The 112,751-nt window shown below is 73.3% G+C and carries 103 protein-coding genes and 1 tRNA gene (1 of these 104 running past the window's edge); 55 read left to right on the top strand and 49 right to left on the bottom strand.

The window, feature by feature from the left end; translation table 11 throughout:
• A protein-coding gene (locus ACFVU3_RS09350) for a precorrin-2 C(20)-methyltransferase (RefSeq protein ID WP_390065084.1) crosses the window boundary here: on the top strand, positions 1-1,026 show its 3' portion. It extends 471 nt beyond the left edge of the window; the window shows 1,026 of its 1,497 coding nt (coding positions 472-1,497); its start codon lies beyond the left edge, outside the window; the stop codon is at positions 1,024-1,026.
• Positions 1,027-1,256: 230 nt separating this feature from the next.
• Here ACFVU3_RS09350 and ACFVU3_RS09345 read toward each other — a convergent pair whose 3' ends face one another.
• A complete protein-coding gene (locus ACFVU3_RS09345; protein WP_390065083.1) occupies positions 1,257-2,012 on the bottom strand; it encodes a cobalt-precorrin-6A reductase in 756 nt (251 codons plus the stop codon).
• Positions 2,013-2,024: 12 nt separating this feature from the next.
• Between ACFVU3_RS09345 and ACFVU3_RS09340 the strand changes: the two genes are divergently transcribed.
• Both ACFVU3_RS09340 and ACFVU3_RS09335 read left to right on the top strand, forming a co-directional pair.
• Positions 2,025-3,143: a cobalt-precorrin-5B (C(1))-methyltransferase gene (locus ACFVU3_RS09340; RefSeq protein WP_390065081.1), complete on the top strand. Its 1,119-nt coding sequence runs from the start codon at positions 2,025-2,027 to the stop codon at positions 3,141-3,143.
• Between the two features lie 41 nt (positions 3,144-3,184).
• A complete protein-coding gene (locus ACFVU3_RS09335; RefSeq protein ID WP_390065080.1) occupies positions 3,185-3,775 on the top strand; it encodes a GNAT family N-acetyltransferase in 591 nt (196 codons plus the stop codon).
• Here the strand turns inward: ACFVU3_RS09335 and ACFVU3_RS09330 are convergent.
• Entirely contained in the window at positions 3,727-4,437 is a 711-nt protein-coding gene (locus ACFVU3_RS09330; RefSeq protein WP_390065079.1) for a hypothetical protein, read from the bottom strand. The genes ACFVU3_RS09335 and ACFVU3_RS09330 overlap by 49 nt on opposite strands.
• 90 nt (positions 4,438-4,527) lie before the next feature.
• On the opposite strand from ACFVU3_RS09330, the gene ACFVU3_RS09325 reads away from it, so the two are divergent.
• Positions 4,528-4,602 carry a 50S ribosomal protein bL37 gene (locus tag ACFVU3_RS09325; RefSeq protein WP_099895366.1) on the top strand — a complete coding sequence of 25 codons (75 nt, stop codon included), beginning with the start codon at positions 4,528-4,530 and terminating at the stop codon, positions 4,600-4,602.
• Positions 4,603-4,652: 50 nt separating this feature from the next.
• Here the strand turns inward: ACFVU3_RS09325 and cobM are convergent, their stop codons facing one another.
• The 3 genes from cobM to ACFVU3_RS09310 form a co-directional block, all read right to left on the bottom strand.
• Positions 4,653-5,402 (bottom strand): precorrin-4 C(11)-methyltransferase, encoded by a 750-nt coding sequence (cobM, locus tag ACFVU3_RS09320; protein WP_390065077.1) that lies wholly within the window; start codon positions 5,400-5,402, stop codon positions 4,653-4,655.
• The gene (gene cbiE, locus ACFVU3_RS09315; protein WP_390065076.1) at positions 5,399-6,625 is read right to left on the bottom strand and encodes a precorrin-6y C5,15-methyltransferase (decarboxylating) subunit CbiE; all 1,227 of its coding nucleotides are present in this window, start codon (positions 6,623-6,625) and stop codon (positions 5,399-5,401) included. Before cbiE ends, cobM begins: the two co-directional genes overlap by 4 nt.
• 81 nt (positions 6,626-6,706) lie before the next feature.
• Complete coding sequence (locus tag ACFVU3_RS09310) at positions 6,707-6,847, bottom strand: DUF6126 family protein (RefSeq protein WP_189981562.1); 141 nt, start codon at positions 6,845-6,847, stop codon at positions 6,707-6,709.
• A 177-nt stretch (positions 6,848-7,024) separates the two neighbouring features.
• Between ACFVU3_RS09310 and ACFVU3_RS09305 the strand changes: the two genes are divergently transcribed.
• Genes ACFVU3_RS09305 through ACFVU3_RS09295 form a run of 3 tightly spaced genes read left to right on the top strand, consistent with a single transcriptional unit; the run spans position 7,025 to position 9,232 of the window.
• Positions 7,025-8,104, top strand: a complete 1,080-nt coding sequence (locus tag ACFVU3_RS09305) for an LLM class flavin-dependent oxidoreductase (RefSeq protein WP_390065075.1) — start codon at positions 7,025-7,027, stop codon at positions 8,102-8,104.
• Positions 8,101-8,742 carry an FMN reductase gene (locus ACFVU3_RS09300; protein WP_390065074.1) on the top strand — a complete coding sequence of 214 codons (642 nt, stop codon included), beginning with the start codon at positions 8,101-8,103 and terminating at the stop codon, positions 8,740-8,742. The genes ACFVU3_RS09305 and ACFVU3_RS09300 overlap by 4 nt, the downstream gene beginning before the upstream one ends.
• A gap of 52 nt (positions 8,743-8,794) precedes the next feature.
• Positions 8,795-9,232, top strand: coding sequence for a universal stress protein (locus tag ACFVU3_RS09295; RefSeq protein ID WP_390065073.1), 438 nt, complete (start codon positions 8,795-8,797; stop codon positions 9,230-9,232).
• 64 nt (positions 9,233-9,296) lie between these two features.
• Here the strand turns inward: ACFVU3_RS09295 and ACFVU3_RS09290 are convergent, their stop codons facing one another.
• A complete protein-coding gene (locus ACFVU3_RS09290; protein ID WP_390065071.1) occupies positions 9,297-10,355 on the bottom strand; it encodes a MerR family transcriptional regulator in 1,059 nt (352 codons plus the stop codon).
• Between the two features lie 157 nt (positions 10,356-10,512).
• Here ACFVU3_RS09290 and ACFVU3_RS09285 point away from each other — a divergent pair, with 157 nt between their 5' ends.
• Positions 10,513-10,884: a VOC family protein gene (locus tag ACFVU3_RS09285; RefSeq protein ID WP_390065454.1), complete on the top strand. Its 372-nt coding sequence runs from the start codon at positions 10,513-10,515 to the stop codon at positions 10,882-10,884.
• 197 nt (positions 10,885-11,081) lie between these two features.
• On the opposite strand, the gene ACFVU3_RS09280 is transcribed toward ACFVU3_RS09285, so the two are convergent.
• The 5 genes from ACFVU3_RS09280 to ACFVU3_RS09260 form a co-directional block, all read right to left on the bottom strand.
• Positions 11,082-11,999: an ABC transporter permease gene (locus ACFVU3_RS09280; protein WP_390065070.1), complete on the bottom strand. Its 918-nt coding sequence runs from the start codon at positions 11,997-11,999 to the stop codon at positions 11,082-11,084.
• A complete protein-coding gene (locus ACFVU3_RS09275; RefSeq protein WP_390065068.1) occupies positions 11,996-12,964 on the bottom strand; it encodes an ATP-binding cassette domain-containing protein in 969 nt (322 codons plus the stop codon). Before ACFVU3_RS09275 ends, ACFVU3_RS09280 begins: the two co-directional genes overlap by 4 nt.
• A 123-nt stretch (positions 12,965-13,087) precedes the next feature.
• Complete coding sequence (locus ACFVU3_RS09270) at positions 13,088-13,492, bottom strand: hypothetical protein (RefSeq protein WP_390065066.1); 405 nt, start codon at positions 13,490-13,492, stop codon at positions 13,088-13,090.
• 77 nt (positions 13,493-13,569) lie between these two features.
• Positions 13,570-13,977, bottom strand: a complete 408-nt coding sequence (locus tag ACFVU3_RS09265; RefSeq protein WP_390065064.1) for a RidA family protein — start codon at positions 13,975-13,977, stop codon at positions 13,570-13,572.
• 127 nt (positions 13,978-14,104) lie between these two features.
• Positions 14,105-14,581, bottom strand: a complete 477-nt coding sequence (locus tag ACFVU3_RS09260; RefSeq protein WP_390065062.1) for an RrF2 family transcriptional regulator — start codon at positions 14,579-14,581, stop codon at positions 14,105-14,107.
• 112 nt (positions 14,582-14,693) lie between these two features.
• Here ACFVU3_RS09260 and ACFVU3_RS09255 point away from each other — a divergent pair, with 112 nt between their 5' ends.
• The 7 genes from ACFVU3_RS09255 to ACFVU3_RS09225 all read left to right on the top strand — a co-directional run bounded on the left by ACFVU3_RS09255 (position 14,694) and on the right by ACFVU3_RS09225 (position 21,821).
• Positions 14,694-15,146: a hypothetical protein gene (locus ACFVU3_RS09255; RefSeq protein WP_390065060.1), complete on the top strand. Its 453-nt coding sequence runs from the start codon at positions 14,694-14,696 to the stop codon at positions 15,144-15,146.
• Positions 15,147-15,166: 20 nt separating this feature from the next.
• Entirely contained in the window at positions 15,167-15,637 is a 471-nt protein-coding gene (locus ACFVU3_RS09250) for a hypothetical protein (protein ID WP_390065058.1), read from the top strand.
• 4 nt (positions 15,638-15,641) lie between these two features.
• A complete protein-coding gene (locus ACFVU3_RS09245; RefSeq protein ID WP_390065056.1) occupies positions 15,642-16,691 on the top strand; it encodes an endonuclease/exonuclease/phosphatase family protein in 1,050 nt (349 codons plus the stop codon).
• Between the two features lie 17 nt (positions 16,692-16,708).
• A complete protein-coding gene (locus tag ACFVU3_RS09240; protein WP_390065054.1) occupies positions 16,709-16,945 on the top strand; it encodes a DUF2630 family protein in 237 nt (78 codons plus the stop codon).
• A gap of 64 nt (positions 16,946-17,009) precedes the next feature.
• Complete coding sequence (locus ACFVU3_RS09235; protein WP_390065053.1) at positions 17,010-18,989, top strand: FUSC family protein; 1,980 nt, start codon at positions 17,010-17,012, stop codon at positions 18,987-18,989.
• Between the two features lie 322 nt (positions 18,990-19,311).
• Positions 19,312-20,784, top strand: coding sequence for an APC family permease (locus ACFVU3_RS09230; protein WP_390065051.1), 1,473 nt, complete (start codon positions 19,312-19,314; stop codon positions 20,782-20,784).
• A gap of 47 nt (positions 20,785-20,831) precedes the next feature.
• Positions 20,832-21,821, top strand: coding sequence for a hypothetical protein (locus tag ACFVU3_RS09225; RefSeq protein ID WP_390065050.1), 990 nt, complete (start codon positions 20,832-20,834; stop codon positions 21,819-21,821).
• Between the two features lie 42 nt (positions 21,822-21,863).
• Here ACFVU3_RS09225 and ACFVU3_RS09220 read toward each other — a convergent pair whose 3' ends face one another.
• Entirely contained in the window at positions 21,864-23,924 is a 2,061-nt protein-coding gene (locus ACFVU3_RS09220) for a PhoX family protein (RefSeq protein ID WP_390065049.1), read from the bottom strand.
• An 855-nt stretch (positions 23,925-24,779) separates the two neighbouring features.
• Between ACFVU3_RS09220 and ACFVU3_RS09215 the strand changes: the two genes are divergently transcribed.
• Both ACFVU3_RS09215 and metG read left to right on the top strand, forming a co-directional pair.
• Positions 24,780-26,150 carry a VWA domain-containing protein gene (locus tag ACFVU3_RS09215; RefSeq protein ID WP_390065048.1) on the top strand — a complete coding sequence of 457 codons (1,371 nt, stop codon included), beginning with the start codon at positions 24,780-24,782 and terminating at the stop codon, positions 26,148-26,150.
• Positions 26,151-26,237: 87 nt separating this feature from the next.
• A complete protein-coding gene (gene metG / locus ACFVU3_RS09210) occupies positions 26,238-27,845 on the top strand; it encodes a methionine--tRNA ligase (protein WP_390065046.1) in 1,608 nt (535 codons plus the stop codon).
• A 59-nt stretch (positions 27,846-27,904) separates the two neighbouring features.
• Here the strand turns inward: metG and ACFVU3_RS09205 are convergent, their stop codons facing one another.
• Positions 27,905-28,243, bottom strand: coding sequence for a DoxX family protein (locus tag ACFVU3_RS09205; RefSeq protein ID WP_390065044.1), 339 nt, complete (start codon positions 28,241-28,243; stop codon positions 27,905-27,907).
• 267 nt (positions 28,244-28,510) lie between these two features.
• On the opposite strand from ACFVU3_RS09205, the gene ACFVU3_RS09200 reads away from it, so the two are divergent.
• Together ACFVU3_RS09200 and ACFVU3_RS09195 are read left to right on the top strand one after the other, a co-directional pair.
• Positions 28,511-29,014 carry a hypothetical protein gene (locus ACFVU3_RS09200; protein WP_390065043.1) on the top strand — a complete coding sequence of 168 codons (504 nt, stop codon included), beginning with the start codon at positions 28,511-28,513 and terminating at the stop codon, positions 29,012-29,014.
• A 1,580-nt stretch (positions 29,015-30,594) separates the two neighbouring features.
• A complete protein-coding gene (locus ACFVU3_RS09195) occupies positions 30,595-31,077 on the top strand; it encodes a GNAT family N-acetyltransferase (protein ID WP_390065453.1) in 483 nt (160 codons plus the stop codon).
• A gap of 84 nt (positions 31,078-31,161) precedes the next feature.
• Here the strand turns inward: ACFVU3_RS09195 and aspS are convergent, their stop codons facing one another.
• Positions 31,162-32,979 (bottom strand): aspartate--tRNA ligase, encoded by a 1,818-nt coding sequence (gene aspS, locus ACFVU3_RS09190; protein ID WP_390065042.1) that lies wholly within the window; start codon positions 32,977-32,979, stop codon positions 31,162-31,164.
• Between the two features lie 170 nt (positions 32,980-33,149).
• Between aspS and ACFVU3_RS09185 the strand changes: the two genes are divergently transcribed.
• Both ACFVU3_RS09185 and ACFVU3_RS09180 read left to right on the top strand, forming a co-directional pair.
• Positions 33,150-35,270, top strand: a complete 2,121-nt coding sequence (locus ACFVU3_RS09185; protein ID WP_390065041.1) for a SpoIIE family protein phosphatase — start codon at positions 33,150-33,152, stop codon at positions 35,268-35,270.
• Positions 35,271-35,523: 253 nt separating this feature from the next.
• Positions 35,524-36,336, top strand: coding sequence for an MBL fold metallo-hydrolase (locus ACFVU3_RS09180; RefSeq protein ID WP_390065039.1), 813 nt, complete (start codon positions 35,524-35,526; stop codon positions 36,334-36,336).
• Positions 36,337-36,369: 33 nt separating this feature from the next.
• Here the strand turns inward: ACFVU3_RS09180 and ACFVU3_RS09175 are convergent, their stop codons facing one another.
• The 3 genes from ACFVU3_RS09175 to ACFVU3_RS09165 all read right to left on the bottom strand — a co-directional run bounded on the left by ACFVU3_RS09175 (position 36,370) and on the right by ACFVU3_RS09165 (position 39,156).
• Positions 36,370-37,437: an AI-2E family transporter gene (locus tag ACFVU3_RS09175; RefSeq protein WP_390065037.1), complete on the bottom strand. Its 1,068-nt coding sequence runs from the start codon at positions 37,435-37,437 to the stop codon at positions 36,370-36,372.
• Between the two features lie 95 nt (positions 37,438-37,532).
• Positions 37,533-38,495, bottom strand: coding sequence for a pirin family protein (locus tag ACFVU3_RS09170; RefSeq protein ID WP_390065036.1), 963 nt, complete (start codon positions 38,493-38,495; stop codon positions 37,533-37,535).
• Between the two features lie 160 nt (positions 38,496-38,655).
• Positions 38,656-39,156 (bottom strand): SseB family protein, encoded by a 501-nt coding sequence (locus ACFVU3_RS09165; protein ID WP_390065034.1) that lies wholly within the window; start codon positions 39,154-39,156, stop codon positions 38,656-38,658.
• A gap of 333 nt (positions 39,157-39,489) precedes the next feature.
• On the opposite strand from ACFVU3_RS09165, the gene ACFVU3_RS09160 reads away from it, so the two are divergent.
• Entirely contained in the window at positions 39,490-41,319 is a 1,830-nt protein-coding gene (locus tag ACFVU3_RS09160) for an acyl-CoA dehydrogenase (protein ID WP_390065032.1), read from the top strand.
• Positions 41,320-41,627: 308 nt separating this feature from the next.
• Positions 41,628-42,935, top strand: coding sequence for a M18 family aminopeptidase (locus tag ACFVU3_RS09155; RefSeq protein ID WP_390065030.1), 1,308 nt, complete (start codon positions 41,628-41,630; stop codon positions 42,933-42,935).
• Positions 42,936-42,993: 58 nt separating this feature from the next.
• Here the strand turns inward: ACFVU3_RS09155 and ACFVU3_RS09150 are convergent, their stop codons facing one another.
• Positions 42,994-44,811 (bottom strand): NHL domain-containing thioredoxin family protein, encoded by a 1,818-nt coding sequence (locus tag ACFVU3_RS09150; RefSeq protein ID WP_390065029.1) that lies wholly within the window; start codon positions 44,809-44,811, stop codon positions 42,994-42,996.
• Positions 44,812-44,957: 146 nt separating this feature from the next.
• On the opposite strand from ACFVU3_RS09150, the gene ACFVU3_RS09145 reads away from it, so the two are divergent.
• From ACFVU3_RS09145 to ACFVU3_RS09135, 3 genes are read left to right on the top strand one after another with little or no spacing between them, the layout of a single operon-like run.
• Entirely contained in the window at positions 44,958-46,568 is a 1,611-nt protein-coding gene (locus tag ACFVU3_RS09145) for a hypothetical protein (RefSeq protein WP_390065028.1), read from the top strand.
• A gap of 3 nt (positions 46,569-46,571) precedes the next feature.
• Complete coding sequence (locus ACFVU3_RS09140; RefSeq protein ID WP_390065027.1) at positions 46,572-47,321, top strand: hypothetical protein; 750 nt, start codon at positions 46,572-46,574, stop codon at positions 47,319-47,321.
• A gap of 43 nt (positions 47,322-47,364) precedes the next feature.
• Positions 47,365-47,850, top strand: coding sequence for an LURP-one-related/scramblase family protein (locus ACFVU3_RS09135; RefSeq protein WP_390065026.1), 486 nt, complete (start codon positions 47,365-47,367; stop codon positions 47,848-47,850).
• Between the two features lie 13 nt (positions 47,851-47,863).
• Here the strand turns inward: ACFVU3_RS09135 and ACFVU3_RS09130 are convergent, their stop codons facing one another.
• Entirely contained in the window at positions 47,864-49,075 is a 1,212-nt protein-coding gene (locus tag ACFVU3_RS09130) for a trans-sulfuration enzyme family protein (RefSeq protein WP_390065024.1), read from the bottom strand.
• 138 nt (positions 49,076-49,213) lie between these two features.
• Between ACFVU3_RS09130 and ACFVU3_RS09125 the strand changes: the two genes are divergently transcribed.
• Complete coding sequence (locus ACFVU3_RS09125) at positions 49,214-49,822, top strand: hypothetical protein (protein ID WP_390065022.1); 609 nt, start codon at positions 49,214-49,216, stop codon at positions 49,820-49,822.
• 26 nt (positions 49,823-49,848) lie between these two features.
• Here ACFVU3_RS09125 and ACFVU3_RS09120 read toward each other — a convergent pair whose 3' ends face one another.
• Both ACFVU3_RS09120 and ACFVU3_RS09115 read right to left on the bottom strand, forming a co-directional pair.
• The gene (locus ACFVU3_RS09120) at positions 49,849-50,973 is read right to left on the bottom strand and encodes an SMI1/KNR4 family protein (RefSeq protein ID WP_390065020.1); all 1,125 of its coding nucleotides are present in this window, start codon (positions 50,971-50,973) and stop codon (positions 49,849-49,851) included.
• A 175-nt stretch (positions 50,974-51,148) separates the two neighbouring features.
• Complete coding sequence (locus tag ACFVU3_RS09115) at positions 51,149-51,952, bottom strand: carbon-nitrogen family hydrolase (protein WP_390065018.1); 804 nt, start codon at positions 51,950-51,952, stop codon at positions 51,149-51,151.
• A gap of 163 nt (positions 51,953-52,115) precedes the next feature.
• On the opposite strand from ACFVU3_RS09115, the gene ACFVU3_RS09110 reads away from it, so the two are divergent.
• Positions 52,116-52,943, top strand: coding sequence for a maleylpyruvate isomerase family mycothiol-dependent enzyme (locus tag ACFVU3_RS09110; protein WP_390065017.1), 828 nt, complete (start codon positions 52,116-52,118; stop codon positions 52,941-52,943).
• 74 nt (positions 52,944-53,017) lie between these two features.
• Here the strand turns inward: ACFVU3_RS09110 and ACFVU3_RS09105 are convergent, their stop codons facing one another.
• The 6 genes from ACFVU3_RS09105 to pdhA (ACFVU3_RS09080) form a co-directional block, all read right to left on the bottom strand.
• Complete coding sequence (locus ACFVU3_RS09105) at positions 53,018-54,334, bottom strand: nitrate/nitrite transporter (protein WP_390065015.1); 1,317 nt, start codon at positions 54,332-54,334, stop codon at positions 53,018-53,020.
• The gene (locus ACFVU3_RS09100; RefSeq protein ID WP_390065013.1) at positions 54,331-55,005 is read right to left on the bottom strand and encodes a GntR family transcriptional regulator; all 675 of its coding nucleotides are present in this window, start codon (positions 55,003-55,005) and stop codon (positions 54,331-54,333) included. Before ACFVU3_RS09100 ends, ACFVU3_RS09105 begins: the two co-directional genes overlap by 4 nt.
• A 70-nt stretch (positions 55,006-55,075) precedes the next feature.
• Positions 55,076-55,597, bottom strand: a complete 522-nt coding sequence (locus ACFVU3_RS09095; protein ID WP_390065012.1) for a hypothetical protein — start codon at positions 55,595-55,597, stop codon at positions 55,076-55,078.
• Between the two features lie 75 nt (positions 55,598-55,672).
• Positions 55,673-57,055, bottom strand: a complete 1,383-nt coding sequence (locus ACFVU3_RS09090; RefSeq protein ID WP_390065010.1) for a dihydrolipoamide acetyltransferase family protein — start codon at positions 57,053-57,055, stop codon at positions 55,673-55,675.
• A 10-nt stretch (positions 57,056-57,065) separates the two neighbouring features.
• A complete protein-coding gene (locus ACFVU3_RS09085) occupies positions 57,066-58,046 on the bottom strand; it encodes an alpha-ketoacid dehydrogenase subunit beta (protein ID WP_390065008.1) in 981 nt (326 codons plus the stop codon).
• Positions 58,047-58,048: 2 nt separating this feature from the next.
• On the bottom strand, positions 58,049-59,230 hold the full coding sequence (pdhA, locus tag ACFVU3_RS09080) for a pyruvate dehydrogenase (acetyl-transferring) E1 component subunit alpha (RefSeq protein WP_390065006.1): 1,182 nt from the start codon (positions 59,228-59,230) through the stop codon (positions 58,049-58,051).
• Positions 59,231-59,573: 343 nt separating this feature from the next.
• Between pdhA (ACFVU3_RS09080) and ACFVU3_RS09075 the strand changes: the two genes are divergently transcribed.
• The 3 genes from ACFVU3_RS09075 (at position 59,574) to ACFVU3_RS09065 (ending at position 61,850) form a co-directional block, all read left to right on the top strand.
• On the top strand, positions 59,574-60,233 hold the full coding sequence (locus ACFVU3_RS09075; protein ID WP_390065004.1) for a response regulator: 660 nt from the start codon (positions 59,574-59,576) through the stop codon (positions 60,231-60,233).
• Positions 60,234-60,386: 153 nt separating this feature from the next.
• Positions 60,387-60,818, top strand: coding sequence for a pyridoxamine 5'-phosphate oxidase family protein (locus ACFVU3_RS09070; RefSeq protein ID WP_390065002.1), 432 nt, complete (start codon positions 60,387-60,389; stop codon positions 60,816-60,818).
• A gap of 15 nt (positions 60,819-60,833) precedes the next feature.
• The gene (locus ACFVU3_RS09065; protein WP_390065000.1) at positions 60,834-61,850 is read left to right on the top strand and encodes a phosphotransferase; all 1,017 of its coding nucleotides are present in this window, start codon (positions 60,834-60,836) and stop codon (positions 61,848-61,850) included.
• A gap of 22 nt (positions 61,851-61,872) precedes the next feature.
• Here ACFVU3_RS09065 and ACFVU3_RS09060 read toward each other — a convergent pair whose 3' ends face one another.
• Positions 61,873-63,558, bottom strand: coding sequence for a protein kinase (locus ACFVU3_RS09060; RefSeq protein WP_390064999.1), 1,686 nt, complete (start codon positions 63,556-63,558; stop codon positions 61,873-61,875).
• Positions 63,559-63,846: 288 nt separating this feature from the next.
• On the opposite strand from ACFVU3_RS09060, the gene ACFVU3_RS09055 reads away from it, so the two are divergent.
• The 6 genes from ACFVU3_RS09055 (at position 63,847) to ACFVU3_RS09030 (ending at position 71,666) form a co-directional block, all read left to right on the top strand.
• Entirely contained in the window at positions 63,847-65,499 is a 1,653-nt protein-coding gene (locus ACFVU3_RS09055) for a protein kinase (protein ID WP_390064998.1), read from the top strand.
• 79 nt (positions 65,500-65,578) lie between these two features.
• Positions 65,579-66,499 carry a hypothetical protein gene (locus tag ACFVU3_RS09050; RefSeq protein ID WP_390064997.1) on the top strand — a complete coding sequence of 307 codons (921 nt, stop codon included), beginning with the start codon at positions 65,579-65,581 and terminating at the stop codon, positions 66,497-66,499.
• 98 nt (positions 66,500-66,597) lie between these two features.
• Entirely contained in the window at positions 66,598-67,308 is a 711-nt protein-coding gene (locus tag ACFVU3_RS09045; protein ID WP_390064996.1) for a PadR family transcriptional regulator, read from the top strand.
• Positions 67,309-67,405: 97 nt separating this feature from the next.
• Positions 67,406-68,149, top strand: a complete 744-nt coding sequence (locus ACFVU3_RS09040; protein ID WP_390064995.1) for an ABC transporter ATP-binding protein — start codon at positions 67,406-67,408, stop codon at positions 68,147-68,149.
• Positions 68,146-71,013 (top strand): ABC transporter permease, encoded by a 2,868-nt coding sequence (locus tag ACFVU3_RS09035; RefSeq protein ID WP_390064994.1) that lies wholly within the window; start codon positions 68,146-68,148, stop codon positions 71,011-71,013. The genes ACFVU3_RS09040 and ACFVU3_RS09035 overlap by 4 nt, the downstream gene beginning before the upstream one ends.
• Positions 71,014-71,111: 98 nt before the next feature.
• Positions 71,112-71,666 carry a bacterial proteasome activator family protein gene (locus ACFVU3_RS09030; protein ID WP_390064992.1) on the top strand — a complete coding sequence of 185 codons (555 nt, stop codon included), beginning with the start codon at positions 71,112-71,114 and terminating at the stop codon, positions 71,664-71,666.
• Positions 71,667-71,811: 145 nt separating this feature from the next.
• Here the strand turns inward: ACFVU3_RS09030 and ACFVU3_RS09025 are convergent, their stop codons facing one another.
• The 7 genes from ACFVU3_RS09025 to pdhA (ACFVU3_RS08995) form a co-directional block, all read right to left on the bottom strand.
• Entirely contained in the window at positions 71,812-72,792 is a 981-nt protein-coding gene (locus tag ACFVU3_RS09025) for an NAD(P)H-quinone oxidoreductase (RefSeq protein ID WP_390064991.1), read from the bottom strand.
• Between the two features lie 114 nt (positions 72,793-72,906).
• A complete protein-coding gene (locus tag ACFVU3_RS09020) occupies positions 72,907-74,001 on the bottom strand; it encodes a potassium channel family protein (protein WP_390064989.1) in 1,095 nt (364 codons plus the stop codon).
• On the bottom strand, positions 73,989-75,482 hold the full coding sequence (locus ACFVU3_RS09015) for a molybdopterin molybdotransferase MoeA (protein ID WP_390064987.1): 1,494 nt from the start codon (positions 75,480-75,482) through the stop codon (positions 73,989-73,991). The genes ACFVU3_RS09020 and ACFVU3_RS09015 overlap by 13 nt, the downstream gene beginning before the upstream one ends.
• Positions 75,452-76,414 carry a DUF6457 domain-containing protein gene (locus tag ACFVU3_RS09010; RefSeq protein ID WP_390064985.1) on the bottom strand — a complete coding sequence of 321 codons (963 nt, stop codon included), beginning with the start codon at positions 76,412-76,414 and terminating at the stop codon, positions 75,452-75,454. The genes ACFVU3_RS09015 and ACFVU3_RS09010 overlap by 31 nt, the downstream gene beginning before the upstream one ends.
• Before the next feature lie 216 nt (positions 76,415-76,630).
• Positions 76,631-78,055 carry a dihydrolipoamide acetyltransferase family protein gene (locus ACFVU3_RS09005; RefSeq protein WP_390064984.1) on the bottom strand — a complete coding sequence of 475 codons (1,425 nt, stop codon included), beginning with the start codon at positions 78,053-78,055 and terminating at the stop codon, positions 76,631-76,633.
• Positions 78,055-79,092, bottom strand: coding sequence for an alpha-ketoacid dehydrogenase subunit beta (locus tag ACFVU3_RS09000; RefSeq protein WP_390064982.1), 1,038 nt, complete (start codon positions 79,090-79,092; stop codon positions 78,055-78,057). Before ACFVU3_RS09000 ends, ACFVU3_RS09005 begins: the two co-directional genes overlap by 1 nt.
• Positions 79,089-80,240: a pyruvate dehydrogenase (acetyl-transferring) E1 component subunit alpha gene (gene pdhA, locus ACFVU3_RS08995; protein ID WP_390064980.1), complete on the bottom strand. Its 1,152-nt coding sequence runs from the start codon at positions 80,238-80,240 to the stop codon at positions 79,089-79,091. The genes ACFVU3_RS09000 and pdhA (ACFVU3_RS08995) overlap by 4 nt, the downstream gene beginning before the upstream one ends.
• Positions 80,241-80,426: 186 nt before the next feature.
• Between pdhA (ACFVU3_RS08995) and ACFVU3_RS08990 the strand changes: the two genes are divergently transcribed.
• The gene (locus ACFVU3_RS08990) at positions 80,427-80,993 is read left to right on the top strand and encodes an Lrp/AsnC family transcriptional regulator (protein ID WP_390064979.1); all 567 of its coding nucleotides are present in this window, start codon (positions 80,427-80,429) and stop codon (positions 80,991-80,993) included.
• A 311-nt stretch (positions 80,994-81,304) separates the two neighbouring features.
• Here ACFVU3_RS08990 and ACFVU3_RS08985 read toward each other — a convergent pair whose 3' ends face one another.
• Positions 81,305-81,895, bottom strand: coding sequence for a TetR/AcrR family transcriptional regulator (locus tag ACFVU3_RS08985; RefSeq protein WP_390064977.1), 591 nt, complete (start codon positions 81,893-81,895; stop codon positions 81,305-81,307).
• Positions 81,892-83,424 carry a 3-hydroxyacyl-CoA dehydrogenase gene (locus ACFVU3_RS08980; RefSeq protein ID WP_390065451.1) on the bottom strand — a complete coding sequence of 511 codons (1,533 nt, stop codon included), beginning with the start codon at positions 83,422-83,424 and terminating at the stop codon, positions 81,892-81,894. The genes ACFVU3_RS08985 and ACFVU3_RS08980 overlap by 4 nt, the downstream gene beginning before the upstream one ends.
• A 196-nt stretch (positions 83,425-83,620) precedes the next feature.
• Between ACFVU3_RS08980 and paaN the strand changes: the two genes are divergently transcribed.
• Positions 83,621-85,318, top strand: coding sequence for a phenylacetic acid degradation protein PaaN (paaN, locus tag ACFVU3_RS08975; RefSeq protein WP_390064975.1), 1,698 nt, complete (start codon positions 83,621-83,623; stop codon positions 85,316-85,318).
• Between the two features lie 123 nt (positions 85,319-85,441).
• Here paaN and ACFVU3_RS08970 read toward each other — a convergent pair whose 3' ends face one another.
• The 3 genes from ACFVU3_RS08970 to ACFVU3_RS08960 are packed head-to-tail and all read right to left on the bottom strand — an operon-like array spanning position 85,442 to position 88,091.
• Positions 85,442-86,119, bottom strand: coding sequence for a TrmH family RNA methyltransferase (locus tag ACFVU3_RS08970; RefSeq protein ID WP_390064974.1), 678 nt, complete (start codon positions 86,117-86,119; stop codon positions 85,442-85,444).
• Complete coding sequence (locus ACFVU3_RS08965; protein ID WP_390064972.1) at positions 86,116-87,399, bottom strand: HTTM domain-containing protein; 1,284 nt, start codon at positions 87,397-87,399, stop codon at positions 86,116-86,118. The genes ACFVU3_RS08970 and ACFVU3_RS08965 overlap by 4 nt, the downstream gene beginning before the upstream one ends.
• A complete protein-coding gene (locus tag ACFVU3_RS08960) occupies positions 87,396-88,091 on the bottom strand; it encodes a DUF5819 family protein (protein ID WP_390064970.1) in 696 nt (231 codons plus the stop codon). Before ACFVU3_RS08960 ends, ACFVU3_RS08965 begins: the two co-directional genes overlap by 4 nt.
• A 162-nt stretch (positions 88,092-88,253) precedes the next feature.
• Here ACFVU3_RS08960 and paaA point away from each other — a divergent pair, with 162 nt between their 5' ends.
• From paaA to ACFVU3_RS08930, 6 genes are all read left to right on the top strand, one after another.
• Entirely contained in the window at positions 88,254-89,267 is a 1,014-nt protein-coding gene (gene paaA, locus ACFVU3_RS08955) for a 1,2-phenylacetyl-CoA epoxidase subunit PaaA (RefSeq protein WP_390064968.1), read from the top strand.
• A complete protein-coding gene (gene paaB / locus ACFVU3_RS08950; protein WP_390064966.1) occupies positions 89,264-89,551 on the top strand; it encodes a 1,2-phenylacetyl-CoA epoxidase subunit PaaB in 288 nt (95 codons plus the stop codon). The genes paaA and paaB overlap by 4 nt, the downstream gene beginning before the upstream one ends.
• Positions 89,548-90,312 (top strand): 1,2-phenylacetyl-CoA epoxidase subunit PaaC, encoded by a 765-nt coding sequence (gene paaC / locus ACFVU3_RS08945; RefSeq protein ID WP_390064964.1) that lies wholly within the window; start codon positions 89,548-89,550, stop codon positions 90,310-90,312. The genes paaB and paaC overlap by 4 nt, the downstream gene beginning before the upstream one ends.
• Complete coding sequence (paaD, locus tag ACFVU3_RS08940; protein WP_390064962.1) at positions 90,306-90,809, top strand: 1,2-phenylacetyl-CoA epoxidase subunit PaaD; 504 nt, start codon at positions 90,306-90,308, stop codon at positions 90,807-90,809. The genes paaC and paaD overlap by 7 nt, the downstream gene beginning before the upstream one ends.
• The gene (locus ACFVU3_RS08935; protein WP_390064960.1) at positions 90,810-91,871 is read left to right on the top strand and encodes a 2Fe-2S iron-sulfur cluster-binding protein; all 1,062 of its coding nucleotides are present in this window, start codon (positions 90,810-90,812) and stop codon (positions 91,869-91,871) included.
• A gap of 96 nt (positions 91,872-91,967) precedes the next feature.
• Entirely contained in the window at positions 91,968-93,101 is a 1,134-nt protein-coding gene (locus tag ACFVU3_RS08930) for an acyl-CoA dehydrogenase family protein (RefSeq protein WP_390064958.1), read from the top strand.
• Between the two features lie 62 nt (positions 93,102-93,163).
• Here ACFVU3_RS08930 and ACFVU3_RS08925 read toward each other — a convergent pair whose 3' ends face one another.
• From ACFVU3_RS08925 to ACFVU3_RS08910, 4 genes are all read right to left on the bottom strand, one after another.
• A complete protein-coding gene (locus ACFVU3_RS08925) occupies positions 93,164-93,505 on the bottom strand; it encodes a rhodanese-like domain-containing protein (protein ID WP_031003026.1) in 342 nt (113 codons plus the stop codon).
• Between the two features lie 50 nt (positions 93,506-93,555).
• The gene (locus ACFVU3_RS08920) at positions 93,556-94,563 is read right to left on the bottom strand and encodes a hypothetical protein (protein WP_390064956.1); all 1,008 of its coding nucleotides are present in this window, start codon (positions 94,561-94,563) and stop codon (positions 93,556-93,558) included.
• A 184-nt stretch (positions 94,564-94,747) separates the two neighbouring features.
• The gene (locus tag ACFVU3_RS08915) at positions 94,748-96,193 is read right to left on the bottom strand and encodes a DUF2252 domain-containing protein (RefSeq protein ID WP_390064954.1); all 1,446 of its coding nucleotides are present in this window, start codon (positions 96,191-96,193) and stop codon (positions 94,748-94,750) included.
• Between the two features lie 172 nt (positions 96,194-96,365).
• Entirely contained in the window at positions 96,366-97,514 is a 1,149-nt protein-coding gene (locus ACFVU3_RS08910; protein ID WP_390064952.1) for a hypothetical protein, read from the bottom strand.
• Between the two features lie 110 nt (positions 97,515-97,624).
• On the opposite strand from ACFVU3_RS08910, the gene ACFVU3_RS08905 reads away from it, so the two are divergent.
• Positions 97,625-98,143 carry a MarR family winged helix-turn-helix transcriptional regulator gene (locus ACFVU3_RS08905; protein WP_390064950.1) on the top strand — a complete coding sequence of 173 codons (519 nt, stop codon included), beginning with the start codon at positions 97,625-97,627 and terminating at the stop codon, positions 98,141-98,143.
• 252 nt (positions 98,144-98,395) lie between these two features.
• Here the strand turns inward: ACFVU3_RS08905 and ACFVU3_RS08900 are convergent, their stop codons facing one another.
• From ACFVU3_RS08900 to ACFVU3_RS08890, 3 genes are all read right to left on the bottom strand, one after another.
• Entirely contained in the window at positions 98,396-99,076 is a 681-nt protein-coding gene (locus ACFVU3_RS08900; protein ID WP_390064949.1) for a response regulator, read from the bottom strand.
• Between the two features lie 40 nt (positions 99,077-99,116).
• A complete protein-coding gene (locus ACFVU3_RS08895; protein ID WP_390064948.1) occupies positions 99,117-100,910 on the bottom strand; it encodes a sensor histidine kinase in 1,794 nt (597 codons plus the stop codon).
• A 258-nt stretch (positions 100,911-101,168) separates the two neighbouring features.
• A tRNA-Leu gene (locus ACFVU3_RS08890) sits at positions 101,169-101,255 on the bottom strand.
• An 814-nt stretch (positions 101,256-102,069) separates the two neighbouring features.
• On the opposite strand from ACFVU3_RS08890, the gene ACFVU3_RS08885 reads away from it, so the two are divergent.
• The 9 genes from ACFVU3_RS08885 (at position 102,070) to ACFVU3_RS08845 (ending at position 111,517) form a co-directional block, all read left to right on the top strand.
• On the top strand, positions 102,070-102,909 hold the full coding sequence (locus tag ACFVU3_RS08885) for an FhaA domain-containing protein (RefSeq protein WP_390064947.1): 840 nt from the start codon (positions 102,070-102,072) through the stop codon (positions 102,907-102,909).
• A 10-nt stretch (positions 102,910-102,919) separates the two neighbouring features.
• Positions 102,920-103,444, top strand: a complete 525-nt coding sequence (locus ACFVU3_RS08880) for an FHA domain-containing protein (protein WP_390064945.1) — start codon at positions 102,920-102,922, stop codon at positions 103,442-103,444.
• A 96-nt stretch (positions 103,445-103,540) separates the two neighbouring features.
• A complete protein-coding gene (locus ACFVU3_RS08875) occupies positions 103,541-105,037 on the top strand; it encodes a Stp1/IreP family PP2C-type Ser/Thr phosphatase (RefSeq protein ID WP_390064943.1) in 1,497 nt (498 codons plus the stop codon).
• A gap of 26 nt (positions 105,038-105,063) precedes the next feature.
• Positions 105,064-106,506, top strand: a complete 1,443-nt coding sequence (locus tag ACFVU3_RS08870) for an FtsW/RodA/SpoVE family cell cycle protein (RefSeq protein WP_390064941.1) — start codon at positions 105,064-105,066, stop codon at positions 106,504-106,506.
• Positions 106,503-107,969: a peptidoglycan D,D-transpeptidase FtsI family protein gene (locus ACFVU3_RS08865; RefSeq protein ID WP_390064939.1), complete on the top strand. Its 1,467-nt coding sequence runs from the start codon at positions 106,503-106,505 to the stop codon at positions 107,967-107,969. Before ACFVU3_RS08870 ends, ACFVU3_RS08865 begins: the two co-directional genes overlap by 4 nt.
• A gap of 158 nt (positions 107,970-108,127) precedes the next feature.
• On the top strand, positions 108,128-110,182 hold the full coding sequence (gene pknB, locus ACFVU3_RS08860; protein ID WP_390064938.1) for a Stk1 family PASTA domain-containing Ser/Thr kinase: 2,055 nt from the start codon (positions 108,128-108,130) through the stop codon (positions 110,180-110,182).
• A 147-nt stretch (positions 110,183-110,329) separates the two neighbouring features.
• Positions 110,330-110,626, top strand: a complete 297-nt coding sequence (locus ACFVU3_RS08855) for a hypothetical protein (RefSeq protein WP_390064936.1) — start codon at positions 110,330-110,332, stop codon at positions 110,624-110,626.
• 266 nt (positions 110,627-110,892) lie between these two features.
• Positions 110,893-111,336, top strand: a complete 444-nt coding sequence (locus ACFVU3_RS08850) for a hypothetical protein (RefSeq protein WP_390064934.1) — start codon at positions 110,893-110,895, stop codon at positions 111,334-111,336.
• Between the two features lie 7 nt (positions 111,337-111,343).
• Positions 111,344-111,517 (top strand): hypothetical protein, encoded by a 174-nt coding sequence (locus ACFVU3_RS08845; RefSeq protein WP_390064932.1) that lies wholly within the window; start codon positions 111,344-111,346, stop codon positions 111,515-111,517.
• A gap of 64 nt (positions 111,518-111,581) precedes the next feature.
• Here ACFVU3_RS08845 and ACFVU3_RS08840 read toward each other — a convergent pair whose 3' ends face one another.
• Both ACFVU3_RS08840 and ACFVU3_RS08835 read right to left on the bottom strand, forming a co-directional pair.
• Positions 111,582-112,259 carry a class E sortase gene (locus tag ACFVU3_RS08840; protein WP_390064930.1) on the bottom strand — a complete coding sequence of 226 codons (678 nt, stop codon included), beginning with the start codon at positions 112,257-112,259 and terminating at the stop codon, positions 111,582-111,584.
• Positions 112,260-112,295: 36 nt separating this feature from the next.
• Positions 112,296-112,751: class E sortase (locus tag ACFVU3_RS08835; protein WP_390064928.1), on the bottom strand; the 456-nt coding region annotated here is incomplete at its 5' end.

The following is a 112,751-nucleotide window of genomic DNA, read 5'->3' as shown; positions in this document are numbered from 1 at the left end:
GTCCTGACGATCATCCCCGGCACGCTGCCCGAGGACGAGCTGGCGGCCCGTCTCGCCGGCACCGACTCGGCGGTCGTCATGAAGCTCGGCCGCACCTTCCCGGCCGTGCGGCGCGCCCTGGAGCGGGCCGGCCGGCTGGAGGACGCCCGGTACGTGGAGCGGGCGTTCATGGCGGGCGAGCGGACGGAGCGGCTCGACGAGGTCGATCCGTCGACCGTCCCGTACTTCTCCGTCGCCGTCCTGCCCTCCCGCATCGACCGGGAGAACCCCGTCCGGGAGACGGGCGAGGTCACCGTCGTCGGCACCGGCCCGGCCGGCGCGCCCTGGCTGACGCCCGAGTCGCGCGGCGCGCTCGTCAACGCCGACGTGCTCGTCGGCTACACCACCTACCTCGACCGGGTGCCGGTGCTGCGGCCCGGCCAGATCCGGCACGGCTCCGACAACAAGGTCGAGTCCGAGCGGGCCGAGTTCGCCCTCGACCTGGCCCGGCGCGGGCACAAGGTCGCCGTCGTCTCCGGCGGCGACCCCGGCGTCTTCGCCATGGCGACGGCCGTCCTGGAGGTCGCCTGCGAGCCGGCGTACGCGGACGTCCCCGTCCGGGTCCTCCCGGGCGTGACCGCCGCCAACGCGGCCGCGGCCGCGGCCGGCGCGCCCCTCGGCCACGACTACGCGACGATCTCCCTCTCCGACCGCCTCAAGCCCTGGGAGGTCGTCGCGGCCCGGCTCCGCGCCGCCGCCGAGGCCGACCTCGTCCTCGCCCTCTACAACCCGGGGTCCCGGTCCCGCACCCACCAGGTCGCCGCCGCCCGCGACCTCCTCCTGGAGGTCCGCTCGCCCGACACCCCCGTGGTCGTCGCCCGCGACGTCGGCGGCCCGGAGCAGTCGGTGCGCGTGGTGACCCTGAAGACCCTGGAGCCGTCCGAGGTCGACATGCGGACCCTGCTGCTCGTCGGCTCCTCGCAGACGCAGGCGGTCGAGCGCGGCGACGGCCGGACGATCACGTGGACGCCGCGGCGGTACGGCTGACCAGGCTCCTCAGGAGGTCCGGCTGAAGGTCCCGAGCCCTTCCCGGTCCAGGTGCTCGACGCGGACGGTCCCCCGTCCGGGGAGAACGTGACGGCGGTCGGACCGACGGCGTTCTCCCCGCGCGCCGGGAGCCGAACGTGTTCCCGTCGTCGTGCGTGAGCCGGTACGTCGGGGGCTCCGGCCCCGGCCGGAGGACCGGGCCGCCGCCCTCCTCGGCGACGGGAACCCCGTCACCCGGCCCCCTCGTCCGGCGCGGTCCCGGCTCGGCGCCGCAGCGCCCAGGCGGCGGCCTCCTCGGGGGTCGTCGCCACCGGGACGCCGGCCGGGGCCGGGGGGCGGCGGACGACCAGCACCGGGATGCCCGCCTCGCGGGCGGCGGTGAGCTTCGGGGCGGTGGCGGCGGCACCGGAGTCCTTCGTCACGAGGACGTCGATCCGGTGACGGGCGATCAGTCCGCGCTCGCCTTCGAGGGTGAACGGGCCCCGGTCCAGGAGGACTTCGGTACGGGCCGGCATCGGCGCCTCCGGGGCGTCGACCGAGCGGACCAGGAACCACTCCGGGCGGTCCGCGAAGGCGGCGAGACCCATCCGCCCGGTGGTCAGGAACACCCTCCCGAAGCCCTCCAGGGCGAGCGCCGCCTCCTCCAGGGAGCCCACGTCACGCCAGTCGTCGCCCTCCCCCGGGACCCAGCCGGGGCGGCGCAGCGCCAGCAGGGGAACATGGGCGGTGGCGGCCGCCCGGGCCGCGTTGAAGCTGATCCGCTCGGCGAAGGGATGGGTGGCGTCGATGACCGCGTCCACGGCGTGCTCCCGCACCCACGCCGCCAGCCCGTCCGGCCCGCCGAACCCGCCGATCCGCACCTCCCCGGCGGGCAGCCTCGGGGCGGCGACCCGCCCGGCGAGGGAGCTGGTCACCCTCGTGCGGGGGTGCAGCAGCCCGGCCAGGGCGCGGGCCTCGGTCGTCCCTCCGAGAATGAGTACGTGCATAGGAGCCTCTTCGTGAGTACCGGCGGCGGGCGCGAGGCCCAACTCAAGCACACCGGTCTGCGCCCGGGCTGGACGACCGGCGCCTGTGCGACGGCCGCGACGACCGCCGCGTACACCGCCCTGCTCACCGGCGATTTCCCGGATCCGGTGACGATCACGCTGCCGAAGGGCCAGACCCCGGCGTTCGCGCTGACGGCCGAGTCGCTGGAGGGCGCCACCGCCATGGCCGCCGTGGTCAAGGACGCGGGCGACGACCCGGACGTCACCCACGGCGCGGTGATCCGCTCGACGGTACGGCTCCTGCCGCCCGGCTCCGGCGTCGTCTTCCGCGCCGGCGAGGGCGTCGGCACGGTCACCCTGCCCGGCCTGCCCCTGGAGGTCGGGGAGCCGGCGATCAACCCGGTGCCGCGCACGATGATGCGCGACCACGTGGCGGAGGTCGCCGCGGCCCACGGCGCCACCGGGGACGTCGAGATCACGATCTCCGTCGACGGCGGCGCGGAGATCGCCCGCTCCACCTGGAACCCGCGCATCGGCATCCTCGGCGGCCTGTCGGTCCTCGGCACGACCGGCATCGTCGTCCCGTACTCCTGCTCGGCCTGGATCGACTCCATCCGCCGGGGCGTGGACGTGGCCCGCGCGGGCGGCCTCACCCACGTCGCCGGGTGTACGGGCTCCACCTCCGAGCGGACGGTCGGGGAGATCTACGACCTCCCGGAGATCGCCCTCCTCGACATGGGCGACTTCGCGGGCGCGGTCCTCAAGTACGTCCGCCGCCACCCCGTGGACCGCCTGACGGTCTGCGGCGGCTTCGCGAAGCTCTCCAAGCTGGCCGCGGGCCACCTGGACCTCCACTCGGCCCGTTCCCAGGTCGACAAGGGCTTCCTCGCCGACCTGGCCCGCGCGGGCGGCGCGAGCGCGTCCCTGGCGGCGGAGATCACGGCCGCCAACACGGGCCTGGCGGCCCTCCGGCTCTGCGAGGCGGCCGGCGTCCCCCTCGGCGACCTGGTGGCGGCGCGCGCCCGCGACGAGGCCCTGGCCGTCCTCCGGGGCGCCCCGGTCGCGGTGGACGTGATCTGCGTCGACCGCGCCGGCGTGGTCGTGGGGCGGTCGGCGGTGGCGGGGCCGTAAACCGCGCGACAGCCCGGGGGAGCGCCGCCGAGAATCCGGGGATGACCGTCTTCTCGTCCAAGCCCACCCTCACCGGCGACCTGGTGGCCCTCCGGCCCGTCACCGAGGACGACGTCCCCGCCCTGCTGCCGCTGTTCGAGGACGCGGAGGTCGCCCGGCTCACCGGCAGCCACACCCACTTCGACGAGCCCGCGCTGCGCCGGTGGTACGGCTCGCGGGGCGCGACGGACGACCGGCTCGACCTCGCCGTCGTGGAGCGCGCGACGGGCCGGGTGATCGGCGAGGCCGTCCTCAACGAGTGGGACCCCGGCAACGAGAGCTGCGCCTTCCGGATCGCGTTCGTCCCGGACGCCGTCGGCCGGGGCCTCGGCACCGAGGCGACCCGGCTGATCGTCGGCCACGCCTTCGGGGCCCTCGGCCTCCACCGCGTCTGGCTGGAGGTGTACGCCTTCAACCCGCGCGCCCGCCGCGCCTACGAGAAGGCCGGCTTCCGCCCGGAGGGCGTCCTGCGGGACGCGCTGCTGTGGGAGGGCGAGCGGGTGGACGCGACGGTGATGTCGGTGCTGGCGCCGGAGTGGTCCGGTCAGGCGGCCGGCCCCTCGGGCCCGGCGCCGTCGTCCGCGGCGGGGTAGCCGATCTCCGCGATGTCCTCGGCCAGGTCGGCGAGGTCCACACCGGCGTGGAGGGTGGAGACGAGCTCCTGGGTGAGCGGGCGCAGGGCGAGGACGTGGCGGACGGCGTCGAGGTCGACGGGGGTCCCGTAGTACTCCGAGGCCCACTCCGCGTACGCCTCGGGGGTGCGGTCCAGGAGCAGGCGGAGGAGGCCGTGGGAGCCGTCGGGGTCCGGGTGGCCGTCCAGGTCGGGGAAGGCGGCGGGGCCGGTGTGCCAGGCGGTGTCCGCGGCCTCTCGCCACAGGCAGGCGGTGGTGGCGTGGACGTCGTCCTCGTCCAGGAAGGCGGGCTCCGTCAGGTACTCCCGGAAGGCGTCCGGGACGCCGTCGAGCACGCCGGGCCAGGTCTCGCCGTCGGCGAGCGGGCCGTACGGGCTCAGCGGCGACTCGTGGTCGAAGACGCGGGCGAAGGCGCCCGCCGGGGAGAGGACGATCGTGTACTCGCCGCCCTGGCCGTCCTTCATCGACGCCAGCTGCTCGGTCTCGGACCAGTGCGCGTCGAAGGAGTAGTACCGGCCTTCCCACGCGGGGCTCAGCACGGCGTCCAGCATCGCGAGGCCCCGGGAGCGGTCGCGCAGTTCCTCGATGCCCGGCAGGGCCCGGGCCACGTCGTAGACGGTCATGGCCCCATTCAAGTGGACGGCACCGACATGCGGCGCTCCGCCCCCGAACCTACGCTGGCCACGACGCAACCCCGCGAGAGAGGGAGTCCGATGGCGAAGCGCGGCAACAAGAAGCGGGCCCGCAAGAAGAAGAAGGCGAACCACGGCAAGCGGCCCAACGCCTGAGCCGTGACGACGACGGAGGCCGGGCCGGTACGGGTCCGGCCTCCGGTGCGTCAGCAGGTGTGGCGGTCGCGGGCCGGGTCGTAGAGGTGGCTGTCGCGGAACTCGGACGCGGCGAGCGTGCGGCCCACGAGGATCACGGCCGTCTTGGTGATGCCGGCGTCCTTCACCTGGCCGGCGATGTCCTCCAGGGTGCCGCGCAGGACGATCTCGTCGGGGCGGCTGGCCATGGCGACGACGGCGGCGGGGCAGTCGGCGCCGTAGTGGGGGACGAGTTCGGCGACGATCCGGTCGGCGTAGCGGGCGCCGAGGTGGAGGACGAGCAGGGCGCCGCTGCGGCCGAGGGTGGCGAGGTCCTCGCCCTCCGGCATGGGGGTGGCCTGCTGGGCGATGCGGGTCAGGATCACCGTCTGGCCGACGGTGGGGACGGTGAGTTCCCGCTTGAGCGCGGCCGCGGCGGCGGCGAAGGCGGGGACGCCGGGCACGACCTCGTACGGGATGCCGGCGGCGTCGAGGCGGCGCATCTGCTCGGCCATGGCGCTGAAGACGGACGGGTCGCCGGAGTGCAGCCGGGCCACGTCCTGGCCGGCCTCGTGCGCGGCGGCGATCTCCGCGACGATCTGGTCGAGGTCCATCCTGGCGGTGTCGACGAGCGTCGCGTCCGGCGGGCACTCGGCGAGCAGTTCGGTCGGCACGAGGGAGCCCGCGTAGAGGCAGACGCCGCACTTCGCGAGGGTCCGCGCGCCGCGCACGGTGATGAGGTCGGCCGCGCCGGGCCCCGCGCCGATGAAGTAGACGGTCATCCCTCTTCAGAACCTTTCGTTACGGACCACTGGGTCACGGGCATGGCCGTGCGCCAGCCGGTGAAGCCGCCGACGGGCACGGCGGCGGAGACGGCGAGCCGGATCAGTTCGCCGCCGTGGCGGCGGTACCGGTCGGCGAGCAGGGCCTCGGATTCGAGCGTCACGGTGTTGGCGACGAGCCGGCCGCCGGCGGGGAGCGCGTCCCAGCAGGCGTCGAGGAGACCGGGGGCGGTGAGCCCGCCGCCGATGAAGACCGCGTCGGGGGCGGGGAGGCCGGCGAGGGCGGCGGGGGCGGGTCCGGTGACGACCTTCAGCGCCGGTACGCCGAGGGCGGCGGCGTTGCGGGCGATCCGGGCGGCCCGTTCGGGGGACTTCTCGACGGCGACGGCCCGGCAGTCGCGGTGGGCCCGCATCCATTCGAGGCCGATGGAGCCGGAGCCGCCGCCGACGTCCCAGAGCAGCTCCCCGGGGGCGGGGGCGAGGGCGGCGAGGGTGGCGGCGCGGACGTACCGCTTGGTGAGCTGCCCGTCGTGCTCGTACGCCTCGTCGGGCAGGCCGGGCGTGGTGCCGAGGCGGAGGGTGCCGGGGTCGCGGACGCAGTCGAGGGCGAGGACGTGGAGGGCGTCGGTGCGCGGGTGCGGCCAGTCGGCGGCGGTGGCGTCGAGGAGCCGTTCGGCGGGGCCGCCGAGCTGTTCCAGGACCCGGATCCTGGTCCCGCCCCAGCCCGCCTCGCGGAGCAGCGCCGCGACCCGCGCGGGGGTCTCGGGGCCCTCGCCGAGGAGGAGGAGCCGGCGCCCGGGGTGGAGGGCGGCGCGGAGCGCGTCGAGCGGCCGGGCGACGAGCGAGAGCGTCTCGACGGCCTCCAGGGGCCAGCCGAGGCGGGCGCAGGCGTACGAGACGGAGGACGGGTGCGGGCGGACGTCGAGGCGGTCCGGGCCGACGGTCTCGGCGAGCGTGCGGGCGATGCCGTAGAAGGAGGGGTCGCCGCTGGCGAGGACGGCGATCGCGCGGCCCTCGTGGGCGGCGATCAGTCCGGGGACGGCGGGGCGGAGCGGGGACGGCCAGGCGATCCGTTCGCCGGGGCAGTCGGTCCCGGGGAGGAGGTCCAGCTGGCGGGGGCCGCCGAGGAGCACCTCGGCGCCGCGCAGGATCCGGCGGGAGCTCTCGGGGAGCCCGTCCCAGCCGTCCGCGCCGATTCCGACGACCGATATCGCACCGTTCACGTCGGGGACTCTACGTGAGGGCCGCAGGCCGGCGGCACGTGGCGGCGCTCACGTCCGGGCGGGGCCGCGGGGGCCGGGCCGTCACTTCTGGGCGTTCTGTCCGACGTAGAAGAGGATCCAGACGAAGCCGGCGAAGGCGTGGGTGGCGAAGACGTACACGAAGACGCGGAGCATCACGCCCCGCTCCTTCCAGCTCTCGTTGTCGTGCGTCTTCTCGGTCATGGCGTCCAGGGTACGGCGGCGGGGGGCGCGGGACACGGGGGCGGAAGGCACGGGGCGTGCGGCCGGGAGGGCGCGGGACGCCGAGGCCGGGAGGCACGGAATAGGGGGGCGGCTGGCATCGTTGGCAGGGATAGTTTAAGCTTCAACCACTACCGAGCAACGCGAGAGGTGACCACGATGCAGTTCGGGATCTTCACCGTCGGCGACGTGACGACCGACCCCACCACCGGCCGCACCCCCTCCGAGCACGAGCGCATCAAGAACACGGTCGCCATCGCGCTCAAGGCCGAGGAGGTCGGGCTCGACGTCTTCGCGACCGGCGAGCACCACAACCCGCCGTTCGTCCCGTCCTCCCCCACGACCCTCCTCGGGCACATCGCGGCCCGCACGGAGAACCTGATCCTCTCCACCTCCACGACCCTCATCACCACCAACGACCCGGTGAAGATCGCCGAGGACTACGCGACCCTCCAGCACCTCGCCGACGGCCGCGTCGACCTGATGATGGGCCGCGGCAACACCGGGCCGGTCTACCCGTGGTTCGGGCAGGACATCCGCCAGGGCATCCCGCTCGCCATCGAGAACTACGCGCTCCTCCACAAGCTGTGGAGGGAGGACGTGGTCGACTGGGAGGGCAAGTTCCGCAGCGCCCTCCAGGGCTTCACCTCCACCCCGCGCCCGCTCGACGGCGTCCCGCCGTTCGTCTGGCACGGCTCCATCCGCTCCCCGGAGATCGCCGAGCAGGCCGCGTACTACGGCGACGGCTTCTTCGCCAACCACATCTTCTGGCCCAAGCAGCACACGGAGAAGATGGTCCGCCTCTACCGGCAGCGGTACGCCCACTACGGCCACGGCACCCCCGAGCAGGCGATCGTCGGCCTCGGCGGCCAGGTCTTCATGCGGAAGAACTCGCAGGACGCGATACGGGAGTTCCGCCCGTACTTCGACAACGCGCCGGTCTACGGCCACGGCCCCTCCCTGGAGGAGTTCAGCAGCCAGACCCCGCTGACCGTCGGCTCCCCGCAGGAGGTCATCGAGCGCACCCTGTCCTTCCGCGACTACGTCGGCGACTACCAGCGCCAGCTCTTCCTCGTCGACCACGCCGGACTGCCGCTGAAGACCGTCCTGGAACAGCTCGACATCCTCGGCGAGGAGGTCGTCCCCGTCCTCCGCAAGGAGTTCGCGAACCTCCGCCCGGCGGACGTCCCCGCCACCGCCCCGCTCCACCCCGCCGTCACCGCGAAGAAGGAGGCGTGACCCCCGTGCGCACCCTGAAGCTCGTCGCCGTCTCGGCCGGCCTGAGCAGCCCCTCCTCCACCCGGCTGCTCGCCGACCGCCTCGTCCAGGCCACCCGCTACCGGCTCGCCGAGCAGGAGTACGCGGTCGACGTCGAGGTCGTCGAACTGCGCGACCTCGCCGTGGACATCGCGAAGAACCTCGTCACCGGCTTCCCGTCGGACACGCTCCAGGCGGCGATCGACAAGGTGACCGGCGCGGACGGCGTCATCGCGGTGACGCCCGTCTTCACCGCCTCCTACAGCGGCCTCTTCAAGTCCTTCTTCGACCTCGTCGACCCGGCGGCCCTCACCCGTACGCCGGTCCTCCTCGGCGCGACCGGCGGCACCGCCCGCCACAGCCTCGTCCTCGACCACGCCCTCCGCCCCCTCTTCTCCTACCTGCGCGCCCTGATCGCCCCGACCGCCGTCTACGCGGCCTCGGAGGACTGGGGCAGCGGCGGCGACGAGTACACCGAGGGCCTGCCGCACCGGATCACGCGGGCGGGCGAGGAGTTCGCGGCGCTCGTCGCGGCGGAGGCCGACCGGAAGGGCGGGTCCGTCGGCGTGGACGAGATCGTCCCCTTCGAGAAGCAGCTGGCCGACCTCCGGCTCGACTGACCGATTTGTTAGGTTGTGAGTGGTAGTTCCCGACGACGAACGGAGGTCGGCGATGGCCGGCGGCAGGATCGTGGTGGGCGTGGACGGCTCGGAACCGTCCCTGCGGGCGCTGAAGTGGGCGGCCGCCCAGGCCGCCCTCACCGGGGACACGCTCCACGCGGTGATCAGCTGGGAGTACCCGGCGTCCTGGGCGACGCTGATGCCGGGCGTACCACCGGAGTTCGACCCGGAACGGCTCGCCAAGCAGATCCTCGACCAGTCCCTCGCGGACGCCCTCACCCCCGACCAGGCGGCCGCGGCCACCCGCACGGTCGTCGGCGGCAACGCGGCGCAGGCGCTGATCGACCAGGCGGAGGGCGCGTCGCTGCTCGTGGTCGGGGACCGGGGCTACAGCGGCTTCAAGGCCGCCGTCCTGGGCTCGGTCTCCACCAACGTCACCCAGCACGCCCCCTGCCCCGTCGTCGTGGTCCGAGGCACTCCCGCCTCCTGACGCGCCGCCGCTCCGTCGTGGGCCCGCGTCCCGTCCGACGGGGCGGAACGCGGGCCCACCCGGGTCACGTGAGGGTCGTGAGGGTGAGGGCCAGGTTGTCGGGGGCTCCCTGGGCGCGGGCCAGGGCGAGCAGCGCCCGGGCCGCCTCGTCCGGAGTCCCCTCCCCGAGCTCCCGCGCCACCTCCTCCGCCGGGACGACCGCGGAGAGCCCGTCCGTGCAGAGCAGCAGCCGGTCCCCGGCCCGTACGTCGTGCACGGTGAGCGACGGCGCGGGCGCGGGCCCCTCGCCCCCGCCGTCGAGCGCCTTGAGCAGCAGTGCCCGGTCCGGCCGCCCCGCCGCCTCCTCCGGCGCCAGTTCCCCCGCGTCGACGAGCGCCTGGACCACCGTGTCGTCACGGGTGAGCCGCCGCAGCCGCCCGTCCCGCAGCAGGAGGGCCCGCGAGTCCCCGAGGTGCGCGACGGCGAGCCGGGTGCCGGCGAGCAGCGCGGCGGTGAGGGTCGTACCGGAGCCGGCGAGGCCCGCGACCGCGTCGCCGGCGGCGCGGAAGGCGTCCTCCAGGGCGTTCAGGGCGTCCCCGGCCCGTTCGGGCAGCGGCATGCGGGCGAGTTCCGCGACGGCCGCCCGCGCGGCCCGCCCGCCCTCGGGTCCGTATCCGTCGGCGACGGCGACGAGCCGCGGCGACGCGTGGACGGCGTCCTGCTGTTCGGGGCGGACCAGGCCCTGGTCGAGGAGGGTCGTGCCGGTCAGTGCGTACGCGGATGCGTCCATGGTGGTGCTGGTTCCCTTCACGCGTTCCACCAGGGAGTGCGCCAGGCCGCGCCGCGCCGCGGTCTCCGCCTCGACGGAGGCCCAGTAGGCGCGGATCGCGCGGGCCGCGGCGTCCGGGTCCCGCGCGTGCAGCGCGCACACCCGTCCGACGTCGGCGAGCGGCATGCCGATCCGCCGCAGCCAGGCGATCAGCCGGGCCTCGTCGGTCTGGGTGCCGGCGTAGTACCGGTAGCCGGTGTACGGGTCGACGTGGTCGGGCCGCAGCAGGCCGAGTTCGTCGTAGCGGCGCAGCGCCTTCGCGGAGAGCCCGGTGGCGCGGGCGAAGTCGCCGATCGTGAGAGACGTGTCCGCCACGGTCCCGCCTTTCCCTCCCTGGGCCGGGCCTCGCGCCCGGCACCGCCGATGCTGGGCCTTCCCGGCGGGGGAAGGTCAACGGGCCGGCCGGTCACGCGGAGGCGCGCTCCGCCGTGCGAAGGGCCGCGCCCCGGCGGAGGATGCCCTCATGGACACCATGGACATCAAACTCGAACTGATCGGCGTCCCGGTCACCGACGTCGACCGCGCCAAGTCCTTCTACGAGAAGGTGGGCTTCCACGCCGACCACGACGTGACCGTCAGCGAGGAGATCCGCTTCGTGCAGATGACCCCGCCCGGCTCGGCCTGTTCGATCGCGTTCGGGAAGGGGATCACGGAGATGGCCCCGGGCTCCCTCGACAACATGCAGGTCGTCGTCGACGACATCGAGCGCGCCCACGCCGAACTGACCGGCCGCGGGGTCGACGTCGGCGCGATCGACGACCAGCCGTGGGGTTCGTTCGTGTACTTCGCCGACCCGGACGGCAACCGCTGGGCGGTCCAGCAGAAGACGCCCCGGGCGTCCTAGTCCCGGCCCTCCCGCCTCCGCGCCCGGTCAGGCGTCCCGTCCGGCGTCCGGTCCGGCGGGCGTCCGGTCCGGCATCACGTCCCGTCCGGCGTCACGTCCCGTCCGGCGTCACGTCCCGTCCGGCGTCACGTCCCGTCCGGCGTCACGTCCGGCCTCGCGTGGTCCGGCGGGGCCGGTCCCGCGCGGGGGCCGGGCTCTCACCTGCGGTTGTAGAGCCGCATGGTGACCGCGCCGAACACGGCCACGAAGACCACCGACCACCCCAGCGACCAGGCGATGTCCGCCGCGGGCCAGTTGCCGGCCATCAGCTCCCGTACGGCCGTCGCCAGATGGGTCACCGGGCTGTTGTTGACGAACGCCTGGAGCCAGCCCGGCATGGTCTTCGGGTCGACGAAGACGTTGGAGAGGAAGGTCAGCGGGAAGATCACCATCATGCTGACGCCCATGACGGACTTCTCGCTGCGCAGCAGCAGCCCGAACATGGTCCAGATCCACGAGAACGAGAACGAGAAGACCAGCAGCAGCGCCACCCCGAGCAGCACGCCCAGCACCCCGCCGTCCGGCCGGTAGCCGATGAGGAGCCCGACGCTCAGCATCACGGCGGAGGCGATCAGATAGCGCACGACGTCGCCGAGGAGGTAGCCGACCATCGGCGCGGGCCGCCAGATCGGCAGGGTGCGGAAGCGGTCGAAGACGCCCTTCTCGATGTCGGTGTTCACCGAGACGCCGGTGTACATCGTGATCATGACGACGGACATCACGAGGATGCCGGGCAGCAGGAACTGGATGTAGGCCGAGACCGAACCGGCCAGCGCGCCCCCGAAGAGGTACGTGTACATCAGCACCATCATGATCGGGAACGCGGTCACGTCGAACAGCTGCTCCGGCACGTGCTTGATCTTCAGCATGGCCCGCCAGCCGAAGGTGAGCGACGCGGAGAGCGGGCTGGGCCGGGGCGGGCGGCTCTTCGCGACGAGCAGGGCGGCGAGTTCGTCGGCCCGGGGCGCGGCGAACTCGGCGCCGGCGTCGGCGGCGTGGGTGACGGTGCCGGTGTCGGTGCCGGTGCCGGTGCCGGTGCCGGTGTCGGTGTCGGTCGAGGTGGTGCCGGTACTCATGCGGCCGGCCCCTTCCGGTCGGTGAGGGCGAGGAACACCTCGTCCAGACTCGGCTGGCCGAGGGCGAAGTTGTCGACGGTGATCCCGGCGCCGGCCAGTGCGGCGAGGGCGCGGGCGGCCTGTTCGGCGGCGCCGAGGTCGGTGCCGTGGCCGTTGACGGTGGCGGTGAGGGCCACCGGGTCGGGGTCGAGCTGGACGGACGCCTTCAGGGCGGTGGTGAGGACCCGTTCGGCCTCCGGCCGCTGCTCCGCGTCCCGGAGCCGTACGTGCACGGAGCCCGAGCCCACCGACGCCTTCAGCTCGCCCTTGGTGCCCTCCGCGATCACCTTGCCGTGGTCGATGACGGCGATCCGGGAGGCGAGCTGGTCGGCCTCGTCCAGGTACTGGGTGGTGAGCAGGACGGTCGTGCCCTGCGCGACGACGGCCCGCACGATGTCCCACACCTGGTTGCGGCTGCGCGGGTCGAGGCCGGTGGTCGGCTCGTCGAGGAAGAGCAGGTCCGGGGTGTTGAGGATGGACGCGGCGATGTCGATGCGGCGCCGCATGCCGCCCGAGTAGTTCTTGACCTGCCGGTCCGCGGCCTCCGCCAGTCCGAACGCGGTGAGCAGCTGCGCGGCCCGGTCGCGGGCGGCGGGCCGGCCGTGCCCGAGGAGGCGGGCGAGCAGGACGAGGTTCTCGGTGCCGGTCAGGTCCTCGTCGACGGAGGCGTACTGCCCGGTGAGGCTGACGCGGCCCCGGACGGTGTCGGCGTCCGCGACGACGTCGTGCCCGAAGACGCGGGCGCGGCCGGCGTCCGGGCGGAGGAGGGTGGCGAGCATCTTCACGGCGGTGGTCTTGCCGGCGCCGTTGGGGCCGAGCAGTCCGTAGACGGTGCCGGCCGGGACGCGGAGGTCGACGCCGTCGACGGCGCGGTTCGCCCCGAACGTCTTGACGAGCCCCTCGGTCTCGATGGCGAGCCCACTCATGCCGCCTCCCTGGACCCCTCACCCAGTCTCCCCCGCACCCCGTCCTCCCGCACCCGCGCACCCGGCCCCGCCTCCGTTCCGGGGTGCGGGGGGGCGATGCGGGGGGGCGTCGGCGCGACCGGGTCAGTAGGCCGCCGGGTGACCCGTCGCGTCCTCGTGCGTGTAGAAGAGGTAGAACATCGCCGCCCCGACCCCGACGCCGACGATCAGCCCCAGCACGCTCGCGGAGAGCACGCTCGCGCCCGACAGGCTGAAGATGAATCCGACGGCGCACCCGCCGAGCACGCCCCACGCCCCGGCCCGCGCCTCGCGCGGCAGCGCGCGGCCGTAGGTGCGGAGCGCGTACACGCCTCCGCCGAGGACGAGCGCGGAGACGATCCCGAGCCAGAGCTGGCCCCAGGTCAGCGCTCCGCCGTGGCGCGAGACGGTCGAGGTGTACAGGCCGTAGGCGATGCCGAGGACGGCGGGCAGGACGGCGCCGTGCAGGTTCACGGGGCGCCGTGCGGGTACCGCTGCGTGTGCGGCCATGGCGGAGGCTCCTTCGTGTGGCCCCCCTGCTGCTGCACCCTCCAGGGCACACCCGCCGCCGGTCCGGCGCAAGTGGATCAGGGCGCGGGCCGTACCGCCACCGCGTCGATCTCGAAGAGCATGCCCGGCAGGGCCAGCGAGGCGACTCCGCTGAGCGTCTGCGCCGGCAGCCGTTCCCCGAACGCCTCGTGCAGCGCCTTCCCCAGCACCTCCAGCTTGCCGAGGTCGTGGTCGACGACGTACGAGCCGAGCCGGACGACGTGCTCGTAGCCGAGTCCGGCGCCTTCGAGGGCGTGCCGCAGGTGGGTGAGGGAGAGCGCGACCTGGGCGGCGAAGTCTCCGGGGACGGGCGCGCCGGTGGCGTCGGAGGCGTACTGGCCGCCGATGAAGACGAGTTCTCCGGGGGCGGAGGCGGCGTGGCTGTACCCGAAGGGGGTGGGGTCGTGAAGGGCGGGCGGGTTGGTGAGGGTGCGCTGGTCGGTCATGTCGGTTCGTTCCTTCCACGGTTCCACGGCAGACGTACGACGGAAGACGATTTCTCGATGCTCAATATCCAGAATGTGGATCGCGGGCGGGGACCGGACGCCGGGTCGCTCCCGCACCGCGCCGCCCTCACCCCACGTTCGCGAACCACCGCCGGATCCGGTCCGGCGCCTCCGGCGCCTGCTGTTCGGCGCGTTCGCGGACGGCGTCCAGGGTCTGGGCGGCGAGTTCGCGGCGCCAGGCCAGTTCGGCGCGGCCCATCGCGCCGGCGATGGCGCACTCGGCGGCGTACGCGCCCGAGGGGCTCGCCCCGGGGCCCTGCTGCCGGATCTCGGTGCAGCGGAACGCCTCGTCCGCGCCCTCCACGGCGGTGACGACGTCCATGAGGGTGATCCGGTCGAGCCCGCGGGCGAGCCGGAAGCCGCCCTTGGGTCCGGAGACGGAGGTGAGGAGGCCGGCCCGGACGAGGGCCTGGAGCTGCTTGTTGAGGTACGCGGCGGGCAGCTCGTGGTAGGCGGCGAGCCGTGCCGCGGTGACCGCCCGGCCGGGCCCGATCCAGGCCAGGTTGAGGCAGCTGTGGAGCGCCCATTCCACGCCTTCGTTCATCCTCATAATTCTGGACTCTACACATCCAGAATAGAAGCGCGCAAGAGAACGGCCCTCACCCGTCCGGCCCAGCCGAAAGGACGAAATGCCCCATTGCTCCCACGATGGGGCCATGAGCCAGAACAGCACACCTCCTCGACCGGACGCCGCCCCCCGCCCGCAGAAGTCGAGCTCCGCCGGGGCGTGGGCCTCCGGCGGGACGCTCTTCGCGGGTGTCCTCATGCTGGTCACCGGCATCATGGACATCTTCCAGGGCATCGCCGGGATCGCCGAGGACGACATCTACACCCGCGTCGGCGACTACGTCTTCAAGTTCAACCTCACCACCTGGGGCTGGATCCACCTGATCCTCGGCATCGTCGTCGCGATCGCCGGCTACGGGATCCTCAAGGGCGCCGAGTGGGGCCGCGTCGCCGGTATCTGCCTGGCGTCCCTCAACGTCCTCGCCCAGTTCCTGTTCCTGCCCTACCAGCCGTGGTGGGCGCTCTTCTCGATGGCCATCTCGATCTTCGTGATCTGGGCCCTCGCCACGGACGACGCGTACGGTCCCGGCGAGCGGTACTGACCGGCGGCGGAAGACCAGCGATGAACCCACCACGACAGGCGGCCCGGACACCACGGGCCCGGCTGCGGCGGGCGGCCGCCGCGGCCGCCCTCGCCCTCGCCGTCACCGGGGCCGCCACCGGGTGCGACGCCGCCAAGGAGGCCGCAGGGGACATCGTCTCCTCGGCGACCGCCGCCGTCGCCTCGGCCGCGCAGGAGAAGATGGACCAGATCAAGGACGGCGTGAACGCCTCCGGTGACGTGAGCGCCGGGCCGACCTCCGTCGACGGCGACCGCACGGTCGCCACGATCACCGCCACCAACCCCCTGGACAAGGCCGCCGACTACACCGTCATGGTCACCTTCCGGGACGACGGCGGGAACCTCCTCGACACGGTCGTCCTCACCATCGACGCCGTCCCCGCCTCGGCTTCCAAGTCCGGTACGGCGCGCAGCAATCGGACGCTCGGCGGCGCGACGACCGCGGAGATCGCGCAGGCCCTGCGACACTGAGGGCGTGGACCGAGCCCTCACCGCAGCGACCGGTACGGACCCGGGCGGCGCGGCGTCCGACGCCCTCCGCCCGTCCCCGGCCCCACCCCTCCGGCCCAGGCGCCGCGACCGCGCGCTCGCCTGGGCCGCCGGGCTGCTCCTGGTCGTCCCCGCGGTCGTCGCCGGCTGCCGCGGGCTCGACACCGACGGCGACACGCCCCTCCCCCAACTCCTCTCCTTCCTGCCCTGGCTGACCGTCCCCGCCGGGCTCGGGCTGCTCCTCGCGGCCGCCGCCCGCCGCCGGGTGCTCGCGTTCCTCGCCGTGCTCGTCCTCACCGCCACCGTCTGGGCGTCCCTGCCGTACACGCCGCTGCTCGTCGTCAGCCACGGCATCCCGGTCGCCCGGATCCGGGTCGTCGCCGCGAACGTCGAGTTCGGGCAGGCCACCGGCTCCCTCGTCGACCTCGCGCGCAGGGAGCGGCCGCAGCTCCTCTACGTCTCCGAATGCGACCCCGCCTGCGGGCGCGCCCTCTCCGCCGCGCTCTCCCGGCAGCTCCCGCACCGGGCCGCCGTCGACGCGGAGGGCTCCGCAGGCTCCGTCCTGCTCAGCGCCTACCCGCTGCGGGACCGGTCCGTCGTCCCCGGGGTGATGGGGATGCCGGGCGCCACCGCGACCGTCGCCGGCCGGCCGGTGCGGCTCCAGCTCGCCCATCCGATGCCGCCCGTGCCCGGCCAGACCGGCCTCTGGAAGACCGAACTGGGCCGCCTCCGGGACGCGGTGTCCGCCCGGAAGCCCGGCGAGACCCTGATCCTCGCCGGCGACTTCAACGCCTCCCAGGACCACGCCGCCTTCCGCTCCGTCGCCGCCGCCGGCCCGCTCCTCGACGCGGCCCGCGCCACCGGCGCCTCCCGCACCCCGACCTGGCCCGCCGAGGGCCCCCTGCCGCCCTACGTCCAGATCGACCACGTCCTCACGACCCCCGACGTCACCGCCGTCGCCACCCGCTTCCCCCGGCTCCCCGGCAGCGACCACCGGGCCGTCGTCGCCGACCTCGACCTGCACGACGGGCGCTGATCGGCGACGCTGGGAGCATGGACAACGAGCAGATCCTCGACGACATCGGAGCGCTCGTGGAGGAGGAGCGCGCCCTCCGCCGGCGCACCGGCGGTCTCCTCCCCGAGGAGCTCGAACGCCTCGCCGCGCTGGAGGTCCGCCTCGACCAGTGCTGGGACCTGCTCCGCCAGCGCCGTGCCAAGGCCGAGTTCGGCGAGGACCCCGACACCGCCGCCCTCCGCCCCGCCGCGGAGGTCGAGTCCTACCGCAACTGACCCGGTGCCCCGGACGGTGGACGGGCCGGGCGCAGCCGCCGCGCCGCCCGCGTAGGTTGGGGGCATGGCGCGTGGACTGCGGGGGAATGGCCGACTGGTTCCTCCCGCGTGGCTGACCGCGGGTCTCCGTCCCGCGCCCGCGCCCGTTCCGTGGGCGGCCGTCGTGCGGGCCTCGCTCGCCCTGTCGCTGCCGCTGGCCGTGGGGCTGGCCGTGGGGGAGCCGACGTACGGGGCGCTCGTCTCGATGGGGGCGCTCTCCGGAGTCATCGGGGACACAGCGGACGCCTACCGGATGCGGGTCTTCAACATCGCCGTGCCGCAGCTGTTCGGCGCGCTCGGGGTGACGCTCGGGACGCTCGTCTTCGGGCAGGGGTGGCTCGCGGTGGTGACGCTGACCCTGGTCGCGCTCGTCTCGGGGATGATCTCCTCGATCGGCGCGGTCGCCTCCGCCTCCGGGCTGCTGCTGCTCCTCAACGCCGTGGTGGGCGCCGGCCTGCCCATGCCGGAACCGTGGTGGAAGGCGCCGCTGCTGCTGACCGCGGGCGGGCTGGTGGTGCTGGTACTGACACTGCTCGGCTGGCCGTTGCGGCGGGCCGCGCCGGAGCGGGCCGCGGTCGCCGCCACCTACCGGACGGTGGCCGAACTGTACGAGGCGGCGGGCTCGGAGGCGTACCAGGAGAAACGGCAGGCGGTCACCGCCTCGCTCAACCAGTCGTACGACCTGCTCCTCGCCCGCCGCACCCGCCAGCACGGCCGCACCTCCTCGCTGGCCCGGCTGCTCGCCCAGCTCAACGTGCTCATCCCGCTCCTGGAGGCCGCGCCCGCCGCCGACCTGCGCGTCCGGCTGTACGGCCCGCTGCCGCCGGCCGTCGCCGCGACCGTCCGGAACCTCGCGGACGCGGTGGAGACGGGCCGGACCGAGCGGCCCGAGCCGGACCTCCCGCCGTCCACCCGGCCCGCGGAGAAGGCCGTCGAGCACGCCCTCCGGCACGCCGTGTCCGTCGTCCACGAGTCCGGACCCGCCCCTTCCCCGAGGCCACCGGCGAAGGGGCGGCCGCACGCCGACGACTGGCTCGGCCGCCCCGCCAAGCTCACCGTCCGCGCCCGCCGCGCCGCCCGCACGATGCTGCTCTCCGAACCGTCCTGGCGGTACGGGCTCCGCCTCGCGCTCTGCGTCGGCCTCGCCCAGGCCCTGGTGTCGCTGATCGCGGTGCCCCGCTCGTACTGGGTGGCGCTCACCGTCACCTTCGTGATGAAGCCGGACTTCGGCTCGGTCTTCTCCCGGGCGGTGCTGCGCGCCGTCGGCACCTGCCTGGGCCTCGTCTCCGCCGCGCTGGTCCTCGCCGAGGTGCCGCGCGGCTGGTGGGACGTGCCGGTGATGGCGGTGCTCGCCGCGCTGATCCCGGCGTTCTCGGCGAAGGGGTACGCCTTCCAGACGGCGGCCATCACCCCCGTCATCCTGCTGCTCTCCGACGCCCTCAACCAGCAGGGCTTCGACCTCGTCCTGCCCCGCCTGTACGACTCCCTCATCGGCTGCGCCATCGCGCTGATCGCCGGCTATCTGCTGTGGCCGGAGTCCTGGCACAGCAGGATCGGCGACCGGCTCGCCGACGCGGTGGCGGACTCGGCCGTCTACGTGGACCGCGCCTTCGGCGCCGACGCCGACGCGGGCCGGCTGCGGGCCCGCCGCAAGCTGTACCGGGACCTCTCGGCGGTCCGCTCCGAGTTCCAGCGCGCGCTCACCGAACCGCCGCCGACCGGCACCCGCGCCGCCGCCTGGTGGCCGCTGACCATCGCCGTCGAGCGGATCGTGGACGCCACCACGGCCGCCCGGATCCGGGTCACCCACGGCGCCGCTCCACCGGACCCGGCGGAGGTGGCGGAGGTGGCGCGGGAGCTGCGGGAACTCTCGGACGGGCTGCGCGCCACGGACACCCTCGTCGCGGTCCGCACGGAGCTGCCCGGAGACGAGGACAGCGTCCTCGAACCGCTCCGCCAGGAGGTGCGCGCGGCCCGCGCCATCGCCGGTCCCGAACTGCGATAAACCCCTTCCGAGACGGTACGCGGGGGCGCGAGGAAGGACTTACCGGCGGTCACGGAACGGAACCCTCCTGCCACCGTTACCGGATTCCACCGGGGCGACTACGATGCGCTCGACCGCCCCGACGTGATCAGCGCCCGCACCCCTGCCCGCGCCCGCTCCCGGCCGGCCAACCGGCTCGCCGGTCGGGCCACTTCACCCTGCCCGCCCCACCCTCTCGCCCCGCCACCGCAGCCTCCCCGCCGCCGTCTCCCCGCCGCCGTCTCCTCCCCCCTCCGTCGTCCGGAACCCCCACACCCGCTCCCAGGACTCCGAGGACACCGTCATGCGCACGACCACCAGCAGAGGGCTCCAGCCCAATGTCCTCGGCACCTTCGACACGATCGTCATGGCCGTCGCGGGCAGTGCCCCGGCCTACTCGGTCGCCGCGACGACCGCCGTGCTGTTCGGTGCGGTCGGGCTCGCCGGACCGGCCGCGCTGCTCTACTGCGCGATACCCATGTTCGGCATCGTCCTCGCCTACGCCCGCCTCGGCCGGATCGACGTCAACGCGGGCGCCGGCTACTCCTGGGTGGGCCGCACGCTCCACCCCTTCCTCGGCTTCCTCTCCGGCTGGGCGCTGGTCTTCGCGGCGACCGTGTTCATGGTGGCCGGATCACTGCCGGCCGGGGCGCTGACCCTCGCCCTCTTCGACGAGGACCTCGCCGCCTCCACACCGCTGGCGGCCGGCGTCGGCGCCTGCTGGTTCCTGCTGATGCTCGGCGTCGTGCTGGGCGGCGCCCGGCTCACCGTACGGGCCCAACTCCTCATGTCCGGCATCGAGATGGCGATCCTGCTGGCCTTCATCCTGGCGGCGGTGGCGCACCGCGGCCAGGCGGTCGCCTTCGACTGGTCCTGGTTCGGCCTCGGACACTTCCACGGGCCCGAGGGCTTCGCCGCGGGCGCGCTGATCGCCGCGTTCTACTACTGGGGCTGGGACGTCACCAGCAACCTCAGCGAGGAGACCCGCGACAGCCGGCGGACGGCCGGACTCGCCGCGCTCGTCGGCGTCGGCTTCGTCTTCCTCCTCTTCGAGGCGTTCACGGTCGCGGTCAACGTGCTGCTGCCCGCCGACCGGATCCTGGCAGCGGGGCCGAACGTCCTCGCCGTCCTCGGCGAGGAGATCTGGCCCGGCGCCGGCGGGAAGCTGCTCATCGTCGCCGTCATCCTCTCCACCGTCGCGACCCTGGAGACGACGCTGCTCCAGGTGACCCGCTCGCTCTTCGCGATGGGCCGCGACCGGACCCTGCCCGCCGCCCTCGGCCTGGTCCACCGCCGCTGGAACACCCCGTGGGTCGCGGTGACCGCCGTCGGCGTCGCCGCCCTCGTCCTCTTCGGCACCGCGGCCGCCGCCGACTCCGTGCAGCGGATCCTGCGGGACGCCGTCTCCGCGATCGGCCTCCAGATCGCCTTCTACTACGGCCTCGCCGGCATCGCCGCCGTCGTCGCGTACAAGTCGCTGCTACTGCGCTCGGTGAAGAACCTGCTGCTGGGCGGGGTGTGGCCGCTGCTCGGCTCCGCCTTCATGCTGTGGGCCTTCGTCGAGTCGCTGGGCGCGCTGTCCACCACCGCCCTCACCATCGGCCTCGGCGGTCTCGCCGCCGGACTCGTCCCGATGGCGGTGTACTGGCGCAAGGGCAGCGACTACTACCGCCCCGCCCGCCTGGACGCCTCCCGCGCCCTCGCCGCCGCCGACGAGTCGGCCCCCGCGTCCCCGGGCACCCGCCTGCGGGACAAGAGCTACGCCACGGACTTCTGACGCCCCCATCCGCCGCACCACCGACGCACCGACCGAAGGAGGTCCCCATGGGCGTACGCCGACGCGCCCTCAGACGGTCCCGCGCGGATCGGTTCACGCCCGACTTCGACCCGGACTTCGGTGACCGAGCGCTGACCGAGGCCCGTCACGACATCGTGATCGGACGCTGGCAGGGCGTACGGGACCTGCTCGCCGCGACCGGTGACGACTGGGCCCGCCGCACCCACCGGATCCGGCTGCTGTCGCACGCCGCCGCCGGCAGCTCCACCGTCGAGACCTGGCGGGCCGCCGAACCCCGCAGCGCGGACGCGGCGGTGCTCCGGGCGGCGACCGAGGTGGTGCGGGTCTTCGACGCGGCCATCGCGGCCGGCCGGGGCGCCGCGGTGGACCGGGCCCGGATCGACGCCGCCGTGGACGCCTGCCGGGGCGCGGCGGACGCGGCCCCCGCCGACCCGATGCCGTGGGTGTCGCTGCTGTCGGTGGCGCGGCTGTACGAGGGCGGGGTACCGCGCCGCGAACTGCGCTACTGGTTCGACGAGCTGCGACGCCGCGACCCGTACAACACGGAGGGCCACGTGCAGGTCCTGCGCTACCTGTCGGCCCGCTGGCACGGCACCCACGGCTCCATGTACGACTTCGCGCGGGACGCGGCGGGGGTGGCTCCGCCCGGCTCCGCCCTGCCCGTCCTGGTGCAGGTGGCGCGGGTGGAGGAGTACCGCTACATCGCGGACGGGGCGCTGGGCCGCGGCCCGGTGCGCGGCTTCGACCAGCACTGGAAGCACGAGCTGGCGGTGACCGAGCTGCGCCGCACCTACGACCGCTGGATCGGCGGCCGCGACCGCTCCCGCCCGGTCGCCCCGGAAGAGGTCGGCGACCTCAACTTCCTCGCGCACGCCGCCTGTTACGCGGGACAGGTGGAGCCGGCACGGGAGCTGGTGGGCCTGCTGGGGACCCGGGCGGCGTGGGTGCCGTGGGCGTACACGGGCGAACCGGAGGAGCAGTTCGTCCGCTTCCGTGAGGGCCTGGGGGTCGGCTGACCGTCCCCCGGGCCCTCACGGGCCCGCCGGATCGGGCGCCGGTCAGACGCCGATGTCGCGGCCGTCGTTGCGCCAGACGGCGACGACGGACGGGCGGACGATCGTGCCCGGGCCGTCGGGCCAGGTGGACGCCGGGTTCTCGACGGAGGCGCCGTCGATCTCGCCCGGGTGCTGCACGGCGACGAGGACGCGGCGGTCCTGGATGACCGGGCCGCAGGTCTCGGCGCCCTTGGGGACGGTGAGGAACTGCTTCAGCTCACCGCGGCGCTCGCCGTGGGTGGCGACGCCGAAGAGGCCGTCGTGCGTGCCGAGCGCGTTGCCGTCGGTGGAGATCCACAGGTTGCCGTGCGGGTCGAAGGCCACGTTGTCCGGGCAGGAGATCGGACTGACCTTCTCCTTCGGGTAGCCGGCGAAGTAGGTGGCCGGGTCGTTCGGGTCGCCGGCGACGAGGAAGAGGCGCCAGGCGAAGCCGTCGGAGGACGGGTCGTCCCAGTGCTCGGCCAGCTCCAGGATCTGCCCGTGCTTGTTGAGGTTGCGCGGGTTGGCCTCGTCGGCACCGGGGTTGGTGCCCTTGCCGCGGTTGGAGTTGTTCGTCAGGGCGACGTAGACGCGGCCGGAGCGCGGGGACGGCTCGACGTCCTCGGGGCGGTCCATCTTCGTCGCGCCGACCTTGTCACCGGCCAGGCGGGTGAAGACGAAGACCTCTTCGGCGGTCATGCCGGGCACGTGCGAGACGGCGCCCTCCGGGCCGGCCGTGGCCAGCGGGATCCAGGTGCCGGAACCGTCGAACTCGCCGTCGTTCGGCAGCTTGCCGGTGCCGTCGATCTCGGCGGCCGGGGAGTCGCCGGTGAGCTTGGCGGCGTACAGCGTGCCCTCGTCGAGCAGGGTGAGGTTGTGGGCACGGGCCCGGCGGGACTCGCCCTTCATCATCCGCTTCGAGGAGACGAACTTGTAGAAGTAGTCGAACCGCTCGTCGTCGCCCATGTAGACGACCGGACGGCCGTCGTCGGTCAGGCGCGGCTGCGCGGCCTCGTGCTTGAAGCGGCCGAGCGCGGTGCGCTTGCGGGGCGTGGAGTCCGGGTCGTACGGGTCGAGCTCGACGACCCAGCCGAAGCGGTGGATCTCGTTCGGCTCCTGCGCGAGGTCGAAGCGCTTGTCGAACCGCTCCCACTTGCGCTCCGAGGCACCGGTGCCGACGCCGTACCGCTTGTCCGTGGCGGACGAGCCGTTGGCGAAGTACTGGTTGAAGTTCTCCTCGCCGTGGAGGGTGGTCCCCCACGGGGTGGTGCCGCCCGCGCAGTTGTTGAGCGTGCCGAGGACGGTACGGCCCTCCGGGTCGGCGGAGGTCCGCACCAGCGCGCCGCCGGCCGCGGGGCCGGTCAGCTCGAACTCGCTGGTGGTGTGGAGACGGCGGTTCAGGTAGTGCCGGGAGACCGGGGCGAGCTTGCCGGTCCGGCGCTCCTCCTGGACCACGACGACGGAGAGGCCGTGCGCGGCCCAGGCGATCTCGACCTGCTCACGGGTCGGGTTGGCGGCGTCGTAGCCGCGGAACATCAGGATCTCGTCGGTGTACTCGTGGTTGGCGACGAGGACCTGGCGCCCGTGCTCGCCGCGCAGCGGCAGCAGGGAGAGGAAGTCGTTGTTGTAACCGAACTGTCCGGCCTGCGCCTTGGCGGTCTGCTTCTCGGAGTCGAAGGCGGGGGCGCCGCGGAGGATCGGCTCGCCCCACCGGATGACGACGTTCTGCCCGTACCCGGACGGGACGGTGACCTGGTCGGCCGTGTTCGGCGCGACCGGCGCGAAGCGGAGGCCGCGGGCGCCGTCGGCCTTGGGCGCGGGCTTGTGCCCGGGGTGCGCCTCGGCGGCCGGGGCGGAACCGAGCACCAGCGAACCGCCCGCGGCGGTCGCGACCGTCGCGACGGCGGCGGCGCGGAGCGCGGAACGGCGGGACAGCACACCGGCTATGACGTCGCCGACGTACTCGTTGTCGCTGGTGTTCGGCACCTCCTGGAAGCAGGCGTCACCGCACCGGAACCGGCAGGTGAGGGCGGAACGTCCGCTTCCGTGAGGGTGGGAGCCGATCATCGGCAGCAGCTTGCGCACGTGGTCCTCCTCCGGCGCAGCACTGCGCCGACATGGTGTCGGGAATCCGTTCGGCCGTGACGGTATGTGCGCACATCTGCACGGGGGCGGCGGCTGAATGAACGCCGGATGAATGCGCGGCAACCGTGACCGACGGGGTCCGCGGAACCGGAGGACGTGGCCGCTAACCTTACGTGTCCGCCCTGGCCAGGGATGAAGGACGCATACCGCATCCAACTCATGCGAAAGGGTTCGCCCATGGGTATTCGGAGCTTGCTGCGCAAGGTATTCGGCCGCGACCGCGAAGATCCCGCGACCCCTTCCGTCCCTCCCCAGTCCCGCGAACCCGGAGACACGTCCCCGGCCCCGCAGGACCAGACCCCGGAGCCCCCCGCGGCATCGACGCAGGAACCCCCTGCGGAGACCCCCGCGGAAACCTCCGCGGAGACCCCCGCGGAGACCCCCGCCCCGGAGGCCCCCGAAGCGGCCGCCCGCAAGGCCGCCGACGACCTGGTGGCCGCCTCCTTCGACAACCCCCAGATCCCCAAGGCCCGCACGTCCCCCCAGCCCGCGGAAGCGGAGCCCGAGGCGGAGGCCAAGGAGGAGGTCGCGGCGGAGGTTGCGGCCGAGGCGGAGGCGGAGGTTGCGGCTGAGCCTGAGGCTGCGGCTGAGGTCCCGGCGGAGGCTGCGGTGGAGGTCCCGGCTGAAGCGGAGGCCGTGACTGAGGTCCCGGCGGAGCCTGAGGCTGAGGCTGAGGTCCCGGCGGAGGCTGAGGCTGCGGCTGAGGTCCCGGCGGAGCCTGAGGCTGAGACGGAGACCGTGGCCGAAGCGGAGGCTGTGGAGCCTGCGGCTGACGCGGCGGTCGCGGCGGAGGCCGTGACTGAGGCGGAGGTCGTGCAGCCTGCGGCCGAGGCCGAGCCTGCGGCGGATGCGGCGGATGCCGAGGTCGCCGCCGAGGCGGACGCGGACGCCGACGAGCCGGAGGCGGAGACGACCGCCGAGGCGGAGCCGGCGCCGGAGACCGAGGCGGCCACCGCCGAGACCACCCCCGCCGAGGCGGAGCCGACGGCGACCGTCGACGCGGACGCGTCGGAGCCCGACGCCGTCGCCGACACGCCGGAGACGGACGCTGTCACCGACGCGGCTCCCTCGGAAGCGGAGGCGGACACCACCGCCGAGACCACCCCCGCCGAGGCGGAGCCGACGGCCGTCGACGCGGACGCGTCGGAGCCCGAGGCCGCCGCCGACACGGACGCCGCCGTCACGGCCGAGCCGGCAGAGGCCCAGGTCACGCCGGAGGCGGACGCCGTCGTCCCGGCCGAGCCGACCGCGGACACCGAGGCCGAGGCCGAGGCCGACACCACCGAGGCGGAGCCCACGGCGGAGGTCGACGACGACGCTGCCGCCGCGCCGGAAACCGAGGAGCTCGTCGTGGCGAGCGCGGCGGTGGAGGCCGAGGCTCCTGCCGCGGAGGCCGAGCCGGTCGCCGAGGCTCCTGCCGCCGAGGCCGAGCCGGTCGCCGAGGCTCCTGCCGCGGAGGCCGAGCCGGTCGCCGAGGCCGCCGACGCGGACACCGGCGACAGCAGGGGCGCCGCCGTTCCGCTCGCGCGGGTCGAGGCGGTCGCGCCGCGGCTCGTCGAGGCGTACGAGGCCGCCGGCGAGGTGCTGCGGAAGGAAGGGCTCGTGGGGGCCCGGGCCCAGGTGTATCTGGTGGTCGACCGGTCGGGGTCGATGCGCGGGTACTTCAAGGACGGGTCCGTGCAGCGTCTCGCCGAGCAGGCCGTCGCGCTCGCGGCGCACCTGGACGAGGAGGCGACGGTGACCACCGTCTTCTTCTCGACCGACGTGGACGGGGTCGTCGACCTCGCGCCCGCCGACCTCACCCCCACCCGCGTGGAGGAGATCAACGCCGGTCTCGGCCGTCTCGGCCGGACGAACTACCACCGTGCCGTCGAGGAGGTCCTGGCCCACCACGAGAAGGCGGACCCGGCCCGCCCGGCGCTGGTGGTCTTCCAGACGGACGGCGCCCCCGAGTCCCGTACCGCCGCGACGCAGGCCCTGGCGGAGGCCGCCGGACGCCCGGTGCACTGGCGGTTCACCGCCTGGGGCGAGGAGGACGGCAAGGCGTTCGACTACCTGCGGAAGCTCACCGCGGACCGGACCGCGACGCACTTCGCGGGCCCGGCGCCGGTCGAGACCCCGCACGCGGAGTTCTACCGGGGCGTCGTCACCGGTCTCGCCTTGTAGCCCCGCTCCGGCGCACCCCGCCGGCCCCCGCTCCGCCCCCTGCTCTCGATGTGAGTGGATCTTCGTACGACCGTTAGGATTTCGACCATGGCGGCCACTGGATCCGAGAAGCAGGGGGCGAAGGCGTTCTACGTCACGACCCCCATCTACTACGTCAACGACGCTCCTCACCTGGGCCACGCCTACACGACCGTCGCAGGCGACGTGCTCACGCGCTGGCACCGTCAGCGCGGCGAGAAGGTGTGGTTCCTCACCGGCACGGACGAGCACGGTCAGAAGATCATGCGCACGGCCGAGGCGAACAACGTCACGCCCCAGGCATGGTGCGACAAGCTCGTCGAGGAGGCGTGGAAGCCCCTCTGGGAGCACCTCGACATCGCGAACGACGACTTCATCCGCACCACGCAGAAGCGTCACACGGACCGCGTCCAGGAGTTCGTGCAGGACCTGTACGACAAGGACGAGATCTACAAGGGCGGCTACGAGGGCCCGTACTGCGTCGGCTGTGAGGAGTTCAAGCTCCCGGGCGATCTCATCGAGGCCGAGGACGGCACGAAGCTGTGCCCCGTCCACAAGAAGCCGGTGGAGATCCTCAAGGAGGAGAACTACTTCTTCAAGCTGAGCGAGTACGGCCCGAAGCTCCTGGAGTTCTACGAGGCGAACCCGGGCTTCATCCAGCCGGAGTCGGCCCGCAACGAGGTCGTGAACTTCGTGAAGCAGGGCCTGGAGGACCTCTCCATCTCGCGCTCGACCTTCGACTGGGGCATCCCGGTTCCGTGGGACAGCGAGCACGTGATCTACGTGTGGATCGACGCGCTGCTGAACTACGCGACGGCGGTCGGCTACAACGAGAACCCGGAGAAGTTCGACGAGACCTTCCCCGCGAACGTCCACCTGATCGGCAAGGACATCCTCCGCTTCCACGCGGTGATCTGGCCGGCGATGCTGATGGCGCAGGGCCTCCCGGTGCCGGGCAGGGTCGCGGCCAACGGCTGGCTGATGGTCGGCGGCGAGAAGATGTCGAAGTCGAACCTGACGGGCATCAAGCCGCAGGACCTGACCTCGCACTTCGGCGTGGACGCGTACCGCTGGTACTTCCTGCGCGCGATCGCGTTCGGCCAGGACGGCTCGTTCTCGTGGGAGGACTTCTCCGCCCGCTACACCTCCGAGCTGGCCAACGACTACGGCAACCTCGCCTCCCGCGTGGCGGCGATGGTCGGCAAGTACTTCGGCGGCGAGCTGCCGGCCTCGGCGGCCGACGGCGACGCCGAGAAGGCGGTCCAGGAGGGTCTGGCGAAGGCGGTCGCGACGGCCGACGCCAAGATCGGCGAGGAGCTGGACTTCCAGGGCGGCATCCTGGCGGTCTTCGACTTCGTGAAGCAGGTCAACGGCTACATCACGGAGCAGGAGCCGTGGAAGGTCGCGAAGGACGAGTCGGAGGAGGGCCGGGCCCGCCTGGCGACGATCCTCTACACGGCCGCCGAGTCCCTCCGCGCCGCCGCCGTCCTCCTCAACCCGGTGATGCCGGAGTCCTCCCAGAAGCTGTGGGAGTCCCTCGGTGCCGAGCCCGTGCTGGGCGCCCTGGCCGCCCAGCCGGTGCAGGACGCGGCCCGCTGGGGCCAGCTCCCGGCCGGTGCGACGGTGACGAAGGGCGCGGTGCTCTTCCCGCGCCTGGAGGAGCCGAAGAAGGACTGACGTCCGCACGGACGCGATGAAGGCCGCCGCCCCGCCCGGGACGGCGGCCTTCGCCGTCCTCACATCAGGGCGAGCGAGGCGGCGGCCGGTGCCAGGTAGAGCAGCGGGAAGGCCACGTGCCCGTATGCCCGCGCCCGGACGACGGTGATCGCCGCGCCCGTGAAGTACAGCACCAGGCCGATCGCCGCGAGGGTGCCGATCACCGGTATCCAGAAGCCCGCGACGAGCCCCGCCGCGCCGGCCAGCTTCAGCGCCCCGAGCCCGTTCCACCACGTCCGCGGCACGCCGTAGGCGGCGAGCGGCTCGACGACGAACTTCGCCCGGAAGAGCACCGAGGCGCCCGAGAACCCCGCCATGAACGCGGCGACGGCGGTGACGACAGTGGCGGTGGTGGACATCGGGACTCCTCCGGCTGTGGGCCCCGGGAGGGGCCGTACACCGGAGTGACGGAGCGGCCGGAGGCGATGTGACAGCCTCCGCACAGAACGCCATCGGTCGGGCCGCGGAGCGGACGATGGACCGCGCGGACGGCGGGGCCTCGCCGCACCACGGCGCGGTGTGGCCGCCGCACCCGCCGGCGGCTGCGCCGTTCCTGGAGAACTCCGACTCGACTGTCATGTAAACAAGAGTTCCCATGACCCTGTTCGGTAAACTACAGTTGTCGCATGACGTTCTCGGAGAAGCTTCCCGCGGAAGACCTGACCGGCCTCGAAACGGCGCTCCACGAGGCCCTGAACCCCCTGGCCGCCGCCCTCCGCGCCCGCACCACCGGGCAGCCGGAGGAGCACATGTGGCACGGGGAGCCGGTGGACATCGCGCTCTCCGTCCTCGCCGCCTGGAAGGTGGTGGACCAGGAGGTCAAGCGCCTGACCGCCGTCGCCGCCGGCACGGCGGGCTCGTACGGGGCGAGTTACGAACAGCTGGGCGCCGTCTGGGGCATCACCCGGCAGGGCGCGCGCAAGAAGTGGCCGGACGCGGTGAGCCGCCCGGCGCCCGGCGCCACCGCCCTCGACCTCTTCGGCGGCCGGGCCGAACTGACCCCGGCCGACGGGGCCTGGACGTGGGCGGCCACGGCCGCCGACGGCACCAGAAGCGACGCGGCCGCCGCCCCCACGAAGGAGGAGGCGGCGGCGCTGGCGGGCGCGTTCCTGAAGGAGCACGCCCGCTGAGGGGCCGGCCCGGGAAGACCGTGGTGAACCCGTCGACCCCGTTGCCGCCGGTGAGCCGCGCCCCCCGCAGGTACCGCTCGTCGTCGGCCGGCTCCTCGTGCCCGCCCTCTCCGCCACCGGAGCCCGGCGGACCGGGGTCCGGCACACCGGGATCCGGCGGACCGGACGCCGGTGGCGCGGGCGCCTAGAAGACAAAGAACCGGGGGAAAGAACTCCCACCCACCCACCCTCGCGTGGACGTGGGAGCGCGGTCACTCACGCGAGTGAATATGCCAACTGATGGCGTTTCGGGGTGGGTTGACTGGTCTAGTCTCAGCGCCATACCGACCGTCCGCAGAAATGCGTCGGCCCTCGCAGGGATTGCACTCCCGTTGCGAGGGCCTACCAACCAGGAAGCAAGCCCTTCCCCGATGGATACCCGACAGCGTAGTGGGCGGCCCCGCCCCGCGTCCCGCTCACACCCCAAGAACCACTCTTCCCGGCGTACTTCCGGTGGTGTGTGCCACGAACGGACCCGCCTCACCCGCGACTTCACGGTCCTGGACAACGCCCTCCTCCAGCACCAGGCGCTGGGCGGCGTGGCGATCGGCGTCGCCTCCTACATCGCGTCGCTGCCCGAGGGCACCCCCGTGGACATCAGGACCCTCGCGCACGACCTGCACCTCGGCAGGACGGCCGTGGCGAGGGCCCTGAACGCCCTCGAAGCCCACGGCTACCTGCGCCGCACGGTCGTCCGCACCCCCGACGGCCGCGTCTCCACCCACACCGTCTTCTGCCACAAGCCGCCCCAGGACCAGGACCCCCTTCCGAAGCCCCCACGCAGGCAAACCCCGCAGCCGGCCCCCCGCCCCGAGCCGGAGCCGAAGCCGGAGCCGAAGCCACACCCCGAACCCGAACCCGCACTGACTCCGGCCCCGAACCCCACTCCGGCCCCGAACCCGCCCCCGGAAAAAGCCCCGGCCCCGGCCCCGACTCCGCCCCCGGAAACAGCCCCCGCCCCGGCCCCGGCCTCCGCCGACGCGCCCGAACCACCGGCCCGCCGCCCCCTCCCACCCGTCCCGCAGCCCGGCTTCCCGGCCCGCGCACTCCTCCGCTCCGCCCTCCTCGTCCTCATCGGCCTGAGCGACGCCGACCCCCGCCTGCACCTCTCCGCGACCGACACCGACCACCTCGCCCCCGGCGTGGCGGCCTGGCTGGAGCGCGGAACCTCGCCCGAGACCGTCCGCCACGCCCTGACCACCGGCCTCCCCACCGCCCCCATCCGCTGCCCGCCCGCCCTCCTGGCCCACCGCCTGACCACCCACCTCCCCCCGGCGCCCCCGCTCGACGCCCGGCCCCCGGCGCTGCCGGCAGCCCCGACGCCCCCGCCCCCTCCCCTCCTCTACTGCGAGAGCTGCGACACCTGCTTCCGAGCCCCGGGCTCGACCCCTTGCCCCCTCTGCGGTGGCTCCGACACCAGCCCCGCCGACGCGGCTGCGCCCGGCTGGAAGGATGACCGTCGTCCGGCACCGGTGCCGGAAACGGATGAGGGTGGGCGAGTGGGAGTCGAGAGCGCGCGAGAAGGCGTCGCCGTCGAGGTGATGCGGACCGAGCGGCTGGAGCTCGTGCCGTTGGAGGTCGGGCACGCCGAGGAGATGGCCGGGGTGCTGGGGGATCCGGCGCTGCACGTGTTCATCGGGGGTACGCCGGAGAGCCCGGAGGAGCTGCGGGCGCGGTACGTGCGGTGGGAGGCCGGGGCGCCGGAGCCGGGGACGACCTGGTGCAACTGGGTGGTCCGGGCGCGGGAGGACGGGCGGCTCGTCGGGACCGTCCAGGCGACCGTCACCGGGAACGGGGAAGGGGCCGAGGTCGCCTGGGTCGTCGGGACCGCCTGGCAGGGACGGGGGTACGCCTCCGAGGCGGCCCGGGCGCTCGTCGGGTGGCTGCGGCCCCGGGTCCGTACCGTCGTCGCGCACGTGCACCCCGAGCACGCCGCCTCCGCCGCCGTCGCCCGCGCCGCCGGGCTCGTCCCGACCGGGGAGGTCCACGACGGCGAGGAGCGGTGGGAGTCGCCGGAGGCGTGAACGGCGAAGGGCCCGGGATCCCCGTCGGGGATTCCGGGCCCTTCGTGCGCGGAGTGCCGAGCGCGGCCCTCGTGCGCGGAGTGCTTAGCGCGCGGCGTCCGGGTGGACCGCGTCCGTGACCGGGCGGTCGTCCACGAGCTTTTTCTCGACCGGCTTGCGGAGCTGGATGTTCAGCTCGCGCAGGCGGGTCTCGTCGAGCTCGGTGGGCGCGCCCATCATGAGGTCCTGCGCGTTGCCGTTGAGCGGGAACGCGATGGTCTCGCGGATGTTGGGCTCGTCGGCGAGGAGCATGACGATGCGGTCGACGCCCGGGGCGATGCCGCCGTGCGGCGGGGCGCCGTACTGGAAGGCGCGGAGCATGCCGGCGAACTCGGACTCGACGGTCTCGCGGCTGTAGCCGGCGATCTCGAACGCCTTGAACATGATGTCGGGCTCGTGGTTCCGGATGGCGCCGGAGGACAGCTCGATGCCGTTGCAGACGATGTCGTACTGCCAGCCGAGGATGTCCAGCGGGTCCTTGGTCTCCAGGGCCTCAAGGCCGCCCTGCGGCATGGAGAAGGGGTTGTGCGAGAAGTCGATCTTGCCGGTCTCCTCGTCCTTCTCGTACATCGGGAAGTCGACGATCCACGCGAAGCGGAAGACGTTCTCCTCGAAGCGGCCGGCGCGCTTGGCGGCCTCGACCCGGACCGGGCCCATGATCTTGGAGACCTCGTCGAAGTCGCCCGCGCCGAAGAAGACGGCGTGGCCGGGCTCCAGGCCCAGGCGCTCGGTGAGGACCTTGACGTTCTCCTCGGTGAGGAACTTGGCGATCGGGCCGGTGAGGGCGTTGCCCTCGCCGACGCGGATCCAGGCCAGGCCCTTCGCGCCGAGCGAGATCGCGTAGTCGCCGAGGGAGTCGAAGAACTTGCGCGGCTGGTCGCCGGTGTCCGGGACGGCCAGGGCGCGGACGTGCTTGCCGGCGAACGCCTTGAACTCCGAGCCCTCGAAGACGTCGGTGAGGTCGACGAGCTCCAGGTCGGTGCGCAGGTCGGGCTTGTCGTTGCCGTACTTGAGCATCGACTCGCGGAACGGGATCCGCGGGAACGGCGAGGTGACGTGGCGGCCGCCGCCGAACTCCTCGAAGAGCTCGGTCATGAGCTTCTCGATCGGCTGGAAGACGTCCTCCTGCTCGACGAAGCTCATCTCGACGTCGAGCTGGTAGAACTCGCCGGGCGAGCGGTCGGCGCGGGCGTCCTCGTCGCGGAAGCAGGGCGCGATCTGGAAGTAGCGGTCGAAGCCCGAGATCATGAACAGCTGCTTGAACTGCTGCGGGGCCTGCGGGAGCGCGTAGAACTTGCCCGGGTTGAGACGGGACGGGACGACGAAGTCACGGGCGCCCTCGGGGGAGGTCGCGGTGAGGATCGGGGTCGCCATCTCGTTGAAGCCGAGGGCCACCATCTTGGAGCGGATGGCGGCGATGACGGCGGAGCGCAGCATGATGTTGCGGTGCATGCGCTCGCGGCGCAGGTCGAGGAAGCGGTACTCCAGGCGCCGCTCCTCGTTGACGCCGTCGTCGGCGTTGATGGTGAAGGGGATCTGCTTGGCGGCGCCGAGGACCTCGACCGCGCCGACCTCGACCTCGACCTCGCCGGTGGGCAGTTCGGGGTTGACGTTGTCCGCGCCGCGCGAGACGACCTTGCCGTCGACGCGGACGACGGACTCCTTCGTCAGCTTGTCGAGGGCCTCGTAGGCGGGCGTGCCGGGGCGGGCGACGAGCTGCGTGATGCCGTAGTGGTCGCGCAGATCGATGAAGAGGATGCCGCCCAGGTCGCGCCGATTGTGCAGCCAGCCGCTGAGCCGGACGTCGGTGCCGACGTCAGAGGCGCGGAGCTCGCCGCAGGTGTGGGACCTGTACCGATGCATCGTCGTTCATCCAGTCTTCGGGATCGGTGGAGAAAAGCCTTGACACTGTCCAGCGGTGCCAAGGGTTTCCCAGCCTACCGGGACACCCAAGATCGCGATTCGATTACTGTCGGCCGCGCCCGGCGGGGACACGGTGGCGACACGGTGTCCGATATTCATAAAGTGGGGCAATGCGCACCGAGGACGTCCTGGCCGCGATCGCCACGGGCCTGTGGCGCTGGGACAACGCTTCCGGGATCGTCTCGCTCGACGCCGAGGCCGCCCGGCTGCTCGGGCTGCCCGCCGAGCCGGTGCGGCTGAGCGAGGCGGCCGTGCGGTCCCGCTTCCACCCGGTGGACTGGAACGAGATCGACGGCGTGGTGAACCTGGCGGTCGCCGAGGGCACGCTCGCCGAGGCCCGGCTACGGATCATGGACGAGCAGGGCCGGGTGGTCCGTACGGTGCGGAGCCGGTCCAAGCCGCTGATCGAGGGAAGCGACTACCAGCTGGTCGGCACGCTCCAGGAGGTGGCCGACCCGCAGCCGGGGACGTCCGGGCCGCACACGCCGATCACGGGCGACTGGCGGCGGTCCCGGGAGGCGTTCCTGCTGGACGCGGGGCGGGCCCTCGCGGAGGCGCGGTCGACGGCGGAGGTGCTGCGGGTGGCGGCCTCGCTGTCGATGCCGGGGTTCTCGCCGGACGGGCTCGCGGTCTTCGGGATGTCGGGCGAGCGGCTGACGGTGATCGGGCACCACGGGCAGCGGGACGGCGACGAGGGCCCCTTCTCGTCGATGTCGCTGGCGACGGCCTACCCGGCGGCGGAGGTGGTGCGGACCGGGCGGGCGATCTATCTGCCGTCCCCGGACGAGTACCGGCGCCGTTTCCCGATGACGTGGCCGCTGGCGGAGCCGTTCGAGCGGCAGTCGTGGGCCTTCGTGCCGCTGGTGGTGGCGGGGCGGACGATGGGCGCCTGGATGGCGGCCTTCAAGCACCAGGTGGCGTTCACGCCGGACGAGCGGTCGGTGCTGACGACGGTGGCGCGGATGCTGGCGCAGGCGCTGGCCCGGGCCGGGGTGGCGGAGTCGGAGCGTGAGCTGTCGCTGGGACTCCAGCGGACGATGATGCCGGTGCTCGGGCCGGGCATCCCGGGGATCCGGGTGGCGGCGCGGTACGTGCCGACCGGCGGCGGGCTCCAGGTCGGCGGGGACTGGTACGACATGATCCGGCTGCCCGGCGGCACGCGCGGCGGCGCGGGCCGGATCGCGCTGGTCATCGGGGACGTGCAGGGGCACGACGTGCGGGCGGCGGCGCTGATGGGGCAGCTGCGGATCGCGCTGCGGGCGTACGCCTCCGAGGGGCACCGGCCGGACGCGGTGCTGTCGCGGGCCTCGCGGTTCCTGTACGGGGTGAACGACGGCTACGGGGCCGAGGGGGAGGGCCCGGGCGGCGGGCCGCGCTTCGCGACCTGTCTGTATCTGGAGGTGGACCTGGAGTCGGGGACGGTGGACATCGCCCGGGCGGGTCATCCGGACCCGGCGGTACGGATGCTCGACGGGACGGTTCTGCTCCGTCCGACGGCCGGCGGGCTGCCCCTCGGCATCGACGCCGACACCGACTACCCCACCACCCGCCTCACCCTGGAACCCGGCGAGACCCTGATGATCTGCACCGACGGCCTCCTGGAGACCGGCGGCCACGACCTCGACAGCGGCTGGGAGCGGGTCAGGCGGCTCCTGGAGCAGCACCGGGGCGACGACCTGGAGGAACTGGCCGACACGCTCGTGGAGGCCGTCCACGGCCCCGGCTCGCACCACACCACCGGCCCGCTCGCGGACCGGCGCGAGGACGACATCGCCGTCCTGCTGCTCTCCCGCCGGCCGGCGACGACGGTACGGGAGGCCCCGCGCCGCACCCTGATGACGATCGCCCAGGCCGAGCCGGAGCGGATCGCCGAGGCGCGCGAGCAGGTGCGGCAGCTGCTGCACGACTGGACCGACGAGGACCAGCTCGACGCGGCCGTCCTGATGGTCTCCGAGATGGTCACCAACGTCCTCGTCCACACGGACGGCGACGCCCTGCTGACCGCCGAGGTCGGCTGCGGCGAGAAGTCCCGGCGGCTGCGCGTGGAGGTCTCCGACGCCAGCGACGAGCTGCCGCACAAGCGCCACCCCGGCGAGATGGCCTCCAGCGGGCGCGGCCTGGTGCTGATGGAGATGCTGGCCGACGCGTGGGGCGTGGAGCCGCGCGGCGAGGGCAAGACGATCTGGTTCGAACTGCGCGAGCCGGCGGGACCGGAGGGCTGCTGCTCGTAGCGGTGGCGACGGGCGCGCGCGAGCCGTGCCCACGGAGCCGTGAGCCTCCGCGCGGGGCCGGGAGGGCGGTACGCGCGCGTGGGGGCCGACGGAACCCGGCGGGCTCGGGCGGTACGCGCGCGTGAGGTCCGGCAGGGCGGGTGCCTGCCGCGCGTGGGTCGGCGGCGGGGCCCGTACACCTCCGGCGCGCGCGGCCCACCCGTACGGCGGAGACTGGTGACGTACGGCCGCCGGGGGGACCACGGAGCTCGCCATGGACACCCACAAGGTCGGCAGCGACACCACCGTCATCGCCGACAGCCTGGAGGTGCCGGGGATCGGCCACATCCCCGTCAACGCCTACGTGCTGGCCGCCGCCGAACCCGTCGTCGTCGACACCGGGCTGTCGGTCGAGGACCGGGACTTCGTCGGCGTGCTCGGCGGGGTGATGGACCCGGAGGACGTGCGCTGGATCTGGCTCACCCACCCGGACCGCGACCACACGGGCGGGATCTTCGACCTCCTGGAGGCCGCCCCGCACGCGCGCGTGGTGACCACCTTCCTCGGCTTCGGCATCATGACGACCGAGCGGGCGCTGCCGATGGACCGGGTGTACTTCCTCAACCCGGGGCAGTCCCTGTACGTCGGAGACCGCACCCTGTACGCCTTCCGGCCGCCGCTCTTCGACAGCCCGGCGACCGTCGGCTTCTACGACGACCGGACCCGGTTCTGCTTCAGCTCGGACTGCTTCGGCGGCCCGATGCCGAGCGCCGAACTCGCCGAGAGCGGGCACGCGAGCGACCTGAAGCCGGAGGAGCTGCGGGCCGCGCAGCTGCTGTGGGCGACGCTCGACAGCCCGTGGGTGCACCTGGTGGACGCGGAGAAGTACCGGGCGACCCTGGCGCCGCTGCGCGAGATGGCCCCGGAGATCGTGCTCTGCACCCATCTGCCGCCGGCCGTGCGGATGACGGACCGGATGCTGGGGACGCTGGCGGACGCGCCGGACTCCGACCCCTTCGTCGGCCCGGACCAGGCGGCCCTGGAGGCCATGCTGCGCTCCTTCGAGCCGGGCGGGACGCCGGTCTAGGAGCCGTACACGGATCCGGGAGGTCGCGCCGGTCTAGGCGGTCTCCTCCGGGGCGGTCCTCGTGCCGTACCGGGCGCGGAGTTCGCCGAGGATGCCGGTGGCGGCGGCGGTGAGGGGGACGGCGAGGAGCATGCCGAGGATGCCCGCGACGGAGGCGCCGGCGGTGATGGCCAGCATCACGGCGGCGGGGTGCATCTGGACGGTGCGGCTCTGGACCATCGGCTGGAGGACGTTGCCCTCGATGACCTGGACGGCGAGGACGATGCCGAGCACCCACAGGGCGATGACGAAGCCGCGGTCGGCGAGGGCGACGAGGACGGCGACCGCGCCGGAGAGGAAGGCGCCCAGGTAGGGGATGTAGGCGGTGACGAAGACGAGGGCGGCGAGGCCGACCGCGCCGGGCACCTGGAGGACCAGGAGGCCCACGCCGATGAGGACGGCGTCGACGAAGGCGACGAGGGTGGTGCCCCGCATGAAGCCCTCGACGGCCTCGAAGGCGCGCCGGGCCATGGCCTCGGCGGTGTCGGAGGTGCCGGACGGGACGAAGGCGCGCAGGGCGCCGACGGCCTTGTCGGAGTCGCGGAGGAAGAAGAAGATCAGGAGGAGGGCGAGGACGGCGGTGGCGAGCATCTGCCCGACGACGCTGAGCCCGGAGATGACCCCGGAGGCGGCCGTCCCGCCGAACTTCTCCAGGAGGTCCTTGGCGTTCGCGGCGAGGTCCTCCAGGGAGGTGCCGGCGGCCCCGAAGTGCTCGGCGATGTCGACGGCGGCCTGCCGGAGCGAGGCGAGGATCTGGTCGCCCGTCTCGATGAGCGCGGCGACCACGATGTACGTGGCGCCGCCGACGACCACGAGGACGGCGGCGACCGTGATGGCGGCGGCGGGGGACTTGCTGACCTTCATCCGCAGCAGCCGCCGGTACAGCGGCCCGAGGAGCGCCGTCCCCAGGATGGCGAGCAGGACGGGGGTCACGGCGGTCTTGAAGACCACGCAGAGCCAGATGAAGACCGCGGCCACGCCGGCGACGAGCAGCGCCACCGCGCACCAGGCGGCGAGCTTGCGGGCGGGCTCGGGCAACAGGGGCGTTCGACTCGTCTCCACCCGCCCATAAGATCACACCAATGGCAGCGAAACGCGGACATGACGGGCCGTCCGGGCGACGACCCGTCACCTCCGCACGCCACCCCCGCCGGCGGTTACTCGCCCATCCCGTGGACGGCCGGAATGGTGCCGAGGCGCCCGGCCTGGAAGTCCTCGAACGCCTGGCGGAGTTCGGCCTGGCTGTTCATGACGAACGGGCCGTAGTGGGCCATGGGCTCGCGGATCGGGCGGCCGCCGAGGAGGACGACCTCCAGGTCCGGGGTGTGCGAGTCCTGCTTCTCGTCCGCGCGGACGGTCAGCGAGCCGCCCTGGCCGAAGACGGCGGTCTGGCCGAGGTGGACGGGACGGCGCTCGGCGCCCACGGTGCCGCGGCCGGCCATGACGTACGCGAGGCCGTTGAAGTCCTCGCGCCACGGCAGCGTGATCTCCGCGCCGGGGCGGAGGGTGGCGTGGATCATGGTGATCGGGGTGTGGGTGATGCCGGGGCCCTCGTGCCCGTCGAGCTCGCCGGCGATGACGCGGAGCAGCGCGCCGCCGTCGGGGGAGGTGAGGAGCTGGACCTGGCCGCCGCGGATGTCCTGGTAGCGGGGGGCCATCATCTTGTCGGAGGCGGGCAGGTTGACCCACAGCTGGAGGCCGTGGAAGAGGCCGCCGCTGACGACGAGGGACTCCGGCGGGGCCTCGATGTGGAGGAGGCCGGAGCCGGCGGTCATCCACTGGGTGTCACCGTTGGTGATGGTGCCGCCGCCGCCGTTCGAGTCCTGGTGGTCGAAGGTGCCGTCGACGATGTAGGTGACGGTCTCGAAGCCGCGGTGCGGGTGCCAGGGGGTGCCCTTGGGCTCGCCCGGCGCGTACTCCACCTCACCCATCTGGTCCATCATGATGAACGGGTCGAGGTACTGGTAGTTGATGCCCGCGAACGCCCGGCGGACCGGGAAGCCCTCGCCCTCGAACCCCTGGGGGGCCGTGGTGACGGCGAGCACGGGGCGCGGGGTGGCGTCGGCCGGGGCGACGACGCGCGGCAGGGTGAGCGGGTTCTCGACAGTCACGGCGGGCATGGCGGGACCTCCTTCGTACGGCCTGAGGGCTCGGTGGCCTTCGCGGCCTGTCCTCGTGCCCTCACTTTAGTTGAATACTGAACTTCCTGCCACCCGGAACGCGGAACGCCCGGGAGGAATTCCTCCCGGGCGCTCTCCTCTTCGTCATGTCCAGCGTGCGTCAGCCGTACATCCGCCGCATCGCGAAGTCCACCATCTGCTCCACGGCCTTCGCGTCGAAGACGATCCGGTGGTCGCCCTCCATGTCGAGGACGAAGCCGTAGCCGGTCGGAAGCAGGTCGATCACCTCGGCACCGGTGATCACGAAGTACTTCGACTCCTTGCCCGCGTACCGCCGCAGCTCCTTCAGCGTGGTGAACATCGGGATCACCGGCTGCTGGGTGTTGTGCAGGGCCAGGAAGCCGGGGTTGTCGCCGCGCGGGCAGTAGACCTTCGAGGTCGCGAAGATCTGCTGGAAGTCCTCGGCGGACAGGGTGCCGGTGGTGAAGGCACGGACGGCGTCGGCGAGCGAGGGCGGCGAGGGCTCCGGATAGAGCGGAGCCTGCTGCTGGCCGTACCCGGCGCCCGGCATGCCGGCCTGCGGCGCGTACTGCCCCTGCGGGGGCGGTGCGTACTGCTGCTGGGCGGCGCCGCCGTCCCCGTGCTGCCCGTATCCGTACATGCCCCCCAGCCTATCGAGCGGGCGGGCCGCGCAGGGGCCGACGTCCACAGCCGAGGGGCGGGCCGCGCGGGGCCGGCTCCCGGACCGGCGGGCGGCCCCGCGCAGGGGGCGGCGTCCGCACCCCGGCCGCACGCTCGACGGCGGGGGCGGGGCTCCGGGGCGGGGCGGGCGCGGCCCTCCGGACGCGCGAGGCGTGTCACAGATCTCCCGGTAGGGGTTGCTCTTATTACCGGTGGGTAGCATCATCGGAGAGAAGAGTGCGCTACTCGTGAGTAGGAAGCGGGTGGCCCTCGGTACGAGGAACCCCTCCCCGATCTTTACGGAGCCGTCGCCATGGGGCACTACAAGTCGAATCTCCGCGACATCGAGTTCAACCTCTTCGAGGTGCTCGGCCGCGACAAGGTGTACGGCACCGGTCCGTTCGAGGAGATGGACGTCGAGACCGCCAAGAGCATCCTCGACGAGATCCGCCGCCTCGCCGAGAACGAGCTGGCCGAGTCCTTCGCCGACGCCGACCGCAACCCGCCGGTCTTCGACCCGGAGACCAACACCGCCCCGGTCCCGGCCACCTTCAAGGCCAGCTACAACGCCTTCATGGAGTCGGAGTACTGGCGCCTCGGCATCCCCGAGGAGATCGGCGGCACCGTCTCGCCGCGCTCCCTCATCTGGGCCTACGCGGAGCTCCTGCTCGGCTCGAACCCGGCCATCTGGATGTACTCCTCCGGCCCGGCCTTCGCCGGCATCCTCTACACCGAGGGCAACGAGCAGCAGAAGAAGGCCGCCCAGATCGCCGTCGAGCGCCGCTGGGGCTCCACGATGGTCCTCACCGAGCCCGACGCCGGCTCCGACGTCGGCGCCGGCCGCACCAAGGCCATCCAGCAGGAGGACGGCTCCTGGCACATCGAGGGCGTCAAGCGCTTCATCACCAGCGGTGAGCACGACATGGAGGAGAACATCCTCCACTACGTCCTCGCCCGCCCCGAGGGCGCCGGCCCCGGCACCAAGGGCCTGAGCCTCTTCCTCGTCCCGAAGTACGAGTTCGACTGGGAGACCGGCGAGCTCGGTGCCCGCAACGGCGCCTACGCCACCAACGTCGAGCACAAGATGGGCCTCAAGGCGTCCAACACGTGCGAGATGACCTTCGGCGACAAGCACCCCGCCAAGGGCTGGCTCATCGGCGACAAGCACGACGGCATCCGCCAGATGTTCCTCATCATCGAGTTCGCCCGCATGATGGTCGGCACGAAGGCGATCTCCACCCTCTCCACGGGCTACCTCAACGCCCTGGAGTACGCCAAGGAGCGCGTCCAGGGCACCGACCTGGCCAACTTCATGGACAAGGCGGCCCCCAAGGTCACCATCACGCACCACCCCGACGTCCGCCGCTCGCTCATGACGCAGAAGGCGTACGCCGAGGGCATGCGCTCCCTCGTCCTCTACACGGCCACCGTGCAGGACGCGATCCAGCTCAAGGAGGCGGCGGGCGAGGACGCGAAGGCCCTCCACGGCCTGAACGACCTCCTGCTCCCGATCGTGAAGGGCTACGGCTCCGAGAAGGGCTACGAGCAGCTCGCGCAGTCGCTCCAGACCTTCGGCGGCTCCGGCTTCCTCCAGGAGTACCCGATCGAGCAGTACATCCGGGACTCCAAGATCGACACCCTCTACGAGGGCACCACCGCCATCCAGGGCCAGGACTTCTTCTTCCGGAAGATCGTCCGCGACCAGGGCGCCGCCCTGAACACCCTCTCCGAGGAGATCAAGAAGTTCCTCGCGGTCGGCACCGGCGGCGAGGAGCTGGCCGGCGCCCGCGACGCGCTCGCCAAGGCGGCCGTCGACCTGGAGGCGATCGTCGGCAAGATGATCACCGACCTCACCGCCACCGGCGAGGACGTCAAGAACATCTACAAGGTCGGCCTCAACACCACCCGCCTGCTCATGGTCTCCGGCGACGTCGTCGTCGGCTACCTGCTCCTCAAGGGCGCGGCCGTCGCCGCCGAGAAGCTCGCCTCCGGCACCGCCGGCAAGGACACCGCCTTCTACCAGGGCAAGATCGCGGCCGCGAAGTTCTTCGCCGCCAACGTCCTGCCCGGCGTCTCCACCGAGCGCGTCCTCGCCGACGGCGTGGACGGCGGTCTCATGGACCTGGACGAGGCCGCGTTCTGAGAACGCACCCCGTCCTACTGGAACGGCCCGTCCCCGGGGAGGGGGGCGGGCCGTTCCGCCCTTTTCGGGGGCTCGGTTCGCCTCCGGCGCGCCCCTTCGGCTCACTCGCCGGTCCCGCGGGGGAGGTACCGGCTCCGCGCGCGGAGGCGCCGGCTTCCATCCGGCCCTGCCGAAGAGGTACGGGCTCCGCTCGCCGAGGCGCGGGGAATCACCGGGCCCACCGGGAGAGGCACCGGCCGGCCCGGACGAAGGCGCGGGGGGTTCACCGGGCACCGGGGCGGTCTCGGGGTCACCCGTAAGGTGGACGCATGAGCAGCGCAGCTTCCCGACCGGCGTCCGCACCCTTCGGCCCCGGCCACACCGATGACCTGATGTCCTTCCTCGCGGCCTCCCCGTCGCCGTACCACGCGGTGGCCAACACCGCCGAGCGGCTGGAGAAGGCGGGCTTCCGCCGGGTCGAGGAGACCGAGGCGTGGGACGGGACGAGCGGCGGGAAGTTCGTGACCCGCGGCGGCGCGATCATCGCCTGGTACGTGCCCGAGGGCGCGGCCCCGCACACCCCGTACCGGATCGTCGGCGCCCACACCGACTCCCCCAACCTGCGCGTCAAGCCCCGCCCCGACATGGGCAACCAGGGCTGGCGGCAGATCGCCGTGGAGATCTACGGCGGCACCCTCCTGAACACCTGGCTCGACCGCGACCTCGGCCTCGCCGGCCGCCTCACCCTCCGCGACGGCAGCCACCGCCTCGTCAACGTCGACCGGCCGCTGCTGCGCGTCCCGCAGCTCGCCATCCACCTCGACCGCTCCGCCAACGACGGGCTCAAGCTCGACCGCCAGCGCCACATGCAGCCCGTCTGGGGCACCGGCGAGGTGCACGAGGGCGACCTCGTCGAGTTCGTCGCCGGCGAGGCCGGCGTGGACGCCGAGGACATCGCCGGCTGGGACCTGATGGTCCACGCCGTCGACGCCCCCGCCTACCTCGGCCGCGACCGCGAACTCGTCGCCGGACCGCGCATGGACAACCTGCTGTCCGTGCACGCCGCCGTCGCCGCGCTCACCGCCGTCGCTGGCCGCGACGAGCTCCCGTACATCCCGGTCCTCGCCGCCTTCGACCACGAGGAGAACGGCTCCGAGGCCGACACCGGCGCCCAGGGCCCGCTCCTCGGCACCGTCCTGGAGCGCTCCGTCTACGCCCGCGGCGGCGGCTACGAGGACCGCGCCCGCGCCTTCGCCGGCACGGTCTGCCTCTCCTCCGACACCGGCCACGCCGTCCACCCCAACTACGCGGAGCGGCACGACCCGACGCACCACCCGCGCGTCAACGGCGGCCCGATCCTCAAGGTCAACGTCAACCAGCGGTACGCCACCGACGGCACCGGCCGCGCCCTGTTCGCCGCCGCCTGCGAGAAGGCGGGCGTGCCGTGGCAGTCGTTCGTCTCCAACAACGACATGCCCTGCGGGACGACGATCGGCCCCATCACGGCCGCCCGCCACGGCATCACCACCGTCGACATCGGCGTGGCGATCCTCTCCATGCACAGCGCCCGCGAACTCTGCGGCGCCGAGGACCCCTACCTCCTGGCCAACGCCCTGGTGGCGTTCCTGGAGGGCTGAGCACGCGGAAGGGCCCCGCACGCCGTGGCGTGCGGGGCCCTTCCGCGTACGTGCCGGGTCAGGCGTCCAGTCCCGCGAGGATCAGCGGGAGGCGGCTCGCGCCGTCGGCGGTGAGCTTCAGCGGGACGCCCCAGTCCTGCTGGTGGACGTGGCAGGCCGGGTACTCGTTGGCCGGGTCGTCGTCGCAGGACGCGGCCATCGCGGAGACGTGCAGCACGCCTTCGGCGAGGGCCGGGTTCAGCTCCAGGTCGCGGAAGAGGTCCGTGCCGGTGCCCTCGCCGGAGAGCAGCAGCTCCGGCGGGGTCGAGGAGACCAGGAGGCGGGTCGAGGGGCCGTACCGCTCGTCCAGCTTCTGGCCCGTCGGGGCGGAGAAGACGACGTCCAGGCGGAACGCGCCCGGGGCGACCTCGGTGGCCTCGCGCTTCGTGCGGTGCGCGACCGCCTCCACCCGCACGGCCTCCTCGGGGAGCCGCAGCCGGGTGAGGCGGTGGCGGGCCGACTCGACGACGACGATGTCCTCGCCGGCCAGGACGGCGTCGCTGGGCTCGCGCAGGTCGGTGGCGAGGGTGGTGACCTCGCCGGTGGCCGGGTCGTAGCGGCGCAGGGCGTGGTTGTACGTGTCGGAGACCGCGACCGAGCCGTCGGGCAGGGCCGTCACGCCGAGCGGGTGCTGGAACAGCGCCTGACCGGCGGCGCCGTCCCGGTGCCCGAAGTCGAAGAGCCCGGTGCCGACGGCCGTGTGGACGGTGCCGTCGGTGTCGACGTACCGCAGGGCGCTGGTCTCCGAGTCGGCGATCCACAGCCGGTCCTCGGTGGCGGCGAGCCCGGACGGCTGCGCGAACCACGCCTCGGCGCCGGGCCCGTCGACGAGGCCCTCGTTGGTCGTGCCGGCCGCGACCTCGACGGTCCCGGACTCGGGGTCGTACGTCCAGATCTGGTGCACGCCGGCCATGGCGATCCACACCTTGCCGCGCCAGAAGGCGACGTCCCACGGCGAGGAGAGGTCGACGCCGAGCGCCGGCCCGGAGGTCGGGGACCCCTGCCACCACTGCTTCCCGGTGCCCGCGATCCGCTCGACCGTCCCGGTCGCCGGGTCGAACCTCTGGAGCGCGTGGTGCACGGTGTCCGCGACGACGACCGTGCCGTCCGGCAGCAGCGCCAGTCCCTGCGGCTCGCGGAAGACGCCCTCGCCGCCGATCCGGCGCACGACGGTCTCCCCGTCGGCGGCCAGCTCGACCAGCTGGTGGCGGGTCGTGTCCGAGACGAGGAAGGTGCCGCCCGGCAGCACGACGGCCTTGCCCGGGAACCGCAGATCGGTGGCGACGGGCTCCGGCGGCACGTACGGCCCGTCCCCGCGCCGCAGCGTCCCCTTCGCCTCGTGCTCCGCCTCCAGCTCCTCGACGAGCGTCCGGATCGCGTTGGCGTGCCCCTCACCCGCGTGCTGGGCGACGACGTACCCCTCGGGATCGATCACGACGAGCGTCGGCCAGGCGCGCACGGCGTACTGCTTCCAGGTCGCCAGCTCCGGATCGTCGAGCACCGGGTGGTGCACCTCGTACCGCTCCACGGCGTCCACGACCGCCTGGTGCTCGGCCTCGTGCACGAACTTCGGCGAGTGCACCCCCACGATCACCAGCGTGTCCCGGTGCTTCTCCTCCAGCTCCCGCAGCTCGTCGAGGACGTGCAGGCAGTTGATGCAGCAGAAGGTCCAGAAATCGAGCAGAACGATCTTTCCCCGCAGGTCGGCGAGGGTGAGGTCGTCGCCACCGGTGTTCAGCCAGCCGCCCTTGCCGATCAGCTCGGGGGCACGGACACGGACACGGGCGCGGGAACGGGGGGCGGGCGCGGGGGTGGGCGCCGGAGCGGCTTCGTTCATCCTTCAAGCTTGCCATCCGTCCATGAAGCCGTCGTGAAGGGGCCGTCACGGGGGAGCGGGCGTACGGGTGGATCGGTGGGGCCGGGTGGGGGGTGTGGGCGTGTCCCGGGGCGGGTGGGGGGCGGGGCGGACGGTGGCATGGGCGCATGACGTGTGCGGGCAGATCATCGGACTACTCCCGCTTCCGGGTGAGGCGGGCCGTTCGGGCCGGGGCCGGGATCCTCGTCGGGGTCCTCGCCCTGCCCTGCCTCGTGCTCGCCGGCGGGGGCGCCGCGCGGGCCGGCGGGGCCGGGGACAAGGCGCTGCGGCTGAGCGTCGGCGTCAACGGGCGCGCGTACGGCGAGGAGCGGCCCACCCCCGTGCGGGCGGGGAGCGACGTGGTGAAGCGGTACCGGCTCGTGAACCGGGGCGGAGCCGACCTGTACGGGGTGCGGGTGCGTGATCCCGGGAACCCCGCGGGTGCCGTCGTGCGCTGCCCGCGCCGGATCCTCGTCGGGCTCACGTCCATGGAGTGCGTCGTCCGCTTCCGGGCCCTTCCCGGGACCCGCACCGCGACCGTCCGCGCCGAGGGGCGGATCCCGTCGCTCGGGCTCACCGCCGCCGCGACCGCCCGCGCCGGGTACACGGGCGTCGCCGCCTCCCTCGTCCTCGGCGAACGGGTGAGCGAGGCCGTGCCGCCGCCCGTGGCGCGCGCCGGGCGGGCCGGGCGGGCGGCGGCGCCCCTGCCCGTCCCGACGGGCCGGGCGACGCTCGCGTACACCGTCACCAACCGCGGCAACCGGGCCCTGTACGGCGTGCGCGTCACCGATCCCGCGCTCCGGCTCTCCGCCGGGGGCGTCGACTGCGGCGGGCGGCCCGGCCTCGTCCCGGTGCTCGCGCCCGGCGCCTCCGCCCGCTGCACGGCGACCGTACGGCGGCCGGCCGGGACGCACCGCAGCACCGGTCTCGCCACCGGGACCGACCGGGTCGGGACCTACGGCCCGGACGGGCGGCTCCTGCCCGCTCCCCTGCTCACCGCGCGCGCCGGGGCCTCCTTCCGCGTGCCGGAGCCGGCGCGGGCGGCCGACCCCGGGGAAGCCGTCGCGGGAGTGAGCGGCGCGGGGGAGAGCGGTGCGGGGGAGAGCGGTGCGGGAGAGAGCGGTGGTGCGGGTGGCTCCGTGCGGCCGGGGGCCGGCCCTGCGGCCCCTCCGGCGGCGGGCCGTCCCGCGCCGGGAGCCCCGGGGGCGCCCGGGAACGCCGCCGGAGCCGGTGCGACAGCGGGAGCCGGTGCCGGCACGGGAGCCGGTACGGGAGCCGGTGCCGGTGCCGCGGCCGTGCCCCCGCCCGGGGGCGCGCTGCCCGTCGGTCCTCCCGCTCCCGACGTCCTGGCGGCTCCCGGGGCCGCCGGCGCGGGGGCGGGCGCGGCGGCGGGCGCCGGTGCGGGTGTCGTCGGGGCCGGGCCGGAGCCGGTGGGCGCCGGGGTGCCCGGGGGCGTGGGCGGCGAAGGACGGGTGGAGGCGCCTCCGGCCGTACGGGAGGCGCGGGAGCCACGGGAGGCACGCGAGGCGGCGGCGGGCGTGGGGGAGGCACCGGCGGGCCTCGGCCGGACTCCGCCCGAGGACGCGCACAGGGCCGCCGCCCTCGACGACGAGGGGTTCCTCGGGCGGTTGCGGCGCCGGGGGCGGGAGGCGGACGAGATGGGGGTGGTCGTGATGCTGCTGCTGATCCTGGTGCCGGCGGCCCTCGCCGCCGCGCTCCTCGGGAACCGGAGGACCTGACCCGTGGCCCTGCTCGAAACGCTCGTCGTCGTCCTCGGGGTCGCGCTGCTCGGCGCGCTCGCCGTGGTGCTCAAGACGCGGCTCTTCCCCGTCGGGGAGGACGAGGAGCCGCGCGAGGACGTCGCCGAGTACATCGCCATGATGGTCTCGGTGCTCTACGCGATCGTCCTCGGGCTCTGTCTGGTCTCCGTCTGGGACACCCGGTCCGGTGCCTCCGACCACGTCCAGGCCGAGGCGAGCGCCCTGCACCAGACGTATCTGCTCGCGGACGCGCTCCCGGACGAGCGGCGCGAGCCGCTGCGGGCGGCGGCCCGGACGTACGCGGACCACGTCGTGGACGTGGAGTGGCCGATGATGGCCGCCCGTCAGCCGCTCGACCCGGCGGGCTGGCGGCTGCTCGAACAGCTCCGGCAGGCCGGCGAGGTCGGCGACACCGCGACCGTCTCGCAGCAGATCGCCGCGCAGGAGGTGCTCGCCCAGCTCGGGTACGTGGACGACGCCCGACGCAGCCGGGAGGCGGCCGCGCAGGAGCGGCTGTCGCCGGTGCTGTGGACGGGGCTGATCATCGGCGGTTTCCTCACCCTCGCCTTCATGTTCCTGTTCGGGATCAGCCGCAGCACCACGCACGTGGTGATGGTGATGGGCCTGGCCGGGTTCATCGCCTTCACCGTGCTGCTGATCCATCAGCTCGACGCGCCCTTCGGGGAGATGCTGGGCACGGGCCCGGACGCCTTCACGCGGTACTTCGTGTGAGTCCGCTGTTTCACGTGAAACAGTCGGAGGGGAGACATCCCGTATGAAATACCTCGTACGGGACAAGATCTTCGCGATCGGTGACGACTACTGGATCGAGGACGAGAACGGCCGGCACGCCTTTCTCGTCGACGGCAAGGCGCTGCGGCTGCGTGACACGCTGGAACTGAAGGGCCCCGACGGGCGGGTGCTCGTGACGCTGCGGGAGAAGTTCTTCAGCCTGCGGGACGCGATGACGGTCGAGCGGGACGGGCAGCCGCTGGCGACCGTGCGCCGCAAGCGGCTGTCCCTGCTGCGCAACCACTACCGCGTGACGCTCGCCGACGGGACCGAACTGGACGTCAGCGGGCGGATCCTGGACCGGGAGTTCGCCGTCGAGTACGACGGCGAACTCCTCGCCCACGTCTCCCGCCGCTGGCTGCGCGTCCGGGACACCTACGCGGTGGACGTCGTCCGCGAGGACGCCGACGCGGCACTGCTGATCGCGGTGGCGGTCTGCGTGATCCGGATGGCCGAGCGGGAGGACTGAGGGGCGGTCCGGGTCAGAGCGTCTTGGAGAGGGCCTGGTCCAGGTCGGTCCACAGGTCCTCGACGTGCTCGATGCCGACCGAGAGGCGGACCGTGCCGGGACCGATCCCGGCCGCCTCCAGGGCGGTGGCGTCGAGCTGACGGTGCGACGTGGAGGCCGGGTGCATGACCAGGGTCTTCACGTCGCCGAGGGAGACCGAGAGGGAGGCCAGCCGGACCGCCTCGACGAAGGCCCGGCCGGCCTCACGGCCGCCCTCGATGTCCAGCGAGATCACCCCGCCCGCCCCGTCCTGCAGCAGCCGCTCGGCGATCGCCCGGTCCGGGTGGCCCGCCAGTCCGGGGTAGCGGACGGCGGCGACCGCCGGGTGCTCCGCGAGCCGGGCGGCGAGCTCGGCGGCGGAGGCGCACTGCCGCCCCATCCGCAGCGGCAGGGTCTGCAGGCCGCGCAGCGTCAGCCACGCGGCGAACGGGTCGGTGGTGGCGCCGAGCTCGACCGCGAAGTGGCGCATCCGCCGGAGGAGTTCCGGGTCGCCGACGGCGAGGATGCCGCCGAGGACGTCCGCGTGGCCGGCGAGGTACTTGGTCGCGGAGTGGACGACGAGGTCGGCGCCGAGGGAGAGCGGGCGGCAGAGCAGCGGGGAGGCGAAGGTGTTGTCGACGGCGACGGGGACGCCGGCCGCGCGGGCGACGGCGGCGAGGGCCGGGATGTCGGAGACGCGGGTGGTGGGGTTGGCGATGGTCTCCAGGTAGAGGAGGCGCGTGGTGGGCCGCAGGGCCGCGGCGACCTCCTCCGGGTCCGTGCCGGAGACGTAGCTGACCTCGACGCCCCAGCGGGCCGCGAGGTCGGTGAGCATCGCGTACGTACCGCCGTACAGGCACCGCTGGGCGATGATGTGCCCGCCGCTGGAGAGCAGCCCGAGCAGGAGCGTGTTGATGGCGCCCATCCCGGAGGCGAAGGAGAGCGCGCCGGCGGCGCCCTCCAGGCGTGCCACCGCGTCCTCCAGGGTGCGGACGGTGGGGTTGCCCATGCGGCTGTAGAGGAAGGAGTCGCCGGAGTGCATGGACTCGGCGAGGGCGTCGGCGGACTCGAACGTGAAGACGTGGCCCTGGTGGAGGGGGACGCCGAGCGGCACGCTGCCGGCGACCTCGACCCGGGGCGGGTGGACGGCGAGGGTCTCGGCGCGGAGGTCGTCGGGCGTGGCGGAGTGGGCGCGGTCGCTGGTCATGGGTCCAGTCTCCGAAGGGCGTCGCTCCTCTCCCAGGGCCAATCGCGGGCAAGTGGTTCGAAGTTCGCCGGGGGCGGACGCGGGACGGACGGCCGGCCGTGCGAGGGTCGGGGGAAGCGAGTCCGCGGGAGGAGCCCGATGCACACCACCGTCACCCCCTTCACGCTGCGTCCGTGGCGGGAGGGGAAGGGGTACGAGCGGCGGTCCGGCTGGCGCGGCACGTCGGCCGAGTTCGGCGAGGTCACGGTGGAGGCGCCGCTGCGGCAGACCGTGCCGGAGGTGATCGTCTCGGAGCTGCGGGGCGGGCTGCTGCCGGGCGTCTCGTACGAGACGCGGGGCATCCACACGGACGTGATCCGGCTGCCGACGCTGAACCGGGCGACGCTCCGGCTCGGCGACGCGCTGGTCCGGGTGGAGCGGAACCGTTTCGGCGCCACGGCCCGTCAGCGCGGCCTCCGGCTGCGGTACGGCGGTGACGACTACCGGCTGTGGGCGCGGAACCGGCGCTCCTGGACGCTGGCCCGGGAGGCGGACGCGGACGACCCCGGCGTCCGGGTGACCGTGCGCGGCGCCGGACGCGGCGGATGGCGGCGGATGGAGGTCACGGTGACGGGCCGGGCGGTCGCGGCGGACCTGTCGCTCGCGCTGATCTTCGCGGGCGTGGACCGCGCGGCGCTCACCCGCGGCGGGGCGGTCCGCGCGGCGCTCTCCCGGGCCACGGGGTTCTGGGCGGAGACGCAGCACTAGATCCGGTCCGCCCTGCGGGGAAGGGCCTAGGGGGCCTTCCGGGGCTGGTACGTGACCTGGTCGATCGGCTCCTCGTGCGGGTAGGTGAGGGCGGGCAGCCCCTCGACGACGAGCTCGCCGCGCAGCCAGGCGAGGAGGGTCTCGGTGAGGGTGCCGGTGAGCGGCGGGCCCACGCGCGCGTGGCGGGGGTCGATGAGGAGCGGCCAGGTCTCGGGGTCGTCGCCCTCGGCGAGCCAGCCCAGCTGGTCGCCGTCGATGGTGGAGGCGAAGGGCAGGAAGCCGCGCGGCTCGGGCCAGGCGGCCAGCGGGTGGAACTGGGGGTGGTCGGCGCGCAGGGAGCGGTAGTTGTCGCAGTACCACTCGGCCCAGGGCGCGAAGGCGTGCCTTCCGGTGCCCCAGGGAAGGTGGAACCGCAGCCAGTGGCACCAGACGCCGCCGCCGTAGGTCTCCGTCAGGCGGACGTACTCGCCGGGCAGGACGGTGCCGAGCTGGTCGTACGTCCACTCCCAGTCGCGTTCGCCGAGGTACGGCTCCGGGGGCGGCGGGACGACGGCGGTGAGCGTGTCGAGTCCCGTGCCGCCGCCGGTGAACGCGGCCCGCTGCGCCGGGGTCGGCGCGGGGCGGCGGGGCGGCGGGGTCCAGAGCGCGGTGACGTCCTCGGCGAGGGCGCTGCGGGCGAGGGTCCGGGCCAGGCCCTCGTCGACGAGGAGGGCGAGGGTGGGCAGCAGGGTGGTGCCGGGGCGGCGCCAGGGGTCGCGGCCCTGCCGCCCCGCGTGTGGGTCGTGCAGGAGGACGGGCCAGGCGTCGGGGTCGTCGGAGGCGGTGGTGTCCCAGAAGAGGGTGCCGAAGGTGCGGGTGGAACCGAAGGGGAGGACGCCGGGCGCCATCCGGCGGCAGTCCTCGACGAAGCGGCCGTAGTCGAAGCCGCCGGCGGTGCCGGCGTACGGCGTCTGGATCCAGAGCAGTTCGCCGAGGTCGACGGGGCCGTAGACGGTGGCGATCGCCTTGTAGTCGGCGGGCAGCGACAGGCCGAGCCACGCCTCGACGGCCTCCCAGTCGACGGGGATCGCGGGTCCTTCGGGCGGCGGCCCGAAGAGCCGGGCGAAGGCGGCGACGTGTCCGGTGTCCGCCGTGCTGCCGTGCGCGTCCATGCGTTCCTCTCCCCGGCCTGTCCCCGCCCCGGCACCGAGCCGTCCCCGAGCCGTCCCCGACCCGGTGCCGGCCCGGTGCCGGCACGCCTTCAGGCTGTCCCCGGCCCGAACCCGACCCGGCACCGGCCCGAACCCGAGCGGTTCTCCCGCCCGTCCCCGACGTGTCCCGCGTTCCTCAGACCCGCGTCCGGCGGGGTGCGGCGATGCCGAGGACGCGGTCCTTGAGGGCCGGGAACTCCTCGCGGATCGCCGCGGGCTTCGCGGGGTCCAGGACGGCGCGCAGGACCTCCTCGCCGGGGCCGGCCTCCGCGAGGATCTCGCCCCACGGGTCGACGACCAGCGAGTGACCCGCCTGCTCGACCCCCGCGTGGGTGCCCGCCGTGCCGCAGGCGAGGACGTACGCCTGGTTCTCCACGGCCCGGGCCTGGGCGAGGAGGCGCCAGTGGGCACGCCGGCGGGCGGGCCAGCCGGCGGGGACGACGAACGCCTCGGCGCCGGCGTCGACGAGGCCCCGGAAGAGCTCGGGGAAGCGGAGGTCGTAGCAGGTGCCGACGCCGACGGTGAGGTGCGGCAGGTCGAAGGTGACCAGGTCCTCCCCCGCGGCCATGAGAACGGCCTCGCCCTTGTCGAAGCCGAAGCGGTGGATCTTCCGGTAGGAGGCGACGAGCTCGCCGTCGGGAGAGAAGACGAGCGAGGTGTTGTAGAGGGCGCCGGCGGCGGCCTCGACGAAGGAACCGGCGTGCAGCCAGACCTCCGCGTCCCGGGCGGCGGCGGCCATCGCCGTGTAGGTGGGGCCGTGGAGCGGTTCCGACTCGGGCCCGAAGAGGTCGGCGGCGAAGGCGCCCACGGGCCACAGTTCGGGGAGGACGACGAGGTCCGCGGCCCCGCGCTCCTCCCGTACGAGGCGGGCCGCGCGGGCCCGCCGGTCGGCGACCGGTTCGTCCGGGTCTACCGCGATCTGGATCAGCGAGGCGCGCACACTACCACCGTCCTGGCGTTGAAGCCGTCAACACCGGCCTACGATCGTCACACGAAAGCACTGCCGGGGTGCTCCCGGGGAGCGTAACTTAGCGTCCGAGCCTCCCATTCCACTGTCGCCCAGTCGTGTTTTCAGCCCGCACCGAAGAACGTCGAGGGGTCCCGTGACCGTCCATCCCAGCCTCCAGAACTACGCCGACGCCTGGACCCACTCCATCGAAGCGATAGCCGAGCTGGTGCAGCCGCTCGTGGAGGGCGAGTGGAACCGGGCGACTCCGTGCCCCGGCTGGTCGGTGCGCGACATCGTGTCCCATGTGATCGGCATGGAGACGGAGATGCTCGGGGACCCGCGGCCGATCCACTCGCTCCCCCGCGACCTGTACCACGTGCGCAGTGACTTCGCCCGCTACATGGAGGTGCAGGTCGACGTCCGGCGGCACCACACGGCGCCGGAGATGACCTCGGAGCTGGAGTACATCCTGATCCGCCGGGCCCGGCAGCTCCGCAACGAGAACCGCTCCCCCGACCACGTCATCCGGGCTCCGCTGGGCGCGGAGCAGACCCTGGAGCAGGGCTACCGGCTGCGGGCGTTCGACACGTGGGTGCACGAGCAGGACCTGCGGGTCGCGCTCGGGGTGCCGGGGAACCTGGATTCGCCGGGCGCGTTCGTGGCCCGGGACCTGCTCCTGGAGGCGCTGCCGAAGGTGGTCGCGAAGGACGCGGGCGCGCCGGCGAGCTCGGCGGTCGTGGTGGACGTGACCGGGCCGGTGGAGTTCCTGCGGACGGTGCGGGTGGACGCGGAGGGGCGGGGCACCATCGACGGGGCGCCGTCGCTGGGCCCCGCGGTGACGCTGGCGACGGACTGGGAGACGTACGTGCGGCTGGCCTGCGGCCGCGTCCGGCCGGCCGACGTGGCCGACCGGATCAAGACCGAGGGCGACGCGGACCTGGCCGCCGCGATCCTCGACCACTTCGCGGTGACGCCGAACTAGCCGGACCAGCCGGACCAGCCGGACAGGCGGACCAGGCGGACCAGGCGGACAGGCGGACCAGGCGGCGACGCCCGCTACACGGGCACGTGGACGGCCTCCACGCGGCTGGCGACGAGCCGTTCGCGCTCGCGCCGGTGGGTGCGGGACTTCAGGCGGAGGATCTGGACGACGCCGAGGGCTTCGAGGACGAAGACCGAGGAGAACGCGATCCGGTAGTCGTCGCCGGTCGCGTCGAGCAGCACGCCGATGGCGAGCAGGGTCGTCATGGAGGCGACGAAACCGCCCATGTTGACGATGCCGGAGGCGGTGCCCTGACGCTCCGGCGGGTTGGCCGGGCGGGCGAAGTCGAAACCGATCATGGACGCCGGTCCGCAGGCCCCCAGGACCAGGCAGAGGGTGACGAGCAGCCACATCGGGGCGTGGTCGCCGGGGTACGCGATCGTGACGGCCCACATCAGGGCGGTGGCGGCGACGGTGCCGAGGGCGAGCGGGGCCCGGGCGCCGCCGTGGCGCGCGATGATCTGCCCGTAGGCGAGGCCGACGGCCATGTTGGAGAGCACGACGAGGGTGAGCAGCTCGCCCGCGGTGCCCCGGGACAGGCCCTGCGCCTCGACGAGGAACGGCAGCCCCCACAGCAGCAGGAAGACCATCGCGGGGAACTGGGTGGTGAAGTGCACCCAGAGGCCGAGCCGGGTGCCGGGCTCGCGCCAGGAGGCGGCGATCTGCCGGCGCACGTAGGCGGCGCCCGCGTGCCGGACCGGGGTGGGTTCGTGCCCCTCGGGGTGGTCCTTGAGGAAGACCAGGAGCAGGACCAGGACGAGGACGCCGGCGAGGGAGCTGCCGACGAAGGTGGTGGTCCAGCCGAGGCCGTGCAGGGCGCGGGAGAGGACGACGGTCGAGATCAGGTTGCCGGCCATGCCGATGAGGCCGGCGAGCTGGGCGATGAGCGGTCCGCGGCGGGCCGGGAACCAGCGGCCGCCGAGCCGGAGGACGCTGATGAAGGTCATGGCGTCGCCGCAGCCGAGGAGGGCGCGGGAGGCCAGTGCCATGGGGTACGTGGGGGAGAGCGCGAAGCCCAGCTGGCCCAGGGTGAAGAGGACGACGCCGAGGGCGAGGACCTTCTTGGTGCCGAGCCGGTCGACCATGAGGCCGACGGGTATCTGCATGCCGGCGTAGACCAGCAGCTGGAGTATGGAGAAGGTGGAGAGCGCGGAGGCGCCCACGTGGAAGCGGTCGGCGGCGTCGAGTCCGGCGACGCCGAGCGAGGTCCGGAAGATGACGGCGACGAAGTAGACGGCGACGCCGACGCCCCAGACGAGGGCGGCGCGGCGGCCGCCGGGCGGGTCGCCGGGGAGGGTGACGGCGGAGCCGTAGCCGTTGCGGCCGCTCACCGGCCCTCACCCCGGACCAGGACACCGACGCGGCCGAGGTGGCGGCGGACGGCGGCGGCCGCGCCCTCCGCGTCCCCGGCCCTGAGGCGGTCGAGGATCTCGGCGTGCTCGGTGATGTTCTGGGCGACCCGGTCGGGGTGGGCCTGCATCACGGCGACGCCCATGCGGAGCTGACGGTCGCGGAGCTGGTCGTAGAGGCGGGCCAGGATCTGGTTCCCGGCGTACTTGACGATCTCGGCGTGGAAGCAGCGGTCGGTGACGGCGACGTCGGCGAGGTCGCCCGCGCCGGCCTGCCGCTGCTGCTCCTCCAGGAGTTCCTCGAGGCGGGCGAGGAGCGCGGGCGGTGCGGGGACCGCCTTGCGGACGGCGAACTCCTCGACGAGGAGGCGGGTCTCGACGACGTCGGCGATCTCCTGGGCGGAGACGGCGAGGACGAGGGCGCCCTTCTTGGGGTAGAGCTTCAGCAGCCCTTCCATCTCCAGCTTGAGCAGGGCCTCGCGGACGGGGGTGCGGGAGACTCCCACGGCCTGGGCCAGCTCCCCCTCGGTGAGCAGGGTGCCGCCTTCGTAACGGCGGTCGAGGACCGCGCGCTTGACGTGGCTGTAGACGCGTTCGGCGGCGGGTGGCTGCTTGGCGGGCTGCTCGGTGGAGGGGGGCGCGGCTGATGGCATGCGCACAGCATAGATACAAGTGGGATGCGTCTGACAGCCGCGTCCGGATCCTGGACTCCTTACCTCCCGCTCAGCGGAGCCGGAAGTCGTAGTAGTCCGCGCCCCCGACGAGGACGGAGGTGAAGTGGACGGGGAGGCCGTCGGGCCGGCGCGGGACCTCCTGCGAGGTGCGGCGGGTGAAGCCGAGGGAGAGGCCGGGGACGAACGGGTCCTCGCCGTCGCCGCCGTGGACGACCGGTCCGGTCGGTCCGGTCGGTCCGGTCGGTCCGGCCAGTCCGGCCAGGAGTTCGTCGGCGGGGGTGGTGAAGACGTCCCGCCCGCCGAGGAGGACGCGCGTGGTGCTCGTCCGCCCCTCCCCCGGCCACCAGAACTCGACGGCGGTGACCCGGTCGTCCTCCTCCAGGTGCACCTCGACTCCGATGCCGTCGCAGGACGCGGAGAGGCTGTTCGGGCGCCCGCGCGGCCGGACGCGGGTCCGGGGCTCGCCCCAGGGCGCGACGGCGGCCAGGGCCTCGCCGAAGGTCATGCCGAGGCGTACGGGCCCCGCGCCGTGCGGTGGTTCGAGGTGCAGGTCCAGCGTGGTGCGTTCCATGCCGGACAGCAGAACATCCGGTGGTGGACGGACGCCACCACCGGATGTTTCACGTGAAACGCGACAACCGGACCACTACGACCAGGTGATGAGCCGCTTCGGCTGCTCCAGGACCGCGGCCACGTCGGCCAGGAACTTGGAGCCGAGCTCGCCGTCGACCAGACGGTGGTCGAAGGAGAGCGCCAGCGTGGTGACCTGGCGCGGCTTCACCTTGCCCTTGTGGACCCAGGGCTGGAGCTTGATCGCACCGACCGCGAGGATCGCGGACTCGCCCGGGTTGAGGATGGGCGTACCGGTGTCGACGCCGAAGACGCCGACGTTGGTGATGGTGAAGGTGCCGCCCTGCATCGCCGCCGGGGTCGTCTTCCCCTCGCGGGCGGTGGCGACCAGCTCGCTCAGGGACTTCGACAGCTCCGGCAGGGTCTGGGCGTGCGCGTCCTTGATGTTCGGCACGATCAGACCGCGCGGGGTGGCCGCGGCGATCCCCAGGTTCACGTAGTGCTTGAGGACGATCTCCTGCGCCGCCTCGTCCCAGGCCGCGTTGATCTCCGGGTTGCGCTTGACCGCGACCAGGACGGCCTTGGCGATGAGCAGGAGCGGGTTGACCCGCAGGCCCGCCATGTCCTTGTCGGACTTGAGCTCCTCGACCAGCTTCATCGTGCGCGTGATGTCGAAGGTCACGAACTCGGTGACGTGCGGGGCGGTGAAGGCCGAGCCGACCATCGCCGCCGCCGTGGCCTTGCGGACGCCCTTGATCGGGACGCGGGTCTCCCGCGCGTCGCCGGCGGCGACGGCGACGGACGCCTGGACCGGGGCGACCGGGGCGGCCGGGGCGGGGACCGCCTCGACCACGGGGGCCGGGGCCGCGGGAGCGGCCGGAGCCGCGGCGCGGTGCACGTCCTCGCGGGTGATGATCCCGTCCGGGCCGGTCGCGACGACCACCGTCAGGTCCACGCCGAGGTCCTTGGCGAGCTTGCGCACCGGCGGCTTGGCCAGCGGCCTGGACGCGCCGGTCACGGTGCCGTGCCCGTTCAGCTGCTCGGGGACCACCGCGGCGGGCGCGGCCTTGCGGGCCCGGCGCTTGGTGGAGCTCGCGGCCACGCCGTAGCCGACGAGGACCGGCTGGCGTCCCTGCGGCTCCTCGGCCTCCGCCTCCGGCGCGGGGGCCGGGGTCTCGACGGGGGCCGGGGCGGCCGGGGCCTCGGCCGGGGCGTCGCCGCCGACGTTCACCGAGATGATGACCTGGCCGACGTCGACCGTGGTGCCCTCGGGGAAGACCAGCTCGTGGACGGTGCCGTCGAAGGGGATCGGCAGCTCCACGGCGGCCTTGGCCGTCTCCACCTCGCAGACGACCTGCCCGTCGGTGACGGTGTCACCGGGCTGGACGTACCACTTGAGGATCTCGGCCTCGGTCAGGCCCTCGCCCACGTCGGGCATCTTGAATTCGCGGATCGTCATCGTGCTCTCCTCAGTACGCCAGCGAGCGGTCGACGGCGTCGAGCACGCGGTCCAGGCCCGGCAGGTACTCCTCCTCCAGGCGCGCCGGCGGGTACGGCGCGTGGTAGCCGCCGACCCGCAGGACGGGGGCTTCCAGGTGGTAGAAGCAGCGCTCGGTGATCCGGGCGGCGATCTCCGCGCCGGAGCCGAAGAACACCGGCGCCTCGTGGACGACGACCAGGCGGCGGGTCTTCTCGACCGACGCCTGGATGGTGTCGAAGTCGAGCGGGGAGATCGAGCGCAGGTCCACGACCTCGATCGACCGGCCCTCGTCGGCGGCGGCCGCGGCCGCCTCCAGGCAGGTCTTCACCATGGGGCCGTAGGCCACCAGCGTGAGGTCGGTGCCCTCGCGGGCGACCCGGGCCTTGTGGAGCTCGCCGGGGATGGCCTCGGTGTCGAGCTCGCCCTTGTCCCAGTAGCGGCGCTTGGGCTCGAAGAAGATGACCGGGTCGTCGCTCTGGATCGCCTGCTGGAGCATCCAGTAGGCGTCGGAGGAGTTCGCCGGGGTGACGACCTTGAGACCCGCGACGTGCGCGAAGAGCGACTCGGGGGACTCGGAGTGGTGCTCGACGGCGCCGATGCCGCCGCCGTACGGGATGCGGATGACGACCGGCATCTTCACGGTGCCGAGCGAGCGGGCCCGCATCTTCGCCAGCTGGGTGACGATCTGGTCGTACGCCGGGAAGACGAAGCCGTCGAACTGGATCTCCACGACGGGGCGGTAGCCGCGCAGCGCGAGGCCGATCGCGGTGCCGACGATGCCGGACTCGGCGAGCGGGGTGTCGACCACCCGGTCCTCGCCGAAGTCCTTCTGGAGACCGTCGGTGATGCGGAAGACACCGCCGAGCTTGCCGACGTCCAGGCCCATGACGACGACCTTGGGGTCGGTCTCCAGGGCCTTGCGCAGCGACTCGTTGAGCGCCTTCGCGAGGGGAAGCTTCTGAACAGCCATGATTACTCGGCCTCTCCGTTCGCGAAGGACGCCTGGTAGGCGGCGAACTGCGCGCGTTCCTCGTCGACGAGCGTGTGCCCGTCCGCGTACGTGTGGTCGAACATGGCCATGTGGTCGGGGACCGGCATGGCGCGGACGACCTCGCGGACGTGCTTGCCGAGGGTCTCGCTCTCGGCCTCGAGCTCCTCGAAGAAGGCCGCGTCGGCGTGGCCCTCGTTCTCCAGGTACGCCTTCAGGCGGAGGATCGGGTCCTTCGCCTCCCACGCCTCGCGCTCCGCGTCGCGGCGGTAGCGGGTCGGGTCGTCGGAGGTGGTGTGGGCCGCCATCCGGTAGGTGAACGCCTCGATCAGCGTGGGGCCCTCGCCGCGGCGGGCGCGCTCCAGCGCCGACCGGGTGACGGCCAGGCAGGCGAGGACGTCGTTGCCGTCGACGCGCACGCCGGGGAAGCCGAAGCCGCGGGCGCGCTGGTAGAGCGGGACGCGGGTCTGCTTCTCGATGGGCTCGGAGATCGCCCACTGGTTGTTCTGGCAGAAGAAGACGACCGGGGCGTTGTAGACCGCGGAGAAGACGAACGACTCGTTGACGTCGCCCTGGCTGGAGGCGCCGTCGCCGAAGTAGGCGAGCACGGCGGAGTCCGCGCCGTCCTTGGCGATGCCCATGGCGTAGCCGGTGGCGTGCAGGGTCTGCGAGCCGAGGACGATCGTGTACAGGTGGAAGTTGTTGCTGCTGGGGTCCCAGCCGCCGTTGTTCACACCGCGGAACATGCCGAGCAGGTTGGTCGGGTCGACGCCGCGGCACCAGGCCACGCCGTGCTCCCGGTACGTCGGGAAGACGTAGTCGTCGTCGCGCAGAGCCCGGCCGGAGCCGATCTGGGCGGCCTCCTGGCCGAGCAGCGAGGCCCACAGGCCCAGCTCGCCCTGACGCTGGAGGGCGGTCGCCTCGGCGTCGAAGCGGCGGGTGAGGACCATGTCGCGGTAGAGACCGCGCAGCTCCTCGGCGCTCAGGTCGATGTCGTAGTCGGGGTGCTGGACGCGCTCGCCCTCAGGCGTCAGCAGCTGAACCAGCTCGGGCTCCCCGGCAGGGGCCTGGTCGGCCTTCTTGGCGCCGGCGCTGGCGCCGGTGGTGCGCTTGGCGCCGCTGCTGCGTCGCGTCGTCTTGCGCGCGGCAGTGCTCTCCACGGTCACGTGCGTGCTCCTCCGTCGGTCCGGCCCCCGGGTTCGCCGGCTGGGCCAGTGCGGCTCTCCGCCTTATCCGTACCCTGCGCACGGGGTGGGTGCGACGCGGCCGGGGTCGGGCGTGACAGGTGTCCCGGCGAACGCCGTCATTAGGCACGTTACCCATAGCGTGGCATTCCTGCGAAACCCCACTTGACCTGCGATTTTGCTTGGATTTCCAAGTAAATCGAGAAAAGCGGAAGGTCGCCCAGGTCAGCGCACCGAGCAGCGGCCCGACACCGTCGTCGGAACATCCGGCACCGTAACCCGCACACCCCGGGCACCGGAAGAGCCAATATGTGAGACTGACTCCGTGCGCGAAGAAGGAAAAATCCGGGTATTTCTGCTGGATGACCACGAAGTCGTCCGGCGCGGCGTCCACGAGCTGCTTTCCGTGGAGGACGACATCGAGGTGGTCGGCGAGGCCGGAACCGCGGCCGACGCCCTGGTCAGAATCCCCGCGACCCGCCCCGACGTGGCGGTGCTCGACGTCCGGCTGCCCGACGGCAGCGGGGTCGAGGTCTGCCGCGAGGTCCGCTCCCAGGACGAGTCGATCAAGTGCCTGATGCTCACGTCGTACGCGGACGACGAGGCGCTCTTCGACGCGATCATGGCCGGGGCCTCGGGATACGTCCTCAAGGCCATCCGGGGCAACGAGCTGCTGAACGCGGTCCGGGACGTGGCGGCCGGCAAGTCGCTGCTCGACCCGGTGGCGACGGCGCGGGTCCTGGAGCGGCTGCGCGACGGCAACAATCCGAAGGGTGACGACAAGCTCGCCAACCTGACCGAGCAGGAGCGCAAGATCCTCGATCTGATCGGCGAGGGCCTGACCAACCGGGTCATCGGCGAGCGCCTCCACCTCGCGGAGAAGACCATCAAGAACTATGTCTCCAGCCTGCTGTCGAAGCTGGGGATGGAGCGCCGCTCGCAGGCCGCCGCGTACGTGGCGCGGCTGCAGGCCGAGCGTCACTGAGCCGCCGGCCGCCCCGGCGGGCCCGCCCCTCCCCGACGGTCTCACCCGAAGGGAGCAGTCCGGGCCCGCTGCCGGGATTCGGGACCTACGTCCCCGCCGACGCGGGGCCGGGGCCCCTTTCCCGACAGGGTGCCGGTGGCGGAGAGTGGAGGCATGTCCACCGAGGAGATCCGCGCCATCGAACTGCTCGGCCGTGCGTCGTACGGCCGGGTCGCCACGAGCATGCGGGCGATGCCGTTCGTCGCGCCCGCCCGGCACATCGTCTCCGACGGCAGCGTCCTGATCCGCATGCACGAGGGTCTCGGCTACCACCAGGCGTGCAGCGGCAGCGTCGTCGCCTACGGGGCCGACGACCTCGATCCCGCCTCCGGCGTGCTGTGGTCGGTGCAGTTCACCGGCACCGCCGAGATCGTCGAGCCGACCGCGGCGGAGCTGGCCGCCTTCGGCCCCGAACCGGTGCGCGTGGACGGCGAGCCGTTCGTCCCCGTCTTCATGCGAATCGAACCCCAGTTCGTGACGGTGCACAGCATCGAGTACGGCTCCGCGGCCGGTTCCGTACCGCGACACCTCCACCACGCGGCGTGATCTAACATCTGCGGAGTGCCGCGCTCATCTGAACACTCCGCTCCTCCGGTCGGCGCCCTGCTGCGCCGCCACCCGCACGCCGGCGAGCCCCTGTCCTGCGTCCCCGTCACCGAGGGCCTGCTCAACCGCGGCTACCGGCTCGCCACCACCCGCGGCCACTACTTCCTCAAGCAGCACCTCGACGCCCCCACCGCCGACCGGGCCACCATCACCCGCCAGCACCGCGCCACCCAGCGCCTGCACGCGCTGGGCCTGCCGGTGGCCCCGCCGCTGCCCGACAGCCGCGGCCGCACCGTCGCCGTGATCGGCGGCCGCTGCTACGCCCTGCACCCCTGGGTCGAGGGCCGGCACCGCCACGGCACCCAGCTCACCACCGGCGGCTCCCGCCGCCTCGGCGCCCTCCTGGGCCGCGTCCACACCACCCTGGACCGCGTCATGGAGCCCCCGCCGCCCGGCGACCGGCACGACAGCGCCCGCCCCGAGGACACCTTCGGCGACATCGCCGAACTGATCCGCCTCGCCCGCGCGCACCGCCCGCACGGCAGCTTCGACGCGCTCGCCGAGCACCGGCTGCGGGAGCGCCGCCGGCTGATCGCCCAGCACGCCCACCGGCGCCCTCCGGCGCCCGCCACGGCCGGCTGGACGCACGGCGACTTCCACCCGCTGAACGTGCTCTACCGGGGCGCCGAACCGGCCGCGATCGTCGACTGGGACCGGCTCTGCGTCCGCCCGCGCGCCGAGGAGGCCGTCCGGGCCGCCGCGATCTTCTTCGTACGCCCGGGGGGCGAGCTGGACCTGGAGAAGGTGCGGGCCTACGCCCGCGCGTACCGGCGGGCCACCGGCGCGGACGGCGCCGAGCTGGCCGCGGCGGTGCACCGCGTGTGGTGGGAGCGGCTGAACGACTTCTGGACCCTGCGCTGGCGCTACCAGCTGAACGACCACAGGGCCGACCCGCAGTTCCCCGCGGTGTCGGCCCTGGCCGTGTGGTGGACCCGGGAGTACGACGCCGTACGCGACGCCTTCTCCGTCTGAGGTCCCGGGTCCGGAGGAGACCCTAAGGGGTGGTGGCGCCGACGTCGCCCGTGTCGCCGGGGGGCGGCGTGTTCGGGTCGCCGTTGCCGCCGCCGGTCGGGTCGGTCTGGCCGCCGCTGTCGGCGCCGCCGTCCGTCGGGTCCGTCGTCGGCTCCTCGGTGGCCGTCGGCTCGGTCGTCGGCTCGCCGGTCTCCGTCGGGTCCGTCGTCGGCTCCTCGGTGGCCGTCGGCTCGGTCGTCGGCGGCGCGGTCGTCGGCGGCGCGGTCGTCGCGTTCGTCGGCGGGTTCCACGGCTGCTGCGTGGTGCCGCCGTCGCCTCCGCCGCCGTTCGTGTCGCTCGGCTGCTCCGTGCTCGGCTGCTCGGACGGCTCCTCGGACGGGGTGGGCTCCTCGGAGGCCGTGGACGGCGAGTCCGACACCGTCGTCGGCGTCGTGATCGGGTCCTTCTTCTTCCCGCCGTCGCCCGCCATCTGCACCGCGAAGACGACGCCGGCGACGATCGCGACCAGCGCGAGCGCCGCGAAGAGCACGATCCTGGTGCGCTTGGCGCGGCCGTCGTCGTGGTTGCCGTAGGCGCCGTTCTGGCCGTAGCCGCCGGTGCCGCCCGTGCCGTCGTCGTAACCGCCGTAGCCGTTGTACCCGCCGTCGTCGGGGTTGGGCAGCGGGACGAGCCGGCCGCCCTGCGCGGTCTCGGCGAGCGGCGGGTGGCCCATGGCCATCGTCGCGGTCATGCCGTGGCCGGGGGTGTGCCCGCCGTCGTGCACGGTCACCGGGCCGGTGTTCCAGGTGCCGGTGTGGCCGCCCTGCTGCTGGAGCATCTCCAGGCCGTACTGGATCAGCCCGCGCATCTCCTCGGCGCTCTGGAACCGGTCGTCCGGCTCCTTCGCGAGCGAGCGCATCACCAGACCGTCCAGCTCCGGCGGCGTCGAGCCGCGGACCTCGGACGGCGGGACGGGCGTGTCCTGCACGTGCTGGTAGACGACCGACAGCGGCGTCTCGCCGGTGAACGGGGGACGCAGCGCGAGGAGCTCGTACAGCAGGCAGCCCGTCGCGTACAGGTCGGAGCGGTGGTCGACGGCCTTGCCGAGCGCCTGCTCCGGGGAGAGGTACTGCGGCGTGCCCATGACCATGCCGGTCTGCGTCATCGTGGCCTGCGCGCCGTGCAGCGCGCGGGCGATGCCGAAGTCCATGACCTTCACCGCGCCGGTGTGCGTGATGATCACGTTGGCGGGCTTGATGTCACGGTGCACGATGCCGTGCTGGTGCGAGTAGGCCAGCGCCTCCAGGACGCCGGAGACGATCACGAGCGCCTGCTCGGGACCGGGCGCCTCCGCGCTGACCAGCAGGTCACGGATGGTGCGGCCCTCGACGATCTCCATCACGATGTACGGCACCGGGCGGCCGTCGACGACGTCCTCGCCGGAGTCGTACACCGCCACGATCGCGTGGTGGTTGAGGCCGGCGACCGACTGCGCCTCGCGCGTGAACCGGGCCTTGGAGACCGGGTCCTCGGCGAGGTCGGAGCGCAGCAGCTTCACCGCGACCGTGCGGCCGAGCCGCACGTCCTCCGCGGCGAAGACCTCGGCCATGCCGCCGCGGCCCAGACGGTGCGTCAGGCGGTACCTGCCGTCGCCGACGACGCGGCCGACTCCCCATGACTCGGCGCCGGCGCCCGGCACACCGCCACCTGCGTCGGATCCGGGTTCCATGAGTCCTCGCCGTCGTCTGTCCGTGCCGTGTCCAGTCGTCACGCTACAGGCTTCGTACGACATCACGGTCCGCGATGACCGGCCATCCAACCCTTCTCGTGTACGCCTGTGCAAATTCCGTGAGTTTCGCCCGGTCCCGCGCGACTCCGCTTGTGCGGAGGGTCACGGAACGGGCACCCGGCTTGACGTGTCAGGGGCCTCGGGCAGACTTGGCGCAGAATCGGCCGGATATCGAGGTCCGGCCGGAGACGACAGACCGACGCCGCGGGGCGCAGGGGGACAGCACACATGAGCCACGACGGCGCTCAGGGCGGCCGCTACGCGGGCGGTTCGGTCGCGAACGGCCGCTACCAGCTGCGCGACCTCCTCGGCGAGGGCGGCATGGCCTCGGTCTACCTGGCGTACGACAGCGCGCTGGACCGCCAGGTCGCGATCAAGACGCTCCACACCGAGCTGGGCCGCGAGGCGTCGTTCCGCGAGCGGTTCCGCCGCGAGGCGCAGGCCGTGGCGAAGCTCTCGCACACCAACATCGTCTCGGTCTTCGACACCGGCGAGGACACCCTCGACGGCGGCCTCATGCCGTACATCGTCATGGAGTACGTGGAGGGGCAGCCGCTCGGCTCGGTGCTCGCCTCCGACGTCCGCCAGTACGGGGCGATGCCCGCCGACAAGGCGCTGAAGGTGACGGCGGACGTGCTCGCCGCCCTGGAGGTCAGTCACGAGATGGGGCTGGTCCACCGCGACATCAAGCCCGGCAACGTGATGATGACCAAGCGCGGCGTCGTGAAGGTCATGGACTTCGGCATCGCCCGCGCCATGCAGTCCGGCGTCACCTCCATGACGCAGACCGGCATGGTCGTCGGCACCCCCCAGTACCTCTCCCCCGAGCAGGCCCTGGGCCGGCCGGTGGACGCCCGCTCCGACCTTTATTCGGTCGGGATCATGCTCTTCCAGCTGCTGACGGGCCGTCTCCCCTTCGACGCCGACTCGCCGCTCGCCATCGCCTACGCGCACGTGCAGGAGGAGCCGGTCGCCCCGTCCTCCGTGAACCGCTCCGTGACGCCCGCGATGGACGCGCTGGTGGCCCGCGCGCTGCGGAAGAACCCGAACGAGCGGTTCCCGAGCGCCGCCGTCATGCGCGACGAGTGCCTGCGGGTGCTCTCGGCCGGCCAGTCCGCGGCCCCCGTGATCGTCGCCGGCGGCCCGGTCAACAGCGGCTCCGGCGTCGGCTCCGCCGTCTTCCCGCCGGTCGGCCAGACCCCGCCGCCGCACCCCGGCCCGCACGTGCAGCAGCCGTACCCGGCGCACACCCAGCAGCCCGGCCCGTACGGCCCGCCGACCCCGGCCCCCGCGCCGGTGCCCGGCCCCGCGTACGGCTACCCCCAGCAGGCCCCGACGCCCGCCCCCGGCTACCAGACCCCGCCGCCGGTCTCCTACGCGCCCGCGCCCGCGCCGATGGCCGCCCCGGCCGCCGCACCGCGCCGGAACATGCCGGTGATCGTCGGCGCGATCGTCGTCGCGCTGCTCGCCGTCGGCGGCGTGATCGTCGTCTCCAACCTGAAGGACAAGAACGACGGCGGGACGACCGGCGCCACCGGCGCCACCGGAACCGGCGGCACCGAGCAGACCCAGACCGACAGCCCCGGCCACAAGGGCCCGGACCTGTCGAAGACCATCGACACGAAGAAGTGCACCGAGCCGCGGGAGTCGAGCGACGACCCCGAGAAGTTCGAGGTGCCGGACTTCACCTACAAGAACCTCACCTCGGTGAAGGACTGCCTGAACGCCGCCGGCTGGAAGACGATCAAGCAGACCCCGGTGGACGAGAACACCTACGGCGAGGACACGGTGCTGGCCCAGTACCCGCCGGCCGGTACGGACATCCGGCCCGACGAGGCCGAGTTCACCCTGGAGATCTCCACCGGCAACCCCCAGAAGTAGCCGCCCCGGATGCCGGAACCACCCCGGCATGTGACGCTGAGTCGGACACCTCGGCGGCACGGCAGGGGAGGGATTCCCGGTGACTCCCACACGCGGCGGGACCGGCGGACGCGGCAGCGGCGGCAGGCACCGCCGCGCGGGGACACGGACGCGGGCGCGGGCCGCCCGGTCCGGCCGCGCCCTCCGGAGAACCGCCCTCGCACCCGCACTGGCCTGCGCCTTCACTCTGTACGGGGTCTCCGGCGCGGCCCTCGCCGGCGCCACCGGGCACCCCGCGGGACCCGCCGCCGGAACCTCCGGGGCCCCCTCCGGACGCGCCGCCCCCGCGCACGGCCCCACCGCCGGAGCCACCGCGCCCGGCTCCTCCACCCCCGCCCGGCCGTCCGGCTCCCCGCCCGCCCCCACCGCGACCGGCGGACCGGACTCCACCGCCCGGCCGGGTACGACCCCGGCCCCCGGCCCCACCCGCGGAACCGGCCTGCCGCCCGCGCCCACCGGCACGGGCACCGGCCCCGCCCCCGGCACCACCGCGCCCGTCACCCCCTCCGCGCCCACGGGCACCCCCACCGCCCCGCCCGCCGGCACCGCCGCCCCCCGCCCCGGGAAGCCCGCCACCCGGACCAGCGACGCCCCCGCGCCCACCGGCTCCCCCTCCCTCGCCGGCCGGCCCGCCGCGGAGGGCCGCACCCGGCCCGGCCGCCCCGAACAGGCCACCCCCACGGAGACCGAGGACGCCACCGCCACCCCCTCACGTGACAGAACCGCTACAGAATCCGCCGCCGACCGCCTCCCCGAGGAGGACGCCGGGGTACCCGAGGAGGAGGCCGCCGACCGCCCCGAAGCGGCCCCGGCCAGCCGCCCCGGCGCCGTACCGCAGCTCGCCGTGGGGACCGACGCCACCGTCTCCGACCAGCCCGTTCCCCTGCTCACCCTCGGCATCGGACTCACGCTGACGGGGCTCGGCCTCGGCTTCCTCGGGCTCCGGCTGCGCCGCCGCTGACGCCCGTACCGCCCCTTCCGGCTCCCCCTTGAGGCGGACCCTCCCGGTCCGTCTCACGACGGTTGCCGCCTCTGACATACCCGGTATACATACTCGGTATGTCGATCCGCCACGGGCTCCTCGCCCTCCTCGAACACGGCCCCCGCTACGGCTCCCAGCTGCGCACCGAGTTCGAGTCCCGCACCGGCTCCACCTGGCCCCTCAACGTCGGCCAGGTGTACACGACCCTGGGCCGGCTCGAACGGGACGGCCTGGTCGCCCAGAGCGGCGAGGACGGCGCCGGCCACGCGCTGTACGCGATCACCGACTCCGGCCGCGCCGAACTCCGCACCTGGTTCGAACAGCCCGTGGACCGCACCAGCCCCGCCCGCGACGAGCTCGCCATCAAGCTCGCCATGGCCGTCGGAGCACCCGGCGTCGACATCCGCGAGGTCATCCAGTCCCAGCGCCGCCACACCGTGAAGGCCATGCAGGACTACACCCGCCTCAAGGCCCAGGCCCTCACCGCCCTCGAAGGCGGCGGCTCGCGCGAACGCGACGACGTGGCCTGGCTCCTCGTCCTGGAACAGCTGATCTTCCAGACCGAGGCCGAGGCCCGCTGGCTCGACCACTGCGAGTCCCGGCTCATCCGCCTCTCCTCCACCGTCACCACCACCACGACCGCCCCCGCCGCCGCCCCCGCCGCCGTCCCGGAGCCGGGGCAGGGGCCGGGGGTCCGGCGCGGGCCGGGGGCGGGGACGGAGGGGCTGGGGGCCGGGGCCGGGTCGGGGGGCCGGCGGGGGGCCGGGGCCGAGGGCCGGGCCCGCTGACCGAGGGCCCGGGCCCCCGTACCACCACATCACTCTCACCACACCGCTCACATCCGTGCCCGGCCGCCGCCGCGCACGCCGCTAGGGGGACCCCTCCATGTCCACACCGCTCGCCGCGCAGCCCGTGCTGCGCCTGCAGAACCTGACCCGGGTCCACGGGTCCGGCGCCACCGAGGTGCACGCCCTGCGCGGCATCGACCTCGACGTGCACCCCGGCGAACTCGTCGCCGTCATGGGCCCGTCCGGCTCCGGCAAGTCCACGCTGCTCACCATCGCCGGCGGCCTCGACACCCCCACCTCCGGCCAGGTGATCGTCGAGGGCACCGACATCACCACCGCCGGACTCAAGGAGCTCGCCGCCCTGCGCCGCCGCAGCATCGGCTACGTCTTCCAGGACTACAACCTCATACCGGCGCTCACCGCCGCCGAGAACGTCTCCCTGCCGAGGGAGCTCGACGGGACCTCGGCCCGCAAGGCGCGCGTCGAGGCCGTCGCCGCCCTGGAGGAGATGGGGCTCGGCCACCTCGCCGACCGCTTCCCCGACGAGATGTCCGGCGGCCAGCAGCAGCGCGTCGCCATCGCCCGCGCCCTCGTCGGCGACCGCCGCCTCGTCCTCGCCGACGAGCCCACCGGCGCCCTCGACTCCGAGACCGGCGAGTCCGTCCTCGCCCTGCTCCGCACCCGCTGCGACGCCGGAGCCGCCGGCGTCCTCGTCACCCACGAGCCGCGCTTCGCCGCCTGGGCCGACCGCGTCGTCTTCCTGCGCGACGGCGCCATCGTCGACCAGACCGTGCGCAGCGAGGCCGACTCCCTCCTCACGGGCCGGGTGGCAGAGGCGTGAAGACCTGGTTCCACTCCTGGCGGGCGGCCGTCCGCATCGCCCGCCGCGACGCCTGGCGCGCCAAGGGCCGCAGCTCGCTCGTCCTCGCGATGATCGCCCTCCCCATCCTCGGGGTCAGCGCCGCCGATCTCACCATCCGCAGCTCCGAACTCTCCGTCTCCGAGCGGCTGGAGCGGTCCATCGGCGCCGCCGACGCCGCCTTCACCGACCCCGGCTTCGGCGGTGTCGCCGTCTTCCAGGCCCCCGAGGGCGACAACGCCTACCCGGCGAAGGACGTGGAGGACAACGTCCCCTGGCCCAGCGGTACGACCGACCCCCGGAAGGCCATCCCGGCCGGCGCCCGCTGGATCAGCGACACCCAGGGCGCGGCCAAGCTGACCACCGTGCACGGCCTGCTCCAGACCGACGTCCGGGAGCTGAAGGCCGACGACCCGATCGCCAAGGGCATCACCACCCTCCTCGACGGGCGATACCCGCAGAAGGCCGACGAGGTGATCGCCACCTCCGCGTTCCTGGAGAAGAGCGGGCTCTCGGTCGGCTCGACCGTTTCCGCTCGCAATTTCGACCAGCCGTACCGGATCGTGGGCTCCTACGAGCTCCCCGACACCCTGACGGCCGCGCAGATCACCGCGCTGCCGGGGGCGTTCCTCGCCCCGTACGGGAAGGCCGCGGAGAAGGCCGGAGCGCTCGCGCCCGGCTCCACGACCTCGTACCTGGTGCAGCACGCCGGTGGTTTCACGTGGAACAACGTGAAGGAGATCAACGCCAAGGGCGTCACCGTGATCTCCCGGGCCGTCCTGCTCGACCCGCCCGCCGACTCCGAGGTCCCGCTCTACCAGCGGGAGAACTGGCGCGACTACGAGTCCAGCGGCGCCGCCGACGCCATGCTCCTCGCCTCCGTCGCCACCGTCGTCGGCCTGGCGATGCTGGAGATCTGCCTGCTCGCCGGCCCCGCCTTCGCGGTCGGCGCCCGCCGCTCCCGCCGCCAGCTCGGCCTGGTCGGCGCCAACGGCGGCTCCCGCAGCCACATCCGCGCCATCGTGCTGAGCGGCGGCCTCGTCATCGGCGTCGCCGCCGCCGTCATCGGCACGGTGCTCGCCCTGATCCTCACGCTCGTCCTCCAGCCGTTCCTGGAGGACTTCATGGGGCAGCGGTTCGGCGCCTTCGACGTCCGGCCGCTCGAACTCCTCGGCATCGCGCTGCTCGCCGTCCTCACCGGACTGCTCGCCGCCATCGTCCCCGCCGTCACCGCCTCCCGGCAGACCGTGCTCGCCTCGCTCACCGGCCGCCGCGGCGTCCGCTCCACCAGCAAGGTGCTGCCCGTCCTCGGCCTGGTGGCGCTCCTCCTCGGCGCGGCGATCGCCCTCTACGGCTCCGTCGTCACCGACCAGTTCGTCATCGTGGCCGGCGGCTCGGCCCTCGCCGAGCTGGGCGTGGTCGCCATGACCCCCGCCATCGTCGGGCTCTTCGGCCGGACCGGCCGCTGGCTGCCGCTCTCCCCGCGGCTCGCGCTGCGCGACGCCGTCCGCAACCGGGGCCGTACGGCTCCCGCGGTCGCCGCCGTGCTCGCCGCCGTCGCCGGCACCGTCGCCGTCGCCACGTACACGTCGAGCAGCGACGCCCAGTACCGCGCCGAGTACAGCGCCAGCCTGCCGCACGGCGCCGTCTCCTTCTTCCAGATGGAGGAGGGCGGCCGGGACGTCCCCGCCGTCGCCGACGCCGTCCAGCGCTACTTCTCCGTCGAGACCCGCGCCGACGTCTCCCGCGTCGCCGTCGGCAAGCCCGGCTGCCCCGCCTGGGGCGGCGGCGCCGGCTGCGGCCAGTACGAGGTGATGGTGCCGCGCGCCAACGAGTGCCCGATGTGGGCCACGACGACCGACGGCAGCGACCCGTCCGAGAAGTTCACCGCCGAGCAGCGGCGCACGATGATGCGCGAGGACTGGCGCTGCAAGCAGACCTCCGGCGGCGGCGGTGTCTACGTCGACGGCGGGCTCCTCGTCGGCGACGCCCGGCTCCTGAAGGTCCTCGGGATCACCGACGCCGGCGCCGCCAAGGCCCTCGCCGACGGCAAGGCCGTCGTCTTCTCCCGGCCGCTGGTGGACAAGGACGGCACGCTCGGCATCAAGCAGATCACCGACCTGAAGGCCGCCGAGAAGGCGTCGGCGGAGTACAAGCCCGCCCCCGGCAAGGTCTCCCGGATCCCCACCCACCTGGTGCCCGGCGCCCCGAAGACCTACGGCCTCCAGGTCCTGATGAGCCCCGCGACCGCCAAGGCCGCCGGTCTCACCGCCGTCCCCGTCGGCGCCTACTTCAGCACCGACGCCCTGCCCGGCACCGAGCAGCGCCAGAAGCTCGACGCCGAACTGGCCACCCTGGGTGCCGGGATCGACCTCACCGTCGAGGAGGGCTACGTCTCCGACGACAGCATCTTCCTCCTCGCGCTGACCGTCTTCGCCGGCCTGGTCACCATCGGCGCCGCCGGCATCGCCACCGGCCTCGCCCAGGCCGACGCCGAGGCCGACCTGAAGACGCTCGCCGCCGTCGGCGCACCGCCGCGCGTCCGCCGCACGCTCAGCGGCTTCCAGTGCGGGGTGGTCGCCGCCATGGGCGTCGTCCTCGGATCGGTCGCCGGACTCCTCCCGGCGATGGGTCTGCGGCTCACCGAGGAGCGGCAGCAGATCCGCTTCCACGAGCAGACCATCGCCGAGGGCTGGGGCGGCGACCTCACCCCGCCGTACGTGCCGATCGTGGTGCCCTGGGAGACGCTGGCGGCGCTGCTCGTCGCCGTCCCGCTCGGCGCGGCCCTGCTCGCCGCGCTGGTGACCCGCTCGAAGGGTGCCGTGGCCCGCCGCGCGGCGACCTGACACCTTTCCGTGCCCCGACCGTGCCCGGGGAGGAGGGTGGATCACCCTCCTCCCCGGGCACACCTCGTGATGAAGCATGTGTGCGAGAGAATGGCGGCATGGAGATGCCGAGGAATGACAGGTCGCCGGAGAGCCCGCAGGTCCTCATCATGGGACAGGACGGGATGACTTTCGGCGGCGCCCAGGGCGACGACGAACCCCGCGAGGTCCCGGTGACGGAAATGGTCGAGCAGCCTGCGAAGGTCATGCGGATCGGCAGCATGATCAAGCAGCTTCTGGAAGAAGTTCGGGCGGCACCTCTCGACGAGGCCAGCCGGGTCCGGCTCAAGGAGATCCACGCCAGCTCGGTGAAGGAGCTGGAGGACGGTCTCGCGCCGGAGCTGGTCGAGGAACTGGAGCGGCTGTCGCTCCCGTTCACCGACGAGGCCATCCCCTCCGAGGCGGAACTGCGCATCGCGCAGGCCCAGTTGGTGGGCTGGCTGGAGGGCCTCTTCCACGGCATCCAGACGGCGCTGTTCGCCCAGCAGATGGCGGCCCGCGCCCAGCTGGAGCAGATGCGGCGGGCCCTCCCGCCCGGCGCCTCGCACGACGACGACGACGAGCCCGGCGGCCGTGGGCACGGCCGGGCGGTCGGCTCGGGGCCGTACCTGTAGGGCCCTGGGGGCTTTTTCGCGGAGGCTTCCTGCCGGCCTTCCCCGCGGGACCGCTTCCTCTGTACGTGACGGGCCCGGCGCACCGCGTGTGCGCCGGGCCCGTCTCCGTGTCGCCCGGGGCCCCGGCAAGGGCCGCCCCCGTGTCTCAGGGGGCCAGGAGCAGGACCTTGCCGACGTGCGCGCCCGACTCCAGGACGCGGTGGGCCTCGGCGGCCTCCTCCATCGGGAGCGTCCGGTCGACGACCGGACGGACCGTGCCGCCCTCGACCAGCGGCCAGACGTGCTCGCGGACGGCCGCGACGATCGCCGCCTTCTCCTGGAGCGGGCGGGCGCGCAGGGTCGTCGCCATCACGGCGGCCCGCTTGGCGAGCAGCGCCCCGAGGTTCAGCTCGCCCTTGACGCCGCCCTGGAGGCCGATGACGACGAGGCGGCCGTTGAAGGCGAGGGCCTGGACGTTCCGCTCCAGGTACTTGGCGCCCATGATGTCCAGGATCACGTCCGCGCCGGCCCCACCGGTGGCCGTGCGGAGCTCCTCGACGAAGTCCTGGGTGCGGTAGTCGATCAGCACGTCCGCGCCGAGCTCGGCGCAGCGGGCCAGCTTCTCCGGGCTGCCGGCGGTGACCGCGACCTTCGCCCCGACCGCCTTGGCCAGCTGGATCGCCATGGTGCCGATGCCGCTGGCCCCGCCGTGCACGAGCAGCGTCTCGCCGGGCCGCAGGTGGGCGATCATGAAGATGTTGGACCAGACCGTGCAGGCCACCTCGGGGAGCGCGCCGGCCGTGGCCAGGTCGACGCCCTTCGGGACCGGCAGCAGCTGGCCGGCCGGGACGACCACCCGCTGGGCGTAGCCGCCGCCGACGAGCAGCGCGCAGACCTCGTCGCCGACGGACCAGCCGGCGACGCCGGGGCCGAGGGCGGCGATCCGCCCGGCGCACTCCAGGCCCGGGTAGCGGGAGGTGCCGGGCGGCGGGTCGTAGAAGCCCTGCCGCTGGAGGACGTCGGCGCGGTTGACGGCGCTCGCCACCACCTCGACGAGGACCTCGCCCTCGCCGGGCACGGGATCGGGCACCTCGGCCCAGACGAGGGCCTCGGGACCACCGGGTTCCGGAATCGTGATCGCATGCATGGCGGCGAGGCTACTCCCGCTCCCCGCACCGGTGCGGGCGGTCCCCCGGCGGCGTCCGTCCGGTCAGTCCTCCGGCGGCGTCCGTCCGGTCCTCCTCCGGCAGTGGCCGTCCGGTCAGTCCTCCGGCGGCGTGGTGAGCGGGGTGACCGGGGCGGCCGCCCGGACGATGGTGATGACCCGGTCCGTGAGCTGGAGCGGGCTGGCCGCCGGGTCGTCGTAGCCGAGCAGCCGGTGGCCGCGCAGCACGCTCACCACCAGGTCGTCGGTCTCGCGGACGCTCTTGCCCGCCTCGGCCTTGGTCACCGGGCGCTCGACCAGGTCGAGGCCGGAGCCCTGCTGGATCAGGTCCTCCATGACCGTGCCCGCGCTGGGGCTGAGCACGGAGAGGCCGAGCAGCCGGCCGGCGGCGGAGGCGCTGGTGATGACCGCGTCGGCGCCGGACTGGCGGAGCAGCGGCGCGTTCTCCTCCTCGCGGACGGCGGCGACGATCTTCGCGCCCCGGTTGAGCTGGCGGGCCGTCAGGGTGACCAGGACGGCGGTGTCGTCGCGCTGGGTGGCGATGACGACCTGCCGGGCCCGCTGCACCTCGGCCCGGAGCAGGACGTCGCTGCGGGTGCCGTCGCCGACGACACCGACGAAGCCGTCGAGGTTGGCCGCCTCGATGACCTTGCCGGAGGGGTCGACGATGACGATTTGGTCCTTGCGGAGGCCGGTGGCGCAGAGGGTCTGGATCGCGGACCGCCCCTTGGTCCCGAAGCCGACGATCACGGTGTGGTCGCGCAAGGTGGACCTCCACTTCTTGAGGCGGAACTCCTCCCGGGTCCGTTCCGTGAGGACCTCGAGAGTGGTGCCGACCAGGATGATCAGGAACAGCACGCGCAGCGGCGTGATCACCAGGATGTTGACGAGTCGCGCGGAATCGCTGTACGGGACGATGTCGCCGTATCCGGTGGTGGAGAGGGTGACGGTCGCGTAGTAGGCACAGTCGAGGAAGTCGACGCTGCCGTTGGCGTTGTCGTGGTAGCCGCCGCGGTCGGCGTAGACGATGAGGACCGTCAGGAACAGGACGCCGAGGGCCATGAGGATGCGCCGGCCGACCTGGCGGAGCGGATCCACGGACCGGCGGGGCAGCCGGATCCGGGAACCGGTCACCTTCTCGTCGGCATGACGGGCCATGACGTCACGGCTGGGAAGTTTCACGTGAAACATGCTCCTTGAGCGGGCGGCGTCGCGGTCGGCCGGGGGAGGGCGAGGAGCTCCGGCCGCCGGCCGGGCTCGGCTCCGCCGGGCGGGACGACGGCCATGGCGTCGGCGGCGGCGATGCCCCGGAGCATGGCCGGCCCGTTGTAGCGCAGGGGCACGACGAGCCCGTCCTGGTGGATCACGGGGACGAGGCGGGTGTCGTGCGGGTGGCCTTGGACGGCGTCGCGGAGGGGTGCCTGGGGAGCGTGGGCGGCCTGACCGGCCTGGGCGGCCTCGGCGGTCCCGGTGGTCCCGGTGGTCCCGGCCTTCTTCGTCGCCTCGTCGGCTCGGACTCCGGTGAGCGCGGACAGCAGGGGGGCGGCGAGGGTGAGGAGGCCGGAGACGGCGGCGAGCGGGTTGCCCGGCAGGCCGACGAGATGGCGTCCGGCGTCCAGCCGGGCGAGCAGCATGGGGTGGCCGGGGCGCACCTTCACGCCGTCGACCAGGAGGATGGCGCCGGCCTTGTCGAGGACCCGGTGCACGTGGTCCACGGGCCCGGCGGCGGTGCCGCCGGTGGTCACGACGAGTTCGGCCGCGGAGCCCGTGACGGCCGCGTACAGCGCCTCGGCGTCGTCGCCGATCCTGCGGGTCGCCAGGACCTCGGCGCCGAGCGCCGTCAGCCAGGGCCCGAGCATGGGTCCGAGGGCGTCCCGGATCAGACCCTCGTGGGGGAGTCCGGTCGCCAGGAGCTCGTCGCCGAGGACGAGGACCTCCACCCGGGGGCGGGGCAGCACGGCGACCTCGTCGTAGCCGGCGGCGGCCGCGAGGCCGAGCACGGCCGGGCCGACGACGGAACCGGCGGGCAGCAGCTCGTCGCCGGTCCGGCACTCCTGGCCCCGAGGGCGGATGTCCTGCCCGGTGACGACCTCGCGGAGGGGGTGCAGCAGCAGAACCGTTCCGGCCACCGCCTCGCGCTCGTGGGCGGGGCGGGAGGGGTCGGTGGCGGTATCGGTACCAGCGGCCGCTTCCGTGCGGGAGCGCTCGGTGAGGACGTGCCCCGTACGAGAGTGCTCGGCGCGGGAGTGCTCGGTGCGGAGGACGGCGGTCGCGCCGGCGGGGACGCGGGCGCCGGTGGCGATCCGTACCGCCTCGCCCGGAGCGAGGGCCGCGGCCCCGGCGTGGCCGGCGAGGACGGAGTCCTCGCGCACGGTCCAGGGACCCGGTCCCGCGACCGCCCAGCCGTCCATGGCGGAGCTGTCGAAGGACGGCAGGTCGGTGAGGGCCCGCAGCGGTTCGGCGAGGGTGCGGCCCAGCGCCTGCCCGAGCGGTACGCGGACGGGCGGGCGGTCCGTGGCCGCGCGGGCCTCGGCTCCGGCGCGGGCGGCGAGGGCACGCGCCTCGGGCCAGGGGGTGGCGCGGTGGTGCCCCTGCCCCCGCTCGGACGCGGGGGCAGGGGCGGGGGCGGGTTGTCCGGGGGTCATCCGGCCTCGTCCTGTTCGGCCGCCCATCGCTGGGCGAGGGCGGCGGCCTTGCGGGCGGCCTCGGCGACCGCCTCGGCGGGAGCCGCGCCGCCCTCGGCGGCCTTCGCCGCCGCGTAACCGACGAGGAAGGTCGTCAGGGGAGCGGCGGGGCGGGCGACGCCGTGGGCGGCATCACGGGCCAGGTCGAGCAGGACGCCGGTGTCGACGTCCAGGTCGAGGCCCAGTTCGGTCTTGACTGCGGTGATCCATTCGTCCAGCACGGCTCCATGGTCCCTGATGCGGGCCCGGGCCGTGGCGATGTCCTCCCAGGTGTCGCAGTCGAAGGAGGCCGCCGGCTCGTCGGGGCCGGCCGCGACGCGCACGGCACGGAGTCCGCCGGTGACGTACCGGAGCGGGAGGTGGTCGAGGCCGCGGTGGGTGTGGCGCAACGCGTCGAGCTCGCGGCGCAGCGGGCCGGTGCGGTAGACGGCGACGAGCGGCTGGTCGCGCCCGTCGGAGTCGGTGAGGAGCGCGGCCTCGGCCTCCGGTTCGGCGTCCAGCGCGGCGAGCAGCCGGCGGACGGTCGCCTCGCCGAGGAACGGCAGATCGGCGGAGAGGACGAGCAGGACCTCGGGCGCGGAGGCAGGGGCGGAGGCGGGCTCTGGAGCGGGCGCGGAGGCGGAGGCGGGGGCGGAGGCGGGCTCTGGAGCGGGCGCGGGTCCGGCGGCCCGGAGTGCCTCGGCTCCGGCGTCCAGCGCGGCCACGGGGCCCGTGCCGGCACGCTGCTCGCGGGTCCAGCGGACGGGCCGGACGGTGGGGCGCGGGTCGCCGACGACCACGGTCAGGCGGGCTCCGGCGCAGGCGGCGAGCACCCGGTCGAGCAGGGCCCGGCCGCCGACCCGTACCGCGGGTTTGTCCACGCCGCCGAGGCGCCGCGCGGCACCTCCGGCGAGCACGACGGCGTCATATGCGGTGGTCACCCCAGCAGTATGGTCCGCCGCCGCCCACCCGTGCCCGGCCGGTCTCCTGATGAGACGCGCCGGGGCCGCTCACACCGTCGTACGGCCCGCCCCGGCCCGGTCTCCCGGCGAGACGGGTCGAGGCCGTCCACGCCCTTCCGCGGCCCCGTGCACGGACGGCCGGCCCTCGCGGACCGGCCGGTTCGTACGCGTCGCCGCGGGGCCGCGGGGCCGCTCTCAGACCGTGCGCAGCAGCACCGCGGGCTGCTCGACGCAGTCCGCGACGTACCGCAGGAAGCCGCCGGCCGTGCCGCCGTCGCAGACCCGGTGGTCGAAGGTGAGCGAAAGCTGCACCACCTGACGGACGGCCAGTTCGCCCTGGTGGACCCAGGGCTTGGGGATGATCCGGCCGACGCCGAGCATCGCCGCCTCGGGGTGGTTGATGATCGGCGTGGAGCCGTCCACCCCGAACACCCCGTAGTTGTTGAGGGTGAAGGTGCCGCCGGTGAGGTCTGCCGGGGTGAGCGTGCCCTGCCGGGCCGACTCGGTGAGCCGGCCGAACTCCTCGGTCAGCGACTCCGCGGTCCGGGTCCCGGCGTCCCTGACCACGGGGACGACGAGCCCGCGCGGGGTCTGCGCGGCGAAGCCGATGTGCACTCCGGGCAGCCGGACGATCTCGCGGGCGGCCGTGTCCACGGTCGAGTTCAGCTCGGGGAAGCGGGACAGGGCGTGGGCGCAGATCCGGGCGAGCAGCGCGAGGAGCGAGATCTTCGGCCCGCCCGCCGCGTTCATCGCCGCCCGCGCGGCCATGAGTTCGGTGGCGTCGGCGTCCACCCAGCAGGTCGCGTCGGGGATCTCGGTACGGCTGCGGGAGAGCTTGTCGGCGACGGCTCCGCGCAGCCCGCGCAGCGGGATCCGCTCCCCGGTCGACGCGGCGGACGCCGCGGGGACGACCGCGGCGGCGGGCGCCACGGGCGCGGGCGTCGCGCGGGCGGTGAGGGCCCGCTCGACGTCGGCGCGCAGGATCAGGCCCTCGGGACCCGAACCGCGCACCTCCCGCAGGTCGAGGCCCTGATCGCGGGCCAGCTTCCGCACGAGCGGGGAGATGACCGGGACCGGTCCCTCGGGCGCGGCGACGGCGACCGTCGCCACGGGGGCGGGCGCGGCGGGGGCCACGGGGGCCGCCGCCCGGGCCGTCGGGGCGGGACCGGCCGTCGCGTTCGGCGTGGGATGCGCGACGGCCGGGGCCTGGGGGCGGATGCGGCGCCGGCGGGCCGCCGGGCCCGCGGTGCCGTAGCCGACGAGCACGTTGCCCGAGTACTCCGAGGAGACGGCGGCCTCGGCGGACCCCGCCGCCCCGGCGGCGGCCGGCTGCGCCTGCGGGGCGGGCGCGGCGGCCGTCGCGTCGGCGGCGGAGGCGCCGACCGCGACCGTCAGGAGCGGGGCGCCGACGGGCAGTTCGGTGCCCTCGTCGCCGAAGCGGGCGGTGACCACGCCCCCGTACGGGCAGGGCACCTCGACCATCGCCTTGGCGGTCTCGACCTCGACGACCGGCTGGTCGATCGCGACGACGTCGCCGACGTCCACCAGCCAGCGGACGATCTCGGCCTCGGTGAGTCCCTCACCGAGGTCGGGGAGCTTGAACTCCAGGACCTGGGCCATCAGTTCCCCGCCTCCCACTGGAGCCGCGCGACCGCGTCCAGGACCCGGTCGACGCCCGGCAGGTGGTGCCGCTCCAGCATCGGCGGCGGGTAGGGCAGGTCGAAGCCCGCGACCCGCAGCACCGGGGCCTCCAGATGGTGGAAGCAGCGCTCGCTGACCCGGGCGGCGATCTCGGCGCCGGGGCCGGCGAAGCCGCCGGACTCGTGGACCACGACCGCGCGGCCGGTGCGCCGCACCGACGCGGCGACGGTCTCGTCGTCGAAGGGCACGAGCGAGCGGAGGTCCAGGACCTCCAGGTCCCAGCCCTCTGCGGTGGCCGCCTCGGCGGCCTCCAGGCAGACCGGCAGCGAGGGTCCGTAGGTGATCAGGGTGGCGCTGGTGCCGGGCCGGCGGACCACGGCCCTGCCGATGGGCTCCACGCGCGCGGGTGCCTCGGGCGACCAGTCGGACTTCGACCAGTAGAGCCGCTTGGGCTCCAGGAAGACGACCGGGTCGTCGGAGGCGATGGCCGCCCGCAGCAGCCCGTAGGCGTCCTCGACGGTCGCCGGGGTGACCACGTGCAGGCCAGGGGTGGCCATGTAGTAGATCTCGGAGGAGTCGCTGTGGTGCTCGACGCCGCCGATCCCGCCGCCGTACGGCACCCGGATGACCATCGGCATCGGCATCGCGCCGCGCGTCCGGTTCCGCATCTTCGCCACGTGCGAGACGAGCTGCTCGAACGCCGGGTAGGCGAACGCGTCGAACTGCATCTCCACCACCGGGCGCAGGCCGTACATGGCCATGCCGACGGCGGTGCCGAGGATGCCCGCCTCGGCCAGCGGCGTGTCCGTGCAGCGGTCCTCGCCGAACTCCTTGGCGAGCCCGTCGGTGACCCGGAAGACCCCGCCGAGGGTGCCGACGTCCTCGCCCATCACGTGGACGGTCGGGTCCTCGGCCATCGCGTCGCGCATGGCGCGCTGGAGCGCCTGCGCCATGGTGGCCGGCTTGGTCCGGCCCGCCGCCTTGGCGGCCGCCGCGCCGGTCGTCGCCGTCGTCATCGGCTCTCGTCCTCCGCTTCGAGTTCGGCCCGCAGCTGCGCCGCCTGCTCGCGCAGCTGCGCGGTCTGCTCGGCGTACACGTGCGTGAAGAGGTCCATCGGGTCGAGCACCGGGTCGGCGTTCATCCGCTCGCGCAGCTCCGCCGCCATCGTCTCCGCGGCCTCGGCCGCCGCCCTCCGGCCCTCGTCGTCGAGCAGGCCGCGCGCGGTCAGCTCCCTTTCGAGGAGGAGCACCGGGTCGTGCGCCCGCCAGGTCTCGACCTCGCCGTCCGCGCGGTAGCGCGTGGCGTCGTCGGCGTTGGTGTGGGCGTCGATCCGGTAGGTGATCGCCTCCACGAGGGTGGGTCCGCCGCCGCGCCGCGCGCGGGCCACGGCCTCGGTGAGGACCTGGTGCACCGCGACCGCGTCGTTGCCGTCCACCAGGCGGCCCGGCATGCCGTACCCGACGGCCTTGTGGGCGAGCGAGGGGGCGGCGGTCTGCTTGGCGAGCGGCACGGAGATCGCGAAGCCGTTGTTCTGCACGAAGAAGACGACCGGCGCCTGCCAGACGGCGGCGAAGTTCAGCGCCTCGTGGAAGTCGCCCTCGCTGGTGCCGCCGTCGCCGACCATGGCGAGCGCGACCACGTCGTCGCCCTTCAGCCGGGCCGCGTGGGCGAGGCCCACGGCGTGCGGCAGCTGGGTGGCGAGCGGGGTGCACAGCGGCGCGATGCGGTGCTCGCGCGGGTCGTAGCCGGTGTGCCAGTCGCCGCGCAGCAGGGTCAGCGCCTGCACGGGGTCGAGGCCGCGGGCGACGGCCGCGAGGGTGTCCCGGTACGACGGGAAGAGCCAGTCCCGCTCCTCCAGGGCGAGGGCGGCGGCGATCTCGCACGCCTCCTGGCCGGTGGTGGACGGGTAGACCGCGAGCCGGCCCTGCTTGGTCAGGGCGGTCGCCTGTGCGTTGTACCGGCGGCCGCGGACCAGCTCCGCGTAGAGCCGGCGCAGCAGCGCGGGGTCGGCGTCGGCCACCGCGTCCGTGCCGAGCACGCGCAGCGGCTCGGCGTCGGGCAGCAGCGGGGCGGGATCGGTCCGCGGCCGCCAGGCCGGCGGCGGCGTGGGCCGGTAAGCCGTGTCGGCGAGCGGCTCCTGGACTGTCGAACTGCGCTGTTGCAACGAGTCCACCTCCTCGTGGGAGCGGGCATAAGACCCGAAGGCGGGTGGCGCGGGTGTGGCGCGCCTCACCTACCGATTGTTCGGTCGTGGAGGCATTTTGGCTACAGGCACCTCCAGCCTGTGGACAAACGGTTCTCCACAGCCTGGGATAGAGGCAGGTCGTCCACCGGAGAGAGGCGGGGGGACATGGCGGATGAACAAATGGCCGTCGCCCGGGGCGGTGCCCCGGACGACGCGGCGGCGGACGTCACGGGTGAGGTGCTGATCGCTCCCTCGGACGCGCCGGCGCACGCCGCCCCGGCACGCCCGCTGGACGCGATAGACCGGGACATCCTGCGACTGCTCCAGACGGACGGCCGCGCCTCGGTGCGGTCCGTGGCCGAGCGGGTGCACGTCTCCCGGGCCAACGCGTACGCCCGGATCAACCGGCTCATCGACGACGGCGTGATCCGCGGCTTCAGCGCCCGGGTCAACCACGAGCGGGCGGGCCACGGCGCGTCCGCCTACATCACGCTCAAGATCGTCCAGAACTCCTGGCGCACGGTCCGCGAGCAGCTCAAGGCACTCCCCGGAGCCGCGCACATCGCGCTGGTCAGCGGCGACTTCGACGTCCTGCTGCTGGTCCACACGCCGGACAACAGGACCCTGCGCGAACTGGTCCTCACCCGTCTCCAGGCGATCCCGGAGGTGCTCTCCACCCGCACCCTGCTCGTCTTCGACGAGATGGACCTGAACGCCGACCCGAGGCCCTGACGGCCCCGCGCGGGCACGCGAAAGGGGGCTCCGGGGGTTCGACATCCCCCGGAGCCCCCTTCCCGCGCCTCAGCCCCCCTCAGGGCCGCCCCAGGGCCTCCAGGGGGCCGGGGACCGCCCGGGGCCGCGGGATCCGTCCCGGGGCGAGCCATGGCCTCCGGGGGCGCCCAGGACCTCTCCCGGGGCCGATGCCGGTCCCCGAGGGCCTCTCCCGGGCCGTGCCGGTCCCCAAGGGCCTCTCCCGGGCCGATACCGGCCCCCAGAACCTCTCCCGGGCCGTTCCCGGTCCCCCAGAGCCTCCCGGGGTCGTCTCAGCTGGCCTTCCGCAGCCCGTCGAAGGCCAGGTGGGCGACGGTCTCGGCGAGCTGGTCGCGCTCCGTCTGGTCCGGATGCGGCCGGTACCACTCCACCAGCGAGTTGATCATGCCGAAGAGGAGCCGGGTCGCCAGCCGGATGTCCACATCGGACCGCAGGTCGCCCTCGGCCGCGGCCGCCCCGAGCAGCTCGGCCACCCGGTGGTCGAACTCGCGGCGCCGCTCCATCGCCCACCGCTCGGTCGCGGTGTTGCCCCGCACCCTCAGCAGCAGCGTCACGTACGGCAGCTCCGCTATCAGCACCTCGACGGTCCGCCGGGTCACGTACTCGACCCGCTCCACCGCCCGGCCGCGCACCGCGCCCGGCTCGTCGAGGATCGCGAAGAGCCCGTCCAGCGCCCGGCTGACCGCCCGGCGCAGCAGCTCCTCCTTGCCCGCCACGTGGTGGTAGATCGAGGACTTGGAGATCCCGGCCGCCTTGGACAGGTGCTCCATGGACGTGCCGTCGTAACCGCGCTCGTTGAACACCCTCACCGCGACCGAGAGCAGCGTCTCGGGGGTGTACGTGTCGCGTCGGGCCGTCGTCATCGGGCCTCCTCCGCTTCCTCGGTGTAGCCGCGGCGCACCAGGCCGACGGCCGGCGCGTACCGGCCCGTCGGGTACCGCTCGTGGAGCTGCCCCAGCAGGGCGCACACGCGCCGGTACCCGATCTTCTCCGCCCACTCCAGCGGGCCGACGGGGTAGTTCACACCGAGCCGCATCGCCGTGTCGATGTCCTCGGCGGTGGCGACGCCCCGGTCGACGGCGTCGACCGCGAGGTCCACCAGCATCGCGACCGTCCGGCCGACGATCATGCCGGGCACGTCGCCGATGACGGAGACCTGCTTGCCGATCGCCTGGAAGAGGCCCACGGCCTCGGCGACGGCGTCGGGGGCGGTGCCCTCCCGGACCGACAGGACGATCCGGGTCGCCGCCGCGTAGTCCAGAGCGAGGTCGAAGTAGGCGATCTCCTCCTGGTGGAACTCGAAGGAGCTCTCGCCGTCCACGAGGCAGAGCTTCATCCCGGTCGGCAGCTCGATGAAGCCGTCGCCGCGCTTGCGGCGGACGACGACCCCCGCCTCCTCGAAGAGCCCCGCCAGCGGCGCGGCCGGCCCGAGGTCGCCGCGGACGATGATCCGTTCCGGCGCCTTCGCGGGCGGCTCGGTCCGCGGGGCGGGCCGTTCGGCACCCTCCTGGTACGGGAACCAGCCGTGACCCGTCTTGCGGCCCAGCCGCCCCGACTCCACGAGCCTGCGCTGCGCCAGCGCCGGCGTGAACTTCGGGTCCATGAAGAAGGACTCCCAGACCGAGCGGGTCACGGCCTCGTTGACGTCCTGGCCGATCAGGTCGGTCAGCTCGAACGGGCCCATCCGGAAGCCGCCGCTCTCGCGCAGCGCCGCGTCGACGGTCGCCGGGTCGGCGCCGCGCTCCTCGTACACGCGGAATGCCTCCGCGTAGAAGGGGCGGGCGATCCGGTTGACGATGAAGCCGGGGGTGTCGGCGCAGCGCACCGGCGTCTTGCCCCAGCCCAGGACCGTCTCGTACGCGCGCGTGGCGGCGGTCTCGTCGGTGGCGAAGCCTCGGACGACCTCGACGAGGGGGAGCAGCGGGGCCGGATTGAAGAAGTGCAGGCCGACGAAGCGGCCGGGCAGCCGCAGCCCGCCGGCGATGGCGGTGACGGAGAGGGAGGAGGTGTTGGTCGCGAGGAGGGCGTCGTCCGCGACGGTCTTCTCCAGGTCGGCGAAGAGCCGCTGCTTGACCGCGAGGTCCTCGACGATCGCCTCGACGACGAGGGCCGCGTCGGCGAGCTCGGCGAGCTCCTCGGCCGCGCGGAGCCGCCCGCCGGCTTCCTCGCGGACGGCGGCGTCGAGCCTGCCCTTCTCGACGAGGCGGTCGAGGCGGGCGCCGATCGCGGCGACGGCCTCGGCGGCCCGGCCGGGCGCGCTGTCGTAGAGCCGTACGGGATGGCCGGCGACCAGCGCCACCTGCGCGATCCCCTGGCCCATGGTGCCGGTGCCGACGACGGCGACCGTCCGGTCCCGCTCGATCGCCTCGCCCGCGGCGCTTGCGTCGTCCATGGTGGCGCTCCCCCTGACGGTCCCGTCGGCCTGCACGGCGGCACGTGTGTCGGCGCTGCTGTCGGCGCTCATAGGAGTGATCCTCCCCGATGGGTTTTCCACAGGATCGACGGACCCCCTTGTCCCGACCGATCGTTCGGTTACTCTAACTCCGTACGCGTCTCCCTGCCCAGCTCGACGAGGAGTTGGTCCATCCATGGCCACCGCCCAGCCGACCACCGACGTTCTGGCCGCGAAGCACCGGTCCACGCTCGATCAGGCCCTCGCCACCATCCGCAGTCGCGCCTACTGGTCGCCGTACCCGGAGCACCCGAAGGCGTACGGGGCGGACGGCTCGCTCGACGCCGCCGCCGGCCTCGCCGCCCACCAGGCGGTGCTCAACGGCCGCTTCGACCTCGACCAGCCCGGCACCGACGGCTGGACCGGCGGCGAGATCTCGCCGTACGGCCCCGAGCTGGGCGTCGAGTACCCGCACGCGGACGTCGACGTGCTGCTGCCCGCCATGCGCGCCGGCCTGCCCGCCTGGCGCGACGCGGGGCCGGAGACGCGCGCCCTGGTCTGCCTGGAGATCCTGGCCCGGATCTCGGCCCGCACCCACGAGTTCGCCCACGCCGTCATGCACACCAGCGGCCAGGCGTTCATGATGGCGTTCCAGGCCGGCGGCCCGCACGCCCAGGACCGCGGTCTGGAGGCGGTGGCGTACGCGTACGAGGAGCAGACCCGGACCCCCGCCGGCCGGTCCGCCTGGTCCAAGCCGCAGGGCAAGCGGGACCCGCTGGAGCTGAGCAAGGAGTTCACCGCGGTCGGCCGCGGCGTCGCCCTGGTCATCGGCTGCAACACCTTCCCGACGTGGAACGGCTACCCGGGCCTGTTCGCCTCCCTGGCCACGGGCAACGCGGTCCTGGTGAAGCCCCACCCGCGCGCGGTCCTCCCGCTCGCGCTGACCGTGAAGGTCGCCCGCGAGGTCCTCGCCGAGTCCGGCTTCGACCCGAACCTGGTGGCGCTGGCCACCGAGCGTCCGGGCGAGGGCATCGCCAAGACCCTGGCGGTCCGCCCGGAGATCCGGATCATCGACTACACCGGCTCCACCGCCTTCGGCGACTGGCTGGAGGCCAACGCCCGCCAGGCCCAGGTCTACACGGAGAAGGCCGGCGTCAACACGGTGCTGATCGACTCCACCGACGACTACAAGGGGATGCTGTCCAACCTGGCGTTCTCGCTGTCGCTGTACAGCGGCCAGATGTGCACCACCCCGCAGAACCTGCTGATCCCCCGCGACGGCATCACCACCGACCAGGGCCCCAAGTCGTACGACGAGGTGGTGGCCGACCTGGCCGGCGCGGTCGGCGGACTCCTCGGCGACGACGCCCGGGCCAACGCGCTGCTCGGCGCCCTGGTCAACCCGGACGTGAAGGCCCGCCTGGAGGCGGCCGCCGGACTGGGCGAGGTGGCCCTGGCCTCCCGCGAGGTCGCCAACCCGGACTTCCCGGAGGCGGTCGTCCGCACGCCGGTCATGGTGAAGCTGGACGGCTCGAAGCCGGACGCGGAGGCCGCGTACCTCTCCGAGTGCTTCGGCCCGGTCTCCTTCGCCGTCTCGGTGGACTCCACGGCCGACGGCCTGGAGCTGCTGCGGCGCACGATCCGCGACAAGGGCGCGATGACGGTCGGCGCGTACACGACGTCCGAGGCCACCGAGCGGGCCGTGGAGGAGGTCTGCCTGGAGGAGTCGGCGCAGCTCTCGCTCAACCTGACGGGCGGGGTGTACGTGAACCAGACGGCCGCGTTCTCCGACTTCCACGGTTCGGGCGGCAACCCGGCGGCGAACGCCGCGCTGTGCGACGGCGCCTTCGTCTCCAACCGCTTCCGCGTGGTCGAGGTGCGCCGCCAGGCGTGACCGCGCGGGCCGTCCCCGGTGCCGCGTGGTCCGGCACCGGGGACGGCTTCGGAGATCAGGCCCCCGGGATCAGGACCGCAGGATCAGGACCCCGGGGTCAGGACTCCGAGTCAGGACTCCAGGTCAGGACTCCGGGATCTCCGCGTAGCGCTGCACCCACGCGTGCATGGCGATCGCGGCGGCCGCCCCGGCGTTGATCGACCGGGTGGAGCCGAACTGGGCGATCGAGCAGACCGTCGTCACGTGCCGGCGGGCCTCCTCGGTCAGCCCGGGCCCCTCCTGCCCGAAGAGCAGCACGCAGCGGCGGGGCAGCACGGTCCGCTCCAGCGGCACGGAGCCGGGCAGGTTGTCGATGCCGATGATCGGCAGGCCCTCGGCCGCCGCCCAGGCTGTCAGCGCCTCGGTGTCGGGGTGGTGCCGCACGTGCTGGTAGCGGTCGGTGACCATGGCGCCGCGCCGGTTCCAGCGCCGCCGCCCCACGATGTGCACCTCCTTGGCCAGGAAGGCGTTGGCGGTCCGCACCACCGACCCGATGTTGAAGTCGTGGCCCCAGTTCTCCACGGCCACGTGGAAGTCGTGCCGGCGGGTGTCCAGGTCGGCGACGATCGCCTCCCGCGTCCAGTACCGGTACTCGTCCACGACGTTGCGCCGGTCGCCCTCGGCCAGCAGCTCGCGGTCGTAGCGCGGGTCCTCGGGCCACGGCCCGGCGTGGGGGCCGACACCGACCTCGGGGCCGTACCCCTCGTCGTACTGGAGCGGCTCGGCCCCGGCCGGTACGGGGTGTTCTTCGGTGGTGCTCACCCGACGAGGGTACGGGGAGCGGCCTCCCCGCCCGTCTCCCCGCCGGCCGCCCCCTCGGGGGGCTCCCCGGCGGGCCGCTGCGGGGGCAGCTCCGGCGCGGCGGGCTTCCGCCGCAGCAGCCGGTCCCGGCCCCGAGCCACGCGCGCGCCGAGCCACACCAGGAAGACGGTGGGCAGGAAGACGGCGTCGGCGGCGATCATCGCCATCGAGAAGGCCGGCAGGCCGAGCAGGACCGCGATGCCGGCGTGCTCCAGCATCATCACGACGAGCAGGACGTTCTTCACCTTGCGCTTGAAGAGCGTGAAGGGGAAGGCGACCTGCACGATCACGGTGCCGTAGCTGAGCAGCATGACCATGATCCCGCTGGAGGCGAGGATCTCGGAGAGCCCCGGCCAGGGCGTGAAGTAGTTCAGGTGCAGCGGGTAGAAGAGCGCGGTGCCGTCCTGCCAGCGCGAGCCCTGGATCTTGTACCAGCCTGCGGTGGCGTAGATCAGGCAGACCTCGGCCATGAGGACCGTGAGCGCCGCGTTGTGGGCGAGGTTGGCGAGGACGTCCAGGAGCACGCGGGGCTCGCCCGGCGCGTACTGCTCCACCAGCCACCACAGGCCCTGGCCGAGCCAGAGGACCCACAGCAGCACGTACATCCACCACTCGCCGGTGACCGGGCTGAACCAGGTCGCGGCGACCAGGAACCCGCCGAGGACGATCCAGAGGAGCGGCCCCGCGAGCTCGACCCGCGCGGCGGCGTTCCCGCCCGCGGCGGCCTTCCGGGCGGCCCGCCGGGCGTCCAGGGACCACACCTGCCCGCAGCGGGTCAGCGTGAGGTAGATCGAGACGAGGTGCACCACGTTGTCGCCGCCGTCGCCGAGGAAGACGGACCGGTTCTGCAGCGACAGCGCGCCGACCATGAAGACCACGGAGACGGCCCGGGTGTGCCAGCCGACGAGGAGCAGCGCGGCGGCGACGACGGCGAGCCCGTAGACCACCTCGAACCAGAGCCGCCCGTCGGACCACATCAGGACGGTGAAGGCCCGGTTGTCGGCGATCAGCCGGCTGGCCAGCTCGAACGACCAGGGCGCGTCGGGGCCGTACATCTCGTGCCGGTGCGGGAACTCCCGCAGCAGGAAGAACAGCCAGGTCAGCGAGAAGCCGATCCGGACGATCGCGGTCTGGTACGGGCCCAGCGCGCGCGAGGTGACGGTCTGCGCCGCCCGGGCCAGCTTGCGGTCGAAGGGCACGCGCGCCGGGGCCGCGGCCGGTGCGGGGCGGGGGGCGGTCATCGGCTCGTCTCCGTACGGCTGCGGTCGGCGTCGGTGATCTCCCACCAGGGCATGACGCTGGTGGAGGGTTCGGTGGAGCGCTTCTCGGTGCTCCAGTGCGGGGCCGCCACCGGCCGGACGACCCGGCGGAGCTGGATCCGCTCGACGGTCCCGCCGACGTCCGCGCGTGCCTCCGGGCCCTCGATGCGGGGCAGCACGATGCGGCGCATGTACGCCTCCGACAGCCGCCCGCGCATCCCCTTGGGGCGGCCTTCGTCGTCGTGCGCGTTGCCGTACCAGTCGATCGCCCGGCGCAGCATGTTCTGCTGGGTGTGGCTGGGGAAGACGTTGCCCCGGATGTCCTCGACGTCCTGCGCCGTGAGGTCGATCCAGCCGGTGGTCCGCTTGGCGCCGGAGGCGTCGGCGACCTCGGCGCGGACCTCGACGGAGACGTTCTGCTGGAGCGGATTGGGCGCGAAGAGCTTCCAGTTCTGCTCGAACTCGGGGTAGATCCAGTCGTCCACGGCCTGTCCGTGCTGCTTGGTGACCGTGTTCGACGGCGCCACGTGCAGGAAGACCATGGCCAGGTGCAGGCAGGAGAGGACGGCCACGGCGGCGAGCGCCACCGCCGCCACCACCTGGTACGGCATGGACAGCGACAGGATCCCTCCGGCCGGCCGCCGCTCCGCGCTGCCGTCGATGTGCGCGCTCATCCCACCCCGATCCCGGGCTTCCCGACCCGATCCCGTCCCGCCGGTGACCCGCTCGTCTGCGCCTCGAACGGAGCAGGCGGTTATCCACAGGGTTGACACCATACGGGCCGCCGACCCACCATTGAAGTCATTCAACCGAACGATCGGTCGGTAGGGGGTCCGATGACCGCAGGGACGGCAGGGACGGCAGTGACCGCGGAAGCGCCCGGCACAGACGCCGCGGACGCGGCGGCGCAGGCCGCCCGCGAGGCGGTGTTCGACACCGCGGTCGCCGCCGACGAGCGCATCGAGCCGCGCGACTGGATGCCGGAGGCGTACCGCGCCTCCCTCGTACGCCAGATCGCGCAGCACGCCCACTCCGAGATCATCGGCATGCAGCCCGAGGCCAACTGGATCACCCGCGCGCCCTCGCTGCGCCGCAAGGCCATCCTCATGGCCAAGGTCCAGGACGAGGCCGGCCACGGCCTGTACCTCTACAGCGCCGCCGAGACCCTCGGCGTCAGCCGCGACGAGCTCCTCGACAAGCTCCACACCGGCCGCCAGAAGTACTCGTCGATCTTCAACTACCCCACCCTGACCTGGGCCGACGTCGGCGCCATCGGGTGGCTCGTCGACGGCGCCGCCATCACCAACCAGGTCCCCCTCTGCCGCTGCTCCTACGGCCCCTACGCCCGGGCCATGGTCCGCGTCTGCAAGGAGGAGTCCTTCCACCAGCGCCAGGGATACGAAGCCCTGCTCGCCCTCTCCCGCGGCACCGAGGCCCAGCACGCCATGGCCCAGGACGCGGTCGACCGCTGGTGGTGGCCGTCCCTGATGATGTTCGGCCCGCCCGACGACGAATCGACCCACACCGCACAGGCGATGGCCTGGAAGATCAAGCGCCACACCAACGACGAACTGCGCCAGCGCTTCGTCGACATCGCCGCCCCGCAGGCCGAGGCCCTCGGCCTCACCCTCCCCGACCCCGACATGAAGTGGAACGAGGAGCGCGGGCACTACGACTTCGGACCCATCGACTGGGCCGAGTTCTGGGACGTGCTCAAGGGCAACGGCCCCTGCAACGACCAGCGGATCACCAAGCGCCGCCAGGCCCACGAGGACGGCGCCTGGGTCAGAGAGGCCGCCGCGGCCTACGCGCGCAAGCACACCGGACAGCACGGGGAGGCACAGGCATGAGCAGCGACACTTGGCCCCTGTGGGAGGTGTTCGTGCGCTCCCGCCGAGGGCTCTCCCACACCCACGCCGGCAGCCTCCACGCCCCCGACGCGGAAATGGCCCTGCGCAACGCCCGGGACCTCTACACCCGCCGGATGGAGGGCGTCTCCCTCTGGGTCGTGCCCTCCGCCGCCATCACCGCCTCCTCCCCGGACGAGAAGGACCCCTTCTTCGACCCGGCCGCCGACAAGGCGTACCGGCACCCGACCTTCTACGAGATCCCGGAGGGGGTGAAGCACCTGTGACCACCACCGACACCACCGGCACCACCGGCACCCCCGGTACGGCCACCGACCCGGCGGTCACCGCCGCCGCCCTCGCCCTCGGCGACGACGCCCTCGTCCTCGCCCAGCGCCTGGGGGAGTGGGCCGGCAGCGCCCCCGTCCTGGAGGAGGAGGTCGCCCTCGCCAACATCGCGCTCGACCTCCTCGGCCAGGCCCGCGTCCTGCTCTCCCTCGCCGGTGACGAGGACGAGCTCGCCTTCCTCCGCGAGGAGCGCGACTTCCGCAACGTCCAGCTGGTCGAACAGCCCAACGGCGACTTCGCCCACACCATCGCCCGCCAGCTGTACTTCTCCACCTACCAGCGGCTCCTCTACACGGCCCTGGCCACCGGCGACACCCCGCTGGCCGGCCTCGCCGCCAAGGCCGTCAAGGAAGTGGCCTACCACCAGGACCACGCCGAGCACTGGACCCTCCGCCTCGGCGACGGCACGGAGGAGAGCCACCGCCGCATGCAGACGGCCTGCGACGCCCTCTGGCGCTACACCGGCGAACCCTTCCAGCCCCTCGACGGCCTCGGCCTCGACACCACCGCCCTCGAAGCGGCCTGGCTGGACTCCGTCACCGCGGTCCTCACCCGCGCCGGCCTCACCGTCCCCGAAGGCCCCCGCACCGGCGCCTGGCGCGCCGGAGCCGGCCGCGAGGGCCTCCACACCGAATCCTTCGGCCGGATGCTCGCCGAGATGCAGCACCTGCACCGCAGCCACCCGGGGGCGACATGGTGACCACCACCGCCACCCCGCTCGAAGCGGAACTGGCCCGGATCGCCGGCGCCGTCCTCGACCCCGAGATGCCCGTCCTCACCCTCGCCGAACTCGGCGTGCTGCGCGGCGTCCAGGTCACCGGCCCCGGCCGCGTCGAGGTCGCCCTCACCCCCACCTACACCGGCTGCCCCGCCGTCGAGACGATGTCCACCGACATCGAGCACGCCCTCCACGAACACGGCATCCCCGAGGTCACCGTCGTCACCGTCCTCGCCCCGGCCTGGTCCACCGACGACATCACCGAGGAAGGCCGCCGCAAGCTCAGCGAGTTCGGGATCGCCCCGCCCCGCCCGCAGGGCCCCGCCGGCGGACCCGTCGCCCTCACCCTGGCGATCCGCTGCCCCCACTGCGGCTCCACCGACACCGAACTCCTCAGCCGCTTCTCCTCCACCGCCTGCAAGGCCCTGCGCCGCTGCACCGCCTGCCGCGAACCCTTCGACCACTTCAAGGAGCTGTAGATGTTCCATCCGCTCCCGGTGAGCCAGGTCGAGCGGCTCACCGACGACTCCGTGGCCGTCACCTTCGCGGTCCCCGACGACCTCCACGAGACGTTCCGGCACCGCCCCGGCCAGCACCTCGCCCTGCGCCGCACCGACGAGGCCGGCCAGGAGATCCGCCGCACCTACTCGATCTGCTCCCCCGCCGCCCCGGCCGGCGAGCGGCCCGAACTCCGCGTCGGCATCCGCCTCGTCGACGGCGGCGCCTTCTCCACCTGGGCCCTCAAGGAACTCACCCCCGGCCACACCGTCGACGTCATGGCCCCCACCGGCCGGTTCGTCCTCGACCCGCGCCCCGGCCACTTCGCCGCCGTCGCCGGCGGCAGCGGCATCACCCCGGTGCTCTCCATGGCCGCCACCCTCCTCGACCGCGAACCCGAGGCCCGGTTCTGCCTGATCCGCAGCGACCGCACCGCCGCCTCCACGATGTTCCTCGACGAGGTCGCCGACCTGAAGGACCGTCACCCCGACCGGTTCCAGCTCGTCACCGTCCTCTCCCGCGAGGAGCAGCAGGCCGGACTTCCCTCCGGACGCCTCGACCAGGACCGGCTCACCGCCCTCCTGCCCGCCCTCCTCCCGGTCGGCACCATCGACGGCTGGTTCCTCTGCGGCCCCTACGGCCTCGTCCAGGGCGCCGAGCGGGCCCTGCGCGACCTCGGCGTCGACCGGACCCGCGTCCACCAGGAGATCTTCCACGTCGACGACGGCTCGGGCCCCGCGCCCGTCCCCACCGCCGACACCCCCGCCCACGCCACCCTCACGGCGACCCTCCACGGCCGCTCCGGCACCTGGCCCGTCGAGCGCGGCGAAAGCCTCCTCGACACCGTCCTCCGCTCCCGCGCCGACGCCCCCTACGCCTGCAAGGGCGGGGTCTGCGGCACCTGCCGCGCCTTCGTCGTCGGCGGCGAGGTCCGCATGGACCGCAACTTCGCCCTCGAACCGGAGGAGACCGACGCCGGCTACGTCCTGGCCTGCCAGTCCCACCCGGCCACCCCCGACGTGGAGCTGGACTTCGACCGCTGACCCCATTCCCTTCCTCTAGAACCTGTTCTATCTTGACGGCCCGTCGGCGAAGCGCCGCCCGACGGGCCGCCGGAACAGCAACGGAAGGACAGGGCCATGGACTTCACGTTCACCGAGGAACAGCAGGCGGCCGCGGAGACGGCCCGGACCGTCTTCGCCGACGTCGCACCCGACGCCGTACCCAGCCCCGCCCTCACCCCGACCGCCGTCGCCGACGACCTCGACCGCGCCCTGTGGCAGCGCCTCGCCGCCACCGACCTCCTCGGACTCCTCGTCGCACCCGAGCACGGCGGCACCGGCCTCGACCCCGTCGCCCTCTGCCTCGTCCTGCGCGAGTCCGCCCGCGTCCTGGCCCGCGTCCCCCTCCTGGAGACCACCGCCGTCGCCCACGTCCTCCAGCGGCACGCCCCGGCCGACACCGCCGCCGCGCTCCTGCCCGAGGTCGCCGCAGGCCGGCTCGTCCTCACCGCCGCCGCCCACGGGACCACCGGCCACGAACCCGCCGAGCGGGCCGTCACCGCCCGCCACGACGACACCCACTGGATCCTCGACGGCACCGCCGACCACGTCCCGTGGGCCCACCACGCCGACCTGACCGCCGTCCCCGCCCAGACCGCCGACGGACGCCCGGTCCTCGCACTGCTCCCGCGCGACCACGCGGGACTCACCCTCGACACCCAGTACGGCACCCACGGCGAACGCCTCGCCCGGCTCCGGCTCGACGCCGTACGCCTCCCCGCCGACCGCGTCCTCGACTCCGCCGACGCCTGGCCGGCGCTTCGCGCCCTGCTCACCACCGGGACCTGCGCGCTCGCCCTCGGCCTCGGCGAGCAGGTCCTCACCATGACGAGCCAGTACACCGGGAAGCGCGAACAGTTCGGCCACCCCGTGGCCACGTTCCAGGCGGTTGCCGTCCAGGCGGCCGACCGCTACATCGACCTCCGCGCGATGGAGGCCACCCTGTGGCAGGCCGCCTGGCGCGTCTCCACCGCCGCCGAGGCGGCCCTGCCCGTCGAGGCGGACCTCGCCGTCGCGAAGATCTGGGCCGCGGAGGGCGTCCGCCGGGTCGTCCAGACCGCCCAGCACCTGCACGGCGGCTTCGGCGCCGACACCGACTACCCCCTGCACCGCTACCACGCCTGGGCGAAGTACCTCGAACTCTCCCTCGGCCCGGCCGCCGCCCACGAGGAGACCCTGGGCGACCTCATCGCCGCACACCCCCTGGGCTGAGCGGCACCGGACGCGCCGAGCCTCCTACCGGGTGCGCCGGGCCTCCTACCGGTCCCGCCGGCTCAGGCGACGAACCCGGGACCGCTGTCCGACACCACCGGACGCCCGGCGCCCTCCCAGGCCACCATCCCGCCGTCCACGTTCACCGCGTCGTACCCCTGCTGGACCAGGTACTGCGTGACCTGCGCCGACCGGCCGCCCACCCGGCACATCACATAGGCGCGGCCGTGCTCGGCGAGCTGCTCGCCGACCTCGGCGAACCGCGCCACGAAGTCACTCATCGGCACGTGCAGCGCACCCTCGACCCGCCCGGCCGCCCACTCGTCGTCCTCCCGCACGTCCAGCACGAGGGCATCGGCGGGCACGGACGCGGCGGGCACCGACGGCAGCGGGGCGAAACTCATGACACTGACCTTCTCTCGTGTACGGCGGAACCGCCTCGACCTGGAAAAACCTACTGCACCAGCGTGGCCAGCTCGGCCTCACGCTCGGACACCTGACCGCGCAGCTGCTCGGCGATCTCCTCCAGGAGCCGGTCCGGATCCTCCGGCGCCAGCCGCAGCATCGACCCGATCGCGCTCTCCTCCAGCTCCCGCGCCACCACCGACAGCAGGTCCTTGCGCTGCGCCAGCCACTCCAGCCGCGCGTACAGCTCCTCGCTCTCGCTCAGCCGCTCCTCGGCCGGGGCGGGACCCGCCTCCCACTCGGCGGCGAGCTCCCGCAGCAGCCCCTCGTCGCCGCGCGCGTAAGCGGCGTTCACCCGGGTGATGAACTCCTCCCGCCGCTTCCGGTCGTCGTCCTCACGCGCCAGGTCCGGGTGGGCCTTGCGGGCCAGCTCGCGGTAGAGCCGCCGCACCTCCTCGCTGGGCCGCACCCGCTGCGGCGGCCGCACCGGCCGCTCGGTCAGCATCGCGGCCGCCTCGGGGGAGATCCCCTCGGAGTCGATCCAGTCGTCGAAGAGCACCTCGACGCCCGGCAGCGGCAGCACCGCGGCCCGCGCCTCCTGCGCCCGCCGCAGATCCTCCGGGTCACCGGTCCGCGCGGCCCGCGCCTCCGCGATCGACGCGTCCAGCTCATCGAGCCGCGCGTACATCGGCCCCAGCTTCTGGTGGTGCAGCCGCGAGAAGTTCTCCACCTCGACCCGGAAGGTCTCCACGGCGATCTCGAACTCGATCAGCGCCTGCTCGGCCACCCGAACAGCCCGCTCCAGCCGAGCCTCCGGCCGCTCCGCCCCGACGCCACCGGCCTCGGGCTCGGCCTGCGACTCCGCCCCGGCCTCCGGACGCGCCTCGGCACCCGAATCCGCCTGCGGCTCGGCCTCCGGCTCCGGGTGGGACACCGGACCCGACTCCGCCGCACCCGACGCCACCGCGGCCGACTGCGACATCGACTGCGGATCCGACTGCGAATCCGGGTTCGGCTCCGGCTCCTGGCCCTGGCCCTGGTCCTCGCTCACGTTCACGCCCGCCCACGTCCTCGTTCCGGCCCGACCCCTCAAGCCTAGGTCCTCACCGGGGGGCCTCCCCCCTCCCTCCCCCTCCCTCCCCTCCCCCGTTCTGCGCGAGATCCCAGACGCACCCTGACGTCGGCCGCCCGTCAGCCGCCTCAGGCCACCCCGCTCACCAATCGCCGCCCCCGGTGGTCCGTCACACGCCCAGTTCGGCGGCCAGGCGTCCGGTGCGGATGGCGGTGAGCAGGTCGGCGTGGTCCTCGGTGGTGCGGTCGGCGTAGGCGACCGCGAAGGCGGCGACGGCCTCGTCGAACTCCTCGTTCTTGCCGCAGTAGCCGGCTATCAGGCGCGGGTCGGCGCTGTGGGCGTGGGCTCGGGCGAGGAGCGCGCCGGTCATGCGGCCGTAGTCGTCGACCTGGTCGGCGGTGAGGGCGGCGGGGTCGACGCTTCCCTTGCGGTTGCGGAACTGGCGTACCTGGAAGGGGCGCCCGTCGACGGTGGTCCAGCCGAGCAGCATGTCGCTGACGACCTGCATGCGCTTCTGTCCGAGGACGACGCGGCGGCCCTCGTGGCCGGCGTCGGGGACGGCGAACCCGGCGGCGGGCAGATGGGGCAGGAGCACGGACGGCCGGGCTTCCTTCACCTGGAGGACGAGCGGTTCGCCCCGGTGGTCGAGGAGCAGGACGACGTAGGAGCGGGTGCCGACGCTGCCGGTGCCGACGACCCGGAACGCGACATCGTGGACGGTGTACCGGGCGAGGAGCGGGCGGCGGTCCTCGGAGACGGTCTCCAGGTAGTCGCCGAGGGCGGCGGTGACGGCCGCGGCCTCGGTGTCGGGCACCCGGCGCAGGACCGGGGGCGCGTCGACGAAGCGGCGTCCGCCGCCGTCGGTCTCGGCGACGGCCTCGGTGGAGCGGGCGGCGAACCGGGCGCTGGTGTTGTTGCGGGCCTTGGCGGAGACGCGCTCCAGGGTGCCGAGGAGGTCGCGGGCGTCCGTGTGGGAGACAAGCTCCTCGTCGGGTATCGCGTTCCAGGCGTCGAGGGCGGGAAGGCGGGCGAGCAGCCGCATGGTGCGCCGGTAGGCGCCGACGGTGTCGAAGGCGGCGGACCGGCAGGTGTCCTCGTCCGCGCCGACCACGCGGCCGGCGAGGACGAGGGAGGTGGCGAGCCGCTTGAGGTCCCATTCCCAGGGGCCGACGGCGGTCTCGTCGAAGTCGTTGAGGTCCATCACGAGCCGGCCGCGGGCGTCGCCGTAGAGGCCGAAGTTGGCGGCGTGGGCGTCGCCGCAGAGCTGGGCGGCGATGCCGGTGACCGGGGTGCCCACGAGGTCGTGGGCCATGAGCCCGGCGGATCCGCGCAGGAACGCGAAGGGGTTCGCGGCCATCCGGCCGACACGGATGGGGGTCAGACCGGGGACGCGGCCGCGGCTGGACTCCTCGACGGCGCGGACGGCGTCGGGGCGTCCGGCGGGGAGGGTGAGCTCCGCGTGGGAGGCACGGGGGACCGCGGCGCGCAGTTCCTTGCCGCGCGCCTTGGGGGAGTGCTCCGTGGTGCCGCGCCGGGCGAATCCGGGCACGTGCGGGATGCGCTCCCCGTCCGTTCCTCCACGCTGTCCCGGCACGACGGCCTGGCTCTCGTCCATGGGACGACCTCCCCCGATGACTGGTCGGACGACGGGTCCGACACCTTCCGGGCCTGACGGTACAGCCGGTCTTGATCGTCCGTCTCCCCCTGTGGACAACGACCTGTGGACAACCGTCGGCCCCCTGGTCGGACAACCCCCGACCTCGGTCGGACAGCCCCAACGCCTCTGGTCAGACGGCCACGGCCTCCTCCATCTCCTCCTCCGCCTCCTCGGTCCCGGGCTTTGCCGCCGCGGTCCTGCCCTCGCCGCCCACGGCCGCGGTCCTGCCCTCGCCGACGGGTCCCGCGGCCGACGCCGGGGCGGGCGCAGGGACGGGCGCAGGAACGGCCGCCGCGTCCGCCGCCGCCTTCCGCTGGGCCTCGGTGCGGCCGGCCACGGTGACGAGGACGGCTCCGGCGAGGAACCAGAGGGCGAGGACGAGAACGTTGCCGCCGAGGGCGTGCCCGTCGAAGTAGACGTGGCTGCGGATGCCCTCGACGAGGCCGGCGCCGTTCCAGAAGGCGTGCAGGGAGCCGAAGAAGCCGGGCTGGAGCTCGGGCCGGTAGATGCCGCCGGAGCTCGTGAAGTTGAGCATGACGAAGAGGACCATCACGGCGAGCGTGGTCCAGCGACGGAGGTAGGTGTGGAGGCCGATGCCGATGAGGAGGATGCCGGCGGCGTAGAGCCAGGAGAGGGCCCAAACGCCGGCGAGGCCGTGGTCGACGAGGTGGAAGACGGGGCCGGCGAAGAGGGTGCCGATGAGGCTGACGACGAGGGAGGTGCCGGCGGCGAGGAGGGCACGGACGCGCAGGGGGAGGGCGGCGCCCGCGGCTCCGATGACGGCGACGGAGGCGTACGCGCCGATGCTGACGGCGACGAGGAGGAAGAAGACGCCCTGGCCGGTGGGGTCGCCGGAGGCGGTAGGGGCGAGGTCGGTGACCTTGAGGGGGGCGTCCTGGCCCGCGGCGACCTGGGTGAAAACCTTCTCGACGGCCATGGCGCTGGTGTCGGAGGAGGCGGAGGCGACGAGGAGTTCGGGGTGGTCGCCGGGGATGTAGGCGCCGTAGCTGTCCTGCTGGTGGAGGGCAGTGGCGGCGGTGGCCCGGTCGGGGACGGTACGGACGTCGAGGGCGCCGGCGCCCTTGTCCTGGAGGGTCTGGGCGAGGACCTGGGCGGCGGGCCCGGAGCCGACGACGTCGACGCGGAGGTCGTGGGGCTGGGGGGCGTGGAAGGCGCCGAGGTAGGCGAGGCCCATGCCGAGGCACATGAGGAGCGGGGTGAGGAGGTGCCCGAGGACGTGCCGCAGGGCGCCGGCGGTGGGGTTCGGTCCTGTGGACACCGTGGCCTCCGAAAACGTTGATCGACCATTGGTTGGCTTTTACAACCAAAGAACCGTTGTACTATACAACTGAAACCCCGCACGGGGCGAACGCGGCAAGGGAGCCCCACATGTCCGACTCCGACATCGGCACCGCCGCCGACGCGGCCGCCGGTCACGACACCGCCGCCGACCCCGGCACCGAGCCGCCGCGCGAAGCCTCCGTGGACGTCATCCAGCGTGAGCTGACCGCTTTCGCGCGCCGGGCGCGCGCCGCCGCGGCCCGGGTCCACCCGGAGCTCCCGCTCGTCTCGTACACGCTCCTCGCCCACATCGAGGAACGGCGCGGCTGCCGCGCCACGGATCTCGCGGCGCACTACCTGCTGGACAAGTCGACGGTCAGCCGCCAGCTGGCGGGCCTGGAGAAACTGGGCATGGTGGAACGCCGGCCGGCTCCCGAGGACCACCGGGTCCAGGTGCTGCACCCGACGGAGGCAGGTCTCGCGGTGCTCGCCACGGCCCAGGCCAACCGTCTCGCCGCCTACCAGGAGCGCCTGAAGGACTGGTCGAGCGAGGACCTGGCCCGCTTCGCCGGCTACCTCCTCCGCTACAACGCCGCGGGCCCCGCCGGCCTCCCCGACCCCCACTGACCCGCGACCACCCCGCCGACCCAGCGACCCCGCCGACCCAGCGACCCCGCCGACCCGCGACCCCGCCGACGCGCGACCACCCCGCCGACCCGCGACCCCGCCGGCCCGCGCCGTCCACAGACCCGCGCCCACTGACCCGCGCCTGCCGACCCGCGCCCGCCCGCGCAGCCCGCGCCGCCTCCGTCCCGCCGCGCCCCCACCGGCCGGTCGCCCCACCGAGCGGCAGGTCACTCCATCCGGCGCCCGCCCCCGCTACAGCCCCGCGTCGCGGGCGAGGAGGGCCGCCTGGACCCGGTTCTCGCACTGCAGTTTGGCGAGGATCCTGCTGACGTACGTCTTCACGGTGGCCTCGCTCATGTGGAGGCGGCGGCCCGCGTCGGCGTTGGAGAGGCCCTCGCCGAGGAGGGCGAGGACCTCGCGCTCCTTCTCGCCGAGCGCGGCGATCCGTCCGCGGGCCTCTTCGGCGCGGGCGGTCTCGCGGCCGGAGGCGAGCCGTTCGACGACGTGCCGGGTCGCCGCGGGCGAGAGGTAGGCGTCGCCGGCGGCGGTGGCCCGGACGGCGCCGATCAGTTCGGCGGGGGCGGTGTCCTTCAGCAGGAAGCCGGCGCTGCCGTGCTCCAGCGCCCGCAGGACGTTCTCGCGCTCGCCGAAGGTAGTCAGGACGATCACCCGCGCGCCCGGTGCGGCCCGGCGCAGTTCGGGGAGGGCGGAGAGCCCGTCGAGGACGGGCATCTGGATGTCGAGCAGCACGACGTCGGCGGCGTGCGCGCGGGCCGCCTCGACGGCCTCGCGCCCGTTCGACGCCTCGGCGACCACATGGATGTCCGGATCGGAGTTGAGGATCATCCGGATCCCCGCCCTGATCAGCGGCTCGTCGTCGGCCACCACGACCTTGACGGTCCGCCCGGACCGTCCCGCCTGCCCTGACAGCACTGCGCCTCCCCCAACGCCTCGGTACGGGCCGGCCGTGACGCTACTGCCTCACCTCGTACGCCTTCTTCTCGATCAGCTTGCCGTCCTTGAAGCAGAACCGGAAAACGGGCTCCGTGTCGAAGTCGTCGCTCATCTCCGTGGAGAGGAGGGCGAGGCAGTCGGCGCCCTTCGGTTCGGGCGGCGCGCCCTTGCCCGCCGTGGCCATGTTCGCGAGGGAGTCGCCGTCGGGCAGCATCGCCCGGACGTCCTCCTCCTCCATGCCGACCTCGATCGACGCGTACTTCGACGGGGCGACCATCGCGTCCTGGACCGATCCGACGAAGTAGTACAGGCCGGTGCCGGCCGCGACGACGAGAACGACCAGCGCCGCGAAGGCGATGCCGCAGCCCAGTGCGACCGATCCTCCGGTGCTGCGGGTCTTGCCCCCGTGCAGTGCCATCGCCAACTCCCGTTCCGTGAAGGTCCAGTCGGGCTGCCCGACCGGTGCGGAACGACCTTCTCGGCCGAAGGGCCTCGTCGACTGCTGCCGGAAGTCGTCGGCCGCGTCGACCAAAGCCGCCGATTCTCCGGTCGGCGCGGAGCCGTACGGCAGCATTCCGGCGACCCGGAAGCCTCCGCCGTCGGCCGGTCCCGCGTGGCACATGCCGCCGACGAGCCGGGCCCGTTCGACCAGTCCGGCCAGGCCCTGGCCGCCGCTGACGACGTCCTTCGCGGGGCCCGCGGGCGGCTCCTCGTTGAAGATCTCGACGACGAAGGTGTCGGGCTCGTAGCGCAGTTCGACGCTGATGGCGGCGCCGGGGGCGTACTTGTAGGCGTTGGTCAGCGCCTCCTGGGCCATGCGGTACGCGGCGTGCCCGGCGGCCGGCTCCAGGGGCCGCTCGTCGCCGATCCTCCGCAGCTCGACGTGGGTCCCGGCGGCGCGCGCGGAGGCGACGAGTCCTTCGATGCCGGCGATCCCCCGGGCTGCCCGTCCGCTCTCGTCGCCGGCGCCCACCGGGCCGGTGTCGGGGTCGGCGGCCTCGGTGCCGTCCCGGAGTATGCCGACGACCTCCCGCAGTTCGTGCATGGCGGTCACGGAAGCGTTCCGGAGCACGCCGACGATCTCGCGCTGCCGCTCGTTCAGCCCGCGGTCGACCTCCAGAGCGCCGGTGTGCACGGCGATCAGGGCGAGTTGGTGGCCGAGGCTGTCGTGCATGTCCTGGGCGATGCGCTGCCGCTCCCGCAGCCGCGCGTTCCGCCCGATCATCGTCCGCTCGCGCACCAGCCGTACGTTGCGCTCCTGGAGGGCGTGCAGGAGGGTGCGGCGCTGGGCCCAGTAGCGGTGGGCGAGTCCGGGGGCGAGGGTGGTGCCCAGGTAGTACAGGGTCGCCATGAAGGCGACGGTGAGCATCCGGTGCTGGTCCCAGGAGACGAGCAGGGTGGCCGCGACGTCGAGCACGTAGGCGGCGATGAACGCGTGCAGGGCCCGGCCGACGCCGACGATGTGACCGCCGGCGGACCAGCCGAGGACGAGCAGCAGCGGGCCGAGGCCGGGGACGACGGGGCTCAGCGCGGCGGTGACGACGAGCACGGTGGCGGGGAACCGGCGGCGCAGGAGCGACAGCACGGCCGAGGCGGCGGCGACCGCGGCGAGCTGCCATCCCTCGCCGCCCAGCAGTTCCTCGGTGCCCGCGGCGAGCAGCGCGACGACGGCGGTGAGGGCCGCTTCGCCGACCGTCCTGCGCCGCGACCATTCCCCGGCGGGCACGAGCCACCGCCACGCGGCGGCCGCCTCGGCTCCGAACCCGCGCCCGGCCCCCGCCCTCGGCGTCGTTCCCACACTCGTCGCTTCCACGCTCGCACCCTAGGCAGCGGCCCTCCCCCCGGACGTCCCTCTTTCGTCGCGACCCGCAACGACGAAAGACGAAAGGTCAGAAAGACATCGGCGGGAGGAGAGTCAGGGAAGGACGAGCGACCGGAAGGGACGAGCGAACAGGAGGGGGAGCGTCCGCCGTGTGGAGTGCCCGGAAGGGGGAGCGTCCGCAGTGGGAAGCGTCACACGCCTTGGACAACGCGGAAGCCCCGTAGGTCTCAGACCTACGGGGCTTCCGTCTGGTGCGCGAGGGGGGAGTTGAACCCCCACGCCCTTTCGGGCACTGGAACCTGAATCCAGCGCGTCTGCCTATTCCGCCACCCGCGCATTGGGTGGTCTCCCGGTCTCTCACCTTTTCGGTGGGAGCGCCTGGCGACATCTGAAGATTAGCACGTCGCGGACGGTGGATTCACATCCGTTGTTTCGGCCCCCCGCCCGCAGAACAGAGGAGAGGAAGAGGCCGACGGCGGAGGCGGTCGGCGCGCGACGGAGGCGGGAGGAGGAGGCGGGATGAAGGACCGGGAGCGGCGGAACACCGAGGGGCGGGGAAGGACCGACCACCGGGCGAGCGACGTGGTCGCGACCGGGACCACGCCGGCGACCGGCGCCGAGAACGCGACCGCGACCGCGACGGCGACCCCAGCCGCGACCGCGACGGCGACGACGACCCCAGCCGCGACCGCGACGCCGATACGGACGCCGAACCGCCCGGCCTCCAACGCGGCACCCCGTCACCCCGCCCCTCCCGGCGTCACCTCCCCGCCCCCCGCCCCGCCCTCCGCTTCGCCTTCCGCTCCGCCCACCCCCTCCCCGCCCCTCCCGGCACCTCAGGGGAGAAGTGAGGCGAAGAAGGAGAGAAGGGACACAGGGGAGAGAGGGGAGAGAAGGGAGAGACAGGGGAGAAGCGGGAGGTTGCGGCGCCGGCCGCACCGCGCGACGCGCTCACTCCCGCACTCCGCCCCTCCTGTCGGACAGCCGGGTGCGGGACACTGTCCACAGGCCCCCTCTACGATCCCTGGGGGGAGGGCCTGTGAGAGGTGACACTCGTCCACAGGGCAGAGAAGGGGAACCAGCCGATTTCCCGACGCGTGGATACGATCAGTAAGCAGTACCAGGACGGCAACGACGGAGGAGGTGCCCCATGGGAGTCCTGAAGCGTTTCGAGCAGCGTCTCGAAGGTCTGGTCAACGGCACCTTCGCCAAGGTGTTCAAGTCCGAGGTCCAGCCGGTCGAGATCGCCGGCGCGCTCCAGCGCGAGTGCGACAACAACGCGCAGATCTGGAACCGCGAGCGGACCGTCGTCCCCAACGACTTCATCGTGGAGCTCAGCGCGCCCGACTACGAGCGTCTGAGCCCCTACTCGGGCCAGCTGGGCGACGAGCTCGCCGGCCTGGTCCGGGACTACGCCAAGCAGCAGCGGTACACCTTCATGGGGCCGATCAAGGTCCACCTGGAGAAGGCCGACGACCTCGACACCGGTCTGTACCGGGTGCGCAGCCGTACGCTCGCGTCGAGCACGTCGCAGCCGCAGCCGCACGCGGGTCACCAGCAGCAGCCGCACCAGCCCCAGGGCCAGGGCGGCGGCTACGGGTACCCGCAGGGGCCCCCGGCCGGTGCCCCGCCGATGCCGTCCGCGCCGCCGCCCGGCGGTGGGCAGCGTCCGGCAGGCGGCGGCCGTCCTCCGGCTCCCGGCGGCGCCCAGATGCGCCGCTGGATCGAGATCAACGGCAACCGCCACCAGATCTCCCGCCCGACCCTGGTCCTCGGCCGCAGCACCGACGCGGACGTGAGGATCGACGATCCCGGCGTGTCCCGCCGGCACTGCGAGATCCGGACCGGAACGCCCTCGACGATCCAGGATCTCGGATCCACCAACGGCATCGTGGTGGACGGGCAGCACACCACCCGCGCTACGCTCCGCGACGGCTCGCGGATCGTCGTGGGCAGCACCACCATCGTTTACCGGCAAGCCGAAGGGTGAAGCGGGGGCAATGTCAGAGCTGACCCTGACGGTCATGCGGTTGGGTTTCCTGGCCGTTCTGTGGCTGTTCGTCATCGTGGCCGTCCAGGTCATCCGTAGCGACCTGTTCGGTACGCGGGTGACCCAGCGCGGTTCCCGCCGCCAGGAGGCGCGCCCCCAGCAGGGCGGGCGCCAGGCCGCGCCGCCCCAGCAGCGCGCCCAGCAGCCGCAGCCTTCCGGCGGTGGCCGGTCGCGGCGGGGCGCGCCGACGAAGCTGGTCGTCTCCGAGGGCACCCTCACCGGCACGACCGTCGCCCTCCAGGGGCAGACGATCACGCTGGGGCGGGCGCACGACTCGACGATCGTGCTGGACGACGACTACGCGTCCAGCCGGCACGCCCGGATCTACCCCGACCGGGACGGCCAGTGGATCGTCGAGGACCTCGGGTCCACGAACGGGACGTACCTCGACCGGACCCGCCTCACCACCGCAACGCCGATTCCGCTGGGGGCGCCGATCCGCATCGGCAAGACCGTCATCGAGCTGCGGAAGTAGTACGACAATGAGCGAGCTGACCGGAGCGACCGGAGGGTGGGCAGTGTGGGTCGAGACCGGCTGTACCCCGATGCAGCGGCGACAGGGCAGGTGGGCATGAGTCTCTCCCTGCGATTCGCCGCGGGCTCGCACAAGGGCATGATCCGCGAGGGCAACGAGGATTCCGGCTACGCCGGTCCCCGGCTCCTCGCGATCGCCGACGGCATGGGCGGCCAGGCCGCCGGTGAGGTCGCCTCGTCCGAGGTGATCTCGACGCTCGTCACCCTCGACGACGACATCCCCGGATCCGACATCCTCACGTCGCTCGGTACGGCGGTGCAGCGCGCCAACGACCAGCTCCGGATGATGGTCGAGGAGGACCCGCAGCTGGAGGGCATGGGCACCACGCTCACCGCCCTGCTGTGGACCGGGCAGAGGCTCGGCCTCGTGCACGTCGGCGACTCCCGCGCGTACCTGCTGCGCGACGGCATCCTCACCCAGATCACCCAGGACCACACCTGGGTCCAGCGGCTCGTGGACGAGGGCCGGATCACCGAGGAGGAAGCCACCACCCACCCGCAGCGCTCGCTCCTCATGCGCGCGCTCGGCAGCGGCGACCACGTCGAGCCCGACCTCTCCATCCGTGAGGTCCGCGCCGGCGACCGGTACCTGATCTGCTCCGACGGCCTGTCCGGCGTGGTGTCCCACCAGACCCTGGAGGACACCCTCGCCAGCTACCAGGGCCCGCAGGAGACCGTGCAGGAGCTGATCCAGCTCGCGCTGCGCGGCGGTGGCCCCGACAACATCACGGTGATCGTCGCCGACGTCCTCGACGTCGACGGCGGTGACACCCTCGCCGGCCACCTCAGCGACACCCCGGTCGTCGTCGGCGCGGTCGCCGAGAACCAGCAGCAGCTGAACGACGGCGGCGCGATGCAGACCCCGGCCGGCCGCGCCTCCGGGCTCGGCCGCCCCGCGCACCACCAGCCGCCCGCCGGGGGCTTCGGCCCGCCCGGCAGCGGCGACGACCACGGCTACGGCTCCATGCCGCCGCACGGCGCCTTCGACGCGTACAGCGACGACGACTTCGTGAAGCCGCGGAAGCGGCGCCGGTGGATCGGGCGCACCGTGATCCTCGTCCTCGCGCTCGGCGTCCTCGCCGGCGGCGCGTACGGCGGCTGGCGCTGGACCCAGACCCAGTACTTCGTCGGCTCCAACTCCGAGCACGTGGCGCTGTACCGCGGCATCAGCCAGGACCTCGCCTGGGTGAAGCTCTCGGAGGTCGAGAAGGACCACCCCGAGATCGAACTCAAGTACCTCCCCGCCTACCAGCGGAAGCAGGTCGAGGACACCATCGCGGGCGGCAGCCTCGACAAGGCCCAGACGAAGATCTCCGAGCTGGCGGTGCAGGCGTCGGCCTGCAAGAAGACCGAAGAGCGCCGCGTGGCCAAGGAGAAGGCCGACAAGGAGAAGGCCGCCGCCGAGGCGGCCGAGAAGCCGGCCGACGGAGCCGACGCCAAGCCCGAATCCAAGCCCACCGCAGCCGCTCCGACCCCGGGTCCCACCCTCACTCCGGAGGAGCAGAAGCTGGCCTCGAACTGCGGCAAGCAGTAAGCACCCGTAGGGGGCCTTTCACCACCATGAGCGTTGTCACCAACACGACCACCATCGGCGCGATCGAGGCGCCGAGCCGCCGCAACACCGAGCTGGCGCTGCTCGCGTTCGCCGTCGTCATCCCGGTGTTCGCGTACCTCAACGTGGGGCTCGCCCTGGACGGCGAGGTCCCGTCCGGCATGCTCGGGTACGGGCTCGGCCTGGCGCTGCTCGCGACCGTCGCCCACCTCGTCGTACGCAAGTGGGCGCCGTACGCGGACCCGCTGCTGCTGCCGCTGGCGACCCTGCTCAACGGCATGGGCCTGGTGCTGATCTGGCGTCTGGACCAGTCGCCGCGGCTGATCGACCTGGCGAAGCGCCAGTACGGGGCGTTCAGCGCCTCCGCGCCGAACCAGATGATGTACTCGGCGATCGGCATCGCCATGTTCGTGGGCGTGCTGCTGATCCTCAAGGACCACCGCGTCCTCCAGCGCTACACGTACATCTCCATGGTCGCCGCGCTCGTGCTGCTGCTGCTTCCGCTCGTCCCCGGCCTCGGCGCCGACGTCTTCGGCGCCAAGATCTGGATCCGCGTCGGCGGCTTCTCGATCCAGCCCGGTGAGTTCGCCAAGCTCGTCCTCGCCGTGTTCTTCTCCGGCTACCTGATGGTGAAGCGGGACGCGCTGGCCCTGGCCAGCCGCCGCTTCATGGGGCTCTACCTGCCCCGAGGCCGTGACCTCGGCCCGATCCTGACGATCTGGGCAGTCAGCCTCCTCATCCTGGTCTTCGAGAACGACCTCGGCACCTCGCTGCTGTTCTTCGGCATGTTCGTGATCATGCTGTACGTGGCGACCGAGCGGACCAGCTGGATCGTCATGGGTCTCCTGATGGCCGTCGCGGGCGCGGTGGCCGTCAGCTCCACCGCCAGCCACGTCCAGTCCCGTGTGGCGGCCTGGCTCGACCCCTTCGAGTGCCTCGCGACGGCACCGGCGGGCTCGAACATGGCGTACGCCTGTGACCAGATGACCCAGGTGCTGATGTCCTTCGGCTCCGGCGGCATCCTCGGCACCGGGCTCGGCCAGGGCAACTCCGACCTGATCCAGTTCGCCGCCAACTCCGACTTCATCTTCGCCACGGTCGGCGAGGAGCTCGGTCTGGCCGGCGTCATGGTCTTCCTGCTGATCTACGGTCTGATCATCGAGCGTGGCATCCGCACCGCCCTCGCCGCCCGCGACCCCTTCGGCAAGCTGCTCGCGATGGGCCTCTCCGGCGCCTTCGCGCTGCAGGTCTTCGTCGTCGCCGGCGGTGTGATGGGCCTCATCCCGCTCACCGGTATGACGATGCCGTTCCTCGCGTACGGCGGTTCGTCCGTGATCGCCAACTGGGCCCTGATCGGCATCCTGATCCGGATCAGCGACACCGCGCGCCGTCCGGCGCCCGCCCCCGCTCCGAACCCCGACGCCGAGATGACCCAGGTGGTCCGTCCGTGAACAAGCCGCTGCGCCGGGTCGCGATCTTCTGCGGCCTGCTCGTCCTCGCCCTGCTCCTGCGCGACAACTGGCTCCAGTTCGTCCGCGCCGACGAGCTGAACGCGCACCCGAAGAACCGCCGCGTCCAGATCGAGCGCTACTCGAACGAGCGCGGGAACATCATCGTCGACGGCAAGCCGATCACCGGCTCCGTCGACTCCGAGGACGAGTACTACAAGTTCAAGCGGACCTACGTCGACGGCCCCATGTGGGCGCCCGTGACCGGCTTCGCCTCGCAGGCGTACGACGCCACCCAGATCGAGAAGATCGAGGACGGCATCCTCACCGGCAACGACGACCGGCTCTTCTTCGATCGCACCCTGGCGATGTTCACCGGCGAGCAGAAGAAGGGCGGCGACGTCGTCACCACCCTCAACGGCGCCGCGCAGAAGGCCGCCTTCAAGGGCCTCGGCAACAACACCGGCGCCGTCGTCGCGATCGAGCCCTCGACCGGCAAGATCCTGGCGCTGGCGTCCACCCCCTCGTACGACCCCTCCTCCTTCGCCGGCTACTCGGGCAAGGACGAGAAGGCGTGGGTCGCGCTGGAGAAGAACAAGAACAAGCCGAAGCTGAACCGTGCGATCCGTGAGATCTACCCCCCCGGCTCCGTCTTCAAGGTCGTGACCGCCGCCGCCGCGCTGGAGTCCGGCAAGGTCACCGACATCGACGCGGCGACCGAGACCCCCGAGGGCTGGAAGATCCCGCTCTCCACGAAGCCGATGAAGAACCACTCGGGCGGCTGCGCCAACGCCAGCCTCAACGAGGCGCTGCGGATCTCCTGCAACTCGGTCTTCGCCAAGCTCGGTGACGACGTCGGCGTCGAGAAGATGAACGAGATGGCGGAGAAGTTCGGCTTCAACGCCGAGCAGTTCACCCCCGTCCGGTCCGCCGCCTCGGTCTACGACAAGAAGGCCGACCGCGGTGGCAACGCGCTCTCGTCCATCGGCCAGTTCAACACCGCGACCACCCCGCTGCAGATGGCGATGGTCACGGCGGCGATCGCGAACGACGGCAAGCTGATGAAGCCGTACATGATCGACCAGCTGCGCGCGCCGAACCTGGACGTCATCAAGCAGAACGAGCCGGAGGAGATGAGCCAGCCGGTCTCGCCGGAGAACGCCCAGAAGCTCCAGGCGATGATGGAGAACGTCGTCTCCAACGGCACCGGCGGCAGGGCCGACCTGAACATGGACGGCGTCAAGGTCGGCGGCAAGACCGGTACCGCGCAGCACGGCGAGAAGAACGCCAAGCGCCCGTACGCCTGGTTCATCTCGTACGCCAAGACCGATCAGGGCTCCCCGGTCGCCGTCGCCGTGATCGTCGAGGACGCCGAGGGCGTCGGCCGTGAGGACATCAGCGGTGGCGGCCTGGCCGCGCCGATCGCGAAGGCGGTCATGAAGGCGGTTCTGAAGAGCCGCGGCTGATCTTGCAAAGGGCCGGTGCCCGCCAGGTACCGGTCAGGTATCAGCTGCCCTCCGCGGGCGGTACCGCTCTTCGGGGCCGGTAGCGTATGCGCGGACAGCACACACCGCCGGACCACCCATGGGTGCGGTCGGGACAGACGGAGAGGGCTGGATTAGCTATGGAAGAGCCGCGTCGCCTCGGCGGCCGGTACGAGCTGGGCTCGGTGCTCGGCCGCGGTGGCATGGCCGAGGTGTACCTCGCCCAGGACACCCGGCTCGGCCGCACCGTCGCCGTGAAGACGCTGCGGGCCGACCTGGCCCGTGACCCGTCCTTCCAGGCCCGGTTCCGCCGTGAGGCACAGTCCGCCGCCTCCCTGAACCACCCGGCGATCGTCGCCGTCTACGACACCGGCGAGGACTACGTCGACGGGGTCTCCATCCCGTACATCGTGATGGAGTACGTGGACGGCTCGACCCTCCGCGAACTGCTGCACTCCGGCCGCAAGCTGCTGCCCGAGCGCACGCTGGAGATGACCGTCGGCATCCTCCAGGCGCTGGAGTACTCGCACCGCGCCGGCATCGTGCACCGCGACATCAAGCCCGCGAACGTGATGCTGACCCGCACCGGCCAGGTCAAGGTCATGGACTTCGGCATCGCGCGCGCCATGGGCGACGCGGGCATGACCATGACGCAGACCGCCGCGGTCATCGGCACCGCCCAGTACCTCTCCCCGGAGCAGGCCAAGGGCGAGCAGGTCGACGCGCGCTCCGACCTGTACTCCACGGGCTGCCTGCTCTACGAACTGCTCACCGTCCGGCCGCCGTTCATCGGCGACTCCCCCGTGGCCGTCGCCTACCAGCACGTCCGGGAAGAGCCGCAGCCGCCGAGCAACTTCGACGCCGAGATCACGCCGGAGATGGACGCCATCGTCCTCAAGGCGCTGGTCAAGGACCCCGACTACCGCTACCAGTCCGCCGACGAGATGCGCGCGGACATCGAGGCGTGCCTCGACGGGCAGCCGGTCGCGGCCGCCGCGGCGATGGGCATGGCCGGCGCCCAGGCGTACAACGGCTACGGCTACCCGCCGGAGGACCAGCCGACGACCGCGCTGCGCCAGGCCGACCCGATCGGCCAGACCTCGATGATGCCGCCGGTCCCGCCGGACGGTGGCGGCTACGGCGGGTACGACGGTTACGACGACCGTCCGGACCGCCGCCGGGGCGGGCAGAAGAAGTCGAACGCCTCGACGATCCTGCTCGCGCTCTGCGGTGTCCTGGTGCTGGTCGGCGCGATCTTCATCGCCCGCTATCTCATGGACACCAACGACACCCCGCAGCAGACGGTGGTGCCGCAGCTCGTCGGCCAGAAGATGGACGAGGCGCAGAAGTCCGTGACCAATGCCCAGGTGAAGCTGCAGGAGGCGGGCTCCGAGCGCTGCGAGCAGCCCACCGGAGCGATCTGCCGCCAGAACCCGGTCGCCGACAACATCAGCAAGATGGACGTCGACGGCACGATCCAGGTGTGGATCTCCGAGGGCGCGCCGCTCGTCGAGGTCCCGGACGTCCAGGAGCAGTCGCTGGAGCGTGCGAAGGAGACCCTGGAGGGCAAGGGCTTCAAGGTCAAGGTCGAGGAGGAGGAGTCCGACGAGGACCCCGGCACCGTCCTGCGGCAGAACCCGACGAACGGCAGCAAGGCCGAGAAGAACTCCGAGGTGACCCTGACGGTCGCCAAGCAGAAGCTGACGCAGCTGCCGGACGTCCGGAACCGTGACATCAGCCTGGCCCTCCAGCAGCTGAACGGCCTCAGCTTCACCAACGTGGAGCAGGAGGAGGTCGACAGCGACCAGCCCAAGGGCATGGTCCTGGAGCAGAGCCCCGGCGGCCCGAGCAACCAGCCGCTGGACGTGAAGATCACCCTGAAGGTCTCCAAGGGCCCCGCGGTGCCGCAGATCACGATCCCCGCGGACATCGTCGGCAAGACGCTCAAGGAGGTCCGGGACAACCTCCAGGGCCAGGGCATCACGGTCGTCGTGGTCGGTGTCGACAAGGACGACGCCCGGGTGGCCCAGTCGAACCCGGGCGCGGGTTCGCCGGTCAAGCAGGGCGACACGGTCACCCTGTTCACCACGGACCTGGGCGGCGGCCAGCCGGGTGGCGACAACTCCGGCAACGGCGGCCAGCCGGGCGGCGACAGCAACGGCGACGCCAACAACATCGGCGGCTGGTTCGACTAGTCGCGGTTCGTCCCGCGTCAGGAACGCGAAAGCCGGTGGCTCTCTCCGAGCCACCGGCTTTTTCCTTTCTCCGTAGGGAAGTCCAATGCGACGGGTTCTGTCTACCTCTACTACGACGGCGCGACCGGCAGGAACTGTACGGTCGACGTGGCCACGAGCGCGGGTGGATACGGCATCCCCACGTTCAAGTTCGTCATGATCGTGAAGTGTGTCGCCGGCACCAGCGCGGGCTCCACCTGCGTGCAGGACACCTACGTCCAGGACCCGTCCACCACCGCCATCACCTACAGCCAGTACGCCGGCCCGGCCAGCGTCTCCGCCGCCGGCCGGTGCATCTCGGTGACCGGCATCATCAGCCTCACCAGCGGGCCGAGCGCGTCCCAGGCGCAGTACAGCAGCAAGGCGACCCACTGCGGTCAGTCACCGTTCAGCAATTCCGGGTGACGAGAAGGACAAGGGATCAGGAATGCGTGCCAGAAAGATATTCGCCGCGGGTCTCGTAGCCTTCGGAACGGTGGTGGGGGCGTCGGGTACGGCGTCGGCCGCTCCGGCATTCGACTGCTATTTCGACCAGGTCTGCCTCTACTACAGCTCCAGTTCGTACGGGTACGGGGCCTATTTCGCACAGAGCGGCAACATAGCGGATTACTCCGGCTATTCCTTCCAGTCGGGTGCCAACGGCAGCACGGGCGCCGAAAGAGATCGTCCAGGTGTCTCGCCGCCCGTTCCGCGCCACCGCCTCACTGACCGTCCTCCCGCTGCTGCTGGCGGGGTGCGCGGGGGCGGGAGGAACGCCCCCCACGGCCGGCGGCGCGACCGCCCGGGACGGCGCGCGGACGCCGCCTCCCGCCGCTGCCGTCCCCGTCATCGACTCCGCGAACGACAAGCCGCTCCCGCTCGATCCGTATCTGGTGAACCCGGGCCAGCAGGCGACGATCGACAAGGCGTACGCGACGGCCCTCTCCCGCTGCATGGCACGCTTCGGATTCGACTACCGTCCGCCGGTCGAAGCCCCCGCACCGCGCGACAGCGACGCTCCCGTCACCCGGACCGACGGCCGGTACGGGAGCCAGAGCGCCGAACTGATGGCGCGATGGGGCTACCACCCCGAGGGATCCGCAGTGGCGGAAATCGCCCCGGCCCACTCCCCGTGAGCTGAAGGTGGCGACGGCGGACGCGGCCTGTCGGCACGAGCACAACGTGGTCGGTGTCTGGTACGCGGTGGACCACGCCCACCAGGAGAGGGCCGTCGCGGAGAACGCCGCGGCCCTGGCCGACGTGAAGGCCGGCCTGGAGTCCAAGATGCGGGCCGCGCAGCGCGTGCTGGACGAATGAGGAGGCGAGCGCCCCGCTCGCCTCACCTCACCTCGGTCCGGGATTCAGCTCGTCCCGGCGCGTCTCACCGCAGCTCCGCCGGCGGCGTCCGGTCGCGGTCGACCTTCTCGGTGCGGGCCAGTTCGCCCCAGACGATGTAGCGGTGGTCCGAGGTGTACATGGGGGTGCAGGTCGTGAGCGTGATGTACCGGCCGGGCTCGGTCCTGCCGGACTCCTCGGGGACCGGCAGGAGGACGTTCACGTTGTACTTCGTGGTCTCCGGAAGGGACTTGTAGACCTTGTAGACGTACCAGGTGTCCTTGGACTCGAAGACGATCGGATCGCCGTTCTTCAACTTGTGGATGTTGTGGAACTTGGCCCCGTGCCCGTCGCGGTGGGCGGCGAGCGTGAAGTTGCCCTCCTTGTCCTGCGGGAGGGCCGACTTGACGGGGTCGGTGTAGTAGCCGGCGACACCGTTGTTGAGGATCGAGCTCTCGGTGCCCCGCTTCACGAGGATCTCGTCGCCGCCGAAGGCCGGGACGTGGAGGAAGCCGACTCCGCCCTTGGTGTCGAGGGCGCCGGGGCCCTGGTCGGCCCACTCGCCGCGGACCTCCGCGCCCTCCTTGTCGGCGGCCCGGTCGGCGAGGACGTTCGTCCACCACAGCGAGTAGACGACGAAGAGTCCGAGCACGAGGCCGGCTGTGATGAGGAGTTCGCCGAAGACGCTGATGAGCCCGGCGATCCGGTTGCGCGCGCGTGACACTGGGTCGGCCCTCGTCCCTTCTGGAGGTGTGGGGTCTCAGCCTACGAGCGCGTCCGGCTTTCCCTTGCTGCGCGGCCGTTCCTCGACCAGCTTTCCCCACACGATCATGCGGTAGGTGCTGGTGAACTCGGGCGTGCAGGTGGTGAGGGTGATGTACCGGCCGGGCCCGGTGAAGCCGGAGCCCTTGGGGACGGGGTCGATGACGGCGATGTTCGAGGGCGGGGTCTGGGGCAGGATGCTCGCCATCTCGTAGGTGTAGTAGGCGTCCTGGGTCTCGACGACGATGGGGTCGCCGGGCTTGAGGCGGTTGATGTAGCGGAAGGGCTCGCCGTGGGTGTTGCGGTGGCCGGCGACCGCGAAGTTGCCCTGTTTGTCGGAGGGCATGGCGGTCTTGAGCTTGCCCTCGCCGTAGTGGCCGACCATGCCCTTGTCGAGGACCTTGGGCTTGTTGATGCCCTCGGCGACGGGGACGACGACGTCGAGCTTGGGGAT

It is taken from the genome of Streptomyces sp. NPDC058052, assembly GCF_042885515.1.
Taxonomy (GTDB): domain Bacteria; phylum Actinomycetota; class Actinomycetes; order Streptomycetales; family Streptomycetaceae; genus Streptomyces.
Note: the sequence above shows the minus strand (reverse complement) of the source record. Positions and strands in the feature narration are given on the sequence as shown.

Excerpts from the sequence above, each read along its gene's own strand:
- ACFVU3_RS09345 (WP_390065083.1), bottom strand. The coding sequence starts at position 2,012 with ATGCACGTACTCATTCTCGGAGGGACGACCGAGGCCCGCGCCCTGGCC.
- ACFVU3_RS09335 (WP_390065080.1), top strand. The coding sequence starts at position 3,185 with ATGACCGTCTTCTCGTCCAAGCCCACCCTCACCGGCGACCTGGTGGCC.
- ACFVU3_RS09330 (WP_390065079.1), bottom strand. The coding sequence starts at position 4,437 with ATGACCGTCTACGACGTGGCCCGGGCCCTGCCGGGCATCGAGGAACTG.
- cobM (WP_390065077.1), bottom strand. The coding sequence starts at position 5,402 with ATGACCGTCTACTTCATCGGCGCGGGGCCCGGCGCGGCCGACCTCATC.
- ACFVU3_RS09310 (WP_189981562.1), bottom strand. The coding sequence starts at position 6,847 with ATGACCGAGAAGACGCACGACAACGAGAGCTGGAAGGAGCGGGGCGTG.
- ACFVU3_RS09305 (WP_390065075.1), top strand. The coding sequence starts at position 7,025 with ATGCAGTTCGGGATCTTCACCGTCGGCGACGTGACGACCGACCCCACC.
- ACFVU3_RS09295 (WP_390065073.1), top strand. The coding sequence starts at position 8,795 with ATGGCCGGCGGCAGGATCGTGGTGGGCGTGGACGGCTCGGAACCGTCC.
- ACFVU3_RS09285 (WP_390065454.1), top strand. The coding sequence starts at position 10,513 with ATGGACATCAAACTCGAACTGATCGGCGTCCCGGTCACCGACGTCGAC.
- ACFVU3_RS09280 (WP_390065070.1), bottom strand. The coding sequence starts at position 11,999 with ATGAGTACCGGCACCACCTCGACCGACACCGACACCGGCACCGGCACC.
- ACFVU3_RS09275 (WP_390065068.1), bottom strand. The coding sequence starts at position 12,964 with ATGAGTGGGCTCGCCATCGAGACCGAGGGGCTCGTCAAGACGTTCGGG.
- ACFVU3_RS09270 (WP_390065066.1), bottom strand. The coding sequence starts at position 13,492 with ATGGCCGCACACGCAGCGGTACCCGCACGGCGCCCCGTGAACCTGCAC.
- ACFVU3_RS09265 (WP_390065064.1), bottom strand. The coding sequence starts at position 13,977 with ATGACCGACCAGCGCACCCTCACCAACCCGCCCGCCCTTCACGACCCC.
- ACFVU3_RS09260 (WP_390065062.1), bottom strand. The coding sequence starts at position 14,581 with ATGAACGAAGGCGTGGAATGGGCGCTCCACAGCTGCCTCAACCTGGCC.
- ACFVU3_RS09255 (WP_390065060.1), top strand. The coding sequence starts at position 14,694 with ATGAGCCAGAACAGCACACCTCCTCGACCGGACGCCGCCCCCCGCCCG.
- ACFVU3_RS09250 (WP_390065058.1), top strand. The coding sequence starts at position 15,167 with ATGAACCCACCACGACAGGCGGCCCGGACACCACGGGCCCGGCTGCGG.
- ACFVU3_RS09240 (WP_390065054.1), top strand. The coding sequence starts at position 16,709 with ATGGACAACGAGCAGATCCTCGACGACATCGGAGCGCTCGTGGAGGAG.
- ACFVU3_RS09235 (WP_390065053.1), top strand. The coding sequence starts at position 17,010 with ATGGCGCGTGGACTGCGGGGGAATGGCCGACTGGTTCCTCCCGCGTGG.
- ACFVU3_RS09230 (WP_390065051.1), top strand. The coding sequence starts at position 19,312 with ATGCGCACGACCACCAGCAGAGGGCTCCAGCCCAATGTCCTCGGCACC.
- ACFVU3_RS09225 (WP_390065050.1), top strand. The coding sequence starts at position 20,832 with ATGGGCGTACGCCGACGCGCCCTCAGACGGTCCCGCGCGGATCGGTTC.
- metG (WP_390065046.1), top strand. The coding sequence starts at position 26,238 with ATGGCGGCCACTGGATCCGAGAAGCAGGGGGCGAAGGCGTTCTACGTC.
- ACFVU3_RS09205 (WP_390065044.1), bottom strand. The coding sequence starts at position 28,243 with ATGTCCACCACCGCCACTGTCGTCACCGCCGTCGCCGCGTTCATGGCG.
- ACFVU3_RS09200 (WP_390065043.1), top strand. The coding sequence starts at position 28,511 with ATGACGTTCTCGGAGAAGCTTCCCGCGGAAGACCTGACCGGCCTCGAA.
- ACFVU3_RS09195 (WP_390065453.1), top strand. The coding sequence starts at position 30,595 with ATGCGGACCGAGCGGCTGGAGCTCGTGCCGTTGGAGGTCGGGCACGCC.
- aspS (WP_390065042.1), bottom strand. The coding sequence starts at position 32,979 with ATGCATCGGTACAGGTCCCACACCTGCGGCGAGCTCCGCGCCTCTGAC.
- ACFVU3_RS09185 (WP_390065041.1), top strand. The coding sequence starts at position 33,150 with ATGCGCACCGAGGACGTCCTGGCCGCGATCGCCACGGGCCTGTGGCGC.
- ACFVU3_RS09180 (WP_390065039.1), top strand. The coding sequence starts at position 35,524 with ATGGACACCCACAAGGTCGGCAGCGACACCACCGTCATCGCCGACAGC.
- ACFVU3_RS09170 (WP_390065036.1), bottom strand. The coding sequence starts at position 38,495 with ATGCCCGCCGTGACTGTCGAGAACCCGCTCACCCTGCCGCGCGTCGTC.
- ACFVU3_RS09165 (WP_390065034.1), bottom strand. The coding sequence starts at position 39,156 with ATGTACGGATACGGGCAGCACGGGGACGGCGGCGCCGCCCAGCAGCAG.
- ACFVU3_RS09160 (WP_390065032.1), top strand. The coding sequence starts at position 39,490 with ATGGGGCACTACAAGTCGAATCTCCGCGACATCGAGTTCAACCTCTTC.
- ACFVU3_RS09155 (WP_390065030.1), top strand. The coding sequence starts at position 41,628 with ATGAGCAGCGCAGCTTCCCGACCGGCGTCCGCACCCTTCGGCCCCGGC.
- ACFVU3_RS09150 (WP_390065029.1), bottom strand. The coding sequence starts at position 44,811 with ATGAACGAAGCCGCTCCGGCGCCCACCCCCGCGCCCGCCCCCCGTTCC.
- ACFVU3_RS09145 (WP_390065028.1), top strand. The coding sequence starts at position 44,958 with ATGACGTGTGCGGGCAGATCATCGGACTACTCCCGCTTCCGGGTGAGG.
- ACFVU3_RS09135 (WP_390065026.1), top strand. The coding sequence starts at position 47,365 with ATGAAATACCTCGTACGGGACAAGATCTTCGCGATCGGTGACGACTAC.
- ACFVU3_RS09130 (WP_390065024.1), bottom strand. The coding sequence starts at position 49,075 with ATGACCAGCGACCGCGCCCACTCCGCCACGCCCGACGACCTCCGCGCC.
- ACFVU3_RS09125 (WP_390065022.1), top strand. The coding sequence starts at position 49,214 with ATGCACACCACCGTCACCCCCTTCACGCTGCGTCCGTGGCGGGAGGGG.
- ACFVU3_RS09120 (WP_390065020.1), bottom strand. The coding sequence starts at position 50,973 with ATGGACGCGCACGGCAGCACGGCGGACACCGGACACGTCGCCGCCTTC.
- ACFVU3_RS09100 (WP_390065013.1), bottom strand. The coding sequence starts at position 55,005 with ATGCCATCAGCCGCGCCCCCCTCCACCGAGCAGCCCGCCAAGCAGCCA.
- ACFVU3_RS09095 (WP_390065012.1), bottom strand. The coding sequence starts at position 55,597 with ATGGAACGCACCACGCTGGACCTGCACCTCGAACCACCGCACGGCGCG.
- ACFVU3_RS09090 (WP_390065010.1), bottom strand. The coding sequence starts at position 57,055 with ATGACGATCCGCGAATTCAAGATGCCCGACGTGGGCGAGGGCCTGACC.
- ACFVU3_RS09085 (WP_390065008.1), bottom strand. The coding sequence starts at position 58,046 with ATGGCTGTTCAGAAGCTTCCCCTCGCGAAGGCGCTCAACGAGTCGCTG.
- ACFVU3_RS09070 (WP_390065002.1), top strand. The coding sequence starts at position 60,387 with ATGTCCACCGAGGAGATCCGCGCCATCGAACTGCTCGGCCGTGCGTCG.
- ACFVU3_RS09060 (WP_390064999.1), bottom strand. The coding sequence starts at position 63,558 with ATGGAACCCGGATCCGACGCAGGTGGCGGTGTGCCGGGCGCCGGCGCC.
- ACFVU3_RS09055 (WP_390064998.1), top strand. The coding sequence starts at position 63,847 with ATGAGCCACGACGGCGCTCAGGGCGGCCGCTACGCGGGCGGTTCGGTC.
- ACFVU3_RS09045 (WP_390064996.1), top strand. The coding sequence starts at position 66,598 with ATGTCGATCCGCCACGGGCTCCTCGCCCTCCTCGAACACGGCCCCCGC.
- ACFVU3_RS09040 (WP_390064995.1), top strand. The coding sequence starts at position 67,406 with ATGTCCACACCGCTCGCCGCGCAGCCCGTGCTGCGCCTGCAGAACCTG.
- ACFVU3_RS09030 (WP_390064992.1), top strand. The coding sequence starts at position 71,112 with ATGGAGATGCCGAGGAATGACAGGTCGCCGGAGAGCCCGCAGGTCCTC.
- ACFVU3_RS09025 (WP_390064991.1), bottom strand. The coding sequence starts at position 72,792 with ATGCATGCGATCACGATTCCGGAACCCGGTGGTCCCGAGGCCCTCGTC.
- ACFVU3_RS09020 (WP_390064989.1), bottom strand. The coding sequence starts at position 74,001 with ATGTTTCACGTGAAACTTCCCAGCCGTGACGTCATGGCCCGTCATGCC.
- ACFVU3_RS09015 (WP_390064987.1), bottom strand. The coding sequence starts at position 75,482 with ATGGGCGGCCGAACAGGACGAGGCCGGATGACCCCCGGACAACCCGCC.
- ACFVU3_RS09005 (WP_390064984.1), bottom strand. The coding sequence starts at position 78,055 with ATGGCCCAGGTCCTGGAGTTCAAGCTCCCCGACCTCGGTGAGGGACTC.
- ACFVU3_RS09000 (WP_390064982.1), bottom strand. The coding sequence starts at position 79,092 with ATGACGACGGCGACGACCGGCGCGGCGGCCGCCAAGGCGGCGGGCCGG.
- ACFVU3_RS08990 (WP_390064979.1), top strand. The coding sequence starts at position 80,427 with ATGGCGGATGAACAAATGGCCGTCGCCCGGGGCGGTGCCCCGGACGAC.
- ACFVU3_RS08985 (WP_390064977.1), bottom strand. The coding sequence starts at position 81,895 with ATGACGACGGCCCGACGCGACACGTACACCCCCGAGACGCTGCTCTCG.
- ACFVU3_RS08980 (WP_390065451.1), bottom strand. The coding sequence starts at position 83,424 with ATGGACGACGCAAGCGCCGCGGGCGAGGCGATCGAGCGGGACCGGACG.
- paaN (WP_390064975.1), top strand. The coding sequence starts at position 83,621 with ATGGCCACCGCCCAGCCGACCACCGACGTTCTGGCCGCGAAGCACCGG.
- ACFVU3_RS08965 (WP_390064972.1), bottom strand. The coding sequence starts at position 87,399 with ATGACCGCCCCCCGCCCCGCACCGGCCGCGGCCCCGGCGCGCGTGCCC.
- ACFVU3_RS08960 (WP_390064970.1), bottom strand. The coding sequence starts at position 88,091 with ATGAGCGCGCACATCGACGGCAGCGCGGAGCGGCGGCCGGCCGGAGGG.
- paaA (WP_390064968.1), top strand. The coding sequence starts at position 88,254 with ATGACCGCAGGGACGGCAGGGACGGCAGTGACCGCGGAAGCGCCCGGC.
- paaB (WP_390064966.1), top strand. The coding sequence starts at position 89,264 with ATGAGCAGCGACACTTGGCCCCTGTGGGAGGTGTTCGTGCGCTCCCGC.
- paaD (WP_390064962.1), top strand. The coding sequence starts at position 90,306 with ATGGTGACCACCACCGCCACCCCGCTCGAAGCGGAACTGGCCCGGATC.
- ACFVU3_RS08935 (WP_390064960.1), top strand. The coding sequence starts at position 90,810 with ATGTTCCATCCGCTCCCGGTGAGCCAGGTCGAGCGGCTCACCGACGAC.
- ACFVU3_RS08930 (WP_390064958.1), top strand. The coding sequence starts at position 91,968 with ATGGACTTCACGTTCACCGAGGAACAGCAGGCGGCCGCGGAGACGGCC.
- ACFVU3_RS08925 (WP_031003026.1), bottom strand. The coding sequence starts at position 93,505 with ATGAGTTTCGCCCCGCTGCCGTCGGTGCCCGCCGCGTCCGTGCCCGCC.
- ACFVU3_RS08915 (WP_390064954.1), bottom strand. The coding sequence starts at position 96,193 with ATGGACGAGAGCCAGGCCGTCGTGCCGGGACAGCGTGGAGGAACGGAC.
- ACFVU3_RS08905 (WP_390064950.1), top strand. The coding sequence starts at position 97,625 with ATGTCCGACTCCGACATCGGCACCGCCGCCGACGCGGCCGCCGGTCAC.
- ACFVU3_RS08885 (WP_390064947.1), top strand. The coding sequence starts at position 102,070 with ATGGGAGTCCTGAAGCGTTTCGAGCAGCGTCTCGAAGGTCTGGTCAAC.
- ACFVU3_RS08880 (WP_390064945.1), top strand. The coding sequence starts at position 102,920 with ATGTCAGAGCTGACCCTGACGGTCATGCGGTTGGGTTTCCTGGCCGTT.
- ACFVU3_RS08875 (WP_390064943.1), top strand. The coding sequence starts at position 103,541 with ATGAGTCTCTCCCTGCGATTCGCCGCGGGCTCGCACAAGGGCATGATC.
- ACFVU3_RS08870 (WP_390064941.1), top strand. The coding sequence starts at position 105,064 with ATGAGCGTTGTCACCAACACGACCACCATCGGCGCGATCGAGGCGCCG.
- pknB (WP_390064938.1), top strand. The coding sequence starts at position 108,128 with ATGGAAGAGCCGCGTCGCCTCGGCGGCCGGTACGAGCTGGGCTCGGTG.